General features: G+C 55.3%; 109 protein-coding genes and 5 tRNA genes (1 of these 114 running past the window's edge). 74 read left to right on the top strand and 40 right to left on the bottom strand.

Features of this window, described 5'->3' with window-relative positions; all coding sequences use genetic code 11:
• Positions 1 to 12 precede the first annotated feature (12 nt).
• A tRNA-Val gene (locus AC4OVU_RS15655) sits at positions 13 to 88 on the bottom strand.
• 41 nt (positions 89 to 129) lie between these two features.
• Positions 130 to 205, bottom strand: a tRNA-Val gene (locus AC4OVU_RS15650).
• A gap of 258 nt (positions 206 to 463) precedes the next feature.
• Between AC4OVU_RS15650 and gltX the strand changes: the two genes are divergently transcribed.
• Positions 464 to 1,879, top strand: coding sequence for a glutamate--tRNA ligase (gene gltX / locus AC4OVU_RS15645; RefSeq protein ID WP_015572231.1), 1,416 nt, complete (start codon positions 464 to 466; stop codon positions 1,877 to 1,879).
• Between the two features lie 51 nt (positions 1,880 to 1,930).
• Here gltX and AC4OVU_RS15640 read toward each other — a convergent pair whose 3' ends face one another.
• Both AC4OVU_RS15640 and AC4OVU_RS15635 read right to left on the bottom strand, forming a co-directional pair.
• Positions 1,931 to 2,317, bottom strand: coding sequence for a YfeC-like transcriptional regulator (locus AC4OVU_RS15640; RefSeq protein WP_017383469.1), 387 nt, complete (start codon positions 2,315 to 2,317; stop codon positions 1,931 to 1,933).
• A 1-nt stretch (position 2,318) separates the two neighbouring features.
• Positions 2,319 to 2,681, bottom strand: coding sequence for a YfeC-like transcriptional regulator (locus tag AC4OVU_RS15635; RefSeq protein WP_015572232.1), 363 nt, complete (start codon positions 2,679 to 2,681; stop codon positions 2,319 to 2,321).
• Between the two features lie 217 nt (positions 2,682 to 2,898).
• Here AC4OVU_RS15635 and AC4OVU_RS15630 point away from each other — a divergent pair.
• The 3 genes from AC4OVU_RS15630 (at position 2,899) to AC4OVU_RS15620 (ending at position 5,493) form a co-directional block, all read left to right on the top strand.
• Positions 2,899 to 2,974: transfer RNA gene (locus tag AC4OVU_RS15630), tRNA-Ala, on the top strand.
• Positions 2,975 to 3,015: 41 nt separating this feature from the next.
• Positions 3,016 to 3,091: transfer RNA gene (locus tag AC4OVU_RS15625), tRNA-Ala, on the top strand.
• Positions 3,092 to 3,303: 212 nt separating this feature from the next.
• On the top strand, positions 3,304 to 5,493 hold the full coding sequence (locus AC4OVU_RS15620; RefSeq protein ID WP_032669423.1) for a sensor domain-containing phosphodiesterase: 2,190 nt from the start codon (positions 3,304 to 3,306) through the stop codon (positions 5,491 to 5,493).
• Positions 5,494 to 5,538: 45 nt separating this feature from the next.
• Here the strand turns inward: AC4OVU_RS15620 and nupC are convergent, their stop codons facing one another.
• On the bottom strand, positions 5,539 to 6,726 hold the full coding sequence (gene nupC, locus AC4OVU_RS15615; protein ID WP_006811440.1) for a nucleoside permease NupC: 1,188 nt from the start codon (positions 6,724 to 6,726) through the stop codon (positions 5,539 to 5,541).
• A 345-nt stretch (positions 6,727 to 7,071) separates the two neighbouring features.
• Here nupC and AC4OVU_RS15610 point away from each other — a divergent pair, with 345 nt between their 5' ends.
• On the top strand, positions 7,072 to 8,310 hold the full coding sequence (locus AC4OVU_RS15610; RefSeq protein ID WP_110292321.1) for an Nramp family divalent metal transporter: 1,239 nt from the start codon (positions 7,072 to 7,074) through the stop codon (positions 8,308 to 8,310).
• A 33-nt stretch (positions 8,311 to 8,343) separates the two neighbouring features.
• Here the strand turns inward: AC4OVU_RS15610 and AC4OVU_RS15605 are convergent, their stop codons facing one another.
• Together AC4OVU_RS15605 and mgrA are read right to left on the bottom strand one after the other, a co-directional pair.
• Positions 8,344 to 8,691 (bottom strand): DUF2502 domain-containing protein, encoded by a 348-nt coding sequence (locus tag AC4OVU_RS15605; RefSeq protein ID WP_015572233.1) that lies wholly within the window; start codon positions 8,689 to 8,691, stop codon positions 8,344 to 8,346.
• A 126-nt stretch (positions 8,692 to 8,817) separates the two neighbouring features.
• Positions 8,818 to 9,816, bottom strand: a complete 999-nt coding sequence (gene mgrA / locus AC4OVU_RS15600; protein ID WP_058700758.1) for an L-glyceraldehyde 3-phosphate reductase — start codon at positions 9,814 to 9,816, stop codon at positions 8,818 to 8,820.
• A gap of 186 nt (positions 9,817 to 10,002) precedes the next feature.
• Between mgrA and ipdC the strand changes: the two genes are divergently transcribed.
• Positions 10,003 to 11,661 (top strand): indolepyruvate decarboxylase, encoded by a 1,659-nt coding sequence (gene ipdC, locus AC4OVU_RS15595; protein ID WP_017692977.1) that lies wholly within the window; start codon positions 10,003 to 10,005, stop codon positions 11,659 to 11,661.
• Here ipdC and AC4OVU_RS15590 read toward each other — a convergent pair whose 3' ends face one another.
• Positions 11,662 to 12,897: an ion channel protein gene (locus AC4OVU_RS15590; protein WP_045141727.1), complete on the bottom strand. Its 1,236-nt coding sequence runs from the start codon at positions 12,895 to 12,897 to the stop codon at positions 11,662 to 11,664.
• 205 nt (positions 12,898 to 13,102) lie between these two features.
• On the opposite strand from AC4OVU_RS15590, the gene glk reads away from it, so the two are divergent.
• Complete coding sequence (gene glk / locus AC4OVU_RS15585; protein WP_003861352.1) at positions 13,103 to 14,068, top strand: glucokinase; 966 nt, start codon at positions 13,103 to 13,105, stop codon at positions 14,066 to 14,068.
• A 35-nt stretch (positions 14,069 to 14,103) separates the two neighbouring features.
• Here the strand turns inward: glk and AC4OVU_RS15580 are convergent, their stop codons facing one another.
• Positions 14,104 to 14,835 carry a LytR/AlgR family response regulator transcription factor gene (locus AC4OVU_RS15580; RefSeq protein WP_110292322.1) on the bottom strand — a complete coding sequence of 244 codons (732 nt, stop codon included), beginning with the start codon at positions 14,833 to 14,835 and terminating at the stop codon, positions 14,104 to 14,106.
• A gap of 13 nt (positions 14,836 to 14,848) precedes the next feature.
• A complete protein-coding gene (locus tag AC4OVU_RS15575) occupies positions 14,849 to 16,546 on the bottom strand; it encodes a sensor histidine kinase (protein WP_110292323.1) in 1,698 nt (565 codons plus the stop codon).
• Positions 16,547 to 16,932: 386 nt separating this feature from the next.
• Here AC4OVU_RS15575 and alaC point away from each other — a divergent pair, with 386 nt between their 5' ends.
• Positions 16,933 to 18,168, top strand: a complete 1,236-nt coding sequence (gene alaC / locus AC4OVU_RS15570; RefSeq protein WP_017383460.1) for an alanine transaminase — start codon at positions 16,933 to 16,935, stop codon at positions 18,166 to 18,168.
• A gap of 58 nt (positions 18,169 to 18,226) precedes the next feature.
• On the opposite strand, the gene ypdK is transcribed toward alaC, so the two are convergent.
• Both ypdK and lpxP read right to left on the bottom strand, forming a co-directional pair.
• Positions 18,227 to 18,298 (bottom strand): membrane protein YpdK, encoded by a 72-nt coding sequence (gene ypdK, locus AC4OVU_RS15565; RefSeq protein ID WP_099458937.1) that lies wholly within the window; start codon positions 18,296 to 18,298, stop codon positions 18,227 to 18,229.
• Positions 18,299 to 18,657: 359 nt separating this feature from the next.
• A complete protein-coding gene (gene lpxP, locus AC4OVU_RS15560) occupies positions 18,658 to 19,578 on the bottom strand; it encodes a kdo(2)-lipid IV(A) palmitoleoyltransferase (RefSeq protein WP_086527955.1) in 921 nt (306 codons plus the stop codon).
• 268 nt (positions 19,579 to 19,846) lie between these two features.
• On the opposite strand from lpxP, the gene AC4OVU_RS15555 reads away from it, so the two are divergent.
• The 3 genes from AC4OVU_RS15555 (at position 19,847) to AC4OVU_RS15545 (ending at position 23,205) form a co-directional block, all read left to right on the top strand.
• Positions 19,847 to 21,226, top strand: a complete 1,380-nt coding sequence (locus AC4OVU_RS15555; protein WP_017692980.1) for a diguanylate cyclase — start codon at positions 19,847 to 19,849, stop codon at positions 21,224 to 21,226.
• 557 nt (positions 21,227 to 21,783) lie between these two features.
• Positions 21,784 to 22,839, top strand: coding sequence for a phage portal protein (locus tag AC4OVU_RS15550; protein WP_033560140.1), 1,056 nt, complete (start codon positions 21,784 to 21,786; stop codon positions 22,837 to 22,839).
• A 3-nt stretch (positions 22,840 to 22,842) separates the two neighbouring features.
• A complete protein-coding gene (locus tag AC4OVU_RS15545; RefSeq protein ID WP_491928744.1) occupies positions 22,843 to 23,205 on the top strand; it encodes a hypothetical protein in 363 nt (120 codons plus the stop codon).
• A gap of 355 nt (positions 23,206 to 23,560) precedes the next feature.
• Here AC4OVU_RS15545 and AC4OVU_RS15540 read toward each other — a convergent pair whose 3' ends face one another.
• The 7 genes from AC4OVU_RS15540 to AC4OVU_RS15510 all read right to left on the bottom strand — a co-directional run bounded on the left by AC4OVU_RS15540 (position 23,561) and on the right by AC4OVU_RS15510 (position 28,888).
• Complete coding sequence (locus AC4OVU_RS15540; RefSeq protein WP_014071219.1) at positions 23,561 to 23,833, bottom strand: Ogr/Delta-like zinc finger protein; 273 nt, start codon at positions 23,831 to 23,833, stop codon at positions 23,561 to 23,563.
• On the bottom strand, positions 23,833 to 24,594 hold the full coding sequence (locus tag AC4OVU_RS15535; protein WP_033560139.1) for a phage polarity suppression protein: 762 nt from the start codon (positions 24,592 to 24,594) through the stop codon (positions 23,833 to 23,835). The genes AC4OVU_RS15540 and AC4OVU_RS15535 overlap by 1 nt, the downstream gene beginning before the upstream one ends.
• Positions 24,595 to 24,994: 400 nt before the next feature.
• Positions 24,995 to 27,667: a DUF927 domain-containing protein gene (locus tag AC4OVU_RS15530; RefSeq protein ID WP_274412824.1), complete on the bottom strand. Its 2,673-nt coding sequence runs from the start codon at positions 27,665 to 27,667 to the stop codon at positions 24,995 to 24,997.
• Positions 27,664 to 28,047 carry a DUF5375 family protein gene (locus AC4OVU_RS15525; protein WP_491928743.1) on the bottom strand — a complete coding sequence of 128 codons (384 nt, stop codon included), beginning with the start codon at positions 28,045 to 28,047 and terminating at the stop codon, positions 27,664 to 27,666. The genes AC4OVU_RS15530 and AC4OVU_RS15525 overlap by 4 nt, the downstream gene beginning before the upstream one ends.
• Positions 28,044 to 28,328, bottom strand: coding sequence for a hypothetical protein (locus tag AC4OVU_RS15520; RefSeq protein WP_491928742.1), 285 nt, complete (start codon positions 28,326 to 28,328; stop codon positions 28,044 to 28,046). Before AC4OVU_RS15520 ends, AC4OVU_RS15525 begins: the two co-directional genes overlap by 4 nt.
• A 31-nt stretch (positions 28,329 to 28,359) precedes the next feature.
• Entirely contained in the window at positions 28,360 to 28,719 is a 360-nt protein-coding gene (locus tag AC4OVU_RS15515; RefSeq protein WP_033560137.1) for a hypothetical protein, read from the bottom strand.
• Positions 28,712 to 28,888 carry a host cell division inhibitor Icd-like protein gene (locus tag AC4OVU_RS15510; protein ID WP_001118612.1) on the bottom strand — a complete coding sequence of 59 codons (177 nt, stop codon included), beginning with the start codon at positions 28,886 to 28,888 and terminating at the stop codon, positions 28,712 to 28,714. The genes AC4OVU_RS15515 and AC4OVU_RS15510 overlap by 8 nt, the downstream gene beginning before the upstream one ends.
• Before the next feature lie 134 nt (positions 28,889 to 29,022).
• Here AC4OVU_RS15510 and AC4OVU_RS15505 point away from each other — a divergent pair, with 134 nt between their 5' ends.
• Positions 29,023 to 29,196, top strand: a complete 174-nt coding sequence (locus AC4OVU_RS15505; RefSeq protein WP_162837907.1) for a hypothetical protein — start codon at positions 29,023 to 29,025, stop codon at positions 29,194 to 29,196.
• 49 nt (positions 29,197 to 29,245) lie between these two features.
• On the opposite strand, the gene AC4OVU_RS15500 is transcribed toward AC4OVU_RS15505, so the two are convergent.
• From AC4OVU_RS15500 to AC4OVU_RS15480, 5 genes are all read right to left on the bottom strand, one after another.
• Positions 29,246 to 29,458, bottom strand: coding sequence for a helix-turn-helix transcriptional regulator (locus AC4OVU_RS15500; RefSeq protein WP_000153152.1), 213 nt, complete (start codon positions 29,456 to 29,458; stop codon positions 29,246 to 29,248).
• Between the two features lie 113 nt (positions 29,459 to 29,571).
• Positions 29,572 to 30,513, bottom strand: coding sequence for a hypothetical protein (locus tag AC4OVU_RS15495; protein ID WP_275153058.1), 942 nt, complete (start codon positions 30,511 to 30,513; stop codon positions 29,572 to 29,574).
• A complete protein-coding gene (locus AC4OVU_RS15490) occupies positions 30,513 to 31,802 on the bottom strand; it encodes a tyrosine-type recombinase/integrase (protein ID WP_491928741.1) in 1,290 nt (429 codons plus the stop codon). Before AC4OVU_RS15490 ends, AC4OVU_RS15495 begins: the two co-directional genes overlap by 1 nt.
• A gap of 187 nt (positions 31,803 to 31,989) precedes the next feature.
• Positions 31,990 to 32,061: transfer RNA gene (locus AC4OVU_RS15485), tRNA-Arg, on the bottom strand.
• Between the two features lie 75 nt (positions 32,062 to 32,136).
• A complete protein-coding gene (locus AC4OVU_RS15480) occupies positions 32,137 to 33,066 on the bottom strand; it encodes a formate/nitrite transporter family protein (protein WP_017383457.1) in 930 nt (309 codons plus the stop codon).
• A gap of 314 nt (positions 33,067 to 33,380) precedes the next feature.
• Between AC4OVU_RS15480 and mlaA the strand changes: the two genes are divergently transcribed.
• Positions 33,381 to 34,133 (top strand): phospholipid-binding lipoprotein MlaA, encoded by a 753-nt coding sequence (gene mlaA / locus AC4OVU_RS15475; RefSeq protein ID WP_003861365.1) that lies wholly within the window; start codon positions 33,381 to 33,383, stop codon positions 34,131 to 34,133.
• 44 nt (positions 34,134 to 34,177) lie between these two features.
• Here the strand turns inward: mlaA and fadL are convergent, their stop codons facing one another.
• Positions 34,178 to 35,461, bottom strand: coding sequence for a long-chain fatty acid transporter FadL (gene fadL / locus AC4OVU_RS15470; RefSeq protein WP_110292324.1), 1,284 nt, complete (start codon positions 35,459 to 35,461; stop codon positions 34,178 to 34,180).
• Positions 35,462 to 35,833: 372 nt separating this feature from the next.
• Here fadL and AC4OVU_RS15465 point away from each other — a divergent pair, with 372 nt between their 5' ends.
• The 4 genes from AC4OVU_RS15465 (at position 35,834) to sixA (ending at position 40,499) form a co-directional block, all read left to right on the top strand.
• The gene (locus tag AC4OVU_RS15465) at positions 35,834 to 36,118 is read left to right on the top strand and encodes a YfcZ/YiiS family protein (protein WP_017383455.1); all 285 of its coding nucleotides are present in this window, start codon (positions 35,834 to 35,836) and stop codon (positions 36,116 to 36,118) included.
• Between the two features lie 228 nt (positions 36,119 to 36,346).
• A complete protein-coding gene (gene fadI, locus AC4OVU_RS15460) occupies positions 36,347 to 37,657 on the top strand; it encodes an acetyl-CoA C-acyltransferase FadI (RefSeq protein ID WP_110292325.1) in 1,311 nt (436 codons plus the stop codon).
• Positions 37,657 to 39,804 (top strand): fatty acid oxidation complex subunit alpha FadJ, encoded by a 2,148-nt coding sequence (gene fadJ / locus AC4OVU_RS15455; protein WP_023295098.1) that lies wholly within the window; start codon positions 37,657 to 37,659, stop codon positions 39,802 to 39,804. The genes fadI and fadJ overlap by 1 nt, the downstream gene beginning before the upstream one ends.
• A 209-nt stretch (positions 39,805 to 40,013) precedes the next feature.
• A complete protein-coding gene (sixA, locus tag AC4OVU_RS15450) occupies positions 40,014 to 40,499 on the top strand; it encodes a phosphohistidine phosphatase SixA (RefSeq protein ID WP_003861375.1) in 486 nt (161 codons plus the stop codon).
• 46 nt (positions 40,500 to 40,545) lie between these two features.
• On the opposite strand, the gene smrB is transcribed toward sixA, so the two are convergent.
• A complete protein-coding gene (gene smrB, locus AC4OVU_RS15445) occupies positions 40,546 to 41,097 on the bottom strand; it encodes an endonuclease SmrB (protein WP_015572246.1) in 552 nt (183 codons plus the stop codon).
• A 145-nt stretch (positions 41,098 to 41,242) separates the two neighbouring features.
• Between smrB and prmB the strand changes: the two genes are divergently transcribed.
• Genes prmB through AC4OVU_RS15415 form a run of 6 tightly spaced genes read left to right on the top strand, consistent with a single transcriptional unit; the run spans position 41,243 to position 45,794 of the window.
• Positions 41,243 to 42,175, top strand: a complete 933-nt coding sequence (gene prmB, locus AC4OVU_RS15440; protein WP_003861381.1) for a 50S ribosomal protein L3 N(5)-glutamine methyltransferase — start codon at positions 41,243 to 41,245, stop codon at positions 42,173 to 42,175.
• A 60-nt stretch (positions 42,176 to 42,235) separates the two neighbouring features.
• The gene (aroC, locus tag AC4OVU_RS15435; protein ID WP_110292327.1) at positions 42,236 to 43,321 is read left to right on the top strand and encodes a chorismate synthase; all 1,086 of its coding nucleotides are present in this window, start codon (positions 42,236 to 42,238) and stop codon (positions 43,319 to 43,321) included.
• A 2-nt stretch (positions 43,322 to 43,323) separates the two neighbouring features.
• The gene (gene mepA, locus AC4OVU_RS15430) at positions 43,324 to 44,148 is read left to right on the top strand and encodes a penicillin-insensitive murein endopeptidase (protein WP_110292328.1); all 825 of its coding nucleotides are present in this window, start codon (positions 43,324 to 43,326) and stop codon (positions 44,146 to 44,148) included.
• Positions 44,148 to 44,957 carry a sulfite exporter TauE/SafE family protein gene (locus AC4OVU_RS15425; protein ID WP_003861386.1) on the top strand — a complete coding sequence of 270 codons (810 nt, stop codon included), beginning with the start codon at positions 44,148 to 44,150 and terminating at the stop codon, positions 44,955 to 44,957. The genes mepA and AC4OVU_RS15425 overlap by 1 nt, the downstream gene beginning before the upstream one ends.
• Positions 44,957 to 45,502, top strand: a complete 546-nt coding sequence (locus tag AC4OVU_RS15420; protein ID WP_110292329.1) for an elongation factor P hydroxylase — start codon at positions 44,957 to 44,959, stop codon at positions 45,500 to 45,502. The genes AC4OVU_RS15425 and AC4OVU_RS15420 overlap by 1 nt, the downstream gene beginning before the upstream one ends.
• Positions 45,503 to 45,515: 13 nt before the next feature.
• Positions 45,516 to 45,794, top strand: coding sequence for a YfcL family protein (locus tag AC4OVU_RS15415; protein ID WP_017383451.1), 279 nt, complete (start codon positions 45,516 to 45,518; stop codon positions 45,792 to 45,794).
• 58 nt (positions 45,795 to 45,852) lie between these two features.
• On the opposite strand, the gene mnmC is transcribed toward AC4OVU_RS15415, so the two are convergent.
• Entirely contained in the window at positions 45,853 to 47,850 is a 1,998-nt protein-coding gene (gene mnmC / locus AC4OVU_RS15410; RefSeq protein WP_110292330.1) for a bifunctional tRNA (5-methylaminomethyl-2-thiouridine)(34)-methyltransferase MnmC2/FAD-dependent 5-carboxymethylaminomethyl-2-thiouridine(34) oxidoreductase MnmC1, read from the bottom strand.
• Between the two features lie 158 nt (positions 47,851 to 48,008).
• On the opposite strand from mnmC, the gene fabB reads away from it, so the two are divergent.
• Positions 48,009 to 49,226 carry a beta-ketoacyl-ACP synthase I gene (fabB, locus tag AC4OVU_RS15405; RefSeq protein ID WP_017383449.1) on the top strand — a complete coding sequence of 406 codons (1,218 nt, stop codon included), beginning with the start codon at positions 48,009 to 48,011 and terminating at the stop codon, positions 49,224 to 49,226.
• Positions 49,227 to 49,293: 67 nt separating this feature from the next.
• Complete coding sequence (locus AC4OVU_RS15400) at positions 49,294 to 50,472, top strand: MFS transporter (RefSeq protein ID WP_017692989.1); 1,179 nt, start codon at positions 49,294 to 49,296, stop codon at positions 50,470 to 50,472.
• Positions 50,473 to 50,557: 85 nt separating this feature from the next.
• Here the strand turns inward: AC4OVU_RS15400 and flk are convergent, their stop codons facing one another.
• Complete coding sequence (flk, locus tag AC4OVU_RS15395; RefSeq protein WP_048219721.1) at positions 50,558 to 51,562, bottom strand: flagella biosynthesis regulator Flk; 1,005 nt, start codon at positions 51,560 to 51,562, stop codon at positions 50,558 to 50,560.
• 111 nt (positions 51,563 to 51,673) lie between these two features.
• On the opposite strand from flk, the gene pdxB reads away from it, so the two are divergent.
• The 15 genes from pdxB (at position 51,674) to hisP (ending at position 65,743) form a co-directional block, all read left to right on the top strand.
• Entirely contained in the window at positions 51,674 to 52,810 is a 1,137-nt protein-coding gene (pdxB, locus tag AC4OVU_RS15390; RefSeq protein WP_017692991.1) for a 4-phosphoerythronate dehydrogenase PdxB, read from the top strand.
• Between the two features lie 66 nt (positions 52,811 to 52,876).
• Positions 52,877 to 53,890, top strand: coding sequence for an aspartate-semialdehyde dehydrogenase (locus AC4OVU_RS15385; protein ID WP_015572252.1), 1,014 nt, complete (start codon positions 52,877 to 52,879; stop codon positions 53,888 to 53,890).
• Complete coding sequence (truA, locus tag AC4OVU_RS15380; RefSeq protein ID WP_001286071.1) at positions 53,890 to 54,702, top strand: tRNA pseudouridine(38-40) synthase TruA; 813 nt, start codon at positions 53,890 to 53,892, stop codon at positions 54,700 to 54,702. Before AC4OVU_RS15385 ends, truA begins: the two co-directional genes overlap by 1 nt.
• A gap of 28 nt (positions 54,703 to 54,730) precedes the next feature.
• Positions 54,731 to 55,390 carry a DedA family protein gene (locus AC4OVU_RS15375; protein WP_003861406.1) on the top strand — a complete coding sequence of 220 codons (660 nt, stop codon included), beginning with the start codon at positions 54,731 to 54,733 and terminating at the stop codon, positions 55,388 to 55,390.
• 154 nt (positions 55,391 to 55,544) lie between these two features.
• Positions 55,545 to 56,450, top strand: a complete 906-nt coding sequence (gene accD / locus AC4OVU_RS15370) for an acetyl-CoA carboxylase, carboxyltransferase subunit beta (RefSeq protein ID WP_014884667.1) — start codon at positions 55,545 to 55,547, stop codon at positions 56,448 to 56,450.
• A gap of 70 nt (positions 56,451 to 56,520) precedes the next feature.
• On the top strand, positions 56,521 to 57,789 hold the full coding sequence (gene folC, locus AC4OVU_RS15365; protein ID WP_023295092.1) for a bifunctional tetrahydrofolate synthase/dihydrofolate synthase: 1,269 nt from the start codon (positions 56,521 to 56,523) through the stop codon (positions 57,787 to 57,789).
• Positions 57,779 to 58,474 (top strand): cell division protein DedD, encoded by a 696-nt coding sequence (gene dedD, locus AC4OVU_RS15360; protein WP_017383444.1) that lies wholly within the window; start codon positions 57,779 to 57,781, stop codon positions 58,472 to 58,474. Before folC ends, dedD begins: the two co-directional genes overlap by 11 nt.
• 220 nt (positions 58,475 to 58,694) lie before the next feature.
• Positions 58,695 to 59,183, top strand: coding sequence for a colicin V production protein (gene cvpA, locus AC4OVU_RS15355; protein WP_000262116.1), 489 nt, complete (start codon positions 58,695 to 58,697; stop codon positions 59,181 to 59,183).
• A 33-nt stretch (positions 59,184 to 59,216) separates the two neighbouring features.
• Positions 59,217 to 60,734, top strand: a complete 1,518-nt coding sequence (purF, locus tag AC4OVU_RS15350) for an amidophosphoribosyltransferase (protein WP_006811407.1) — start codon at positions 59,217 to 59,219, stop codon at positions 60,732 to 60,734.
• A gap of 89 nt (positions 60,735 to 60,823) precedes the next feature.
• Positions 60,824 to 61,393, top strand: coding sequence for a UbiX family flavin prenyltransferase (locus AC4OVU_RS15345; protein ID WP_110292331.1), 570 nt, complete (start codon positions 60,824 to 60,826; stop codon positions 61,391 to 61,393).
• Between the two features lie 290 nt (positions 61,394 to 61,683).
• The gene (gene argT / locus AC4OVU_RS15340; protein ID WP_015572255.1) at positions 61,684 to 62,466 is read left to right on the top strand and encodes a lysine/arginine/ornithine ABC transporter substrate-binding protein ArgT; all 783 of its coding nucleotides are present in this window, start codon (positions 61,684 to 61,686) and stop codon (positions 62,464 to 62,466) included.
• A 226-nt stretch (positions 62,467 to 62,692) separates the two neighbouring features.
• Complete coding sequence (gene hisJ / locus AC4OVU_RS15335) at positions 62,693 to 63,475, top strand: histidine ABC transporter substrate-binding protein HisJ (RefSeq protein WP_003861421.1); 783 nt, start codon at positions 62,693 to 62,695, stop codon at positions 63,473 to 63,475.
• Between the two features lie 88 nt (positions 63,476 to 63,563).
• Positions 63,564 to 64,250, top strand: coding sequence for a histidine ABC transporter permease HisQ (locus AC4OVU_RS15330; protein ID WP_015572256.1), 687 nt, complete (start codon positions 63,564 to 63,566; stop codon positions 64,248 to 64,250).
• On the top strand, positions 64,247 to 64,960 hold the full coding sequence (locus AC4OVU_RS15325; protein WP_003861424.1) for an ABC transporter permease: 714 nt from the start codon (positions 64,247 to 64,249) through the stop codon (positions 64,958 to 64,960). Before AC4OVU_RS15330 ends, AC4OVU_RS15325 begins: the two co-directional genes overlap by 4 nt.
• Before the next feature lie 9 nt (positions 64,961 to 64,969).
• Complete coding sequence (hisP, locus tag AC4OVU_RS15320; protein ID WP_003861426.1) at positions 64,970 to 65,743, top strand: histidine ABC transporter ATP-binding protein HisP; 774 nt, start codon at positions 64,970 to 64,972, stop codon at positions 65,741 to 65,743.
• Between the two features lie 140 nt (positions 65,744 to 65,883).
• Here the strand turns inward: hisP and AC4OVU_RS15315 are convergent, their stop codons facing one another.
• The 4 genes from AC4OVU_RS15315 to yfcG form a co-directional block, all read right to left on the bottom strand.
• Positions 65,884 to 66,384, bottom strand: a complete 501-nt coding sequence (locus AC4OVU_RS15315; protein WP_023295088.1) for a GNAT family N-acetyltransferase — start codon at positions 66,382 to 66,384, stop codon at positions 65,884 to 65,886.
• Positions 66,385 to 66,428: 44 nt separating this feature from the next.
• Positions 66,429 to 67,322, bottom strand: coding sequence for a TIGR01777 family oxidoreductase (locus AC4OVU_RS15310; protein ID WP_110292332.1), 894 nt, complete (start codon positions 67,320 to 67,322; stop codon positions 66,429 to 66,431).
• 13 nt (positions 67,323 to 67,335) lie between these two features.
• The gene (gene folX, locus AC4OVU_RS15305; RefSeq protein WP_110292333.1) at positions 67,336 to 67,704 is read right to left on the bottom strand and encodes a dihydroneopterin triphosphate 2'-epimerase; all 369 of its coding nucleotides are present in this window, start codon (positions 67,702 to 67,704) and stop codon (positions 67,336 to 67,338) included.
• A gap of 75 nt (positions 67,705 to 67,779) precedes the next feature.
• Positions 67,780 to 68,409: a GSH-dependent disulfide bond oxidoreductase gene (gene yfcG / locus AC4OVU_RS15300; RefSeq protein ID WP_003861434.1), complete on the bottom strand. Its 630-nt coding sequence runs from the start codon at positions 68,407 to 68,409 to the stop codon at positions 67,780 to 67,782.
• A gap of 140 nt (positions 68,410 to 68,549) precedes the next feature.
• Between yfcG and yfcF the strand changes: the two genes are divergently transcribed.
• From yfcF to yfcD, 3 genes are read left to right on the top strand one after another with little or no spacing between them, the layout of a single operon-like run.
• The gene (yfcF, locus tag AC4OVU_RS15295; RefSeq protein WP_110292334.1) at positions 68,550 to 69,194 is read left to right on the top strand and encodes a glutathione transferase; all 645 of its coding nucleotides are present in this window, start codon (positions 68,550 to 68,552) and stop codon (positions 69,192 to 69,194) included.
• Positions 69,195 to 69,250: 56 nt separating this feature from the next.
• The gene (yfcE, locus tag AC4OVU_RS15290; protein WP_491928740.1) at positions 69,251 to 69,802 is read left to right on the top strand and encodes a phosphodiesterase; all 552 of its coding nucleotides are present in this window, start codon (positions 69,251 to 69,253) and stop codon (positions 69,800 to 69,802) included.
• A gap of 55 nt (positions 69,803 to 69,857) precedes the next feature.
• A complete protein-coding gene (gene yfcD, locus AC4OVU_RS15285) occupies positions 69,858 to 70,424 on the top strand; it encodes an NUDIX hydrolase YfcD (protein ID WP_006811396.1) in 567 nt (188 codons plus the stop codon).
• 3 nt (positions 70,425 to 70,427) lie between these two features.
• Here yfcD and AC4OVU_RS15280 read toward each other — a convergent pair whose 3' ends face one another.
• Positions 70,428 to 71,447 (bottom strand): LacI family DNA-binding transcriptional regulator, encoded by a 1,020-nt coding sequence (locus AC4OVU_RS15280; protein ID WP_017383439.1) that lies wholly within the window; start codon positions 71,445 to 71,447, stop codon positions 70,428 to 70,430.
• Between the two features lie 236 nt (positions 71,448 to 71,683).
• Here AC4OVU_RS15280 and AC4OVU_RS15275 point away from each other — a divergent pair, with 236 nt between their 5' ends.
• From AC4OVU_RS15275 to AC4OVU_RS15255, 5 genes are all read left to right on the top strand, one after another.
• Positions 71,684 to 72,127: a PTS sugar transporter subunit IIA gene (locus AC4OVU_RS15275; protein ID WP_047717172.1), complete on the top strand. Its 444-nt coding sequence runs from the start codon at positions 71,684 to 71,686 to the stop codon at positions 72,125 to 72,127.
• Positions 72,128 to 72,206: 79 nt separating this feature from the next.
• Positions 72,207 to 72,479 carry a PTS sugar transporter subunit IIB gene (locus AC4OVU_RS15270; protein ID WP_003861447.1) on the top strand — a complete coding sequence of 91 codons (273 nt, stop codon included), beginning with the start codon at positions 72,207 to 72,209 and terminating at the stop codon, positions 72,477 to 72,479.
• Between the two features lie 21 nt (positions 72,480 to 72,500).
• Positions 72,501 to 73,892 (top strand): PTS ascorbate transporter subunit IIC, encoded by a 1,392-nt coding sequence (locus AC4OVU_RS15265; RefSeq protein WP_017383437.1) that lies wholly within the window; start codon positions 72,501 to 72,503, stop codon positions 73,890 to 73,892.
• Positions 73,889 to 74,719 (top strand): transketolase, encoded by an 831-nt coding sequence (locus AC4OVU_RS15260; protein ID WP_017692999.1) that lies wholly within the window; start codon positions 73,889 to 73,891, stop codon positions 74,717 to 74,719. Before AC4OVU_RS15265 ends, AC4OVU_RS15260 begins: the two co-directional genes overlap by 4 nt.
• Entirely contained in the window at positions 74,712 to 75,665 is a 954-nt protein-coding gene (locus AC4OVU_RS15255) for a transketolase family protein (protein ID WP_045333682.1), read from the top strand. The genes AC4OVU_RS15260 and AC4OVU_RS15255 overlap by 8 nt, the downstream gene beginning before the upstream one ends.
• A 114-nt stretch (positions 75,666 to 75,779) precedes the next feature.
• Here the strand turns inward: AC4OVU_RS15255 and pta are convergent, their stop codons facing one another.
• The gene (gene pta / locus AC4OVU_RS15250) at positions 75,780 to 77,921 is read right to left on the bottom strand and encodes a phosphate acetyltransferase (protein ID WP_017383435.1); all 2,142 of its coding nucleotides are present in this window, start codon (positions 77,919 to 77,921) and stop codon (positions 75,780 to 75,782) included.
• A gap of 75 nt (positions 77,922 to 77,996) precedes the next feature.
• Positions 77,997 to 79,199 carry an acetate kinase gene (ackA, locus tag AC4OVU_RS15245; RefSeq protein WP_015572267.1) on the bottom strand — a complete coding sequence of 401 codons (1,203 nt, stop codon included), beginning with the start codon at positions 79,197 to 79,199 and terminating at the stop codon, positions 77,997 to 77,999.
• Between the two features lie 337 nt (positions 79,200 to 79,536).
• Here ackA and yfbV point away from each other — a divergent pair, with 337 nt between their 5' ends.
• The 4 genes from yfbV (at position 79,537) to AC4OVU_RS15225 (ending at position 83,158) form a co-directional block, all read left to right on the top strand.
• Positions 79,537 to 79,992, top strand: a complete 456-nt coding sequence (yfbV, locus tag AC4OVU_RS15240; RefSeq protein ID WP_032669438.1) for a terminus macrodomain insulation protein YfbV — start codon at positions 79,537 to 79,539, stop codon at positions 79,990 to 79,992.
• 92 nt (positions 79,993 to 80,084) lie between these two features.
• Positions 80,085 to 80,579, top strand: coding sequence for a YfbU family protein (locus tag AC4OVU_RS15235; RefSeq protein ID WP_003861461.1), 495 nt, complete (start codon positions 80,085 to 80,087; stop codon positions 80,577 to 80,579).
• A gap of 11 nt (positions 80,580 to 80,590) precedes the next feature.
• Positions 80,591 to 81,250 carry a sugar phosphatase gene (locus AC4OVU_RS15230; protein WP_003861463.1) on the top strand — a complete coding sequence of 220 codons (660 nt, stop codon included), beginning with the start codon at positions 80,591 to 80,593 and terminating at the stop codon, positions 81,248 to 81,250.
• A 75-nt stretch (positions 81,251 to 81,325) separates the two neighbouring features.
• Positions 81,326 to 83,158 carry an SLC13 family permease gene (locus AC4OVU_RS15225; RefSeq protein ID WP_017693001.1) on the top strand — a complete coding sequence of 611 codons (1,833 nt, stop codon included), beginning with the start codon at positions 81,326 to 81,328 and terminating at the stop codon, positions 83,156 to 83,158.
• Positions 83,159 to 83,238: 80 nt separating this feature from the next.
• On the opposite strand, the gene yfbR is transcribed toward AC4OVU_RS15225, so the two are convergent.
• Both yfbR and alaA read right to left on the bottom strand, forming a co-directional pair.
• Complete coding sequence (gene yfbR / locus AC4OVU_RS15220; RefSeq protein ID WP_003861468.1) at positions 83,239 to 83,838, bottom strand: 5'-deoxynucleotidase; 600 nt, start codon at positions 83,836 to 83,838, stop codon at positions 83,239 to 83,241.
• A gap of 117 nt (positions 83,839 to 83,955) precedes the next feature.
• Positions 83,956 to 85,170 carry an alanine transaminase AlaA gene (gene alaA / locus AC4OVU_RS15215; protein WP_003861471.1) on the bottom strand — a complete coding sequence of 405 codons (1,215 nt, stop codon included), beginning with the start codon at positions 85,168 to 85,170 and terminating at the stop codon, positions 83,956 to 83,958.
• Positions 85,171 to 86,107: 937 nt separating this feature from the next.
• Here alaA and lrhA point away from each other — a divergent pair.
• The 14 genes from lrhA (at position 86,108) to nuoN (ending at position 102,712) form a co-directional block, all read left to right on the top strand.
• On the top strand, positions 86,108 to 87,046 hold the full coding sequence (gene lrhA / locus AC4OVU_RS15210) for a transcriptional regulator LrhA (RefSeq protein ID WP_032102733.1): 939 nt from the start codon (positions 86,108 to 86,110) through the stop codon (positions 87,044 to 87,046).
• A 631-nt stretch (positions 87,047 to 87,677) separates the two neighbouring features.
• Positions 87,678 to 88,118 carry an NADH-quinone oxidoreductase subunit NuoA gene (nuoA, locus tag AC4OVU_RS15205; protein ID WP_003861475.1) on the top strand — a complete coding sequence of 147 codons (441 nt, stop codon included), beginning with the start codon at positions 87,678 to 87,680 and terminating at the stop codon, positions 88,116 to 88,118.
• Between the two features lie 15 nt (positions 88,119 to 88,133).
• Positions 88,134 to 88,808, top strand: coding sequence for an NADH-quinone oxidoreductase subunit NuoB (nuoB, locus tag AC4OVU_RS15200; RefSeq protein ID WP_003861482.1), 675 nt, complete (start codon positions 88,134 to 88,136; stop codon positions 88,806 to 88,808).
• An 89-nt stretch (positions 88,809 to 88,897) separates the two neighbouring features.
• On the top strand, positions 88,898 to 90,700 hold the full coding sequence (gene nuoC / locus AC4OVU_RS15195) for an NADH-quinone oxidoreductase subunit C/D (protein ID WP_003861484.1): 1,803 nt from the start codon (positions 88,898 to 88,900) through the stop codon (positions 90,698 to 90,700).
• A gap of 2 nt (positions 90,701 to 90,702) precedes the next feature.
• The gene (gene nuoE / locus AC4OVU_RS15190; RefSeq protein ID WP_006176513.1) at positions 90,703 to 91,203 is read left to right on the top strand and encodes an NADH-quinone oxidoreductase subunit NuoE; all 501 of its coding nucleotides are present in this window, start codon (positions 90,703 to 90,705) and stop codon (positions 91,201 to 91,203) included.
• Entirely contained in the window at positions 91,200 to 92,537 is a 1,338-nt protein-coding gene (nuoF, locus tag AC4OVU_RS15185) for an NADH-quinone oxidoreductase subunit NuoF (RefSeq protein WP_003861487.1), read from the top strand. The genes nuoE and nuoF overlap by 4 nt, the downstream gene beginning before the upstream one ends.
• 54 nt (positions 92,538 to 92,591) lie before the next feature.
• Positions 92,592 to 95,315 (top strand): NADH-quinone oxidoreductase subunit NuoG, encoded by a 2,724-nt coding sequence (gene nuoG / locus AC4OVU_RS15180; protein WP_015572271.1) that lies wholly within the window; start codon positions 92,592 to 92,594, stop codon positions 95,313 to 95,315.
• Positions 95,312 to 96,289 (top strand): NADH-quinone oxidoreductase subunit NuoH, encoded by a 978-nt coding sequence (gene nuoH / locus AC4OVU_RS15175; RefSeq protein WP_003861490.1) that lies wholly within the window; start codon positions 95,312 to 95,314, stop codon positions 96,287 to 96,289. Before nuoG ends, nuoH begins: the two co-directional genes overlap by 4 nt.
• A gap of 14 nt (positions 96,290 to 96,303) precedes the next feature.
• Positions 96,304 to 96,846, top strand: coding sequence for an NADH-quinone oxidoreductase subunit NuoI (gene nuoI / locus AC4OVU_RS15170; protein ID WP_003861491.1), 543 nt, complete (start codon positions 96,304 to 96,306; stop codon positions 96,844 to 96,846).
• A gap of 10 nt (positions 96,847 to 96,856) precedes the next feature.
• Entirely contained in the window at positions 96,857 to 97,411 is a 555-nt protein-coding gene (gene nuoJ, locus AC4OVU_RS15165; protein WP_003861493.1) for an NADH-quinone oxidoreductase subunit J, read from the top strand.
• Positions 97,408 to 97,710 carry an NADH-quinone oxidoreductase subunit NuoK gene (nuoK, locus tag AC4OVU_RS15160; RefSeq protein ID WP_003861496.1) on the top strand — a complete coding sequence of 101 codons (303 nt, stop codon included), beginning with the start codon at positions 97,408 to 97,410 and terminating at the stop codon, positions 97,708 to 97,710. The genes nuoJ and nuoK overlap by 4 nt, the downstream gene beginning before the upstream one ends.
• Entirely contained in the window at positions 97,707 to 99,548 is a 1,842-nt protein-coding gene (gene nuoL / locus AC4OVU_RS15155; RefSeq protein WP_003861497.1) for an NADH-quinone oxidoreductase subunit L, read from the top strand. The genes nuoK and nuoL overlap by 4 nt, the downstream gene beginning before the upstream one ends.
• Before the next feature lie 170 nt (positions 99,549 to 99,718).
• Positions 99,719 to 101,248, top strand: coding sequence for an NADH-quinone oxidoreductase subunit M (gene nuoM / locus AC4OVU_RS15150; protein WP_003861498.1), 1,530 nt, complete (start codon positions 99,719 to 99,721; stop codon positions 101,246 to 101,248).
• Between the two features lie 6 nt (positions 101,249 to 101,254).
• Complete coding sequence (gene nuoN, locus AC4OVU_RS15145) at positions 101,255 to 102,712, top strand: NADH-quinone oxidoreductase subunit NuoN (protein WP_015572273.1); 1,458 nt, start codon at positions 101,255 to 101,257, stop codon at positions 102,710 to 102,712.
• Positions 102,713 to 102,817: 105 nt separating this feature from the next.
• Here nuoN and AC4OVU_RS15140 read toward each other — a convergent pair whose 3' ends face one another.
• Both AC4OVU_RS15140 and rbn read right to left on the bottom strand, forming a co-directional pair.
• Positions 102,818 to 103,822: a chemotaxis protein gene (locus tag AC4OVU_RS15140; protein WP_023304150.1), complete on the bottom strand. Its 1,005-nt coding sequence runs from the start codon at positions 103,820 to 103,822 to the stop codon at positions 102,818 to 102,820.
• 64 nt (positions 103,823 to 103,886) lie between these two features.
• On the bottom strand, positions 103,887 to 104,804 hold the full coding sequence (gene rbn, locus AC4OVU_RS15135) for a ribonuclease BN (protein ID WP_015572275.1): 918 nt from the start codon (positions 104,802 to 104,804) through the stop codon (positions 103,887 to 103,889).
• A gap of 71 nt (positions 104,805 to 104,875) precedes the next feature.
• Here rbn and AC4OVU_RS15130 point away from each other — a divergent pair, with 71 nt between their 5' ends.
• From AC4OVU_RS15130 to menE, 8 genes are all read left to right on the top strand, one after another.
• Complete coding sequence (locus AC4OVU_RS15130; RefSeq protein WP_023295084.1) at positions 104,876 to 105,340, top strand: GNAT family N-acetyltransferase; 465 nt, start codon at positions 104,876 to 104,878, stop codon at positions 105,338 to 105,340.
• A gap of 50 nt (positions 105,341 to 105,390) precedes the next feature.
• Positions 105,391 to 105,696 carry a stress response protein ElaB gene (elaB, locus tag AC4OVU_RS15125; RefSeq protein ID WP_017693006.1) on the top strand — a complete coding sequence of 102 codons (306 nt, stop codon included), beginning with the start codon at positions 105,391 to 105,393 and terminating at the stop codon, positions 105,694 to 105,696.
• An 86-nt stretch (positions 105,697 to 105,782) separates the two neighbouring features.
• Positions 105,783 to 107,078: an isochorismate synthase MenF gene (gene menF / locus AC4OVU_RS15120; protein WP_017693007.1), complete on the top strand. Its 1,296-nt coding sequence runs from the start codon at positions 105,783 to 105,785 to the stop codon at positions 107,076 to 107,078.
• An 88-nt stretch (positions 107,079 to 107,166) separates the two neighbouring features.
• Positions 107,167 to 108,837 (top strand): 2-succinyl-5-enolpyruvyl-6-hydroxy-3-cyclohexene-1-carboxylic-acid synthase, encoded by a 1,671-nt coding sequence (gene menD / locus AC4OVU_RS15115; protein WP_045338079.1) that lies wholly within the window; start codon positions 107,167 to 107,169, stop codon positions 108,835 to 108,837.
• Positions 108,834 to 109,610, top strand: a complete 777-nt coding sequence (gene menH, locus AC4OVU_RS15110; protein WP_048247063.1) for a 2-succinyl-6-hydroxy-2,4-cyclohexadiene-1-carboxylate synthase — start codon at positions 108,834 to 108,836, stop codon at positions 109,608 to 109,610. The genes menD and menH overlap by 4 nt, the downstream gene beginning before the upstream one ends.
• Positions 109,607 to 110,464, top strand: coding sequence for a 1,4-dihydroxy-2-naphthoyl-CoA synthase (gene menB / locus AC4OVU_RS15105; RefSeq protein WP_003859452.1), 858 nt, complete (start codon positions 109,607 to 109,609; stop codon positions 110,462 to 110,464). The genes menH and menB overlap by 4 nt, the downstream gene beginning before the upstream one ends.
• Positions 110,464 to 111,429, top strand: coding sequence for an o-succinylbenzoate synthase (menC, locus tag AC4OVU_RS15100; RefSeq protein ID WP_045327775.1), 966 nt, complete (start codon positions 110,464 to 110,466; stop codon positions 111,427 to 111,429). Before menB ends, menC begins: the two co-directional genes overlap by 1 nt.
• On the top strand, positions 111,426 to 112,787 hold the full coding sequence (menE, locus tag AC4OVU_RS15095) for an o-succinylbenzoate--CoA ligase (RefSeq protein WP_491928739.1): 1,362 nt from the start codon (positions 111,426 to 111,428) through the stop codon (positions 112,785 to 112,787). The genes menC and menE overlap by 4 nt, the downstream gene beginning before the upstream one ends.
• On the opposite strand, the gene AC4OVU_RS15090 is transcribed toward menE, so the two are convergent.
• On the bottom strand, positions 112,788 to 113,089 hold the 3' end of the coding sequence (locus AC4OVU_RS15090) for a tripartite tricarboxylate transporter permease (RefSeq protein ID WP_015572280.1). The gene runs 1,213 nt beyond the window's last position; the window shows 302 of its 1,515 coding nt (coding positions 1,214–1,515); the start codon falls outside the window, past its right edge; it ends in the stop codon at positions 112,788 to 112,790.

Raw genomic sequence — 113,089 nt, 5'->3', positions numbered from 1 at the left:
ATAAGGTGAGAATGGTGGGCGATGACGGGCTCGAACCGCCGACCCCCTCCGTGTAAAGGAGATGCTCTACCAACTGAGCTAATCGCCCAATCTCAATGCTTATCTACACTGCGAGTCTACCGAAGTAGATGGTGGGTGATGACGGGCTCGAACCGCCGACCCCCTCCGTGTAAAGGAGATGCTCTACCAACTGAGCTAATCACCCCCGCTGTGTGGAGTCGCATTATAGGGAGAGTTGAAAATGAGTCAACGCATTTTCTAAAGTTTTTATTCGTTCGTCGTAAAATTAGTCAAAACGATCGCAAAACGGACTGTGGCGCATGATTTATAAACAAAAACAGCAATCTCGAACCGGATAAAGTGATCGACATTGAGGAATCGGCCCACAGTGATAGAATATTGCCCATTGTTTTCTTCCCGGAATTTGCCGATTACCGGCATCTTTATAACGTAAGGCCATTTCATGAAAATCAAAACTCGCTTCGCGCCGAGCCCGACAGGCTATCTGCATGTCGGTGGTGCACGTACCGCTCTCTACTCCTGGCTTTTCGCACGTCACAACAACGGTGAGTTTGTGCTGCGTATTGAAGACACCGATCTGGAGCGCTCAACGCCGGAAGCAATTGAAGCCATTATGGATGGGATGAACTGGCTGAATCTGGCGTGGGACGAAGGTCCATACTTCCAGACCAAACGTTTTGACCGCTATAACGCCGTAATTGACGAGATGCTGGTGGCAGGCACGGCCTATAAGTGCTACTGCTCCAGGGAGCGTCTGGATGCGCTGCGTGAAGAGCAAATGGCAAAAGGCGAAAAACCGCGTTATGACGGTCGTTGCCGCCATGACCACAGCGAGCATGCTGCGGATGAGCCTTGCGTAGTGCGTTTTGCTAACCCACAGGATGGCTCTGTTATCTTTGATGACCAGATCCGTGGCCCGATCGAATTCAGCAACCAGGAGCTGGATGACCTCATCATTCGTCGTACTGACGGATCGCCAACCTATAACTTCTGCGTAGTTGTGGACGACTGGGATATGGAAATCACTCACGTGATCCGTGGTGAAGACCACATCAATAACACCCCGCGTCAGATCAACATTCTTAAAGCGCTGAACGCGCCTGTACCGGTGTATGCGCACGTATCAATGATCAACGGTGACGACGGTAAAAAGCTGTCCAAACGTCATGGCGCGGTGAGCGTGATGCAATACCGTGATGACGGCTATCTGCCGGAAGCGCTGCTGAACTACCTGGTGCGTCTGGGCTGGGCTCATGGTGACCAGGAGATCTTCAGCCGCGAAGAGATGATCGAGCTGTTCTCTCTAAACTCGGTCAGCAAATCAGCCAGCGCGTTCAACACTGACAAACTGCTGTGGCTGAACCATCACTACATCAATACCATGCAGCCAGAATATGTGGCGACTTATCTGCAATGGCACATTGAGCAGGCAAACATCGATACCCGTACGGGCCCTGAACTGGCGGATCTGGTGAAGCTGCTTGGCGAGCGTTGCAAAACGCTGAAAGAAATTGCTGAAAGCTGCCGTTACTTCTATGAAGAGTTTGACGCGTTCGACGCCGACGCGGCCAAGAAACACCTGCGTCCGGTTGCGCGTCAGCCGCTGGAAGTGGTGCGTGATAAACTCGAAGCCATTACCGAATGGACTGCGGAAAATGTTCACCACGCGATTCAGGCTACCGCTGATGAGCTGGAAATTGGCATGGGTAAAGTCGGTATGCCGCTGCGCGTTGCGGTGACGGGGGCAGGCCAGTCTCCGGCGCTGGACGTGACCGTTCATGCCATCGGCAAATCACGTAGCGTTGCGCGTATCAACAAAGCGCTGGGCTTTATTGCTGAGCGTGAAAGCCAGCAGTAATACTCGTGTAATACAAAAAACGGCAGGGTAACCTGCCGTTTTTTATGCCTGTTATTCAGCAATACCAAGACGCGTGAGAAAACCCTGCAACCCTTCACGAGCGAGCAACTTGTGCAAACGTTCCTGTTCGACAGTCGTCATGTTTTCCAGCGAGTCGATAATTTGTGGAAGCAGGCTGGATGAGGTTGCCACGCCGTAGTGGGAAGGGCTTTCCGCCACATGGTAAACAGCCCGACGGTTACGAATGGCGGGAAGACTAATGATGTGCTCCTTAACGTGCGCATCAATACATATCACCCTCGCTCTTCCGCCTTTTACACCGTTGATACCCTCCGTTTTCCATCCCTTCTGTCGTATCCAGCGATTAACGGTTTGTCGGGCTACGCCCAGACTGTCCGCCAGCTCTTCCGTGGTCATTTTGCTGCGTAATCTTTTCATATCAGCGTTGGTCGCGAATCCCTAAACGTTGTAACAAGCCGGTAATCCCTTCCCGCAGTAACAGCGATGTCATCTGCTTTTGCTCTTCCGGCGTCATTTCATTCGCCAGCGTCAGGAGCAGGGCATGAAGCGAGCCCTCGTGGTACGCCTTATCTGGCAGTTCCGGCGTCTCTGTTGCCCTGCGCGCGCTGCGAATAAAGTCGCGCACTTTTTCATTGACGTGTACCAGACGCGCTTTGCCACCCTGAACGCCTGGCTTTGGCGATGTAATCCAACCCTCTTTGCGTACCCATTTATTGATGGTCTGTCGGCTATAGCCAGTGAGCAGGGCTAACTCTTCTGGCGTCATTCGTTCCTTGATCATACAATTTCCTGAATATCTGTGGGGTTAATTAGTGGTTCATTTTATAGCACCGTTTTACGTGAAAACGTGACAAGCTTAACTCCTGGCTGCGAGCAGGCTCGCAAAGTGATTCATTTGCATGATTTTTCGGCGATTGAAAGGCGGAGGCTGAATTTGCCGTTGACACTCTGCGGCGGAATTCATATTATGCCGCCCGTCAACATGACAGCTTTACGACGGGGCTATAGCTCAGCTGGGAGAGCGCCTGCATGGCATGCAGGAGGTCAGCGGTTCGATCCCGCTTAGCTCCACCAAACTCTGAACCCAACAGAGTGCGGTATGTAAAGTAACATGTGGGGCTATAGCTCAGCTGGGAGAGCGCTTGCATGGCATGCAAGAGGTCAGCGGTTCGATCCCGCTTAGCTCCACCAAAATTTAAACCCTCGTCGCAAGACGGGGGTTTTTTTATATCTTGTAAAATATTTTAGACTGTTTTTGTTGCAATTAACGTCGTTTTCTACACCTCACCTCAATCCAAATCAATAAACAAGTCTATAAATAGACCTGAACTTGATTCGTGTTATTAATAAACCTATTATCCATGCGGTCAATGAGACGATGGTAAAATAGATTATCCGGATTAATGAATAGAAAAATTTACAATAATGTAAAGATATTTATGATTGCCCTGGCGCTAAGCCTGATTGCGATTCCTTTTTCTCGTTATATCTCTCCACGGGCCATTGTTAGCGAAAATGATGTTTATCTGGCGTGGTTGCCCTTAAGTGCCATGCTCGCCATCGTGTTGTTATTTGGACGGCGGGCAATCATTCCTTTGCTGTTAAGTTTTAGTATTACTAATATTTATAATCTTGATTTAGCACCACTACAATCTGCCGTATTATTATGTTGTCAGACGTTTACCGTCTTCGCCGCCTGTGGCGTCATCCGTCTGGTGCTGGGCAAGCGCTGGCGACACAGCATACCGAATAAGTACATTGGCATACGTATTTTCTGGCTCGGATTTATGGTGCCTGTGGGCATCAAATTATCGATGTATCTGGCGGGATATTTATTTGATTTCCCGGTGACAATCTCCTCCTATTTCGGCGAAGGCTCTGCAATTTATAACGTTATCGATATTCAGAGTCTGATTTGTGCCGCCCTGATTTTCACCATGATGTTCTATTATCCGTTAAGAATGATTATTAATCCTCGCTATGCCCGAACATTCTGGCGGCGAAGCGTGAAGCCCCTCTTTTGTCACAAAAAAGCGTTATTTATCGTTGTGTGGCTGATGCTGTTGATCTCGATGATCGCTATTTTATGCGCGCCTTTTGAGTCGCAGTTTATTGCGGGTTATTTGATGCCAATCGTTTTCATTCTTTTCACCCTGGGGATTGGTCGTCTGAGCTATGCGCTCATCTCTTTATTCTGGGCGGCTTCGGCGCTCATGCTGTTGACCTATAATTATAATTTTCTTAATGGCGTTGAATCGGGCCACTCGCTCTCCTTTATCCTGTCGGTGCTTATCTCTTTCGCCATCTGCCTGCTTTACATGTCGCGGATCTATCAGAAAAGTGAATGGCTGAAACAGGGGTGGCAGGAGAGGGCGCTTACCGATCCGCTCACCGGTCTGCCTAACATTCGTGCGCTGGAAGTGTTTTTACAGCACCATCCCGAGGCCAAAGTCTGCTGCCTGCGCCTGGATAATCTCGAATTCCTGAGCCGTCACTACGGCATCCTCATGCGTGTACATTGTAAAAAGATGATAACCGCGTCGCTGCAACCGTTATTGCAAAAAGACGAGAAGCTCTTCCAGTTGCCGGGCAGTGAGCTGGTAGTGGTCTTACTGGGTCCGGGCACGGCTGAACGTCTGCAATATATGGTTGATCATCTGAACAGCCGTAAGATTATCTGGAACAAGACTGAGCTCGACATCGAGTTTGGCGCCTCCTGGGGTGAAGTGCCGGATGGAGAAAGCCTGCATCACACGCTGGGTCAGCTGAGCTGGCTCTCCGAGCAGTCCTGTGCCGGGCACAACGTCCTGGCGTTAACCAACAGTCTGGATGATGTCTCCGGTCAGACGACGGACAGAGTGCTGATGCTGGCCCGCATAAAACGCGCCCTTGATATCGGTGGGCTTCACCTTTATGCCCAGCCAATCCATAACGCGCGTGGGGAAGGGTACTTTGAAATCCTCTCAAGGCTTGAAAGCGAGGGGGAGATCATCACGCCTGATCGCTTTATTCCGCTGATTGCTCAGTTTAACCTGAGCCACCGATTTGACCTGAACGTGGTGGAAAAATTGCTGATGTGGATGCGCAGCCATCCGTCCGAACGGGCCGGAACGCGGTTCTCCGTTAATCTGATGCCGCTGACGCTGATGCAAAATGAGATAGCGGCTGAGATCATCGCGCTTTTTGAACGCTACGCCATTGCGCCGCAAGATATCGTCATTGAGATCACCGAGGAACAGGCTTTCTCTGACTCGGGAAGCAGCATCAACAATATCCAGCAGCTGCGGGATTACGGCTTCCGGATTGCTATTGATGACTTTGGTACCGGCTATGCCAACTTTGAGCGCCTGAAGCGGCTGGAGGCCGATATCATTAAGATCGATGGCTGCTTCGTGAAAGATATCTGCACCGACAGCATGGATGCGATGATCGTGCAGTCCATTTGCAACATGGCCAAAACGAAATCGCTTTGTGTGGTGGCTGAATATGTGGAATCGGCTGAACAACGCGAGATGTTGCTGCGATTTGGCGTGGACTATTTGCAGGGCTATTTGATTGGTAAACCACTGCCCCTGACGGCGCTGGAGGCATAAAAAAACCGGGAGCGAGGACTCCCGGTTTTTATTACGCGGTATGAATTACAGAACCAGTGCTGCGATAGAGGCAGACAGGACGCTCACCAGTGTTGAACCGTAAACCAGCTTCAGGCCAAAGCGAGAAACGACGTTACCTTGCTCTTCGTTCAGTCCTTTAATCGCACCAGCGATAATACCGATGGAAGAGAAGTTCGCGAAGGAGACCAGGAAGACGGACAGGATCCCTTCCGCACGAGGGGAGAGTGTGCTGGCAATCTTCTGGAGATCCATCATCGCCACGAACTCATTGGAAACCAGTTTCGTTGCCATGATACTGCCCACCTGCAACGCTTCGTGAGCGGGCACGCCCATCACCCAGGCAATCGGGTAGAAGATGTAGCCCAGAATACCCTGGAAGGAGATACCGAGTACGGCCGCAAACAGGGCGTTCAGCGCAGCGATCAGCGCGATAAAGCCAATCAGCATTGCGGCGACGATAATTGCAACCTTGAAACCCGCCAGAATGTATTCACCCAGCATTTCGAAGAAGCTCTGTCCCTCGTGCAGGTTTGACATCTGAATGTTCTCTTCGCTGGCATCCACGCGGTACGGGTTAATCAGCGAAAGCACGATAAAGGTGCTGAACATGTTCAGAACCAGCGCCGCAACTACATATTTTGGTTCCAGCATGGTCATATACGCGCCCACGATAGACATGGAAACGGTAGACATTGCGGTTGCCGCCATGGTGTACATGCGGTTACGGGACATCTTGCCGAGAATATCTTTATACGCAATGAAGTTCTCAGACTGACCCAGGATCAGCGAGCTGACTGCGTTAAAGGATTCCAGTTTGCCCATGCCGTTAACTTTCGATAACAGGAAGCCGATCGCACGGATAACCACCGGCAGAACGCGGATGTGCTGAAGGATACCGATCAGGGCAGAGATGAAGACGATAGGGCAGAGCACCTTCAGGAAGAAGAAGGCCAGACCCTGATCGTTCATGCTGCCAAAGACGAAGTTTGTCCCTTCGTTGGCAAATCCGAGCAGTTTTTCGAACATTTCGGAGAAGCCTTTCACGAAGCCCAGGCCTACGTTGGAGTTCAGGAAGAACCACGCAAGTAAAACTTCAATGACCAGCAGTTGGACAACATAGCGAATACGAATTTTTTTGCGGTCTGTGCTGACCAGCAATGCAAGTGCAGTAACGACAACGAGTGCCAGGACAAAATGAAGGACGCGGTCCATATTTGCTCCAAATATGAGGCAGGTTTAATTTCCGTGCACATTCTATGTAACAAGCACAAAGAAAACGAGATCAAGCCCACACTATAGTTACATCCTGTGACGAGTCTCAAAAATAGTGATCAACAAGACATTTTTGTTATGTTAGGTAAATGAGTGAAAAGTTAAGTTTGTGTGCTACGCTTCACAAATGTCTGCGCATTTTCACATTCTGTGACCTTGCTTCACCTGCCTGTCTATCGTTCCTGACTATCAGAGAAATCATGTTAACCGTTACAAATGAACTTGATAATCATTCTCATTTTGATAGCATAAAACATAGCAAAGGCTATATTTCCAGAGGCAGAAATGACGAATAGTCGCGTAGAGAGTAGCAGCGGCAGAGCGGCACGCAAGCTGCGGTTCGCATTAATGGGACCGGCATTCATTGCCGCGATTGGCTACATCGATCCGGGTAATTTTGCGACCAACATTCAGGCCGGGGCCAGTTTCGGCTATAATCTGCTGTGGGTTGTGGTCTGGGCCAATCTGATGGCGATGCTGATTCAGATGCTCTCCGCGAAGCTGGGTATTGCTACCGGAAAAAACCTGGCGGAGCAAATCCGCGATCATTATCCACGTCCGGCAGTTTGGTTTTACTGGGTTCAGGCGGAAATTATCGCCATGGCCACCGATCTCGCCGAGTTTATCGGGGCGGCGATCGGCTTTAAGCTTATCCTGGGCGTCTCCCTGCTTCAGGGGGCGGTGCTGACCGGTATCGCCACTTTCCTGATTCTGATGCTCCAGCGGCGGGGGCAAAAACCGCTGGAGAAAGTCATCGGCGGCCTGCTGCTGTTCGTCGCTGCCGCCTATATTGTTGAGCTGATTTTCTCCCAGCCGAATCTGGCGCAGCTGACGAAAGGGATGGTGATCCCGTCGTTACCCACTTCTGAAGCCGTTTTTCTGGCTGCGGGGGTGCTGGGGGCGACCATCATGCCGCACGTCATTTATCTGCACTCTTCATTAACCCAGAATCTGCATGGCGGGACGAGTAAAGAGCGCTACTCCGCCTCGAAATGGGATGTGACTATCGCGATGACCATTGCCGGATTTGTGAATCTGGCGATGATGGCGACCGCCGCCGCCGCGTTCCACTTTAACGGGCATACCGGGGTTGCCGATCTCGACCAGGCTTACCTGACGCTGGAGCCGTTGCTGAGTCATGCCGCTGCCACTATTTTTGGTTTAAGCCTGGTTGCTGCGGGTCTTTCATCTACGGTTGTGGGGACACTGGCCGGGCAGGTGGTGATGCAGGGGTTCGTACGTTTCCATATTCCGCTGTGGGTTCGCCGCTCGGTCACGATGCTGCCTTCCTTTGTTGTGATCCTGATGGGGCTGGATCCGACCCGCATTCTGGTGATGAGTCAGGTACTGCTAAGTTTCGGGATTGCGCTGGCGCTGGTGCCACTGCTGATCTTCACCAGTAATAAATCGCTGATGGGCGAACTGGTGAATTCGACGTGGGTGAAGCGCGCCGGGTGGGCCATTGTGGTCGTGGTGGTGGCGTTAAACTTGTGGTTGCTGATAGGCACAGCCGCAGGCCTGTAAAAGAAAAAGGAGCCGGAAGGCTCCTTTTTGTTGTTAATGGTGATGGCCGTGACCGTGGCCTCTGCCTTTTCCATGACCCCAGCCGCCACGGCGGTCGTCACGATCGTTCCAGCCTTCGCGGTAGCCGCGTTCGTAAGCCTTACGCTTATCCCAGCCACGGTGATAGCCGTTATCGTGTTTCCACCAGCGGTTTTGACGCCATTCATAATGGCGGTGCCAGTAGTCACGGTCGCGCCAGTAGCCACCGTCCCAGTATCTGCCGTAGTCATCACGATCGCCAATTTGTAATTTAATCGATGGCAACAGGGTGATTTCGCCCGCACTGGCGACCAGCGGGGCCGAAGCCAGTAATACCGCTGCAAGAATCAGTGACCTGAACATACTCTTCTCCTTCACGATCGGGGCCGCTGTGCGACCTGTTAACGCAATTTTACGAGTTGGTAAACATTCGTTTCATCGCCTCAACTCCTAAATCGTGAACGAGAGCACTTTTTGCCAAAAGTGTTTTTAATCTGAACTGGACAGGATCGTATCTATCGTCTTCAGCTCTTCTGCCGTGAACCGACAATTCTCAAGCACGCCTGCTGCATCTTCAATTTGTCCGGTCTTGCTTGCGCCGATGAGCACGGATGTCACCGCATCGTGGCGCAGGATCCAGGCCAGTGCCATTTGCGAAAGCTTTTGCCCCCGGTTTTCCGCCAGCGCATTCAGCTTGCGTACCTTTTCCAGCTTTCTGTCGGTGATCTGCTCCGGGTTAAGGAACTTACTGCCGCTTGCTGCGCGAGAATCCGCCGGGATACCGTTCAGATAGCGATCGGTCAACTGTCCGCCCGCCAGGGGGGAGAAGGGGATACATCCCACCCCTCTATGCTGCAACACGTCCAGCAACCCCTCTTCAGGCGCACGTTCAAACATGGAGTACTTCGGCTGGTGGATCAGACATGGCGTGCCCAGATCCTCCAGTATTTCAATCGCCTGCCTTGCCACTTCTGCCGGGTAGTTGGACAGACCGATGTACAGCGCCTTGCCCTGACGCACCACATGGTCAAGCGCTTTCATGGTTTCACGTAGCGGCGTTTGTGGATCCGGGCGGTGGTGATAGAAAATATCGACATACTCCAGCCCCATACGCCTGAGGCTCTGGTCCAGGCTGGCGATCAGATATTTACGTGAGCCCCAGTCACCGTAAGGCCCGTCCCACATGGTGTAGCCCGCTTTAGTGGAGATGATCAGCTCATCGCGCCAGGGCAGGAAATCCTCCTGCAAAATGCGCCCGAAATTACGTTCGGCCGAACCAGGAGGCGGGCCGTAATTATTGGCAAGGTCAAAATGCGTAATACCCAAATCGAAAGCACGCTGTAAAAGTTGACGGCTGTTTTCGAGTAACGTCGCGTCGCCAAAATTATGCCAAAGCCCCAGCGAGATGGCGGGAAGCTTAAGGCCGCTTTGTCCACAACGGCGATATTGCATTGTCTGATAACGATTTTTGTCAGGCTGATAACCCATTGACGAGACCTCTGGCGCTGGAAAGAAACATCAGTGTATACGTTTACACTAACCTGAAGAAAATGAGCATAGCCCAGCTTTTTTCGTAAAGCATTCTTTCCAGACCCTGATTGTCGCCAATTCTGGACACGCTTCACGCTTATTTAATACTCAGAGTGAGGTCAACGTCAGAAGGACACTTATAATATGCGTACCCCCTATTGCGTCGCCGATTACCTGCTGGACCGACTAACAGATTGTGGTGCCGATCATCTGTTTGGCGTGCCAGGCGACTATAACCTGCAATTTCTCGATCACGTGATAGACAGCCCGGACATCTGCTGGGTGGGCTGTGCCAATGAACTGAACGCGTCTTACGCCGCAGACGGCTATGCCCGCTGTAAGGGCTTTGCCGCGCTCCTGACGACATTCGGCGTTGGGGAGTTAAGCGCCATGAACGGTGTGGCGGGCAGCTTTGCTGAACATGTTCCCGTCCTCCATATTGTGGGGGCCCCGGGTATGGCGGCGCAGCAGCGAGGAGAGTTATTGCACCATACGTTGGGTGACGGCGAGTTCCGCCATTTCTATCATATGAGCGAACCCATCACCGTTGCACAGGCGGTGCTTACCGAACAAAACGCCTGCTATGAAATTGACAGAGTCCTGACCACTATGCTGCGGGAGCGCCGTCCGGGCTACCTGATGCTGCCCGCTGATGTGGCGAAAAAAGCCGCTACGCCCCCTGTAAGCGCTCTCACTGTTAACCCCGCACCGGCTGATTCAGCCTGCTTGCAGGCGTTCCGTGAGGCTGCCGAAAAGCGCTTGTCCACGAGCAAACGCACCGCGCTGTTAGCGGACTTCCTGGTACTCCGCCATGGTCTGCGCACGGCCCTTCAGACGTGGGTGAAAGAGGTGCCGATGGCACACGCCACCATGCTGATGGGCAAGGGCATTTTTGACGAACGACAGAGCGGTTTTTACGGCACCTACAGCGGATCGGCGAGCGCCGCGCCGGTCAAAGAGGCCATCGAGGGGGCTGATACGGTGCTGTGTATTGGCACGCGCTTTACCGATACGCTCACTGCCGGGTTTACCCACCAGCTGACGCCAGACCAGACGATAGAGGTTCAGCCACACGCGTCCCGCGTCGGCGACGTCTGGTTTACGGGTATCCCGATGAGGGAGGCCATTGAAACGCTGACAGCGCTGTGTAAAACCTATGTTCGTGATACGCGAGCGCCATTGGATCACAGCGGCTTTTCGTTCCCGACTATCGAAGGGGCGCTGACTCAGGAGAGCTTCTGGCGTACCCTGCAAACGTTTATCCGCCCCGGAGACATTATTCTGGCTGACCAGGGAACGTCTGCTTTCGGCGCTATCGATCTGCGTTTACCGGCGGACGTGAACTTTATCGTCCAACCGCTGTGGGGATCGATTGGCTACACGCTGGCGGCGGCGTTTGGCGCGCAAACGGCGTGTCCGAACCGACGCGTGATTGTCCTGACGGGTGACGGCGCCGCGCAGTTGACCATTCAGGAGCTGGGATCGATGCTGCGCGACAAGCAGCGCCCGATTATTCTGGTGCTTAACAACGAAGGATACACGGTGGAAAGGGCCATCCACGGGCCGGAGCAGCGCTATAACGACATTGCCCTCTGGAACTGGACGCAGATCCCGCAGGCGCTCAGCCTGGCGCCTCAGGCAGAGTGCTGGCGCGTCAGCGAAGCGGAAGCGCTGGCGGAGGTGCTGGATAAAGTGGCACACCATGAGCGGCTTTCGCTGATCGAGGTGATGCTGCCGAAAGCCGATATTCCGCCGCTGCTGAGCGCGCTGACCAAAGCGCTGGAGGCGCGCAATAACGCCTGATTACCTGTCGTTTCGCCATCCCATCAGCATCGGTTTGCCCGCCAGCAGGAGCCAGGCGGGCAACATCACGATACAGAGCAGCGGCAGAAGCGTGGTATCCGGCACGACAACGGCCGCCATAAACAGGCTCAGCCACGCATCGCGCGTGACCACCAGTACCAGCCCCAGAATGGAACAGGAGACGGTAATCGCCGCAGGGACAGCGTCAACGTGCTCATGCAGCATCAGCCCCAGCGCGACGCCAACAAATACCGCCGGGAAGATACGACCTCCCCGGAAACCACAGGCCGCAGCGACCACCAGCGCCGCCAGTTTTACCAGCGCGAACAGCAGATAATCGGAGACGCTAAAGACCTGGCTGAAGGCCAGCTGCTGCATCTCGTCCAGACCCTTAAACAGCGTAACCGTCCCGCCGATGGCGCCTAAAACGCCCAGAATAAAACCCCCCATGCCCAGAATCAGCACCGGATGCTTCAGCCTGTGCATCAGGCGATGCAGGCGAGGGAGACACCACACCGCGACCATCCCCAGCGCAATGGCGATCGCGACGACGACGGCACCGCTGAAAATATCGGTGAGTTGCATCTGGCCGTAGTGGGGGATGGAGAGTGAAAAATGGGGATGGAAAAACAGGCTGGTGGTGAGGGCTCCCGCAGCGGCGGCCATTAGCGGCGCGAAGAGTTTATCCCACAGCGGTACTTCATGATCACTGCTGAGGGTTTGCGAAAAAATGAGCGCAGCCGCGACCGGAGTGCCAAACAGCGCCCCGATGGTGCCTGCTGACGCCAGGATCGTCCAGTCCAGCGCGCCAACGCGCGGAAAAAGACGCGCCCCCAGAAAGACCGCCAGCGCGATATTAACCGCCATAATGGGATGTTCAGGCCCGAGGCTTACGCCGCCCGCAAGACCGATAATCAGCGCGATAATAAGCCCCGGCAGAGCAGAGGGAGAGACAGGGGCGCCAATCAAGGGTTCCAGTGCCGGGTCCGGCCCGGCATGACCCGGGCTATAGCGGATCACCAGCCCTACGGCAATCCCGGTCAGGGTCAGCATCATCATGATCCAGCCCGGCGAGTCAATGCTGATGCCGAGTTTTACCGGAAGCGCGGTCCATAAAATCGTTTGCAGCACCGCCGCCACTTTCATGACGACGATGAGCACCAGGCTCGACGCCACGCCAATAATCAGCGCCGGGACAGCCAATAACAGCATGGTTCTGGCTCGCGGATGGAGCATGATGATTTCCTTGTACAAAACGGCTTAACGTTACTTTGCACAATCAGCATTGTGGCAATAGTGCAAAAGGTGCTGAAACGGTAAAGTTATAATGTGACGAAGATCGATAATCCATGGGCAGTCACCTTCTGGTCGTTGTTGTTATCACGCCTTGAATTTACAGTGTCCCAAAGATTTATTCTGACTTTAGCGGAGCAGTAGAAGAATGACAAAGTATGCTTTGGTAGGTGATGTAGGCGGCACCAACGCGCGCCTTGCCCTGTGCGATGTGAACAGCGGTGAAATTTCTCAGGCGAAAACCTATTCAGGGCTGGATTACCCAAGCCTGGAAGCGGTGGTTCGCGTCTATCTGGAAGAGCATAAAGTGAGCGTTGAAGACGGTTGTATCGCTATTGCCTGTCCGATCACCGGCGACTGGGTGGCGATGACCAACCACACGTGGGCCTTCTCAATTGCCGAAATGCGGAAAAACCTCGGCTTCTCGCACCTTGAAATTATCAACGACTTCACTGCGGTTTCCATGGCTATCCCAATGCTTAAACCAGAGCATCTGATTCAGTTCGGCGGTACGGCCCCGGTTGAAGGCAAACCGATTGCCGTTTACGGCGCGGGCACCGGTCTGGGGGTGGCGCACCTGGTTCACGTCGACAAACGCTGGGTCAGCCTGCCGGGCGAGGGCGGTCACGTGGATTTTGCGCCGAACAGCGAAGAAGAGGGCATTATTCTTGAGGAGCTACGTGCCGAGATTGGTCACGTGTCGGCCGAGCGGGTGCTTTCTGGCCCGGGCCTGGTGAACCTGTATCGGGCGATTGTAAAATCAGACGGTCGTCTGCCGGAAAATCTGCAACCTAAAGATGTGACCGAACGCGCGCTGGCCGACAGCTGTATTGACTGCCGCCGTGCTTTGTCGCTGTTCTGCGTCATTATGGGGCGTTTCGGCGGCAACCTGGCGCTGAACCTTGGCACCTTTGGCGGGGTCTATATTGCGGGCGGGATCGTGCCGCGCTTCCTCGATTTCTTTACCGCCTCCGGCTTCCGTGGCGGCTTCGAAGACAAAGGCCGCTTCAGGAGCTATGTCCAGGACATTCCTGTTTACCTGATTGTCCACGACAACCCAGGCTTACTGGGCTCCGGGGCGCATCTGCGTCAGGTGCTGGGTCAGATACTCTGATGCTCATTCCCCTCTCCTGCGGGAGAGGGAACGCGCTACAGGTGCATGAGCTGGCGGAACTCTTTCACCCTGCTGCGGCTTACCGGCACCTGGAAATCCAGATCCTTCAGACGCAAAATATAGGTGTTATTAAACCAGGGTTCGATTTCGCGGATCTTGTTCAGGTTGACGCAGAACGAGCGGTGGCAGCGGAAGAAGTGAGCGGCCGGGAGTTTATTGCAGAATTCGGTGATGTTCATCGCCATGACGTAGGATTCACGCCGCGTATAGACAAACGTCATTTTTTCATGCGCTTCGGCATAGTAAATATCGTCGACAGGCGTGACGATGATCCGTTCGTCCTTCACCAGATTAATCGTGTCGTTTTCCCGCGCTACCGGGCTGGAACTGGCGGGTAATGCCTGCTGCTGCCACGCGGCTTCCAGCTTGTGCAGCATGCTGATAATACGCGACTCCTGGTACGGCTTGAGAATATAGTCAAACGCCTCAAGCTCGAAGGCCTCCACGGCATGCTCTTTCCACGCGGTGACAAACACAATAAACGGCTTGTGGGCGAACTGATTGATATTCTGCGCCAGCAGGACACCGTCCAGCGACGGAATATTAATATCGAGGAATATCGCGTCGACCCGGTTATGCTGTAAAAATTTCAGCACGTCCAGACCATCCTCAAAACAGCCAACAATCTCCATCTGGCTATGGGTTTTGATAAGCCAGCTCAACTCCTGTTGAGCCAGAAATTCATCTTCTACGATGATGACTTTCATCTGTTACTCCGGCCTACGGCAACAAGGATATCGGGGCATTCACGGGCGTTCGCTCATTCGGAACATAAAAGGCAATTTCGGTGCCCGGCTCAAGACGGTGAATATGCAGCCCGTCACCGTACAGCAGTTTGACCCGGTGATGCACATTCAGCAGTCCGATCTTGTTGCCTGGCATTTCGTTTGATTTGACGCGCTCGATGACTTTCGGATCGATGCCGTGCCCGGTATCGCGCACGGCGATGCGCACGCGGTTACCGCTTTCCGTCACGCTAATCGTTACTACGCCTTTGCCTTTACACGGCTGAATACCGTGAACAATGGCGTTTTCCACCAGAGGCTGGATCAGCAGGCTTGGGATCACGCAGCTGACCTCTTCATCAATATCGTAAATGACCGTGAGCTTATCGCCAAAGCGTGCCTGCTCGATGGCGATGTAATCCTTGATTTGATACAGCTCTTTTTTGATGTCGATCTGCTCGTCGTCATTTAGCTCAATGTTGTAGCGCAGATAGCGCGACAGATTAAATATCAGCTGCCGCGCGGTATCCGGATTCAGACGGATGGAAGAGGAGATAGCGTTCAGCGCGTTAAACAGGAAATGGGGATTGATCTTGCTTTGCAGGGCGCGCAGCTCTGCCTTATTTGCCATCTCGCGCAGCTGCTCTGCACGCGAAACCTCAAGTTGAGTGGAGATAATCTGCGACAGGCCAATCGCCATCTCCTGGAGCGAGGAGGTGATTTGGTGCGCATGGCAGTAGTAAATTTTCAGCGTCCCCGTGACCACGCCTTTTTCCCACAGCGGGATCACCAGCATTGAGTGGATCTCTGGCGTCCGGTGGGCTTCATCATTGTTTTTAATGATGATTTTTCCGTAGTTAATCGCCTGTCTGGTGGTCGGGCTGATGGTATCGTCGCTGTCGCGATAATTGTGCTCCCCGACGCCAACGTAAGTCAGCACGTGGTCAATATTGGTGATGGCGACCGCATCGGCGTGAATATCACGGCGGATGATATCGCAAACCTGACGTAAAGATTCGGCGTTAACGTGTCGGAAAAGCGGCAGCGTCTTGTTGGCGATATCCAGCGCCAGCTTGGCCTGACGCGCGGCGCTGGCCTCTTTTTCGCCCTCCACGCTTTGCACCAGCAGCACGATAAAACCGATACAGACGCTCCCGAGGATCATAGGAATACCGATCTTCGAGACGATATCCAGCCCCAGCGCAACGGTTGGCGCCCAGACGATGACCAGGATCATGGTCAGCGTTTCGCAGACCATCCCCGCGATAATCCCTGCACGCCAGTGCTGCTTTTTCGGGATTTTGCGGTTAATCCAGCCCGAGAGCAGCCCGGCAATAATGCTGGTGATAAAGCAGGGGACTGCCGTCACGCCGCCAATATCAATCAGGTATCGATGAGTGCCGGCGATGATGCCTGTGATAATCCCTACCCAGGGACCAAAGAGGATCCCGCCCGACATGACGGCGATGATGCGCACGTTCACCAGCGAGCCTTCTACCGGCACCCCGGACCAGGTGCTGAACAGGGCAAACATCGAAAAGATAAACGTGACGGCCAGCAGCTCTTTTGGCGAATGGGCAGATTTATGCAACAGTTCGCGGAACAAGCGGATGCGGATAAGGAAAAAGAGACAGATCAGCATTAATGCCGCGCGGTCGAACACCGCCAGGAGCATATTGAAGATTTCGTGCACGGTCAGGCCTGGGAAAACGGGAAAAATCTATGATAGAAAACATAGAGCCTGATGACCAGCTATCCATCAGATTTATCAAATGGGGAAAAACCATAATTCTCAAAGGGGATTGCTGGCTTTTGACTGAAAGCCGGTGCTTTTCCGTTTGGGGAGAAACGTCAGGTAACGATACTGAAAATATTGTGTTAAATCGTAGCGCTTAAAACTGCCTGTTCGCGATAAGAGTTCCGCTTTTCACTGCAATCGCATTCCCGTTTTAGCGCAAAATATTGTTTTGCCGTTATCCTCTCGACAGCGTCTTTTTCTTCAGGTTATTTTCTAAGCACGCCACACGGGTGGCAGCGTCGCTCGGACGGTCCGGGCGCTAACGTGACTCTGAGGAATCTATGGCTGAATTCAGTCCTGAACGCCGTTTTACGCGTATCGATCGTCTCCCCCCTTATGTTTTCAATATCACTGCTGAACTGAAAATGGCTGCGCGTCGGCGCGGCGAAGACATTATCGATTTCAGTATGGGTAACCCTGACGGCCCAACGCCGCCGCATATCGTTGAGAAACTCTGCACGGTTGCGCAGCGTCCTGATACCCATGGGTATTCCACCTCACGCGGCATTCCACGCTTACGTCGGGCGATCTCCCGCTGGTATCAGGATCGTTATCAGGTCGATATCGATCCTGAAAGTGAAGCGATTGTGACCATTGGCTCCAAAGAGGGGCTGGCCCACCTGATGCTGGCGACGCTGGATCACGGCGATACCGTACTGGTGCCGAATCCGAGCTACCCGATTCACATCTATGGGGCGGTGATTGCCGGCGCGCAGGTGCGTTCTGTCCCGCTGGTGGAAGGCGTCGACTTCTTTAACGAGCTGGAACGGGCGATTCGTGAAAGCTATCCGAAGCCGAAAATGATGATTCTCGGTTTCCCGTCAAACCCAACAGCACAATGCGTTGAACTCGAATTCTTCGAGAAAGTGGTCGCGCTGGCTAAGCGTTACGACGTGCTGGTGGTACACGATCTCGCCTACGCCGATATCGTTTATGATGGCTGGAAAGCGCCGTCAATTATGCAGGTACCGGGTGCCCGTGATGTGGCGGTTGAGTTTTTCACCCTGTCGAAAAGCTACAACATGGCGGGCTGGCGAATTGGTTTTATGGTGGGAAACAAAACGCTGGTGAGCGCCCTGGCGCGTATTAAAAGCTACCATGACTATGGCACCTTTACGCCGTTACAGGTCGCGGCCATCGCGGCGCTGGAAGGGGATCAGCAATGCGTGCTCGATATTGCCGCTCAGTATAAACGCCGCCGAGATGTGCTGGTAAAAGGGCTTCATGAAGCAGGCTGGATGGTGGAAATGCCTAAAGCCTCTATGTACGTCTGGGCGAAAATCCCTGAGCCGTATGCGGCGATGGGTTCTCTGGAATTTGCTAAAAAACTGCTTCAGGACGCGAAGGTTTGCGTCTCTCCAGGCATTGGCTTTGGTGACTACGGTGACACGCATGTGCGTTTCGCGCTGATTGAAAACAGCGACCGTATCCGTCAGGCAGTGCGGGGCATTAAAAGCATGTTCCGCGCGGATGGCCTGCTTGCAGCGAAGAGCGTTGCGGAACAACCCGAGTCGTAACGGACAACAAAAAAAACAGGCGCCAACGGCGCCTGTTTTTTTGACTGCATTTTCTTAACTAGATCATCAGAGCAAACGTTCCGGCCCAAACTAAAACAATAACCGAAATGCCCATAAAGAAATATTTCACGTTTCATCGCTCCGCGTATCTTCCGGTACGCATTAAAAAAACAGAGTCCAACTGAGTATAGAGAGTTGAAATCATGCGAAAGGGGAAATCAGAATTATCCCGTGACGTCGCTAACTTCAGCTCTGAATTCTGTGCTTTCCTGTCGCCAGACGGCGCTAATGTACGCCTAAATTTCAGGAGTGACAAGAGGCATTTTTTTAAATAATTTCCTACACTTACGAGTGTCGTGGAACGGCGACAGTTTGATTTCGGTACGCAATAAATGCCTGTTGAGCGACGGTCGAAAAAAGCCGTTACGCACTGCGATTACAGGTGTTTGAAAAGGTTAGTTTCTTAGCGAAACTAACCTTCGAAAGGGGTCAGATATAGAGTGAGGCTTCGCCCAGGGGACGGGTTTTAAAGCGGCGGTGCATCCACAGATACTGCTCAGGCGCACGCATAATTTCAAACTCAATCACCTTATTGATAAAGGTCGCGGCTTCACTCTCATCTTCAGGATAGTTCGCCATCTCTGGGGAGATATGCAGACGATAGCCTGACTTATCCGCTTTTCTGACCATGGTCACCGTCAACATCGCGGCGCCTGAGAGACGTGAAATCACAAAGGTACCGTTCGTCGTAGCGACATCTTTAACCGCAAAGAAAGGGGCAAAACTGCTGCCTTTAGGACCGTAGTCCTGATCCGGGGCAAACCAGACGGCTTCCCCTTTTTTCAGGGCGCCAACCATACCGCGGAGATTGTTACGGCTGATCATCGCCTTATTTGAACGCATGCGGCCCCGCGTTTGTACCCATTCCATAAGCGCGCTGTTATGCGGGCGATAGGTTGCCATCATTGGCTGACAAAGACCCATAACGCGGCCGCCCAGCTCAAGCGACATAAAATGCACACCCACAACCATCACGCCGCGGTTTTGCATCTGGGCACGTTTCAGGTTATCCAGGCCTTCCACGTCAAACCATTTACGGACACGCTCGTCTGGCCAGAACCAGGCCATACCGGTTTCAAGCAGCGCCATACCGATAGATTTAAAGTTTTCCGCAATCAGCGTTTCGCGCTGCTGGGCATTGTAATGCGGAAAGCAAAGTTCGAGATTTTTTCGGGCAATGGATTCACGACGCTTAAGAAAGTGACGCGATGCGCTGCCGAGCTTAGAACCCAGGAAACGGATCACGGGATATGGAAGTTGAACCAGCAGCCAAAGCACGCCAAGGCCGAACCATGTAAACCAGTAGCGCGGGTGCAGAAACGCCCGCTGAAATTTGGATTGAGACAAAATAGTGGAACCTATGTGAAGCCTGTGAAGGTAGCGCAGACTTCGCGATACCACGTGCCATTGAGACCGTAGGACGAGGTCATGGTTGCAGGCTTTACCGTTCTTTACGACGTTGCCTGGCCATTGCTGACTTGGGTGGGCGGCATAATGTAGCACCGTTATACATTATGAGCTATCACTCGTTTTTGTTTAAAAAAGCGGCAATTGCGGAGTGGTTTGATTTTGCTATTGTTAAATCTGCGTTCCCGCATGTCTCCTGAAGGTGCAGACCATGGAAACCTACCTGCAAACGGTGAAAGAAGAGTGGGTGAAGCTGATTAATGAAACCGATCCCGATGTGCATCGGCTTGCGACTGAGCTTGCCAGGGATAATGCAATGCCACTGGTCGCTGAATTCTATCGTGTTGTGCTGGCAGATCCATCGGCAGCTGAATTCCTGACCACCGAACAGGTGGAGAGGCAGCTTCAGGAGGCGCTTCGTCGCTGGCTTATTGATGTGCTCTCATGCCGTGTGGAGCAGGTTGAAGAGCAGATGCGGGCGCAGCAGCGCGCGGCGGATGTTCATGCCCGTATTGGTATTTCGGTTGATTTAGTCGAAATGGGCTTCCGCGTTCTGAAAAAGCTGCTGTTGCCTGTCATTACTACCAGCGCCCATTCGCCTGAGGTGAAGCTGCATATTTATCACTACGCGATAAACAGTATCGATCTGGCCATGGAAGTGATGTCGCGGGCCTATGTATTTAGCGAGAACAATGCGGCGAAAGAGGACGAAAATTATCGCATCTTTTCCTTAATGGAGAACGCAGAAGAGGAGAAGGAGAGACAGACCGCGGCGCTGCTGTCATGGGAAATGGTGCTTCTGTATAAGATCACGCTTAATTCCAGTATCGGCAACAGTCTGCCGCTGGGGCAGTCTGAATTTGGACTGTGGTTTAGCCATAAAGGTCGGCACTATTTCAGCGGCATCGCTGAGGCCGGTCATATCTCTCGTCTGATTCAGGAATTCGATGACCTTTTTAACGAGGTCCGTCTTACAGGGCAGGGTCTGAGTGATAAAGCGCAGCGGGATAAATTCTTGCAGCGAATGCGTAATACCCTCTCGCAAATCATCACGCTTTTGCGCGAACTGTTTGACGAAGTGTCGCGACACGAGGTGGGGGTTGATGTCCTGACCCGCCTGTTGAATCGCCGTTTCCTGCCAACCATCTTCAAACGCGAAATCCTGCACGCTACCCGGGCGGGAACAAAGCTCTCGACGCTGCTGATTGACGTCGACAAATTTAAACAAATCAACGATACCTGGGGGCACAATACCGGGGACGAGATCCTGCGAAAAGTCTCCGGCGCGTTCTACGACAACGTGCGAACCTGTGATTACGTTTTTCGCTACGGCGGCGATGAATTTCTGATTGTGCTAACGGAAATCTCAGAGGTGGACGCGCTGCGAATTGCCGAGCGTATCCGCAGGCGGGTGGAAAAAATCAAGGTTAACTCCCCAACCGGCGATATTATCCCGCTCTCCCTCTCGATAGGCGTTGCGATGTTCAACGGGCATCCCGATTACGAGCGATTGATTCAGGCGGCGGATGAAGCCTTATACGGCGCGAAACGGCGTGGCCGAAACTGCGTGGAGCTTTGGAAGGGGGCGTAAGGAAAGACAGAAGTGTCCCTGCAGGAATCGAAAATGTGTTTATTGCTATGTTTTACAAGGGTTATTTCAATGGTGATTTTTTCGATACCATCATGGATACCATCAAACGATAAAAACGTCTCATTAAGGCCATAGAGATCGGCCTATTTCGTCAGTTTCAATAATCAATAGATGGATGAAAGAACGACGGGGCAGGGGACTAGCAAGTCTGCGAAAAGGCTGAAAAATGCGCAAAAAAGTTATCACACCCCACGCATTATACAATGCTACTCGCAAACCAGCGTCAGCTCTGGAGGTCAGGGGTATATCCCCTAAAGTATTTTTTTCACTTTCTGTATACCGGAATGGCTTTAAATTGCTCACCATCCAGCGCTATAACCGGGTTTAATCGTGTATACCATTACCCCATGTGACATGACGTATGCCCATTCATAAATCCCTTTATTGTATCGAATTTGACACAATGCCCGCCCGCAGTAATCAGGTCGTCAAGCAAATATCGTTGTGCTGTTCATGACACACCTGATCCCTCAAGAATTGCTCACAGCGAGAAAAATATGGATACCCCGGACATAATTTCCGTACCAGAGGTCACTGCTGCGACAGAACCGCAGTCCTCTGCAGAATGCTTCACCTTTGGCGATCCCATTCCCGTACTGGACCGGCGCGAACTGCTGGACTATGTGGAATGCGTGCAGATGGATCGCTGGTATGAGCCGCCGGTGAGTTTTGCAGGGCTGGCACGTACCTACCGAGCAGCCGTACATCACAGTTCACCAATTGCCGTTAAGCGTGACATTCTCAGCAGTACCTACATCCCACACCGCCTGCTCAGTCAGCAGTCTTTTGCCCGTTTCGTTCAGGATTATCTGGTGTTTGGTAATGCCTATCTGGAAAAGCGTACTAACCGGCTGGGCGGCGTCCTCACACTGGAGCCAGCGCTGGCGAAATACACCCGGCGCGGCGTTGACCTGGAATCCTACTGGTTTGTTAACTATGGCCTGACAACGCAGCCTTATGAGTTCACCAGAGGCAATATTTTTCACCTGATGGAACCGGATATTAACCAGGAAATTTACGGGCTGCCCGGCTACCTCTCCGCCATTCCGTCAACCCTGCTCAACGAGTCCGCAACGCTGTTCCGCCGGAAGTATTACATCAACGGCAGCCATGCGGGCTTCATCATGTACATGACCGACGCGGCGCAGAATCAGGAGGATGTGAACAACATCCGCAAGGCAATGAAAAGCGCCAAAGGGCCGGGCAATTTCCGCAATCTGTTTATGTACTCACCCAATGGCAAAAAGGACGGCATCCAGATCATCCCGCTGTCAGAGGTGGCGGCGAAAGATGAGTTTCTGAACATCAAGAACGTGAGCCGTGATGACATGATGGCAGCGCACCGCGTGCCGCCGCAGATGATGGGTATCATCCCCAGCAACACCGGCGGCTTTGGCGATGTGGAAAAGGCCAGCCGTGTTTTTGTCCGCAACGAACTGATGCCGCTGCAGAAGCGACTGCAGGAGCTGAATAACTGGCTGGGCGAAGAAGTGATCTGCTTCGAGCCTTATTCTTTACAACTTGATGAAAGTGCTGATAGCAACAGGGGGTAATGTATGGGATGGATCGGCGTTGATCTGGATGGCACGCTGGCGGTGTACCCGCCAGAGAGCGGGGCGCTAATAGGTGATGCCATTCCCGGCATGGTGGAAAGGGTCCGCAAATGGCACAAGGATGATATTGAAGTACGAATTTTTACCGTCCGGGCGGGTTCGCGTGCCGGAGTGAAGCAAGTTAAAGCCTGGTTGAAAGCCAATGAACTGCCGGACCTGATGGTGACGAACGTTAAAGACAGCGGCATGGTGGAATTATGGGATGACAGAGCGATACGTGTTATCCGTAATACCGGTTCAGTATGCGCCGGTTGCAACGGCACATCGCAGTTCCACCACCATTCAGGAGATTTCACCAACTGCTGAGCCGGCAGGCATTCCGTTAACCATAACCTGAGCGCCTCAGCAGCATTCTGCGGGGCGTTCGTTTTATTTATGGCATGAACCATGCCCCGACACATGCGCCGCTCAGGTTGCCATTTCCCCCCTCTGCGCGCGCTGCCCCGCCCGCCTGCCCGCTTCGCTTAACAGAATGGTTTTCATGCACCCCGAAAATCGTCTCAGGAGCCGCCACACAAGGGCTTTCGCGTCAAAAATGGTGCATGGAACTCATGCGTTTTCATGCGCCATAGACATGCACTCATGCGCTCTCAGGCCAGCCAGGGAAAAGGCGTAAAAAATCCCGGTACTGGACCGGGATTCTGTTGGCGTTTTTTGCTAATCAGACAGGGATTTGCTGACGGCTTGACAGCTTTGACGCGGAGCCATAGCGATTAAGCGTTTTCTTTTGCTTTTCAGACTGTTCCGGTTTATCTGATTCCTGTTCATTGCGCCGGGGCTTCATAATTATCGTATCCACGCTTTCCAGTGCGGTAAACGTGCAGGAACATTCCAGATTCTGGCACTGATACCATGAGCGTTTAACCGACGGTGCTTCATAGGCGGTGGTTCTGGCATGTGCAACCGTGCCGCATTCCGGGCATTTCAGCGCCATCAGATACCCTCCATATCACGGTTACGTTTCTGCAGCTCTTCACGTTCCTGACGGATCTTCATTTTGTGAAGGGCCGCCGGTGACGGGCTTTTGCTTAAATCGACACGAGCCGCATAATCCGGCGCAACGCCCGCCAGTTTAAACACCGGATCCTGTTCCGGCATCGCATCGTTAGTAAGAGCCGGTTTGGTAATATGTTTGTGAATAAAGTCTTTCAGTACTGTGTTCGGGTCATTAACTGAATTCACCACACCCACAACGGCACTGGCTTCCCGACCCATAGTGGATTTGAGCAGGCTCAGTGTCTGGATTAGCGCCTTACCATGCGACTGCATAAAATCTTCCCAGATTTGTTTTGCGCGAATCCCCACAAGGGTATCGTGCGCGTGGATATACTTTCCGGCTAATTCCGCAGTCTCCTGCGGTAAAAGTGCATTTTCGCATTCCTGAGCTGCCAGCAGCTCATCAAAATCCTCAAGCGTTTCTCGCCCCAGCGCAATTTCCGTGCGCAGTTTTTTCATTTCCTTTGAGACTACGCCCTGACTTTCACGAAACAGCGTGCGCCACTCCTCATTCAGCGCATTCGTCGTGGCTTCCATTTCAGCGCGGCGCTGGCGGATTGTCGCAATATTATCCGCTGCCGCTTTCTGCTGACGACGAGCTTCAAGCCATGCGTTTCTGGCTGTATTCAGGGTTTCAAGTGCCCGCTGCGTGACAGCCGGAAAAGTGGAAAGGTTGTTATTCTCTGCGGTGTTGTTCATGACTTCTCCTGTCGGGTTGGTTCGTTACGTCAATTGTGTCGTGGCTGACACAAGCACACTACCGGTGCTCAGTGTGTGGTGGCTGGCACAACGGGCCTCTGCTGCTATTCAGACGCGGCTATGACAGCCAGCCAGATAAAAACGCCTCTGTTTCAGCCTGCTTTATGTCCCCGATGCGGTGGAACAGGTGGAACAGGTGTTACAGACTTGTTTTATAAAGCATTTATAGGTACAGCACAGGTGGAACATCGCGGGTAACAAGGTGGAACAGCGGGTTGGCTGACGTTCCACCTGTTCCACCTCACTATTTCAGAAGGTGGAACAGGTTCAGCCCTTGTAAAACACGGGTGTTCCACCTGTTTCACCTGTTACCCTTAATAAATAAGACTCACGCAAAGCCTTAACCCGGCACCTCGCTGTTGAAGACATAGAGCCTGCGGGGATTCATCTCTGGCGGGCGAATGTTTGTCTGCAGCTTGCCATCGGTGGAGGGCAGCAGATATCCACGATCCGCGCACAGACGCGCCACCTTGCGCGGGTCAAATCCCCGGCAGATTTCTTTCCAGCCGGACGGCATGACGTAGAACGTGGTGACAGCTTCCGTGCCCTGCGCGGTACTGCCTTTCTCCACCCTGCGCCAGCCCACCATATTGCCGGGGCGGTTGCGCTCGTCGTGCCAGTCAGCAAAGCGGCTGTACTGATTCGCGGTAAAGAAACTGCGTACCTGCTCCAGTGCGGCAATATCTTCCTGATTGGCGGTGTGCCCGCGATCTTTCAGCCATGCGTTCAGGCAGACGCGGGTTGCCCGCAGCGCTTCCCCCTCAGGCCAGCCGGTGATACCCAGACGGGTTGCCAGCTCGCCCGCCATCGCCACCAGTGCAAAGCGGTTCACAGCCCGGCCCACCTGATTGCCCGCATCTTTCGGGGTCAGGGCGGCGGTATATTCCTTCATCAGTGACTTTGCCTGTGCCGTCAGCCCGTTAAGATCAGCGGTCAGGGCTTTCAGCCACTCCCGGAACGGCGAACCGTAGTAACTGGACGTGGCCCACTCCAGATGCTCCGCCAGAGCCTTGCCGCTGTCGAAGCCGTGCAGCTCCTCAAATACGCCAAACTTCCCGGAATCGCTGGGGATCTGGATCATCCTGACTTCCATCCCGGCAAAGGTACGCTCCCCGGCTTTTGCCGCATGTTCGGTCAGTGACAGCTCGCCGGTTGAAAAGAACAGCAGCCGCCACTGCTTACGGGTGCGCAGCTCACCGTCCGTACCGGCCCGGCCCTTGCCCTGACCGTTTGCCAGCATGTAGGCAATATTGCCCGCCTCGCGTCCGTCCACCTCCCGGATCTCGTCGAGCATCATGGCGGCATCGTTGCGGCGGCTGGCGCATCCCTCCAGTGCATTGCCGGTTGCCCGCCACGTCTGCCAGTAGTCAGGCCCGCCGCAGACGGAGGTTGCCGCTTTCATGGTGGTGGTCTTACCGTCCGTCGATTCCCCTTTGAGGTGGTAGCCGCCGCCATCCATACCAACCAGCCGTAACAGGGGGGCAGCAAAGGCCAGACTGACGGCAAACGCCACGCGGGAGTTGCCGGTGCAGTAGCGGGATACGTGCTCCCGCCATTCCTCCGTTGTGCCCGACACGCGGAAATCGCGCCCCTGCACGGAAGAGGTCTGGAGAATGACCCCCTCTGCACCTTCACCGCTGACCTCATCCTGCAGAACGTAAACCTGACCATGCCAGCCGGTGCGGCTGACGCAGGTCACGCGGCGTTCTGGTTTACACAGCGAGATATATTCCATCAGGCGGGCGCGGGCCTCGCCGGTGGTGCTGATATAGGACAGCCCGTTAACCAGCAGTACCCGGCGCAGTTCCTCACCGCTGCCGCTCAGCATTTCCATTGGCATCGCCCAGCGGCGGCGCTCTCCCCACGTATCTTCCCACTCCAGCAGTCGCCCAAAGTTACCGCCATCAGCATCGCAGGTGATTGCCGTCACGCGCAGCGGGTTGCATATTTTGACGTTCTGGATCTCCGTCTCACCGTTGCGCTGTACCTGTTTTTCATACCAGAGATATTCCTGGGTAAGACGGAATCCGTGCGGCAGCTGCGTGCGGCCTTCCCCACACAGCACCAGACCGTTACGAAAGGCTTCACGGGCGCGGGTAATACCGTGCTCCCGATGGAAATCATTCCAGTCAGCCTTAATCTCTCCCGGTGGCAGCGTCATCCAGCCGCCAACGGCTTTTGCAGCCCGTTCAGCAAAGGATCTGCCGGGGTTTTCGCCCCCGTCCTGAAAATCGTTATCACCGGCGATGATAATTTTTACCTCAGGCCAGCGTGCCCGCAGCGACTGCGCCACGTTGGGCAGGTTGCCCGCAGATATGGCAGCCACTACGCATCCGGCGGTGAGCTGGCTTACCGTCAGCGCCGTGGCGTAACCTTCGGTAATCACCACCTGTACCGGCGGTTCAGGCGGTAACGGGCTGAGCGCCACAAACGCGCCTTTCATCGTGCTGCCGGGCAGTATGCTTTTTTCACCCGTCGGGGCGATAAGCTGCGCACCGGTCACGGCTCCGGCATTGGTTGTGAGCGGTAACAGCAGGGAACCGGCAGGAAAATCCTTGCCGCTGATATGCTGCACGCTCCCGGTCAGGGAGGCCGGGTATCCGGCAAACCCTTTCCCGGTCAGATAGGGGCTTTCTCCCGTGTGGCTCTCTTTCATCAGCGCCGCCACGATAAGGCTCATATCGCGTTTAGGGGCTTTTTGCCTGGCGGGCTTAACCGGCAGCTCCTGCACATCCGGCACATTAAGCACCTGCGCCACCTTCTGAGCGGCCTTTTTGACGCCGTAACCGGTCATGAGCTTAACCAGATCCAGACCGTCACCATTGCCGCACTGGCTGCAAATCCACGTCCCGCGCCCGTCAAGGTCATCGAGGCGGAAGCGGTCTTTGCCCCCACATTTTGGGCAGGGACCGTGCCTGCCGTTTTCAGGTACATCAATACGCAGCATCTGCAGAATGACGGGCCATTTTCCCTGCGCAGCCTCTGCAATCTGTGAAACTTTCTGTGTTGTCATACTTCCCCCTGATACAGCGCCACACCCGTGCTGCAGAAGTCATCAAAGGCCGCCGGAAGCGTGCGGTACAGCTCCGCCATCACTTCACAGCCGCGCACGGTCAGTACCGGCGGCGCGGTCAGCAGTGACGGCTCCAGCATGTCAGTCAGCAGTGCCAGCGCAGCAGCGGCTCCCTGTGCTTCGCCGTACTCGTTAATCAGTGCGCATTCGATATGCAGCGCAATGGCCATTTCAATGCGCTCAACCGTCAGGCTGTGCGGACCGTACTGATCGCTGCCGGTTTCGGTCAGCGCTTTCTGGCGCCAGGCCGATGCAATAGCCCGCCGGTAAAGCGCAGTGGTCATTTCTGCCGGAAAAATAGAAACCTGCGGCTGGTTCATTGGGTGCCTCCTTCAATCAGTTCGCAACTGTGCGCAATATCCGTCAAATCTGCCCGCAGGTACTCCATCAGCGCGGCGATGCCTGGCGCACATCCTGCATCCAGCGTTCCGCCCTGCGAGGGGTATTCAGAAAAGAGAAGCTGGAGCAGATCGCAGGCATTTCTTGCGCGGGTCAGCTTTCCGAAACCGTCCTCTGACAATCCATAGGCAAAAGCACCGGCATTGTGTTTTTCAGGCAAAGTGTGGCCCTGAGCACTGTTGTGCCCGTTTGAAATATTCATCGTGGATTACTCCGTTTTCAGCGGTATTTTGTCAGAGAAACTTTGAATAGTGACTGTCGTCAGGTTCAGCAGAACGCCGTATGCTGCGCTCCCGCCAGCGGGTAAATACCACAGACGGATGCAGTGTCAGCGGGCCGGAGCCACTACCGCCTGCCGGAGCTGGTGAAGGTTTAAAGAGCGGCGCATCAAACAGGCGCGTATACCGCTGTTTAAACCATGCCAGAGGACAGGAAGAAAGCTGGTTGTCGCTGTCATGACGTATCAATACTTCGCAGCTGAATTCAGGATTAACCAGCGCCACGGAGGGAGACGCTTCAATTAATCGGATGATTGTGACGGTCCAGCCACGTTCATGCTGCCAGCGTTCGCCGGGTTGCGGATAATTACGCATGTTCACCTCCGCAGGGAATGCGACCGGCAAAGCTCAGCACATAGTCCGGGGCAAGTCTGCGCCGCGCTGACCGCTCGTTATCTGCGGTGATCCTTAACATCACAGGACGGGCATTGCGTTGACTGCGGTTGATCGCAGCAAATAACCAGGTACACTTCTGTTTAGCCATCTTCGTTGCCTCATATAGCGGTTTGGTCAGATGCCTGATTTGTGTTCCAGCACAGTTCGGGCATTGTTTTTTTGTAGCTTTGATGTTTATAATGGTAATTACCATGTAGGTTAATATAGGGTCTGGTCATCACCATGTCAACACCAAAAGAAAAACGTTCACCTCCTTTCCAGATGCGTCTTACAGATGAGTTCCGCCAACAACTTGAAGAAGAAATGCGCAAAGATGGAGATTCAGCTCTTGCATCTTGGATCAAGCGAATTTTGCGTAAAGAGCTACTAAATCGTGGCATCGATCCAAAGAATTGATTAATTGATGGGGGAGAATTTTTTCTCCCCAACTTAGTTAAGGTTTCCATTATATTCCCTTTATTCCCGCTGATTGTGCTTTAACCCACTGCCTAATTTCTTGTGCATCGTAGATTGTTACTCTCTCGGTTAATCGGGTCGCCTGTGGAAAACCGGGTTTATTTTTGGTCCAGCGCCAGAGAGTCACTGAACTGATGTTGAGAAAATCAGCAGTATGTTTAGCTCTGGCATTGCCTGACAGGGGGTAATTTTTGATTGTCATATGAATCACCTGCAATCCTACTTAACGTAATGAAACGAACGGATGCAGGCTACTTTTAGGTGTGCAGCAATGCGCGGAGTTTTTGAAAACTCGTCAGAATTATCAAAAATTATCTACCTTTTACCTGCCCTTTGAAGCCAGTCATCTAAAGTATCATCAGTGATTTCAGGGAATTCCATCTCAGGGCCTGCTTTTCTGCTTAGGTGATCTTTTATTTGAGTAATAGATGAAAATCTCATCATTTCTTCCGTTACCTCCAGAGCATTCATCAGGGATGCTATGTAGGTTGATTGTTTTGCTGTAGTCCTGATTTTCGGTATTTCAGTTGTTTGGTATGATGTTAATGTTCTTGCGTCTTTATCCTTGCTTATTACTGGCATGTGTATGCCGGATAAAGCATGTTTATTTATATATTCGATATAGTAACCAGTGATTTGCAATTGATAGTTTTTATCATTTATATCAGGTGCATTATCAGACAAATATTGTAAATATTTTATGTCAAATTCTGCTTCATTTTTTAACTTTCCGGGAAATTGATTGTTTATCAAAATTGGAGATATCAGCTGAAACCTATCTCCATCTGGTTTAAATTCAGGGTTCTCCTCACTAAATAAGCAAAGTTCAATAGGATCAATGAATCCTGTATTTATTGCAGAAAGAATATTTCTATCTACAGGCCAAATCCCTCTTAAATATGCTTGTACTAAATAATATTCATCAGTTTCAACAAAGTGAAAATTGTCAGGGATGTGAAATCTACCCGATTTAAATTTGTCAGAATAAATATAGGATTTATTGTCTTCTGAGGTGGTTAATTCGCTGTTTAATGATTGGACCTGTTCAAATACATTTCCATCTGATTTTAAAAAAGGGGTGTAGAAATAATAAAGCATTTGAAAGTTGATACACAAGTTTATTTTTCCTGTGTAACACCAATGGAATATATCATCTGTTTCACATTCAAGTATTTTTGCTGCTCTTGATATGGGGCAATATTCTAATGGGGCTAATCCATTACGTTTCCAAATGTTTTTTTCGTTATGTTTGCTCATTATTTTACCACCTTAAGCATTGCCAAGGGTTTTTCACTAATTTCATAGGGTGCAATATAACTTTCACAATTGCTGCTTATATAATGTGACCACCATTGCATCATTCTCCGGCGTTCTTGCATGTGTTGTGCCAGGTGAACATAAGCCGCTCGCACTTCATTTCGTTCTTGATGGCTCATTTGCCGTTCCACTGCATCCCTAGACCATAACCCTGATTCTGTCAGGGCTGAGCACGCCATTGCTCTAAATCCATGAAGGCAAATGTCCACCTGCGTGTCGTACCCCATAATCCTCAATGACTTATTAACCGTGTTCTCACTCATCGGCTTGTAAGGGTTACTATCTCCGGGGAAAATAAGCTCATACTCACCACTTATTTTCTTAATGGCTTCGAGAACATCAATAGCTTCGTTAGATAATGGAACATAATGAATGCTACCCATTTTTGCCCCGCGTTCTGAATATTTTACCCCCTCAATTCTTTTTCTTTGAGCAGGAATAGTCCACATCGCAGTTTCAAAATTAATTTCCTCCCATCTTGCGTGTCTCAGTTCACTGGAGCGAACAAAGGTATGAAGGGAAAATAATACCGCCAACTTAGTTAACGGCCTCCCTGTATAGCTATCAATTTTTGATATTAATTCGGGTAATCGTTCTAAAGGAAGTGCAGGGCGATGCTTTATTTTGGGGTTGGCAATTGCTCCTCTTAGATCATGGGTAGGGTTGTATTCAACAATTCCACGCTGAATAGCGTACCGGAAAACACTTGCAAGAGTAGTTTTCACTCTTCCTGTTGTCGCTCCAATTCCCTGATCACTCATCCTCACCAATAATGGCAACAGATCACTTGTTTTTAATGAGTCGATGGGTTTATTTCCGATAAATGGGAAAATATGATTTTCCATTTCTCTCAAAATTTTAATGCGGGTAATCTCTTTCCATGAGGGATGGCCTATAGAGCCTTTATGCCACTCTAAAGCGATTGTCTGGAATGTAGCCGAGGTGGATTCTGTTGGCGCTGCTTTTTTAGATACTCTGGGGTCAACACCGTCGGCTAAAAGTTGCCTTGTTTCATCTCTGCGCTTACGGGCAAGTGCCAGCGAAACGTCTGGGAAAACGCCCAAAGCCAGCGTAGCTTGTTTGCCGTTAAATCTGTAGTTCATTCGCCATGCCTTGGTCCCGTTCTTTTTAACTAAAAGATACAGACTGCCGCCATCCGTCAGTTTGTAGTCTGTTTCTTTGGGTTTAGCATTTTCAACTTTCTTAGGTGATAGCTCATTTAGTGCCATGGAGGGTGATCTTTGTTGTCAGTTGATGGTATCGGCTTATCGAACCGTGAGTACCATCAACGATACCATCAGAATCATGTAATGTCATGAAATGAACTGAAACCATGTTCAAGGCGTCAAGCCCTGATTTTGCTGGCTTTAAGGGAGGAGGTGAAGTGTGTTGAAACGTGATGAAATGAAAGGGTATTGCCCCCTGCAGGAATCGAACCTGCAACTAGCCCTTAGGAGGGGCTCGTTATATCCATTTAACTAAGGGGACGAAGCGGCAAGAGTATAGCGTTATTTACACTTTTCGTTAAGCGCATTGCCGCCTGACTGGTCAAAGAGTCACCGTTCACGCCGATTTTTCGGCAGTTTTATCCTTTTTTTCCTGAGCCTTAAGCTCGGCCTTACGCTTGTTGGACATGTCGTTACGGATTTGCGCATGGCTCAGCAGCGCAAAGATAAAGGTCCCGCCACAAATGTTGCCTGCGAGGGTAGGCAGGGCGAACGGCCAGAAAAAGTCGCTCCAGTGGAGTGTGCCGTTAAATACCAGATAAAGGATTTCAACAGTTCCGACAACAATGTGTGTGGTATCGGCGAGTGCGATAAGCCAGGTCATCAGGATAATTACCACGATTTTCGCGCTACCCGCTGACGGGAACATCCAGACCATAGTGGCGATGATCCAGCCGGAAATTATGGCATTAGAGAACATTTCAACCGGCGTGTTTTTCATCACATCCATGCCAATTTTCACAAATGCGTCGCGGGTCGGTTCATCAAATATTGGCATATACTCGAACGCCCAGGCGGCTATGCCCGTACCGATCAGGTTCCCCAGCAGCACGACGCTCCACAGGCGCATCAGTAAACCGAAATTACCGAGGGTCGGATTTTGCATGACGGGCAGTACGGCAGTGACGGTATTCTCCGTAAAAAGCTGCTGTCGCGCCATAATGACGATAATAAAGCCGAACGTGTAGCCTAAATTTTCCAGCAAAAACCCGCCCGGTACGCCTTCCAGCTGAACGTGAAATATCCCTTTGGCGAGCAGAGAGGCACCCATCGACAGACCGGCTGCAATGGCTGACCACAGCAGGGCCATCGCGTCGCGCTCCATCTCTTTTTCCCCGTCCTGGCGAATATGCTCATGAATAGCCATGGCGCGCGACGGCAGGCGATCTTCATCGACTTCTATCTCTTCTCCCCGGTCTTTCTCCTCGCTTTCAATCTCATGTTCCTCTTTGCTTTCACCAATTTTCTCTTCGCTAATGTCTTTCATAACAGCTCCTTCGGGGTAATTGCTCATTTAAGCGTAGCGGCTTTTAGCGCTTTCCCCGTGGGGATGCTCTTAAATTGCTGAAAATGGCAATAAAGGTGAGACATCTCTTTCAAAGCCAATATAAAATTGCCAGCGAAACGAATTCCGAAAGACAGGCTATGCTGAAATTAGCGTGATGACGCGAGCGGGTCGTCATTGTCCTTGTAGACATCGGTAAGCGTGCTGTTACAATCACTTGCACGTTTCAGGCGGAGCATCTCAGGCTCCGTCACAGATGGCATTCAACGATAGCCATATTGAACAGGGAGAAATTTATGAAGCTTCGGCTGTCGGCGCTTGCGCTGGGCGTAACAATGCTTGTGGGCTGCGCCAGCTCTGGCGAGCAAACGGGACGCTCCGATCCTCTCGAAGGATTTAACCGTTCAATGTACAGCTTTAACTATAATGTGCTGGATCCATATTTGGTTCGTCCGGTTGCCGTGGCATGGCGTGACTATGTTCCGCAGCCGGCGCGTAACGGGCTGAGCAACTTTACCAGTAACCTGGAAGAGCCAGCGGTTATGGTGAACTACTTCCTCCAGGGCGACCCGTATCAGGGGATGGTGCATTTCACCCGCTTCTTCCTGAACTCCCTGCTGGGTATGGGCGGCTTAATTGATGTCGCGGGCATGGCGAACCCGAAATTACAGCGTGAACAGCCGCACCGTTTCGGCAGCACGCTGGGTCACTATGGCGTAGGTTATGGTCCGTATGTGCACCTGCCATTCTACGGCAGCTTTACCGTGCGTGATGATGGCGGCGACATGGTGGATACGCTGTATCCTGTACTGTCATGGCTCACCTGGCCGCTGTCGATTGGTAAATGGACCGTGGAAGGAATTGAAACGCGTGCGCAACTGCTGGATTCTGATGGTCTGCTGCGTCAGTCTTCCGATCCGTACATCATGGTCCGCGAGGCCTACTTCCAGAACCATGACTTTATTGCCAACGGCGGTAAGCTGAAGCCGGAAGATAATCCGAACGCGAAAGCCATCGAGAACGAATTAAAAGATATCGATTCGGAATAAATAAAAAAGGTGAGCAATGCTCACCTTTTTTAATCGTGTTGGGATTAGAACGCGTAGTTGAAGTTGGTACCAAACAGCCAGGCTTTACCTTCAGAGGAAAACTCGTACGGGCCTTCCTGGAAGGTCACCTTCTGGCCATGCATGTACGACACGCCCGCGTCGATAGAGGCATTCTCGTTGAACACGTAGGTTGCCCCCGCACTCACCCAGAAACGGTCCTGATCCGGAATGGAGATAGAACGTTTATCGGCCGGTACCGGGCTGTCATCAAATGCCACGCCGGTACGGAACGTCCAGTTGTCATCCATATAATAGGTCGTACCAAGCGCGATGCGGTATGCATCGTGGAAGCTTTCGTCTTTATAGAACAGCGTCTGGCCGTTGCTGCCGGTGGCTTTAAGCTCCTCGAACTGGCTCCAGCTGGTATACGCGAGGCTGTAGTGAATTGCCCACTGCGGCGCAACGCGGTTATAACCTGACACTTCCCACATTTCTGGCAGATGCAGCGACAGTGAGCCCGGTACGGTTTGATTCGAGGTACCCCATGGAATGGTGGTGCCCGCGCCTGGGACCATACCGTTGACTGGGCTCAGGATGCCGCTTTTGTAATCGCCATCGAAATCAATTTTCACTTCTGAGCGATAGGTCAGACCCCAGCGGTTGTTTTTATCCAGTTCATACAGGATACCGGCGTTCCAGCCGTAACCCCATTCATCACCTTTCAGGCTGGCAATTTTATTGCTGTTTTTCGGCAGTGCAGCAGTTTGCTCCCCGGAGTAACGCTCGATTTTTGCATCGGCGTAGACAGCATCAAAGCCCAGACCAAAGCTCCAGTTATCGTTCAGACGATATGCGCCGCTCAGGTTGAGGTTCAGGGTCGTCAGGTCGGTTTTACCGCCGTATTCACCGGCCGGATAGTTGTTATTGAACTCCGTTGCCAGGCCATAGTTAGAGGTGACAGAGGCACCCCAACCAAACTGTTCATTGATTGGCGCAACAAAGTGCAGGTTAGGCACCCACGCGGTCGGCGCAATGTTATCCGCCTTCAGATCTGCGCCGGTGAACTGAGATTTGCCAGAAATATTGACATCAGGATCGATGTAAACCGCACCGGCAGAGAAGGTAGGGCGATCAAACATCATGATCAGTGCCGGGTTACGACTCGCGTTGCCTGCGTCATCGGCAATCGCACCTTCCCCGGAATACGCACGGCCAAGGCCAGAGGAAGAAAATTCGTTTAACTGGAAGCCCGCTGACCAGGCGGACGTTGAGACGATTGCCACTGCAACTGCTAAAGCAGTTTGTTTGAACAGGGTTTTCTGGCTCATGACCATAACCTCATTGAGTTATTTTTATTCAATAATTGTTACATACCGTAACAGGAGCGCGAAGTGTAGGGTCTGAGGTATGACTTACAAATCAGACCAGTGGCGAGAGTATAGGTCTGACCAGCTGGGATGTTGCAAGTTTGTTTATTAATATTTTCAGATATGTTTCTTGAAACGAGATCTGGTTGGCAAAATTGTGACCAGTGCGATTCCTCTGAAAAGGGGAATTTTGTTTTAGATCATTTTTTAGTGTGATATTGCTCACTTATCCGATTTTGCGCCATTAACGGCTGGAGGGGGCTCGTCCGGGGGCGTAAAATAGACGCATCGTGTTTATCTCGCGCCCTGCGCGAATACAGAGGAAATTGAGCTATGAGTAAATGCAGTGCTGATGAAACCCCGGTTTGCTGCTGTATGGATGTTGGCACCATTATGGACAACACCGATTGCACCGCCTCTTACAGCCGCGTATTCCCTAACCGCGCTGAAGCGGAAGAGACGCTGGCCGCGCTGAGCCAGCGCGCGCGTGAAGTCGAATCCGATCCGTGTGAAATCAAATCCACCTTCACGGAAGTGGAAGGCGGCGTGCGGCTGGATATCGACTTTGTGTTCGCCTGCGAAGCAGAAACGCTGATCTTCCAGCTGGGCCTGCGTTAATACTTTTTGCACGGGCCTATGATCGTGTAGGCCGGGTAAGGCAACGCCGCAACCCGGCAACAAATCTCACAAATGCCTCTGCCATGCAGGGGCATTTTCTTTTTCTTCTCTGTGCCTTAGCTCGCAATTTTTCGCTTCCCCAATTGGCTCAATGTAAAAAAATAGTTAAGACTATTATCAGGTCAGACCACTTAATGTGTGCGCAAAATTTTTTTACAGGGGAGTGTTATGAGTCAGGCATTACCGCTTATCACCCGACACGGTGACCGCATTGCCATTGTCAGCGGGTTACGTACGCCGTTTGCGCGTCAGGCAAGCGCGTTTCACGGTATACCGGCTGTCGATCTGGGAAAAATGGTGGTGGGGGAGATGCTGGCTCGCAGCGAGATCCCGCCAGAGGTTATTGAGCAACTGGTTTTCGGCCAGGTGGTGCAAATGCCGGAAGCGCCCAATATCGCACGTGAAATCGTGCTGGGCACCGGCATGAATGTTCACACCGACGCATACAGCGTCAGCCGCGCCTGCGCCACCAGTTTCCAGGCGGTGGCGAACGTGGCGGAAAGCCTGATGGCGGGGACCATTCGCGCGGGGATCGCCGGCGGCGCGGATTCCTCATCCGTGCTGCCCATCGGTGTGAGCAAACAGCTGGCCCGCATCCTCGTGGATGCCAACAAAGCCCGGACCACCGGTGCGAAGCTCAAACTCTTCTCGCGTTTACGTCTGCGCGACCTCATGCCCGTGCCACCTGCCGTTGCTGAATACTCCACCGGCCTGCGTATGGGCGACACTGCCGAGCAGATGGCAAAAACCTACGGTATTACCCGCGAACAGCAGGATGCACTGGCGCATCGCTCGCATCAGCTCGCTGCGAAGGCCTGGTCGGAAGGCAAACTTGCCGACGAGGTGATGACGGCTTACATCCCGCCTTTCCGCGAACCGCTGGTGGAAGATAACAATATCCGTGGCACCTCGACGCTGGAGGATTACGCAAAACTGCGCCCGGCGTTTGATCGTAAACATGGCACCGTTACGGCGGCCAACAGTACGCCACTGACGGACGGTGCCGCCGCCGTGATCCTGATGACGGAATCCCGGGCGAAAGAGCTTGGCATCACACCGCTGGGCTATTTGCGTAGCTACGCCTTTACCGCCATTGATGTCTGGCAGGACATGCTGCTCGGTCCGGCCTGGTCCACGCCGCTGGCGCTGGAGCGTGCGGGGTTGACGCTGGCTGACTTAACCCTGATCGATATGCACGAAGCCTTTGCCGCACAAACCCTGGCAAACATTCAGCTGCTGGCAAGCGAGCGCTTCGCGCGCGATGTACTGGGCCGCGCCCACGCGACCGGCGAAGTGGATCAGAGTAAGTTTAACGTGCTTGGCGGATCCATCGCCTACGGCCATCCATTTGCGGCGACCGGCGCGAGAATGATAACCCAGACTTTGCACGAGCTGCGTCGCCGCGGCGGCGGTTTTGGTCTCGTTACCGCCTGTGCGGCGGGCGGCCTGGGTGCAGCAATGGTTCTGGAGGCTGAATAATGGAAACGACATCTGCATTTAATCTGGCTGTTCGCCTTGATAACGTGGCTGTTATCACCATTGATGTACCCGACGAAAAGATGAACACCCTGAAGGCCGAGTTCGGCGTTCAGGTGCGTGCGATGCTCAGACAGATCCGCGAAAACAAAGCGATACGTGGCCTGGTATTTATCTCGGCAAAGCCGGATAACTTTATTGCCGGGGCCGATATCAACATGATTGCACGGGCGAAAAGCGCTCAGGAAGCAGAAGACCTGGCGCGTCAGGGGCAGCAGGTAATGGCGGAGATCCATGCGCTGTCGATACCCGTTGTCGCTGCGATCCACGGGGCCTGCCTGGGCGGTGGGCTTGAGCTGGCGCTGGCCTGTCACAGCCGCATTTGTACCGACGATGCGAAAACGGTACTCGGACTGCCGGAGGTTCAGCTTGGATTGCTGCCCGGTTCAGGGGGCACGCAGCGCCTGCCGCGTCTGGTGGGCGTCAGTACGGCGCTGGAGATGATTTTAACCGGTAAACAGCTGCGCGCCCGTCAGGCGTTAAAGGCGGGTCTGGTTGATGAGGTCGTTCCGCACGCCATCTTGCTTGAAGCCGCTGTTGAGCGGGCGCTGAAAGGTCGTCAGGCGAAACGCCCTCTGCCGGTGCGCGAGCGTATCCTCGCCGGGCCGCTGGGGCGCACGCTGCTGTTCAATATGGTGGGTAAAAAAACCGAGCAAAAAACCAAAGGGAACTATCCGGCAGCGACGCGCATTCTGAAGGTGATTGAAACCGGTTTATCGCAGGGCAGCAGCAGCGGTTATGCTGCGGAAGCGAAAGCCTTTGGCGAGCTGGCGATGACGCCGCAGTCGCAGGCGCTGCGCGGCATTTTCTTTGCCAGCACGGAGGTTAAAAAAGATCCGGGCAGTGAAGCTGAACCGGCTCCGCTGCGCGCCGTTGGCGTTCTGGGTGGTGGGCTGATGGGCGGCGGCATCGCATTTGTCACCGCCAGCAAAGGCAAATTGCCCGTACGTATCAAAGATATCAACCCAAAGGGTATCAACCACGCGTTGCAGTACAGCTGGCAGAACCTTGATCGCAAAGTGAAACGCCGCCATATCAAGGCCAGTGAGCGTGATAAAACCCTCGCGATGATCACTGGCGCCACCGACTACAGTGGGTTTGCACACCGCGATCTGGTGATTGAAGCCGTGTTCGAAGATCTCGCCCTTAAGCAGCAGATGGTGGCGGACGTTGAACAGCATTGCGCGCCGCACACTATTTTCGCGTCAAACACCTCGTCTTTGCCGATCGGCGACATCGCGGCGAAAGCCGTGCGCCCGGAGCAGGTGATAGGGCTGCACTATTTCAGCCCTGTCGAAAAAATGCCGCTGGTGGAGGTTATTCCACATGCCACAACCAGCCCGCAAACTATTGCCACCGTGGTGAAGCTGGCGAAAAAACAGGGCAAAACCCCGATTGTGGTCGCGGACAAAGCCGGCTTTTACGTCAACCGCATTCTGGCGCCGTACATTAACGAAGCGATGCGGTTGCTGACGGAAGGGGAGAAAATTGAGCACGTCGATGACGCCCTGGTGAAGTTTGGCTTCCCCGTCGGCCCAATCCAACTTTTGGATGAGGTAGGAATTGATACGGGGACTAAAATTATCCCTGTGCTGGAAGCGGCTTATGGCGATCGTTTTGCGCCGCCTGCAAACTTTGTTTCCGCAATTTTGAAGGACGATCGCAAAGGCAGAAAAAATGAACGCGGTTTCTATCTTTACGCCGCGAAAGGGCGTAAAAGCAAGAAACAGGTCGACCCTTCAGTTTATGCGCTTATTCCTGTCACGGGTCAGGGAAAACTGTCGGCGGTTCAGTGTGCTGAGCGCTGCGTGATGATGATGCTCAATGAAGCGGCGCGCTGCTTTGGTGAGCAGGTGATCAAAAGCGCGCGCGACGGCGACATCGGCGCCGTGTTTGGTATCGGTTTTCCGCCATTCCTTGGCGGCCCGTTCCGGTATATGGATACCCTCGGGGCGGGTGAAGTGGTTGCGATCCTGCAACGTCTGGCCTCGCAATACGGTCCACGGTTTACACCTTGTGACGAATTATTGCAGATGGCGGAACGGGGTCAGACATTCTGGCCCGCAAGGGAAACTGATTGCGTAAACTGAAGTCAAAGAAGGGTAAATCCTGAGGTGATGGAACCTGTTCTGGCGAAATTGTAAACAGAGATTGACTATACTTACGCCATTGAGGTAAAAAACAGCGTTTCATTCACCGAATGGATCAGGCACAATGCCCGGCCATCGGGTTTTCTACCTCAGAGCATTAATCGCGGGTAGTTAACGCCGGTGATTCTGGTTAACAAAAGCGGTGCAATATGCAAGTTTTTATCATGCGTCACGGCGACGCGGCACTCGATGCCGCCAGTGACTCAGTACGTCCTTTAACCGTCTGTGGCTGCGACGAATCCCGTCAGATGGCGACATGGCTTAAAGGTCAAAAAGTGGACATTGAACGCGTTCTGGTGAGTCCGTTCCTGCGGGCAGAACAGACGCTGGATGTGGTAGGGGAGTGTATGAACCTGCCATCCAGTGTGGATGTTCTCCCTGAACTCACGCCGTGTGGCGATGTTGGCCTTGTCAGTGCTTACCTTCAGGCGCTGTGCAATGAAGGTGTCGCTTCCGCACTGGTCATTTCCCACCTGCCGCTGGTCGGCTATCTGGTATCTGAGCTGTGCCCGGGCGAAACGCCACCGATGTTCACAACGTCCGCCATTGCCAACGTCACCCTCGACGAAACCGGCAAAGGGGTCTTTAACTGGCAAATGAGTCCGTGCAACCTGAAGATGGCAAAAGCCATCTGACGTGACGTGCGATATGGCGGGGTGCAGCGTGCCTCCCGCCATCCTGTCAGGGCAATTCTGGCGGCTGCCACTCCTCCACCTCAATCAATACCAGCAATGCGGCATCTCCGCCGTACTCTTTTGGCGCCTGATGAAAAGCCATCACGTGTGGATGCTGAGCCAGCCACAGCGGTGTCTGTTGCTTAAGAATATGTTTGCCGTGGCCGTGCATCACGCAGGCGCAAAAAACATGCTCGCGACGACATGCCGCGATCAACGCCCCCAGCTCCTGTTTCGCCTGCATCTGGGTCAACCCATGCAGATCGAGGAACAGCTCCGGCGAGTAATCTCCCCGGCGTAATTTTTTCAGTTCAAAATGGCTGACGTCTTCGCGCACGTATTTCACCGCACCCTGCGTATTTAGCAGCGGCTGAAACTCATCTGAAAAATAGTGGCTGTTATCGGCCTGCTCCTGGAGCAACCGTTTGACCGGTACCTCGCTGACTTTTTTACGCTGCGGGCGATGGACAATGGTGTCGTGCGTGATTTGACGCGTCCCGGTCATCAGCTGGCGGAATAGAGCCTGATCCTCCTCACTGAGCGATGTTTTCTTTTTCATTCGTCATTCTCATCTCGTATTTCCGATAGTGTACCCGACTAAACGCATTTTTTAACCTCAAGCGGTACGCGTCATTGCTGATTTATCGCCGTCTTCATGGCAAACTAGCCGCCGAAAATTATGCGAGCATGCCCTGGAGGAAAGAGTGGATAAAATTTTTGTCGATGAAGCAGTAAACGAGCTGCATACCATACAGGACATGTTGCGCTGGTCGGTTAGCCGCTTCAGCGCCGCCAATATCTGGTACGGACACGGTACCGACAATCCGTGGGATGAGGCCGTGCAGCTGGTGCTGCCGTCTCTCTACCTGCCGCTGGATATTCCGGAAGACATGCGCACCGCGCGCCTGACCTCCAGTGAAAAACACCGCATCGTTGAGCGCGTGATCCGTCGCGTAAACGAGCGCATTCCGGTGGCTTACCTGACCAACAAAGCCTGGTTCTGCGGCCACGAATTCTACGTTGATGAGCGCGTGCTGGTGCCGCGTTCGCCGATTGGCGAGCTGATCAACAACCATTTTGACGGCCTGATTAACCATCAGCCGCAGCACATTCTTGATATGTGCACCGGCAGCGGCTGCATCGCCATTGCCTGCGCGTACGCCTTCCCGGAAGCGGAAGTGGACGCCGTCGATATCTCCACCGACGCGCTGGCCGTCACCGAACACAACATTGAAGAGCACGGGCTGATTCATCACGTCACGCCTATCCGCTCTGACCTGTTCCGCGACCTGCCGACGCTGCAATACGACCTGATCGTCACAAATCCGCCGTACGTGGATGCAGAAGATATGTCCGACCTGCCGAACGAGTATCGTCACGAGCCGGAGCTGGGCCTGGCGTCAGGTTCTGACGGGCTGAAGCTGACCCGCCGCATCCTGGCCTGCGCGCCGGATTATCTGACCGACGACGGCGTTCTGATTTGTGAAGTAGGCAACAGCATGGTACATCTGATAGAGCAGTACCCGGATGTGCCGTTCACCTGGCTTGAGTTCGACAACGGCGGTGACGGCGTCTTTATGCTGACCAAGGCGCAACTGCTTGATGCACGCGAATACTTCAGCATTTACAAAGATTAATCCAGCGGGCTTCGGCCCGTTTCACAACGCTCAAACACAAACAACAACATCGGAGCCGTGATGGCAGGAAACAGTATTGGACAGGTATTCCGTGTGACCACCTTTGGCGAGTCGCACGGTCTGGCACTGGGTTGTATCGTTGATGGCGTCCCGCCAGGCATCGAACTGACCGAAGCCGATTTACAGCATGACCTTGACCGTCGTCGTCCGGGTACCTCTCGCTACACCACGCAGCGTCGCGAGCCGGACCAGGTCAAAATTCTCTCCGGCGTATTTGAAGGCCGTACCACAGGAACCAGCATTGGTCTGCTGATTGAAAACACCGATCAGCGTTCTCAGGACTACGGCGCGATTAAGGACTTTTTCCGTCCTGGTCACGCCGACTATACCTACGAACAAAAATATGGCTTTCGCGACTATCGCGGCGGCGGACGTTCTTCCGCGCGTGAAACCGCGATGCGCGTGGCGGCAGGGGCAATTGCCAAAAAATATCTCCAGCAGAAATTCGGCATCGTTATCCGCGGCTGTCTGTCCCAGATGGGCGACATTCCGCTGGCAATCAAAGACTGGGATCAGGTAGAGCTCAACCCGTTCTTCTGCGCCGATGCCGACAAGCTGGACGCGCTGGATGAGCTGATGCGTGGCCTGAAAAAAGAGGGCGACTCCATTGGTGCGAAAGTCACCGTGGTGGCCGACGGCGTGCCGGCTGGCTGGGGCGAGCCGGTATTTGACCGCCTTGACGCCGACATCGCCCACGCGCTGATGAGCATCAACGCGGTGAAAGGCGTCGAAATCGGCGATGGTTTTGACGTGGTCAAGCTTCGCGGCAGCCAGAACCGCGACGAAATCACGAAGGCGGGTTTCCAGAGCAACCATGCGGGCGGCATTCTGGGTGGCATCAGCAGCGGGCAGCAAATTATTGCCAATATTGCGCTGAAGCCAACGTCCAGCATTACCGTCCCGGGCCACACGATTAACCGCGCTGGCGATGAAGTTGAGATGATCACCAAAGGGCGTCACGATCCGTGCGTGGGGATCCGCGCGGTGCCGATCGCAGAAGCGATGCTGGCGATCGTGCTGATGGATCACTTCCTGCGCCAGCGCGCGCAGAATGCGGATGTGACGACCACCATTCCACGCTGGTAACTATGAAAAAAACCGCAATCGCTCTGCTGGCGCTGCTGGCCAGTGGAGCAAGCCTGGCCGCTACGCCGTGGCAGAAAATCACCCACCCGGTAGCGGGGAGCGCGCAGTCCATTGGCGCTTTCTCCAACGGGTGTATCGTCGGCGCGCAGGAACTTCCGCTGCAATCGGATACCTATCAGGTGATGCGCACCGACCAGCGCCGTTATTTCGGCCATCCTGACCTGCTGCTGTTTATTCAGCGTCTTGGCAACCAGGTGCATAACCTGGGGCTGGGGACGATGCTGATTGGCGATATGGGGATGCCTGCCGGTGGTCGCTTCAACGGCGGTCACGCCAGCCACCAGACCGGACTGGATGTGGATATCTTCCTGCAATTGCCGAAAACGCGCTGGAGCTCAGCGCAGCTGCTGAAACCGCAGGCGCTGGATCTGGTCTCGGCCGACGGTAAACGGGTCGTCGCCTCGCGATGGTCGCCGGAAATTTCCAGCATGATTAAGCTGGCGGCAGAGGATAACGACGTCACGCGGATCTTTGTTAATCCGGCCATTAAGCAGCAGCTTTGCCTGGATGCGGGAACGGATCGCGACTGGTTGCGTAAAGTGCGCCCGTGGTTCCAGCACCGGGCGCATATGCATGTTCGCCTGCGCTGTCCGGCGAACAGCCTGGAATGTGAAGATCAGCCGCTGCCACCGCCTGGCGATGGTTGTGGTTACGAACTGCAAAGCTGGTTTGAACCAGCCAAGCCTGGAACCTCTAAGCCTGAGAAGAAGACACCGCCTCCGTTGCCGCCTTCCTGCCAGGCGCTACTGGATGAGCATGTACTTTAATGGATAATTTCGTCGATCTGTTCATGGTGTCACCGCTGCTGCTGGCGGTGCTCTTTTTTGTTGCGATGTTAGCCGGATTTATCGATGCCCTGGCGGGCGGCGGCGGGTTGCTCACCGTTCCGGCGCTGCTGGCGGCAGGCATGAGCCCTGCCCAGGCGCTTGCCACCAACAAACTCCAGGCATGCGGCGGTTCGCTCTCCTCGTCGCTCTATTTCATCCGGCGCAAAGTGGTGAATCTCGCCGATCAGAAGCTCAATATCCTGATGACGTTTATTGGCTCAACGGCGGGTGCGCTGCTGGTCCAGCACGTACAGTCCGACATTCTGCGCCAGATCCTGCCGCTGCTGGTTATTTGTATCGGCCTCTATTTCCTGCTGATGCCAAAGCTCGGGGAAGAAGATCGACAGCGTCGTCTTCACGGCCTGCCGTTTGCGCTGATTGCCGGTGGCTGCGTCGGTTTTTACGATGGCTTCTTTGGCCCGGGGGCAGGTTCGTTTTATGCGCTGGCATTCGTGACGCTGGCCGGATTCAACCTCGCCAAATCCACCGCCCACGCCAAAGTCCTCAACGCGACCTCCAACGTTGGCGGTCTGCTGCTATTTATCATTGGCGGCAAGGTTATCTGGGCAACCGGGTTTGTGATGATGGCAGGGCAGTTTTTGGGCGCGCGCGCAGGCTCGCGTCTGGTATTAAGCAAAGGACAAAAGCTGATCCGCCCGATGATTGTTGTCGTCTCGGCGGTGATGAGCGCCAAACTTCTTTATGACAGCCATGGACAGGAGATCCTCACCTGGTTGGGGATGAACTAATGAACAGTACGCATAACTACGAACAGCTGATTGAGATCTTCGATAGCTGTTTTGCTGATGATTTTAATACCCGTCTGATTAAAGGGAACGACGAACCGATCTATCTTCCTGCTGATGACGAGGTTCCGTATAACCGCATCATCTTTGCCCACGGATTTTACGCCAGCGGTTTGCACGAAATTTCACACTGGTGTATCGCCGGGAAAGCGCGTCGCGAGCTGGTGGACTTTGGTTACTGGTACTGCCCGGACGGGCGCGACGCCGCCACCCAGGGGCAGTTCGAAGATGTGGAGGTGAAACCTCAGGCGCTCGAATGGCTGTTCTGCGTAGCGGCGGGTTTCCCGTTCAACGTAAGTTGTGACAACCTCGAAGGTGACTTCGAGCCAGACCGTATCGTCTTCCAGCGCCGCGTTCATGCGCAGGTGATGGAAAATCTTGAGAAAGGCATCCCTGCACGTCCGGCACGCCTGATCGAGGCTTTACAGAATTATTACCACACGCCGGAGATCACGGCGGAATGCTTCCCTTGGCCGGAAGATCTTTAACAGAGGAAAGAAGATGATCGCAGAATTTGAATCACGCATTCTGGCGTTAATTGATGACATGGTGGAACACGCCAGTGATGATGAGCTGTTCGCCAGCGGTTATCTGCGTGGTCACCTGACGCTGGCGGTAGCCGCGCTGGAAGCCGGGGACGATCACTCTGCCGACGCCGTTCACGCGGAAGTCACTCGCAGCCTGGAAAAAGCCATTCTGGCCGGGGAACTCTCTCCGCGCGACCAGTCTTTAGTGCTGGGCATGTGGGACAATTTGTTCCAGCAGGCGAAAGCGAAGTAAGTGTATCACCGCCCTCTCCCACAGGGAGAGGGCCGGGGTGAGGGCACCAGACCGCACCCTACTTGACCATTTTCCCCTTCAGCAATTTCCGCACCCACAGTCGGTTTGGATTCAGCCCCGCGAGCGTAACCCTGTCCAGCGGAACCGGCTCGTCGCTCATTTGCGCGGCTAACGCTTCAGCCAGCAGCGGCGCGGAGCACAATCCCCGCGAGCCTAAGCCACCCAGCATAAACAGCTCGGGATGAACGGGCGCGCTTACCGCCGTTTCTTTGTTGTCAGCAAGATCCTGATAGACTTCAAGCGTGGCGTCATAGTCCGGCACGTTTCCCGCCATCGGCAGGTGATCGCGGGTCGCGCAGCGTACGCCGCAGCGCGCCTGACCCTCACCGACATTCACCTCTTTTGCCCACGACGCATCCGGGAAACAGTCGAGCAGGCGCTGGCGGTTTTGCTGCTGATCCGCTTCGCTGTACTGCATATCTGTTTCACCGCGATGGTAGCTGGCACCGATGCAGTGATGGCCGTTGGACGGATTTTGCGGCGTCAGGTAGCCGTCGTAACACAGCACCTGACGCAGTTTGCTCAGTTGGGGGGCGGCAGGAATATGGCTCACCTGGCCGCCGACCGGATAAACCGGCAATGATGCTGTCTGGGTAAACTTGCTGATATGATGCCCGTTGGCCAGCACAACGCTGGCATGCTGGGCCTCTTTGCCGTCAGCGAAACGCAGTTTCCAGTGCGCAGTGCGGCTTAGCGATTGAACCTTATGGGCATAATGCACTGTCAACCCACACGACTGCCCGAGGGCTATCGCCGCAGAAGTCAGTTCAGCCGGACACAGCCAGCCGCCGAGTGGATACTGAATACCCCCGCAGCCGGTGTCGACGCCAGCGGTCTCGGCAACCTGCTGTGCCGTCACTGCATGGGCGATGGCCTCCGGCAGACCCAGCGACAGCATTTGTGTGATTTTCAGCTGGCTCTTCTCGTCCCAGCCGAGCTGCGTCACGCCGCACCAGTTGTGGTCGAACGCAACCGGCAGGCTATCGTAAAGGCGGCGAGCAAACGTAAACGCCGCCGGGAAGAACTGGAACAGTGCCGGATCGTGTGAACTTAATAAGGGATAAAGCGCGCCCTGACGGTTGCCTGATGCGCCCGTCGCCGGCGCCTCGTCAGCGCAGTAGAGCGTCACCTGCCAGCCACGGTGCAGCAGCGCCAGCGAGAGCAGGGCGCTGGCGATACCCCCGCCCACAATGGCGACCTCACGCGAGGTGCTGGCGCGACGGGCAAACCAGGGGGCCTGCGCCGGGATCGCCAGATCCTGTTCCATCACCCCGACCAGCATGTCGCGTTTGCGGCCAAAGCCTTTGGTTTTCCGCATGGTAAACCCCGCCTCCTGCAACCCACGGCGAACAAATCCCGCCGAGGTGAAGGTAGCAAGCGTCGCGCCCGGGCGCGCCAGACGTGCCATGGCGCTGAACAGGTGCGGGCTCCACATGTCCGGGTTTTTGGCGGGCGCAAAACCGTCCAGGAACCAGGCGTCCACCTTCTGATTCATTGAGTCATCAAGCTTATCGGTCAGGTCATTAATGTCGCCAAGCCACAGGTCGAGCGTGACGCGTCCGTCGTCCAGAATCAGACGATGACAGCCACCGATAGCCGGAGGCCACTGGGCCTGAAGCTGTTCCGCCCAGTGGGTAAGCTCCGGCCAGCGCTGATGGGCAAGCCGCAGATCGTGCGCGGTAAGCGGAAATTTTTCGAAACTGATGAAATGTAATCTTTGTAAGGTAGCCTCGGGGTGTGCAGCGCGAAACTGGTCGAACGCCTGCCAGAGGGTCAGAAAATTCAGCCCGGTGCCGAAACCGCTCTCCGCTACGACAAACAGGCTGCGCGGATGCTCAGGGAAGCGGGTGCTGAGATGATTTCCTTCGAGGAAGACATAGCGCGTCTCTTCCAGTCCGTTATCATTAGAAAAGTAGACGTCATCAAAATCTCGGGAAACAGGTGTACCCTCAGTGTTGAATTCGAGGTTGGCAGGTTGTATGGCGTTTTGTTTCACGTAAGTTACTCGTCCGACAGGCAGTGGCACGATCTTAGCGATGTGAGCCCATCGGTGCAAATTTCCACAGAAAATGGCTGATCGGACTTGTTCGGCGTACAAGTGTACGCTATTGTGCGACTCGAAACTTTTTATAGTGCGACTTACAGAGGTATTGAATGAAACGTGCAGTGATTACTGGCCTGGGCATCGTTTCCAGCATCGGTAATAACCAGCAGGAAGTCCTGGCATCTCTGCGTGAAGGACGCTCCGGGATCACTTTCTCTGAAGAGTTTAAAGATTCTGGAATGCGTAGCCACGTATGGGGTAACGTTAAACTGGACACCACCGGTTTAATTGACCGTAAAGTGGTTCGTTTCATGAACGATGCCTCTATCTACGCCTATCTTTCCATGCAGGAAGCGATCAAGGATTCTGGTCTGAGCGAAGACGCTTACCAGAACAACCCACGCGTGGGCCTGATTGCAGGCTCCGGCGGTTCCTCTAAAGCTCAGGTGTTCGGTGCTGACGCCATGCGCAGCCCGCGCGGCCTGAAAGCGGTCGGTCCATATGTTGTGACCAAAGCCATGGGTTCAGCGGTTTCCGCGTGCCTGGCAACGCCGTTCAAAATCCACGGTGTGAACTACTCCATCAGCTCCGCATGTGCGACCTCCGCACACTGTATCGGTAATGCGGTTGAGCAGATCCAGCTGGGCAAACAGGACATCGTATTTGCTGGCGGCGGCGAAGAGCTGGGCTGGGAAATGGCCTGTGAGTTTGACGCAATGGGCGCACTGTCCACCAAATACAACGAAACGCCAGACAAAGCGTCCCGTACTTATGACGCACACCGCGACGGTTTTGTTATCGCTGGCGGCGGCGGTATGGTTGTGGTTGAAGAGCTGGAACACGCGCTGGCGCGTGGCGCGCACATCTATGCTGAGATCGTGGGCTACGGCGCAACGTCTGACGGCGCTGACATGGTTGCTCCATCCGGTGAAGGCGCGGTGCGCTGCATGAAGATGGCGATGCACGGTGTTGATACTCCAATCGACTACCTGAACTCCCACGGCACCTCAACGCCGGTAGGCGACGTGAAAGAGCTGGGTGCGATCCGTGAAGTGTTCGGCGACAATAGCCCGGCTATCTCTGCAACCAAAGCCATGACCGGTCACTCTCTGGGAGCGGCGGGCGTGCAGGAAGCGATCTACTCTCTGCTGATGCTGGAAAACGGCTTTATCGCGCCAAGCATCAACATCGAAGAGATGGACGAGCAGGCGGCTGGCCTGAACATCGTGACCGAAACCACCGAACGTGAGCTGACGACCGTTATGTCCAACAGCTTCGGTTTCGGCGGCACCAACGCCACGCTGGTGATGCGTAAGCTGAAAGCGTAAGCGTTTGAAGGTATAGTAGAAGGGAGCCGCGCGGCTCCCTTTTTTATGCCTGAACACGGAGTTATGCATGAAGGCTGTTACCCCTGAGAAGAGCGCTCCTTCCGGGAACCTTTCCCTTTTCCGCATCGCCTTTGCGGTGTTTCTGACCTATATGACCGTTGGCCTGCCGCTGCCGGTGATCCCCTTGTTCGTTCACCAGGAGCTGGGCTATGGCAACACCATGGTCGGTATTGCGGTGGGCATTCAGTTTTTAGCGACGGTATTAACCCGGGGCTACGCCGGTCGCCTGGCGGATCAGCACGGCGCAAAACGCTCGGCGTTGCAGGGCATGTTTGCCTGCGGGCTGGCGGGGGGAGCCTGGCTGCTGGCGGCGCTGTTGCCGATAGATGCAGCGTATAAATTCGCGCTGCTGGTGGCAGGGCGTCTGATCCTCGGCTTTGGCGAAAGCCAGCTGCTGACCGGCACCCTTACCTGGGGAATGGGGCTGGTGGGGCCTGCGCGTTCCGGAAAAGTGATGTCCTGGAACGGGATGGCGATTTACGGCGCGCTGGCGGCAGGCGCACCGCTGGGGCTGCTGATCCACAGCCAGTTTGGTTTTGCGGCGCTGGCAGGCACCACCATGGTATTGCCGCTGCTGGCGTGGGCGTTTAACGGTTCGGTGCGTAAGGTGCCCGCCCATAAAGGCGAGCGTCCTTCGCTGTGGAGCGTGGTGGGGCAAATCTGGCAGCCGGGGCTTGGGCTGGCGCTTCAGGGGGTGGGCTTCGCGGTTATTGGTACCTTTGTCTCCCTCTATTTCATGAGCCGCGGCTGGGCGATGGCGGGCTTTACGCTGACGGCCTTTGGCGGCGCGTTTGTATTGATGCGCGTGCTGTTTGGCTGGATGCCGGATCGCTTTGGCGGCGTGAAGGTGGCCGTGGCGTCACTTGTCATTGAGACCGTGGGTCTGGTACTGCTCTGGCAGGCGCCCTCTGCATCCGTTGCGCTGCTGGGTGCGGCGTTAACCGGCTGCGGCTGCTCGCTGATCTTCCCGGCGCTGGGCGTTGAAGTGGTGAAGCGCGTGGCTCCGCAGGTGCGCGGCACGGCGCTGGGCGGCTATGCGGCGTTTCAGGATATTTCTTACGGCATCACCGGGCCGCTGGCCGGGGTGTTAGCCACCTCGTTTGGCTACCCGTCCGTCTTCCTGGCCGGTGCGGTGTCAGCGGTGGTGGGGATTGTGGTGACGCTGGTGGCGTTTCGCAGGTCGTAGTTTTTTGCCCGGTGGCGCTTCGCTTACCGGGCCTACAACCGCGCGAACCGTAGGCCGGGTAAGGCGAAGCCGCCACCCGGCAGTTTTAAGCAACCAGCCAGAAAATCGCCAGCGCAATCACCAACGCGATAAACATCAATCCCGGACGGGCAGAAAGCGTTTTGAACGTATCAACTACGGGGGCAAACAGCGGGTTGTAGATCGGCTGAATGTTTCTTACCTCCGGCACGCCGCCTTCCCGCTCGGCGCGGCGAACGAAGATCTGATTGAGCACATCCTGCACCTGCGCGGTGGTCAGCACCGTTTGCGGCGTAGCCTGCCAGCTCTGCTGAGCGTAATCCCGAATCATATCGAACTCGTGCGGTTCCAGCGGTTGTTTCAGCGCCGCCTGTACGCTGTGCAGGGTCGGGGCGCTCTGGGTGCTGAGCGTCTGACGCGCCTGGAGCCAGGTGACCAGATGGGTAAACTGTTTTGCCGGGATCATCTCGCCCGCTTTCACACCGGAAAGTTCCAGCATGGATTGCCAGATAAGCTTTGTGGGTTCGCCGGTAGCGGCAGCCAGCTTAGTGACCATCTGCTTGAGCGTATTATGCTCCGCAGGCTGCAATGGCCGCTCTGTAGACGGGCGCTGTTGCGGCTGCGGGATAGAAAGCTGATTGCTTTGCAGCAGGGTCAACACGGTTTTCAGCTGTTCTTGCGAAAGCTGGCTCAGGGCGGTATGACCGTACTGTTGACGGATAAAATCACTCACCGCCTGGCGATTATTCCCCTGGCCTAATAGCTCGGTCAGCTGCGAGATAATCTGGCGGGTAGTATGTTGCTGCTGTGCGCTGGTAAGACGCTGGTTAAGGTTTTGTTCGGCGGCAGGGAAATGGCGCGACTGTAGCGGCGCATCGTTTCTTACGCCCAAATCGTGCTTAACGCCGGCCCATACCTCTGCGTTTTGCTGTGAGGTTAACGCAATAAGACGCGTGATCAGACGCTCCAGTACGGTGCGTTGCTGCGTGGAGAGCGGTTGTTCGCCTGGCGTGTTGGGCGTTACGGGGCCTTCACCCGGAGGGCGCGGAGGCGTACCTGAAATGGGCTGCATCGTCAAAAATCCTTAAAGTCAAACTCTGCGTAACCGGGCGGAGATATATGCCCGGCGGCGAGATTATGGCACACTTGGCAGGTTTACTTCCTCTCAAACAGGTACTCAGACGTGAAAATCCTCGTTGATGAAAATATGCCTTACGCCCGTGAGCTGTTCAGCCGCCTGGGTGAGGTTAAGGCTGTCCCTGGTCGCCCGATTCCGGTCAGCGAACTGGACGATGCAGACGCCCTGATGGTGCGCTCGGTGACCAAAGTAAATGAGGCGCTGCTCACCGGCAAAGGGGTAAAATTTGTCGGGACGGCAACGGCCGGGACCGATCATGTGGATGACCAGTGGCTTAAGCAGGCGGGGATTGGTTTTTCCGCGGCGCCAGGCTGTAACGCCATTGCCGTCGTGGAATATGTTTTCTCCTCGCTATTGATGCTGGCCGAGCGCGATGGTTTTGCGCTGAAAGACCGTACCGTCGGGATTGTGGGGGTGGGCAACGTGGGCGGACGTCTGCAAAAGCGTCTGGAAGCCTGGGGTATCCGCACCCTGCTGTGCGATCCGCCGCGTAAGGATAACGGCGATGAAGGCGACTTCCGCACGCTGGATGAGCTGGTCGACGAGTGCGACGTCATCACCTTCCATACGCCGCTCTTTAAAGAGGGGCCGTACAAGACTCTGCACCTGGCCGACGAAAAGCTGATCCGCCGTCTGAAGGCTGGCACTATTCTGATAAATGCCTGCCGGGGACCGGTGGTGGATAACGCGGCGCTGCTGGCATGTCTCGACGAAGGACAAGAGCTTAGCGTCGTGCTGGACGTCTGGGAACCAGAGCCGGATCTCAACGTCGCCTTGCTGAATAAGGTGGACGTGGGTACCGCGCATATCGCGGGTTATACCCTTGAAGGCAAAGCGCGTGGCACAACCCAGGTGTTTGAGGCTTACAGCGCCTTTATCGGCCATCCGCAGCAGGTGGCGCTGGATACGCTGCTGCCCGCCCCGGAATTTGGCCGCATTACCCTTCATGGCCCGCTGGATGAGGCAACGCTGAAAAGACTGGTGCATTTGGTGTATGATGTGCGCCGCGATGACGCGCTGCTGCGTAAAGTGGCGGGTATTCCGGGTGAGTTTGACAAGCTGCGCAAAAATTACCTTGAGCGCCGCGAGTGGTCTTCCCTGTATGTCATGTGCGATGACGCGTCAGCGGCGGGGCTGCTGCATAAACTGGGATTTAACGCCGTTCACCACCCGGCACGTTAATGTCTTCTTAATGCTCCCTGTCGGATGCTCCGGCAGGGACGCTTTATATTTCTGGAGTAAACCACCATGTCTGAAGGCTGGAACATTGCCATTTTGGGTGCCACTGGCGCCGTGGGCGAAGCCCTGCTTGAAACCCTTGCTGAGCGTCAGTTCCCGGTGGGTGAGATTTACGCACTGGCGCGTACCGACAGCGCAGGAGAACATCTGCGTTTCGGCGGCAAATCCGTGATGGTGCAGGATGCCGCCGCGTTTGACTGGACGCAGGCTCAGCTGGCGTTTTTTGCCGCAGGGGCGGAAGCCACGGCATCTTACATTGAAGAAGCGACAAATTCAGGCTGTCTGGTGATCGACCTGAGCGGCCTGTTCTCCCTGGAGCCGGATGTGCCGCTGGTGGTGCCGGACGTTAACCCGTTTGTGCTGGCTGACTACCGCAACCGCAACATCATTGCAGTACCGAACAGCCTCACCAGCCAGCTGCTGACCGCGCTGAAGCCGCTGATCGACGACGGTGGCCTGTCGCGTATTTCCGTGACCAGCCTGCTGTCAGCCTCCGCTAACGGTAAAAAAGCCGTAGACGCACTGGCAGGGCAGAGCGCGAAGCTGCTGAACGGTATCCCGATCGACGAAGATGATTTCTTTGGCCGCCAGCTGGCGTTCAACATGCTGCCGCTGCTGCCGGATCGTGAAGGTTCGGTGCGGGAAGAGCGTCGTATCGTCGATGAAGCACGCAAAATTTTGCAGGATGACGGGCTGATGATCTCCGCGAATGTCGTGCAGTCTCCGGTCTTTTACGGCCATGCGCAGATGGTCGGCTTTGAAGCCCTGCGTCCGCTGGCGGCTGAAGAAGCGCGCGATGCGTTTGGCCGCGGTGAGGACATTGTCCTGTCCGAAGAGAGCGAATTCCCGACGCAGGTGGGCGACGCCACCGGCAGCGCACATCTCTCTGTGGGCTGCGTGCGTAACGATTACGGTATGCCGGAGCAGGTGCAGTTCTGGTCCGTTGCCGACAACGTGCGTTTTGGCGGCGCGCTGATGGCGGTCAAAATCGCGGAAAAACTGGTGCAGGAGTATCTGTACTGATGTCAGATGTGGAACAAAAGCCGGTCCACAGAATTGCCCTCGGCATTGAATACGATGGCAGTAAATACTATGGCTGGCAGCGGCAGAATGAGGTGCGCAGCGTTCAGGAGAAGCTGGAGAAAGCGCTCTCTCAGGTGGCGAATGAACCGATAAGCGTCTTCTGTGCGGGCCGCACCGATGCCGGCGTTCACGGCACGGGGCAGGTGGTGCATTTTGACACCACCGCCGTGCGCAAAGACGCGGCCTGGACGCTGGGTGTAAATGCGAATTTGCCTGGTGACATTGCCGTGCGTTGGGTGAAAGCTGTGCCGGATGATTTTCACGCGCGTTTCAGCGCGACGGCGCGGCGCTACCGTTATGTCATCTATAACCAGCGCCTGCGCCCGGCGGTGTTAAGCCAGGGCGTGACGCATTTTTATGAACCGCTGGATGCAGAACGTATGCAGCGTGCGGCGCAGTGTCTGATTGGAGAGAATGATTTTACGTCGTTTCGTGCGGTGCAGTGTCAGTCCCGTACGCCGTGGCGTAACGTCATGCACATTAACGTCAGTCGTTATGGCGCGTATGTGGTGGTGGATATCAAAGCCAATGCCTTTGTACATCATATGGTGCGGAATATTGTAGGCAGCCTGATGGAAGTGGGCGCCGGACACCAGCCGGAGAGCTGGATTGCAGAACTGCTGGCAGCGAAGGACAGAACGCTTGCGGCAGCAACGGCGAAAGCGGAAGGGCTGTATCTGGTTTCGGTGGATTATCCGGACCGGTTCGACCTGCCAAAACCGCCAATGGGCCCGCTGTTTTTAGCGGACTAAACAAAGGTGCAATTAGGGCTTAGACAATATGGACGTAATACGTTTTCTGATTGATTTCATCCTGCATATTGATGTTCATCTGGCGGAGCTGGTCGCGCAGTACGGCGTCTGGGTGTACGCCATTCTGTTCCTCATTCTGTTCTGTGAAACCGGCCTTGTGGTTACGCCGTTCCTGCCGGGAGATTCACTGCTGTTCGTGGCGGGCGCGTTATCCGCACTGCCAACGAATGACCTGAATGTCCATCTGATGGTGGTCCTGATGATCATCGCCGCGATTGTTGGTGATGCGGTCAATTACACCATCGGGCGGGTGTTTGGCGAGCGGTTGTTCAGTAATCCGGATTCGAAGATTTTCCGCCGCAGTTATTTAGATAAGACCCATGCGTTCTATGAGCGCCATGGCGGTAAGACCATTATCCTTGCCCGTTTTGTGCCTATTGTGCGTACATTTGCACCGTTTGTGGCGGGAATGGGTCACATGTCCTATCGTCATTTTGCCATGTACAACGTGGTGGGCGCGCTGCTGTGGGTGCTGCTGTTCACCTATGCAGGCTACCTGTTTGGCGATCTGCCGGTGGTTCAGGAAAACCTTAAGTTACTGATTGTAGCGATTATTGTGCTTTCTGTACTGCCTGGCGTCATCGAAATTATCCGTCACAAACGCGCGGCGGCAAAGCAAGCGAAGTAAATGCACGCTGGCGGTTCGACCACTTTTTTATCCAAAGTTTCGGGCTGTTATGTTTTAATGTGCAACATTCATGGTCTGTTGGAGGCAAAAATGGCATTATTCGCCTCTTACAGCAAAACTGGCATACGACCAGGTTCAGGCAGAAAGGTTATCAATGAGCTGGATTGAACGAATTAAAAGCAACATTACCCCAACGCGTAAAGCGAGCATTCCTGAAGGGGTATGGACGAAGTGTGATAGCTGCGGCCAGGTTCTGTATCGCGCAGAGCTGGAACGCAATCTTGAGGTGTGTCCGAAGTGTGACCACCATATGCGTATGTCGGCGCGCAACCGCCTGCATAGCCTGCTGGACGAAGGTTCTCTGGTAGAACTGGGCAGCGAACTGGAGCCAAAAGATGTGCTTAAGTTCCGCGACTCCAAAAAATACAAAGATCGTCTGGCCTCTGCACAGAAAGAGACCGGCGAGAAAGACGCGCTGATCGTTATGAAAGGCACCCTGCACGAGATGCCGGTGGTTGCCGCCGCGTTTGAGTTCTCCTTTATGGGCGGCTCAATGGGCTCTGTGGTTGGCGCGCGCTTCGTGCGTGCCGTTGAGCAGGCGCTGGAAGACAACTGCCCGCTGATCTGCTTCTCCGCCTCCGGTGGCGCACGTATGCAGGAAGCGCTGATGTCCCTGATGCAGATGGCGAAAACCTCTGCGGCGCTGGCGAAAATGCAGGAGCGCGGTCTGCCGTACATCTCGGTACTGACCGATCCAACCATGGGCGGCGTTTCTGCAAGCTTCGCGATGCTGGGCGACCTGAACATCGCTGAGCCAAAAGCGCTGATCGGCTTTGCGGGTCCTCGCGTTATCGAGCAGACCGTACGTGAGAAACTGCCGCCGGGCTTCCAGCGCAGTGAGTTCCTCATTGAGAAGGGCGCCATCGACATGATCGTCCGCCGTCCGGAAATGCGCCTGAAACTGGCAAGCGTCCTGGCGAAGCTGATGAATCTGCCGGCGCCGAACCCGGACGAGCCGCGCGAAGGCGTGGTGGTACCGGATCAGGAACCCGAGGCCTGATAACTGAAAAGGGCAGGGCCGAATGGCGCTGCCCTTTTGCTTTCTAAACCGTTAATGACAACCGGGCATCATGGAAAATAAAAGCATTCCTCAAGCCACGTCGCCCCTGGCCGCGTGGCTTTCTTATCTGGAAAACCTGCACAGTAAAACTATCGACATGGGCCTTGAGCGCGTAAGCCAGGTTGCCGCGCGTCTTGACGTGTTGAAACCCGCGCCTTTCGTATTTACCGTGGCCGGCACTAACGGTAAAGGCACCACCTGCCGCACGCTGGAATCTGTCCTGATGGCGGCGGGGTACAAGGTTGGCGTTTACAGCTCGCCGCATCTGGTGCGTTATACCGAGCGCGTGCGCGTGCAAAACACCGAGCTGGCGGAATCCGCCCATACGGCGTCGTTTGCCGCTATCGAAGCTGCGCGCGGCGAAACCTCATTAACCTATTTCGAATACGGCACCCTGTCGGCGCTGTGGCTGTTTAAGCAGGCGCAGCTGGACGTGGTGATCCTGGAAGTGGGATTGGGCGGGCGTCTGGATGCCACCAATATGGTGGATGCGGATGTCGCCGTCGTCACCAGCATCGCGCTGGATCACACCGACTGGCTGGGCCCGGACCGCGAGAGCATTGGCCGTGAGAAGGCCGGTATTTTCCGGGCCAATAAGCCTGCCGTGGTAGGCGAACCGGACATGCCGCATACCATTGCTGAGGTAGCGAAAGAGAAGGGCGCTCGTCTGCTGCGTCGCGGCGTGGACTGGCAGTATGAGGTGCAGGACAAAGGCTGGCGCTTCAGCGATGCGCAGGGCGTGCTGGAGAATCTGCCCCTGCCGCAGGTGCCACAGCCTAACGCGGCGACTGCGCTGGCAGCCCTGCGCGCCAGCGGATTAGCGGTAAGTGAGCAGGCGATCCGCGACGGCATTCAGAACGCACTGTTACCGGGACGTTTTCAGATTGTGAGTGAGTCACCGCGTCTGATTCTGGATGTTGCACATAACCCGCATGCGGCGGCGTACCTCGCAGGACGTCTCAAATCGTTACCAAAAACCGGGCGCGTGCTGGCGGTTATCGGTATGCTTCATGATAAAGATATCGGCGGCACGCTGGCCTGCATGGAGAGTGTGGTCGATAGCTGGTATTGTGCTCCTCTGGAAGGGCCGCGCGGCGCGACTGCTGAGCAGTTGATGGAACATCTCGGTAAAGGCGAAATCTACAGCAGTGTGGTTTCGGCCTGGCGTGCCGCGATGGCGGAGGCTAAACCAGAAGATACCGTGCTGGTGTGTGGGTCATTCCACACGGTGGCACATGTCATGGAAGTGATGGACGCGGGGAGAACCGGTGGCGAGTAAGTTTCAGAACCGTTTAACAGGAACCATTGTGCTGGTCGCGCTCGGGGTGATTATTCTCCCGGGACTGCTCGACGGGCAAAAAAAGCATTACCAGGATGAATTTGCGGCCATTCCGCTGGTACCCAAACCGGGCGATCGCGACGAGCCCGATATGCTGCCAGCGGCAACGCAGGCGCTGCCTGCCCAGCCGCCAGAAGGTGCAGCGGAAGAGGTGCGCGCAGGTGATGCAGCCGCGCCGTCTCTTGATCCGTCGCGTCTGGCCGCGAATAACAACGTTGAAATCGATCCTGTACCGGTAGAGCAACCCAAACCGGTTGAAAAACCGAAGCCGGTAGAGAAAACGCAGCCTAAACCGCAGCGTGACAAAGCCGACGAGCAGCTGGCTGCGGCAACGGAAACGCCGCCACCGGCCAAACAGACCCAGCAGGAGGCCGCCCCTACGGGTAAAGCCTATGTCGTTCAGCTCGGTGCGTTGAAAAATGCAGATAAGGTCAATGAGATCGTGAGTAAACTGCGCGGCGCGGGATACCGTGTTTATACTTCACCCACCACGCCGGTACAGGGTAAAATTACCCGTATCCTCGTGGGGCCGGATGCGTCTAAAGATAAGCTCAAAGGTTCGCTTGGCGAGCTGAAGCAAATCTCCGGCCTGAGCGGTGTGGTGATGAACTACAGCGCAAACTGATAGAAATTACCCCCTCACCCTAACCCTCTCCCTTGAGGGAGAGGGCCGGGGTGAGGGGGAGGCAGACGTTCACAGAAACGTCAACGGTGCGGTGGCGTTGAGCATTTTTTCAGCGCCTTTTTTATTTACGCGTGGGAAGGAAATCCCTACGCAAACGTTTTCTTTTTCTGTTAGAATTCGCCCCGAACTGGATGACAGGGCGTTTAATCGTGGGACACATATGGTCTGGATTGATTACGCCATCATTGCGGTGATTGGTTTTTCCTGTCTGGTTAGCCTGATCCGTGGCTTTGTTCGTGAAGCGTTATCGCTGGTAACCTGGGGTTGTGCTTTCTTTGTTGCCAGTCATTACTACACTTACCTGTCTGTCTGGTTCACGGGCTTTGAAGATGAACTGGTCCGAAACGGAATCGCCATCGCGGTGCTGTTTATCGCGACGCTGATTGTCGGCGCTATCGTCAATTACGTGATAGGTCAGCTGGTCGAGAAAACCGGTCTGTCAGGAACGGACAGGGTACTCGGCATCTGTTTCGGCGCGTTGCGAGGCGTGCTCATTGTGGCCGCGATCCTGTTCTTCCTGGATACCTTTACCGGGTTCTCCAAAAGTGAAGACTGGCAAAAATCGCAGCTCATTCCGGAGTTCAGCTTCATTATCAGATGGTTCTTTGACTATCTGCAAAGCTCGTCGAGTTTCTTGCCCAGGGCATAAACCCTGAGATGTGGCTTAACGAGGAAAAGACGAATGTGCGGTATTGTCGGTATCGCCGGTTTCATGCCGGTAAACCAGTCGATTTATGACGCGTTAACGGTGCTTCAGCACCGTGGGCAGGATGCTGCGGGTATCATCACCATTGATGCAAACAACTGCTTCCGTTTACGCAAGGCGAATGGCCTGGTAAACGATGTGTTTGAAGCCCGCCATATGCAGCGTCTGCAAGGTAATATGGGGATCGGTCACGTTCGTTATCCTACTGCTGGCAGTTCCAGCGCCTCTGAGGCTCAGCCTTTTTACGTTAACTCCCCGTATGGCATCACGCTTGCCCACAATGGCAATCTGACCAACGCCCACGAGCTGCGTAAAAAGCTGTTCGAAGAGAAACGTCGCCACATTAACACCACCTCTGATTCTGAAATCCTGCTCAATATCTTTGCCAGCGAACTGGATAACTTCCGCCATTATCCGCTGGAAGCAGACAACATTTTTGCCGCCGTTGCCGCGACTAACCGCCTGATCCGTGGCGCGTACGCTTGCGTGGCGATGATCATCGGTCATGGCATGGTGGCCTTCCGCGATCCAAATGGCATTCGCCCGCTGGTGCTCGGCAAACGTGACCTCGGCGATGGCCGTTCCGAGTACATGGTTGCCTCCGAAAGCGTGGCGCTGGACACTCTGGGCTTCGAATTCCTGCGTGATGTCGCGCCAGGCGAAGCGGTCTACATCACTGAGAAGGGCCAGCTGTTTACCCGTCAGTGCGCCGACAACCCGGTGAGCAACCCGTGCCTGTTCGAATACGTTTACTTCGCGCGTCCGGACTCGTTCATCGACAAGATTTCCGTTTACAGCGCGCGCGTCAACATGGGGACGAAGCTGGGCGAGAAGATTGCCCGCGAGTGGGACGATCTCGACATTGATGTCGTGATCCCAATCCCTGAAACCTCCTGTGATATCGCGCTGGAAATTGCCCGTATTCTGGACAAGCCGTACCGTCAGGGCTTCGTAAAAAACCGCTACGTGGGCCGCACCTTTATCATGCCGGGCCAGCAGCTGCGTCGTAAGTCCGTACGTCGTAAGCTGAACGCTAACCGTGCCGAGTTCCGCGACAAGAACGTGCTGCTGGTGGACGATTCCATTGTGCGCGGCACGACGTCTGAGCAGATCATCGAGATGGCGCGTGAGGCCGGGGCGAAGAAAGTGTATCTCGCCTCCGCAGCGCCGGAAATTCGCTTCCCGAACGTGTATGGCATTGATATGCCAACCGCTAACGAGCTGATTGCTCACGGTCGTGAAGTAGACGAAATTCGGCAGATCATCGGTGCCGACGGCCTGATTTTCCAGGATCTGAACGATCTGATCGACGCGGTGCGCGCCGAGAACCCGGATATTCAGCAGTTCGAATGCTCGGTATTCAATGGGATCTACGTAACGAAAGACGTTGACCAGCAGTATCTCGACTATCTGGATTCGCTGCGTAACGACGATGCGAAAGCCGTCCAGCTGCAAAACGATCTCGAAAGCTTAGAGATGCACAACGAAGGTTGATGCGTATGCAGGTGAGGGCGCTCGCCCTCACTTGCAACTCCCCGTAAAATCCTGCACAGTCTGCCCTGAAATCAGCAAGGGCGAAAATCATGAAACGACTCATTGTAGGGATCAGCGGTGCCAGCGGCGCGATTTATGGCGTCCGGCTTTTACAGGTGCTGCGTGACGTTGCAGGCGTAGAAACCCATCTGGTGATGAGCCAGGCGGCGCGTCAGACCCTCTCTCTTGAAACCGATCTCTCCCTGCGCGACGTTCAGGCCCTGGCTGACGTTGTCCACGATGCCCGCGATATCGCCGCCAGCGTCTCTTCGGGCTCGTTTAAAACGGCCGGCATGGTTATTTTGCCCTGTTCGATTAAAACCCTTTCCGGCATTGTAAACAGCTATACCGACACGCTGGTGACGCGTGCAGCGGATGTGGTGCTGAAAGAGCGTCGTCCTCTGGTGCTCTGCGTGCGGGAAACGCCGCTGCACCTGGGACATCTGCGTTTAATGACGCAAGCAGCCGAACTGGGGGCCGTGATTATGCCGCCGGTCCCCGCGTTCTATCATCGTCCGCAAACGCTGGACGATGTCATCAACCAGACCGTTAACCGCGTACTGGATCAGTTCGATATCGACCTGCCGGAAGATCTCTTTACCCGCTGGCAGGGGGCGTGAAGCTGTGCACAAACAAGGTGCATGAAAAGACAATTTGCCCTGTTTCAGGGCAAAACTGCAACCGCGATCATATCCTCGACATTTAATCCGCTTTTTCCCTTTTTCTCTTTCCGGTTCGTTCGGCAGACCTGCTATCTTTCACCATTAAGGCAGTATCGCAACGTTTTATTAACATATTTAACGTCGTAGTTTTAACCCGACGACAATGTGGCATAAGACCTGCAAGAACAGCCTGCAACACAACACACAACATAAACCATAATAAAATCACGGTTCTTGAGGGTAAATGTATGAAGAAGACGGTTCTGGCTCTGTCTTTGCTCGTGGGCTTGAGTGCAGCAGCAAGTAGCTATGCAGCGCTTCCACAGACAGTTCGTATCGGTACAGACGCAACTTACGCGCCATTCTCCTCCAAGGATGCGAAAGGCGACTTCGTGGGGTTTGATATCGATCTGGGAAATGAGATGTGCAAACGCATGGAAGTGAAATGCACATGGGTGGGCAGTGACTTTGACGCGCTGATCCCGTCGCTGAAAGCCAAGAAAATTGATGCCATTATCTCTTCTCTCTCCATCACGGAAAAACGTCAGCAGGAGATCGCTTTCTCTGAGAAGCTCTACGCTGCCGACTCACGTCTGATTGCCGCGAAAGGCTCGCCAATCCAGCCGACCATCGACTCGCTGAAAGGCAAACATGTTGGCGTGCTTCAGGGCTCGACCCAGGAAGGTTACGCCAATGCTAACTGGCGCGAGAAGGGCGTCGATGTTGTGGCTTACCAGAACCAGGATCTAATCTACTCTGACCTGGCGGCAGGCCGTCTGGATGCCGCGTTTCAGGATGAAGTCGCCGCGAGCGAAGGCTTCCTGAAACAGCCTGCGGGTAAAGAGTACGCCTTTGCCGGCCCGTCGGTAAAAGACAAAAAATACTTTGGCGACGGTACCGGTATTGGCCTGCGTAAGGATGATACCGAGCTAAAAGCCGCCTTCGACAAAGCGTTTAATGAGCTGCGTAAAGACGGTACCTACGACAAACTGGCGAAGAAATACTTCGATTTCAACGTCTACGGTGATTAATGCCTGAATGAGATGCACTGAAGTGGTGCATCCAGGCAGGGTTATGTTCCAGTATGGTGCAACACATGCACCATACTGGATCGCTGTGTGCATAGTTAAGCATTTAAAATGCAAAAATTCCCGTTCAAAGGCATTAATCTTTGCCTGAATGAGGGGATTAATGGCACATTAACAACACCCCGTCGTCGTAAAAATCTCGTATTAAGACAGTTTGTTGAGGACAGATATGAAAAAACTGGTGTTGTCACTTTCTCTGGTACTGGCTTTTTCCAGCGCCACCGCGGCATTCGCAGCAATTCCGCAGAAAATTCGTATTGGAACTGACCCAACCTATGCACCTTTCGAATCGAAGAATGCGAAGGGGGAACTGGTCGGTTTTGACATCGATCTGGCTAACGAGCTGTGCAAACGCATTAAAGCGCAATGTACCTACGTTGAAAACCCGCTGGATGCGCTGATCCCGTCCCTGAAAGCGAAGAAAATTGACGTGATCATGTCCTCCCTGTCCATCACAGAAAAACGTCAGCAGGAGATTGCCTTCACGGACAAACTCTATGCGGCGGACTCACGTCTGGTGGTGGCCAAATCCTCTGACATTCAGCCAACCCTTGAATCTCTGAAAGGCAAACGCGTGGGCGTGTTGCAGGGTACGACGCAGGAAACCTACGGCAACGAGCACTGGGCGCCAAAGGGGATTGAAATTGTCTCTTACCAGGGCCAGGAAAACATCTACGCAGACCTCACGGCAGGCCGCATTGATGCAGCATTCCAGGATGAAGTGGCGGCAAGCGAAGGCTTCCTGAAACAGCCTGTGGGTAAAGATTACAAGTTCGGCGGTCCGTCCATTAAGGACGAAAAACTCTTTGGCGTCGGTACCGGTATGGGCCTGCGTAAAGAAGACAACGAACTGCGTGAAGCCCTGAACAAAGCGTTCGCCGAGATGCGCGCGGACGGCACCTACGACAAGCTGGCGAAAAAGTACTTCGATTTTAATGTTTACGGCGGCTAATCGCCCCGTCTGATAACGTGCGGCCCCTCCCGTTGCGGGAGGGGAAAAGACACGGTTCCACCACTCACGAGACGACAGGGCACGCGGTATGCTGTACGGATTTTCTGGCGTTATTTTACAGGGCGCGCTTGTCACCCTTGAGCTGGCTATCAGCTCCGTGGTGCTGGCGGTGCTGATAGGCCTGGCGGGCGCGGGGGCAAAATTATCCGCCAACAGACCGCTGGCGCTGATATTTGAAGGCTATACCACGCTGATTCGCGGCGTGCCTGACCTGGTGCTGATGCTGCTGATCTTTTACGGCCTGCAAATCGCACTTAACGGCGTGACGGATGCCATCGGCATGGAGCAGATCGATATCGACCCGATGGTGGCCGGTATTATTACCCTTGGTTTTATCTACGGTGCCTATTTCACTGAGACTTTCCGCGGCGCTTACATGGCCGTGCCGAAAGGGCATATTGAAGCGGCGACCGCCTACGGTTTTACCTCCTCACAAACGTTTCGCCGGATCATGTTCCCGGCCATGATGCGCTACGCGCTGCCGGGCATCGGTAACAACTGGCAGGTTATTCTCAAGGCTACGGCGCTGGTCTCCCTGCTGGGTCTGGAAGATGTGGTGAAGGCCACGCAGCTGGCGGGTAAAAGCACCTGGGAACCGTTCTATTTTGCGGTGGTCTGCGGCGTAATTTATCTGGTCTTTACGACCGTCTCCAATGGTGTGCTGCTTCTGCTCGAACGTCGCTACTCCGTGGGTGTGAAGAGGGCTGACCTGTGATTGAGATTATTCAGGAGTACTGGAAATCCCTGCTGTGGACGGATGGCTACCGCTTTACTGGCGTGGCCATCACGCTGTGGCTGCTGATCTCCTCGGTGGTAATGGGCGGCATTCTGGCGGTGTTTCTTGCCATTGGCCGCGTGTCGAACAATAAATTTATCCAGTTCCCTATCTGGCTATTCACCTACGTGTTTCGCGGTACGCCGCTGTACGTGCAGCTGCTGGTGTTCTATTCCGGGATGTACACGCTGGAGATCGTGAAAGGCACCGAGATGCTGAACGCGTTCTTCCGCAGCGGTCTGAACTGTACGGTGCTGGCGCTGACCCTCAATACCTGCGCCTATACCACCGAGATCTTCGCCGGGGCCATCCGTTCTGTGCCGCACGGTGAGATCGAGGCGGCGCGCGCGTACGGCTTCTCGTCCGTGAAGCTCTACCGCTGTATTATTCTGCCTTCGGCGCTGCGTATTGCGCTGCCGGCCTACAGCAACGAAGTGATTTTAATGCTGCATTCGACGGCACTGGCGTTTACCGCCACGGTACCGGATCTGTTAAAGATTGCCCGCGATATTAACTCTGCCACCTACCAGCCGTTTACGGCGTTTGGCATTGCGGCAGTGCTCTATTTGATCATTTCTTACGTCCTGATCAGTCTGTTCCGTAAGGCTGAAAAACGCTGGTTGCAGCATATAAAACCGTCGACGCACTGAGAATTTATGATGGCTGAGAACAAATTAAACGTAATTGATTTGCACAAGCGCTACGGCGAACATGAAGTGCTGAAAGGGGTGTCGCTGGAGGCTAACGCGGGCGACGTGATCAGTATTATCGGCTCATCAGGTTCGGGTAAAAGTACCTTCCTGCGCTGCATCAACTTCCTCGAGAAGCCGAGCGAAGGATCGATTGTGGTGAGCGGACAGAACATTAATATGGTCCGTGATAAAGACGGCCAGCTTAAAGTGGCGGATAAAAACCAGCTGCGCCTGCTGCGTACACGCCTGACGATGGTGTTCCAGCACTTCAACCTCTGGAGCCACATGACGGTGCTGGAGAACGTGATGGAAGCGCCGGTTCAGGTGCTCGGCTTAAGCAAGCAGGAAGCCCGCGAGCGTGCGGTCAAATACCTGGCGAAAGTGGGTATCGACGAGCGGCAGCAGATCAAATATCCGGTGCACCTGTCAGGGGGGCAGCAGCAGCGTGTTTCTATCGCCCGTGCGCTGGCGATGGAGCCGGAAGTGTTGCTGTTTGACGAACCGACTTCTGCGCTGGATCCTGAACTCGTTGGCGAAGTACTGCGCATCATGCAAAAGCTGGCGGAAGAGGGCAAAACGATGGTGGTGGTGACGCACGAGATGGGCTTCGCACGTAACGTTTCTAACCACGTTATCTTCCTGCATCAGGGGAAAATTGAAGAGCAGGGGCACCCCGATGAGGTGCTGGCGAACCCGCAAAGCCCGCGCTTGCAGCAGTTCCTGAAAGGCTCGTTGAAGTAGGTTTGGCCTTTCTCCCTCTCCCTGTGGGAGAGGGCTGGGGTGAGGGCATCAGGCCGCAGAGCCGCCCAATTGCCCGGTGGCGCTTCGCTTACCGGGCCTACAAAACCCGTAGGCCGGGCAAACGCAGTGCCGCCCGGCATTCAACACTCTAGCCGATACACCCAGTCGTCATACCGTACGCCGTTAATCTCGTACGCCTTCTCCAGCACCTGCGTGCGCACAAAACCCGCTTTCTCAAGGACCCGCACCGACCCAACGTTATCTGCCAGCACGTACGCGTTTATCGCCTTCACGCCCGTCTGGTTAAATGCATACTCGCACACCGCGCGCAGCGCCTCGCTGGCAATGCCTTTTCCCTGCGCGGCAGGCACAACCGTGTAGCCAATATCCGCCTCTTCACGGTTCGCCGCACTGATTTGCAGGCCGATATCCCCGAGCGGCGTAACGTCGTTATGCAGACGGACCACAAAGACATGCTCCGCCATCAGGCGCGCGGCAAATACGCGGCGCGTCTCTTTTTCCGGCGTGATAGCGGCCATATAGCGCATGATGGCGGGGTCTTCACGCAGAGAGCGGAAGAACGCCCAGTCAGAAGGTTCGAAAGGGGTGAGGTGAAGCCGGGTTGTGGTAATGGTTGCCATAGTTACGCCATCTCATCCAGACATGGCGTATAACTCTAACATATTCACTGCACCATATCCCCCAGCGCCTCTTCCAGGTCATACCAGCGGAACGTGAACCCGGCCGCTTCCAGCCGTTTTGGCAGCGCTCGTTGCCCGCCCAGCACCAGCACCGAAGACTCACCCATCAACAGACGAATCGCCGTTGCAGGCACGCGCAGCACCGCCGGGCGATGCAGGGCATGCCCCAGGGCGTGAGCAAATTGTTCATTACGTACGGGGTAAGGGGATACCATGTTAAATGGCCCGCGCAGATCGTTATCCAGCAGCCAGAGAATGCCGTTGACCATATCGTCGATATGGATCCACGCCAGATACTGACGACCGTTGCCGATGGGCCCGCCAAGCCCCATTTTAAACGGCGGCAGCATTTTACCGAGAATACCGCCCTTCGGCGCAAGTACCACGCCGGTGCGCAGCAGGCAGACGCGGGTACGATCGCTTTGCGCCGCGCAGGCGATGCGCTCCCACTGGGCGCAGAGTTTATGGGTAAACTCGTTGTGCGGCGGCTCCTCTTCGGTCACCACCACTTCACCGAGATCGCCATAGTAGCCTGTAGCAGAACCTGAAATCAGCACCGAAGGCGGCGTCTCGCTGTTGCGAATCAGCTCAACCAGCCTTTCGGTCATGTTCCAGCGGCTGCTGCATAAACGCTGTTTTTGCTCTTCGGTCCAGCGTTTATCGGCGATAGGTTCGCCAGCAAGGTTGATGACGGCGTCAAAGCCGTTCAGATCCTGCCTTTCCGCCAGGCCTTTCCAGATCTCAACGCCGACGCCCAGCAACTGGCGCGCTTTCTCCGGGCTGCGCGTGACCACGGTAATGTCGTGATGCAACGCCTGCAAACGTGGAATGAGATGGCGACCAATCAGGCCCGTACCGCCGGTGAGCAGGATCTTCATACAACCTCCAGGTTTACGCCTGGCGCTGCCAGCTTAACGTCATGGAGACGGAGTCGGCGTAGCGCAGGGCGTGAAGTTTATCGATCTCCACTTCAGCATAAGTGACCCAGTGGTGTTCGCGTGCGATGTCGAGCACATCCTGAGTTAATTTTTCCAGTAGCGCAAAACGGTTGTTCTCAACGTACTGGATGATGCTTTTGGTTATCGTGCGATAGTTCAGCGCGTCATTGATGTCTTCGCTGGCGCGCGCCTTGTCTGCCGGGTAGTGGATCACTACATTCACCACGATATCCTGGCGATTCGCGATCTCCTCCTCCTTGATACCAATAAACGTGCGTAAGCGTAAGTTTTTTATACGAATAATAGCGTCATGCTGGGGCATTGCAGGTCTTCTCCGTGTCAGTATTTTCACCTCATCATACATGAGGAGAACACCTGCACCCAACGGGGCGCAGGCTCAAATCTGATGGATTTTTTGCATGGCGCGTTCGGTTGCCGGGCGGGTCCGGATGCGCTCAAACCAGTTGTTCACTGCCGGATAAGTGGCCAGATCGATCCGGTGGCGTTCATGGGTGTTAATCCACGGCCAGCAGGCGATATCTGCAATGCTGTAATGTTCACCTCCCAGCCACGGTGATTTTTCCAGCCGACGGTTCAGGACCCCGTACAGGCGCTGGGTTTCGACCTGATATCGCTCAATGGCGTAAGGGATCGTCTGCGGCGCATAGGCGGTAAAGTGGTGATTCTGCCCCAGCATTGGCCCCAGGCCGCTCGACTGCCAGAATAACCATTGCAGCGTGTGATGACGCTCGCGCAATTCACCGCTCAGGAGCTTGCCGGTTTTCTCTGCCAGATAGAGCAAAATCTCTCCAGACTCAAACAGGCTTAACGGTTTGCCGCCGTCAGAAGGCAGGTTATCAATGATGGCCGGAATTTTATTGTTGGGCGATATGGCCAGAAAAACGGGGCGGAACTGGTCGCCTTTACTGATATCCACGCGAATGATCCGGTAGTCCACTTCGGCTTCTTCGAGAAAGAGGGTGATCTTATGGCCATTAGGGGTGGGGGCATAATAGAGATCTATCATTCTCAACTCCTGTCAGTGCGAATAGTGTTGCCATAAAAAATCAGTATAGGTGCTTGTTGTAAATCGTGAGTTTTCATCAAGTGACAGCGAGGCAAAGAGATTATATGTTGAGTGAAAACCGATCAGCCGATGAGGATGTTATGAGCCAGCCTGTAATAACGTTGTGGTCCGATGCGAACTTTTTTTCTCCTTATGTCATGAGCGTTTATGTGGCGCTGGCAGAAAAGGGGCTTACTTTTAGTCTGAGAACCGTCGACTTGGACAGCGGCGAACATCTGAAGCCCCAGTGGCAGGGCTACGCGCTCACTCGCCGAGTCCCTGTGCTGGAGATCGACGGTTTTGAGTTGAGTGAATCCTCGGCGATTGACGAGTATCTTGAGGACCGCTTTGCCCCGCCAGAGTGGGAACGCATCTATCCTCACGATCTGCAAAAGCGCGCCCGCGCCCGCCAGATCCAGGCATGGCTGCGTAGCGACCTGGTGCCGATTCGCACAGAACGCTCTACGGACGTGGTGTTCGCTGGCGTCAAAAAGCCCGCCCTCAGCGAGGAAGGCTTATCCAGCGCCCGGAAGCTGATCGAAACTGCCTCATCGCTGCTGGCGCAGGGTAACCCCAACCTGTTTGGCGAGTGGTGTATTGCCGACACCGATCTGGCGCTGATGCTCAATCGCTTGATCCTCAATGGCGATGACGTCCCACAGCTGCTGGTGGATTACGCCACATTCCAGTGGCAACGCGCGTCGGTACAGCGCTATCTGGCACTCTCTGCTAAGCGCGCGGGCTGATAAGACGGGGCGCTTGAGGTATGATAGGGGCAGTCTGAATTCCTGAGGAGTAACTGATGAAACTGATGTTTGCGTCGGATATTCATGGATCGCTGCCCGCGACCGAACGCGTGCTTTCTCTGTTCGCCCAAAGCGGAGCGCAATGGCTGGTGATCCTGGGCGACGTGTTAAACCACGGTCCACGCAATGCGTTGCCGGAAGGCTACGCTCCCGCGCAGGTGGCGGAAAAACTTAATCATTTTGCCTCGCGCATTATCGCCGTTCGCGGCAACTGTGACAGCGAAGTTGACCAGATGCTGCTGCATTTTCCCATCACCGCTCCCTGTCAACAGGTGTTGATGGAAAACAGCCGTTTGTTCCTGACCCACGGGCACCTGTTCGGCCCGGATAACCTGCCGTCACTCGCCGCTGGCGATGTCCTGGTTTATGGTCATACTCATATTCCGGTGGCGGAAAAACGCGGGGCGTTTTATCACTTTAATCCCGGGTCTGTCAGCATTCCTAAAGGCGGCAATCCGGCAAGCTACGGCATGTATGAAGACGGGACATTAAGCGTTATCGCACTTAATGATCAGCAAGTTATTGCGCAGATAGCGATTAATCCGTAAGTTACACCACAACTGCAAACGCGCCGAAAGAGCGCTTAGACGAGAAGGTTTCCCGATGGTGGAGCAGAATCATTTGGCAAGTACTGAGTGGGTTGACATTGTCAGCGAAGAGAATGAAGTGATCGCGCAGGCCAGCCGCGAACAAATGCGTGCGGAGCGTCTGCGTCACCGCGCGACTTACATCGTTGTTCATGACGGCATGGGCAAGATTCTGGTCCAGCGTCGCACCGACACCAAAGATTTTCTTCCTGGTATGCTGGATGCCACAGCGGGTGGCGTTGTGCAGGCCGATGAAGTATTGCTGGATTCCGCGCGTCGTGAAGCGGAAGAAGAGTTAGGTATCGCTGGCGTGCCGTTTGCCGAGCACGGGCAATTTTATTTCGAAGATGAACATTGTCGCGTCTGGGGCGGGCTGTTCAGCTGCGTTTCCCACGGACCTTTCGCCTTGCAGGAAGAGGAAGTGAGCGAAGTGTGCTGGATGACGCCGGAAGAGATCACTGCGCGTTGCGACGAGTTCACGCCCGATTCCCTTAAAGCGCTGGCGCTGTGGATGACCCGCAACGCCAAAAACGAATCCGCTAAACCGGAAAATAAGGCGGAAAAAGAGGAAGAGGCTGAGTAAGCCTTAACAGCTTTCCCGCAGACACAGGCTGGACGCGATGGGTTTATGATCGCGCCAGTCTCCGTCATTCAGACGTTCCAGTAACGCTTTCCCGGCTTCAATCCCAATCTTGCGATGCGGTACTGCCATCGTTGTCAGCGGCGGCTGGCAGACGCGGCTGACGTCGCTGTCGCCAAAGCCCACGACCGCTAAATCGTCCGGCACTTTGATGCGTCGACGCTGGCACTCATACAGCGCGCCGCAGGCCAGTTCATCTGATACGCACACCAGCGCATCCAGTTCCGGCCACGCCAGCAGGAACTCTGGCAGTTGTGCCGCGCCGGTGGAGAAGTTCGGCGGCATGGCGGCATTAATCACTCTGTTCGGCGACAGGTGGTGGCGCAGCATCGCCTTGTACCAGCCCTGCAAATGCTGCTGAAAAATCCACTGCTCCTGGTTAGCGCACAGCAGGCCGATATTCTGGTAGCCACGCTGAATCACCATCTCGGTAAGTTCATACATGGCGGCGACGTTATCAATCCCGATATTCATATCAATCGGATCGGCACGCATTGCACCCATTTCCATCACCGGGATAGAGGCGTTTTTCAGCCAGTGGCGTACGGTATCGGAGTGCTCGACGCTGAGCAGTATCGCCGCGGCGATATTCGAGGCCAGCAGCGTTTCGAGCAGTTTCTCTTCCTGTTCAAGACGATGCTGAGATTCCGCCAGCATGATCTGATATCCGGCTGGCTGGAGCACCTGCTGTAGCCCGGCGAACATCTCGGAACAGCCAGCTTCGGAAAGATTGGGAACTACCATCGCGATCGTCCATGACGACGCCGATGCCAGTGCGCTGGCGGCAAGATTGGGCATATAACCCAGCTCCTGCACCGCGGCTTCAATTTTTTCACGCAGTTTATCGGAAACCTGTTCGGGCGTGCGGAGGGCACGGGAAACAGTCATCGTGCCTACGCCGGCAAGCTGTGCGACATCCGCGAGCGTTACTTTTCCGGTACTGCGCCGTTTTCGGGTTAAAGACATACATCTTCCTGCTGACAGGACGCGATTCAGTTTCATCCTTCATTTTACGTGACAGGCAGTATACGCCTTAAATCCCTTTTTTTGCTGTGATTTCGCACCATGATAGCAATTTGATAGCGCTATCACAGTTCTGCATGTTAGTCGTTGGTAGCGCTATCTTTGTGATCGCGATCGCAGTCATTGATTGATGGGTTGAATAGAGTTTGCCCATGTCTGGTCTTTAGCGGGAGTGAAAAATGCTCAAAAAGTGGATATATGATACAACCATCATCCTACAGGATAGCGTTGAAAGCTGGCCCCAGGCGCTGGAACTGTGCGCGAAACCGCTGCTGGATTTGCAGGTCATTGCGCCGGAATATGTCACGGCTATCATCGAGCAGCACCAGACGTTAGGTCCCTACTATGTGCTGGCTCCAGGGCTGGCAATGCCACATGCGCGACCGGAAGAAGGGGCGAAAGGACTTGGCCTGTCATTATTAAAGCTGAAACGGGGCGTCTCTTTTGGTGCCGGTGAGTTTGACCCCGTCGATGTGATTGTGATGCTGGCGGCACCGGACAAGCATAGCCATATCGAAATGATCTCAGCCTTAGCGGAATTATTTTCCAGCGACGAAGATATGGCTGAATTACATCGGGCGAATACGCTGGAGGAGATAAAAACCGTTATCAATCGCTTCTGATTTAATTATTTAATCCGATTCATCTCAACATTACGCGTCAGCGTGATGGGGCGTACTCTACTTAAAAAAGGGGATAACAATGAAAATCATGGCTATTTGCGGCTCCGGCCTGGGCAGCAGTTTTATGGTCGAAATGAATATTAAAAAGGTGCTCAAAAAACTGGAAATTGAGGCCGAGGTTGAACACTCCGATCTCTCCTCGGCCACGCCGGGCGCGGCGGACCTGTTTGTAATGGCGAAAGACATTGCCGCCAGCGCCAGCGTGCCGGAAAGCCAGCTGGTGGTAATCAACAATATCATCGATATCAACGAACTCGAAGCGCAGCTGCGCGCCTGGTTCGAAAGACAATAATCCTGATAAGGCGAGGTGGATATGTTTATCCTTGAAACGCTGAATTTCGTTGTTGATATTTTAAAAGTCCCTTCAGTGCTGGTCGGGTTAATTGCTCTGATTGGTCTTGTGGCGCAGAAAAAAGCCTTTTCGGATGTGGTAAAAGGCACAATTAAAACCATTCTCGGCTTTATTGTACTGGGCGGCGGCGCAACTGTGCTGGTGGGCTCTTTAAATCCGCTCGGCGGTATGTTTGAGCACGCCTTTAATATTCAGGGCATTATTCCCAACAATGAAGCTATTGTGTCGATTGCCCTGGAAAAATATGGCGCTTCCACCGCGCTCATTATGGCCTTCGGGATGGTGGCGAATATTATTGTTGCGCGCTTTACCCGCCTGAAGTACATCTTCCTCACCGGGCATCACACCTTCTACATGGCATGCATGATCGGCGTGATCCTGACGGTTGCAGGCTTCGAGGGGGTCGGGCTGGTCTTTACCGGTTCGTTGATCCTCGGCCTGATTATGGCCTTCTTCCCGGCGATTGCGCAGCGCTATATGAAGCGTATTACCGGCAACGATGAGATCGCCTTCGGTCATTTCGGTACGCTGGGCTACGTGCTGTCCGGCTGGATTGGCAGCAAGGTCGGGAAAGGCTCGCGCTCCACCGAAGAGATGAACCTGCCGAAGAACCTTAGCTTCCTGCGTGACAGTTCAATCTCCATCTCCCTTACCATGATGATTATCTACCTGATCATGGCGGTGAGCGCCGGACGTGAGTACGTGGAGGCCACCTTCAGCGGCGGCCAGAACTACCTGGTGTACGCCATCATTATGGCCATCACCTTCGCGGCAGGCGTGTTCATCATCTTGCAGGGCGTGCGCCTGATTCTGGCGGAAATCGTCCCGGCCTTTACCGGCTTCTCGGAAAAACTGGTGCCCAATGCGCGGCCTGCGCTGGACTGCCCGGTAGTCTACCCGTATGCGCCAAACGCGGTGCTGATTGGCTTCCTGTTTAGCTTCCTCGGCGGGATTGTTGGGTTGTTCATCTGCGGTCAGTTTAGCTGGGTGCTGATCCTCCCGGGCGTTGTGCCGCATTTCTTCACCGGTGCGACAGCAGGCGTGTTTGGTAACGCCACTGGCGGACGTCGCGGGGCGATGATTGGCGCGTTTGCTAACGGCCTGCTGATCACCTTCCTCCCGGTCCTGCTGCTGCCTGTTCTGGGCGCAATTGGCTTTGCGAATACGACCTTCTCGGACGCTGATTTTGGTGCGGTCGGGATTGTGCTGGGCAACCTGGCACGCTTCCTGTCGCCGCTTGCCATCACCGGACTGGTTGTTGTGTTGTTCGCGCTGCTGGTGGCCTACAACGTCTTCGCTAAAAACAAACCTGCCAGCGGTAACGCGCAGGAAAACCCCGGAGCCAAATCATGAATGAGAATGAAATAACCGACCTGGCGCGTCAGATCCGCCTTGAGACGCTGAAATCCCTTACGCAGCTGGGTTTTGGTCACTACGGTGGCAGCATGTCAGTCGTTGAAACGCTGGCCGTTCTGTACGGCGCGGTGATGAAAATTGACCCGGCCGATCCGGACTGGCCAGAGCGCGATTACTTTGTGCTGTCGAAAGGCCATGCGGGGCCGGCGCTGTACAGCACGCTGGCGATTAAGGGCTACTTCCCGATTGAAGAGCTGAGCACGCTGAACCAGAACGGGACGCGTCTGCCAAGTCACCCGGATCGCCTGAAAACACGCGGCGTGGATGCCACCACCGGTTCACTGGGGCAGGGGATCTCCATCGCTGGCGGCATGGCGCTGTCGCACAAGCTGGCAGGAAGGCCAAACCGGGTGTTTTGCATCGTTGGCGACGGAGAACTGAATGAAGGGCAGTGCTGGGAAGCCTTCCAGTTTATCGCTCACCATCGACTGAACAACCTGACGGTATTCGTGGACTGGAACAAACAGCAGCTCGACGGCGAGCTGGACGAAATCATCAGCGCCTTCGACCTGGAAGGCAAATTCCGCGCCTTTGGTTTTGACGTAGTGACGGTGAAAGGGGATGACATTCCGGCGCTGCTGGAGGTGACCGAGCCGATCCCTGAGGCCGATGCGCGTCCGCGGGTGGTGATCCTCGACAGCATCAAAGGGCAGGGGGTGCCATATCTGGAACAGCTCAGCAACTCGCATCACCTGCGATTAACCGAGGAGAGCAAAGCGGCGCTTAACGAGACGATTCGCCAACTGGAGGCTTCACATGATTAAGGTTGCACCGACAGGACAGAAAGATGCCGTTGAGATGCGTAAGGTCTACGCGGGTTTTGTGGCAAAACAGATTGAGGCCGGGAGCGAGATCATTGCGCTCGAAGCGGATCTGATGAGTTCGATGGCGATGGACGGCGTAGCGCGTGATTACCCACAGCACGTCATCAACTGCGGAATTATGGAGGCCAACGTGATTGGGACGGCCGCCGGGCTGTCGCTCACCGGACGTAAGCCGTTCGTCCATACCTTTACCGCCTTTGCCAGCCGTCGCTGCTTCGACCAGCTGTTTATGTCCCTGGACTACCAGCGCAATAACGTGAAGGTGATTGCCTCGGATGCGGGCGTGACGGCCTGTCACAACGGCGGGACGCATATGTCGTTTGAGGATATGGGCATCGTGCGCGGTCTGGCGCATTCAGTGGTGCTGGAGGTGACCGATGCGGTGATGTTCGAAGATGTGCTGCGTCAGCTCATTGACCTGGAAGGCTTTTACTGGGTAAGGACCATCCGTAAACAGGCGCCGAGCGTGTATGCCCCGGGGTCAACCTTCACCATCGGCAAGGGCAACGTGCTGCGCGAGGGAACCGATATTACCCTGATTGCTAACGGCATTATGGTGGCGGAAGCGCTGGAGGCGGCGCGCCAGCTGGAGCAGGAGGGGGTAAGCGCAGCGGTCATCGACATGTTTACCCTGAAGCCCATCGATCGGATGCTGGTGAAAAACTATGCCGAGAAAACCGGGCGTATTGTGAGCTGCGAAAATCACAGCATTCACAACGGGCTGGGGTCGGCGGTGGCGGAAGTGCTGGTGGAAACCTGTCCGGTGCCTATGCGGCGGGTGGGGGTGAAGGAACGGTATGGTCAGGTGGGTACGCAGGACTTCTTGCAGAAGGAGTATGGCCTGACGGCACATGACATTGTGTCGGCGGCGCGGGAGCTGCTGTAATAAAAAAGGCGACCATTTGTGGTCGCCTTTTTGTTGCCCGGTGGCGCTCGCGCTTACCGGGCCTACGGTCCTGTAGGCCGGATAAGCGAAGCGACATCCGGCAAGACCTTACAATTACTGCTGCTGCGAAGACTGGATCGCGGTCAGCGCGATGGTGTAGACGATATCGTCAACCAGCGCACCACGGGACAGGTCGTTCACAGGTTTGCGCATGCCTTGCAGCATTGGCCCGATGGAGATCAGGTCTGCTGAACGCTGTACCGCTTTATAGGTGGTGTTACCGGTGTTCAGATCCGGGAAGATGAACACGGTAGCGCGACCTGCAACCGGCGAGTTCGGCGCTTTGGATTTCGCCACGTCAGCCATTACCGCGGCATCGTACTGGAGCGGGCCGTCGATCATCAGATCCGGACGTTTTTCCTGTGCAATGCGGGTCGCTTCACGGACTTTCTCTACGTCACTACCTGCACCAGAGGTGCCGGTGGAGTAGGAGAGCATCGCGACGCGTGGTTCGATACCGAAGGCAATCGCGGAGTCCGCAGACTGGATAGCGATTTCTGCCAGCTGCTCTGCGGTTGGGTCCGGGTTGATCGCGCAGTCGCCGTAAACGTAAACCTGTTCAGGCAGCAGCATGAAGAACACGGAGGAGACCAGAGAGCTGCCCGGTGCAGTTTTGATCAGCTGCAACGGTGGACGGATGGTGTTCGCGGTGGTGTGAACCGCACCGGAAACCAGACCGTCAACTTCGTCCTGCTCCAGCATCAGCGTACCCAGCACCACGTTGTCTTCCAGCTGCTCGCGCGCAACGGCTTCGGTCATGCCTTTGTTCTTACGCAGCTCAACCAGACGGGCAACGTAGCTTTCGCGGACCACGTCAGGATCAACGATTTCGATGCCCGCGCCGAGCTCAACGCCCTGAGACGCCGCAACGCGGTTGATCTCATCCGGGTTACCCAGCAGCACACAGGTCGCGATACCGCGCTCTGCACAGATGGCTGCCGCTTTAACGGTACGTGGTTCGTCGCCTTCTGGCAGAACCACGCGTTTGCCCGCTTTACGCGCCAGCTCGGTCAGCTGGTAACGGAAGGCTGGAGGAGACAGACGACGGCTGCGCTCGGAGGTCGCCGTCAGGGATTCGATCCAGTCTGCGTTGATGTAGCCCGCAACGTATTCCTGAACTTTCTCGATACGCTCGTGGTCATCAACCGGCACTTCGAGGTTGAAGCTTTGCAGGCTCAGGGAGGTCTGCCAGGTGTTAGTGTTCACCATGAAGACTGGCAGGCCAGTGGCGAACGCACGTTCGCACAGCTTGCTTACGCGTGGGTCCATCTCGTAGGCACCGGTCAGCAGGATCGCGCCGATCTCCACGCCGTTCATCGCGGCCAGACAGGCTGCAACCAGCACGTCCGGACGGTCTGCGGAGGTTACCAGCAGGGAACCTGCACGGAAGTGCTCCAGCATGTGTGGAATGCTACGTGCGCAGAAAGTTACGGACTTCACGCGGCGGGTGTTGATATCGCCTTCGTTGATCACGGTGGCGTTCAGGTGGCGCGCCATATCGATTGCACGGGTGGCAATCAGATCGAAGCTCCATGGCACCGCGCCCAGAACTGGCAGCGGGCTGGAATCCTGCAACTTAGCCGGGTCAACTTTAATGACTTTCGCTTTGGAAGAGTCGTCAAAAATTTCGGACAGGTCAGGACGCGTACGGCCCTGCTCATCTACTGGCGCGTTCAGCTTGTTAACAATCACGCCGGTGATGCTGGTGTTTTTCGCACCGCCGAAGCTGCTGCGCGTCAGTTCGATACGCTCTTTCAGCTGCTCTGGGGTATCCGTGCCCTGAGACATCACGAAAACAATCTCTGCGTTGAGGGTTTTCGCGATTTCAAAGTTCAGAGACTGGGCAAACTGGTGTTTACGGGTCGGGACCAGGCCTTCAACCAGCACCACTTCCGCGTCCTGCGCGTTTGCGTGGTAGTTGGCAATGATCTCTTCCATCAGCACGTCTTTCTGGTTGCTGGAGAGCAGAGATTCAACGTGGCTCATCTTCAGCGGTTCAGCCGCTGGCAGATTGGAGTTCTTGCGAACGATGGTGGTGGTCTGGTCTGGCGCATCGCCACCGGCACGTGGCTGGGCGATAGGCTTAAAGACGCTCAGACGAACGCCTTTGCGTTCCATAGCGCGGATCACGCCGAGGCTGACGCTGGTCAGGCCGACGCTGGTTCCGGTAGGGATCAGCATAATAGTACGGGACACGGTTTATCCTCTTTCGTTACCGCCGCGTTGGGCGGGTTACAAAACAGCACCGCCAGCATTGCTGGCGGTGTGGAATCAGGCAGTCAGGCGGTGCGCGTCTTGCGCGATGACCAGCTCTTCGTTAGTTGGGATAACGATAGCAGGGCGGGTGCCTTCTTTGTTGATGAAGCCAGACTTGCCGAAGCGGGCAGCCAGGTTACGCTCATGATCAACTTCGAAGCCCAGAACGCCCAGTTTGCCCAGGGACAGTTCACGTACCATTGCCGCGTTCTCACCGATACCGCCGGTGAAGATAACAGCATCCAGACGGCCTTCCATCAGCGCGGTGTAAGAACCGATGTACTTCGCCAGACGGTGGCAATAAACGTCCATTGCACGTTTAGCGTCAGCTTTTTCTGCGTAGTTGTCTTCAACGTAACGGCAGTCGCTGGTGACCTCGGTCAGGCCCAGCAGGCCAGACTCTTTGGTCAGCATTTTGTTGATGTCGTCAACGCTCATGCCCAGGGTGTCGTGCAGGTGGAAGATGATCGCCGGGTCGATATCACCGGAACGGGTACCCATCACCAGACCTTCCAGCGGGGTCAGACCCATAGAGGTGTCAACACACTTACCGTTGCGGATAGCGGAAACAGAACCACCGTTGCCCAGGTGGCAGGTGATGATGTTGACTTCTTCAACCGGCTTGTTCAGCACTTTTGCGGCTTCCTGAGTCACATAGAAGTGGCTGGTGCCGTGTGCGCCGTAACGACGGACGCCGTGCTCTTTGTACAGGCTGTATGGCAGGGCATAGAGGTAAGACTCTTCCGGCATGGTCTGATGGAACGCGGTATCAAACACGGCCACGTTTTTGTCTTTCAGACTCGGGAAGGATTTCAGTGCTTCAGCGATACCGATCAGGTGAGCCGGGTTATGCAGCGGTGCGAAAGACGCAGAGTCTTTGATACCCTGGATCACGGAGTCGTCGATTACCACGGAACTGGTGTATTTTTCGCCGCCGTGGACGATACGGTGACCAATTGCGGTCAGCTGAGCAGACAGTTCTGGTTTTTGTGCCAGAATAGTGTTAACGATAAAGTTCAGCGCTTCACTGTGAGCGGCGCCTGCACCTAAAGCCGCTTCTTGTTTGCTGCCGTCCATCTTCCACTTGATACGTGCTTCAGGCAGATGGAAACATTCGGCCAAACCAGAGAGGTACTCGTCACCGTTGAGCGCATCGATGATGGCGAATTTCAGTGAGGAGCTACCGCAGTTCAGAACCAGTACTAACTTACTCGACATGGAAGTACCTATTATTGATACGTGGCTAAAAAAACGTCAGTGAGTCTAAAAGCGTAACGCATGCTGACCCAGACATTTATAATTAACATCATGCCAAACAAACATTCTGGCAGGATGGAAGAAATACCTATGATTTTAAGCCATTTTGAACATTTTTCAGACAATGGCATAATATGCGATAATTTGACGAGTTAACGCTTATCGTCTACGGCCCTATCAGGCTGGCACAGGATACCCGATACGGGGTAGCGATGACAAAATATTTTGAACGTTGTCATAGCCTGTTGTGGTTTTGCACGAAAATTTTAATTTTTATATGTGAAGTTGAGGTACAGCCATGTCGACACCCGAAATCCCGTCCGTGAACTTTTTTAGTCTGTTTCGTCGGGGACAGCATTACGCAAAGACATGGCCAATGGAAAAGCGCCTCGCGCCCATGTTTATTGAAAATCGCACTATTCGCGCCACGCGCTATGCGATTCGCTTTATGCCCCCGATTGCCGTTTTTACCCTGTGCTGGCAGATAGCGTTAGGTGGACAGCTTGGCCCTGCCGTCGCGACGGCGCTTTTTGCGTTAAGCCTGCCGATGCAGGGGCTATGGTGGTTAGGTAAACGTTCCGTCACGCCACTTCCGCCTACTATTTTACACTGGTTTTATGAAGTGCGTGGAAAGCTGGAGGAGGCGGGCCAGGCGCTGGCGCCGGTTGAAGGCAAGCCGGACTATCAGGCGCTGGCGGATACCCTCAAGCGTGCGTTTAAACAGCTTGATAAAACATTCCTCGATGACTTGTGATTGATCATCGAAACGACGACCAAAAGAAGGCACAGTAACAATCAGTTACCGTGTCTTTTTTTTACAGTGCAATGCGCTACAGGAGTCGAAAGATGGAAATGACCCATGCTCAACGTCTGATTTTGTCTAACCAGTACAAGATGATGACTATGCTTGATCCCGATAACGCTGCGCGCTACAGCCGCCTGCAAACCATTGTTGAACGTGGTTTTGGCTTGCAGATGCGCGAACTGGATCGCGAATTTGGCGAACTGAAAGAGGAAACCTGCCGTATCGTTATCGACATCATGGAGATGTACCATGCGCTGCATGTGTCCTGGACCAATCTGAAGGACCAGCAGACCATTGACGAGCGCCGCGTGACGTTCCTGGGCTTTGATGCTGCGACGGAAGCGCGCTATCTGAGCTATGTACGCTTTATGGTGAATACCGAAGGGCGTTACACCCATTTTGATGCGGGTACGCACGGCTTCAACGCCCAGACCCCGATGTGGGATAAGTATCAACGTATGCTGAGCGCGTGGCACGCCTGTCCGCGTCAGTACCATTTAAGCAGCAACGAAATTCAACAAATCATTAATGCCTGACGGAGGTGTGTGTGCAGTGTAAAGGTTTTCTGTTTGATCTGGACGGTACGCTGGTGGATTCGCTACCGGTGGTGGAGCGCTCGTGGTGCCACTGGGCCGACCGGCATGGCATCGACCATCAGGACGTACTGAATTTCATCCATGGCAAACAGGCCATTACCTCATTGCGGCACTTCCTTGCGGGACGTTCTGAGGAAGAGATTCAGGCGGAGTTCCGCTATCTTGAGCAGATTGAAGCTACCGATACCGAAGGCATCACCGCGCTGCCCGGTGCGCGTGAACTGCTTGAGCACCTGAATGAAGCGCAGATCCCGTGGGCTATCGTCACCTCCGGCTCGGTTCCCGTCGCGCATGCCCGTCATAAGGCGGCAGGTTTACCGACGCCGGACGTCTTCATTACCGCTGAGCGCGTGAAGCGCGGCAAGCCTGAACCGGATGCGTTTCTGCTCGGCGCAGAACTGCTTGGCCTTGCGCCAGCGGAGTGCGTGGTGGTGGAAGACGCGGCGGCAGGCGTGCTGGCCGGGCTGAACGCCGGAAGCCACGTCATTGCCGTTAACGTCCCGGCGGGTTCCCCCCGGCTGGAAGAGGCGGATTTCGTGCTTAACACCCTGACCGCCATCGACGTCTCGAAGGCGTCAGACGGAGTTGTAACCGTCTCGCTAAAAATGTAATCCCATGATATAGCCCCGCATTACCGGGGCTTTTTTATGGCAGAATTGCTTCTCCTCCACTGACAAGGACATGTTGTGAACGGTGAACTGATTTGGGTCCTGAGCCTGCTGTTAATCGCCATCATTCTTTTTGCCACGGGCAAGGTGCGCATGGATGCCGTCGCCCTGTTTGTGATTGTCGCATTCGTTCTGAGCGGTACCCTTTCCCTGCCGGAAGCCTTTTCCGGGTTTAGCGATCCCAACGTTATTTTGATTGCCGCCCTGTTTATTATTGGCGACGGGCTGGTACGCACCGGCGTGGCGACGATGATGGGGTCGTGGTTGGTTAAGGTGGCGGGCAGCAGCGAAACCAAAATGCTGATTTACCTGATGCTGACGGTCGCCGGGCTGGGCGCGTTTATGAGCTCTACGGGCGTCGTGGCCATCTTTATTCCGGTCGTGCTGAGCGTCTGCATGAGGATGCAGATCTCCCCGTCGCGGCTGATGATGCCGTTGAGCTTCGCTGGGCTCATCAGCGGCATGATGACGCTGGTCGCAACGCCGCCGAACCTCGTCGTGAACAGCGAACTGATCCGTGAGGGGCTTGAGGGGTTTAGCTTTTTCAGCGTTACGCCGATCGGGCTGGTGGTACTGGTGATGGGCATTATCTATATGCTATTGACCCGTTTCGCGCTGAAAGGGGAGAAGCAGGATAAAGCCAAAGAGGGCTGGAAGCGGCGCTCTTTCCGCGATCTGATTAAAGAGTATCGTCTGACCGGGCGTGCCCGACGTCTGGCTATCCGCCCGGGATCGCCTATGGTGGGGCAGCGGCTGGATGACCTTAAGCTACGCGAACGCTATGGCGCGAACGTCATCGGGGTTGAGCGCTGGCGTCGTTTTCGCCGGGTGATCGTTAACGTGAACGGGGTGTCAGAGTTTCGCGCGCGTGACGTCCTGCTGATTGATATGTCCACCGCGGACGTGGATCTGCGGGAGTTTTGTAGCGAGCAGCTGCTGGAGCCGATGGTCCTGCGCGGCGAGTATTTCTCTGACCAGGCGCTGGATGTGGGAATGGCCGAGGTGTCGCTGATCCCGGAATCGGAGTTATTGGGCAAAACCGTGCGTGAAATCGGCTTTCGTACCCGCTATGGCCTCAACGTGGTGGGCCTGAAGCGCGATGGCGTAGCCCTTGAAGGGGCGGTGGTGGATGAGCCGATCCTGCTGGGGGATATCTTCCTCGTGGTCGGCAACTGGAAACTGATTAGCCAGCTCGGGCAGAAAGGCCGCGATTTTGTGGTGCTGAATATGCCGATTGAAGAGAACGATGCATCACCGGCGCACAGCCAGGCGCCCCATGCGATTTTTTGCCTGGTATTGATGGTCGCGCTGATGCTGACGGACGAGATCCCTAACCCGGTGGCGGCGATAATCGCCTGTCTGTTAATGGGCAAATTCCGCTGTATTGACGCCGAAAGCGCTTACAAAGCGATTCACTGGCCGAGCATCATTCTCATCGTCGGGATGATGCCCTTCGCCCTGGCGCTACAGAAAACCGGCGGGGTGGATTTGATCGTGAAAGGCTTAATGGACGCGGGCGGGGGATATGGTCCGTACCTGATGATGGTTTGCCTGTTCGTCATGTGCGCCACCATTGGTTTGTTCATCTCCAATACCGCAACGGCGGTGCTGATGGCGCCCATTGCGCTGGCGATGGCAAAATCGATGGGTGTTTCGCCGTATCCGTTTGCGATGATGGTTGCGATGGCGGCGTCCGCGGCATTTATGACGCCGGTCTCTTCCCCGGTCAATACGCTGGTGCTGGGGCCCGGGAATTATAGGTTCAGTGATTTCGTGAAGCTGGGTGTGCCGTTCACCGTGCTGGTGATGGTGGTGTGCGTGGTATTGATACCGGTCCTGTTTCCGTTCTGAGCATTTTGCCGGGTGGCGGCTACGCCTTACCCGGCCTACAACCCCGTAGGCCCTGCAAGCGCAGCGCCGCTGGGCGAAAATCAGAGTGGCGAATCCTGGCTAATCTCATCCAGCGACAAATGGAAGCTCGGCACAAACACGCGCATAAAGTAGTCCATCTCTTCGCTGCGACGAGACTCCAGCGTTTTTTCCAGACGCGTTTTTGCCAGTAAAAATTCGTTATTCCCGGCGGACAGTTCTTCCAGACACTTCAGGTAGGCGCACAGCGCATCGGCCTGCTTAACCAGGGATTTCTCCTCTTCCGTATACTGATGCTCATCGATCAGCGGCCCGAAGATATCGCGCAGCTCTTCAGGCACCATGTCGATCAGCTTCTGCTGGGCAATCTTCTCAATGGCCTTATATTCCTGGGCAATCTGCGAGTTGAAATATTTCACCGGCGTAGGCAGATCCCCGGTCAGCACTTCCGATGCATCGTGATACATCGCCAGCAGGGCGATACGTTCGGCATTCACCTGCCCGTTGAATTTGCGGTTTTTAATCGCGGCCAGCGCGTGCGCGACCATGGCAACCTGCAAACTGTGCTCAGACACATTTTCAGTACGCACATTGCGCATCAGCGGCCAGCGGTTGATGAGTTTCAGGCGGGAGAGGTGGGCAAAGAAATGACTCTGACTCATAGGTTACCTTATGTCTTCACTGCGACAGACTTCATTGTGCGGGGAGGGGAGGGAAGATGCAAATTTGCGGATGTTGCAGGCCGGGTAAGCGCAGCGCTACCCGGCGGAAAGTCAGCGTTACTGATGGTACCCGGAGAGGAAGCGCCCGAAGCGGCTGATGGCCATCTCGAGATCGTCTTCGCGCGGCAGGGTGACGATACGCACGTGATCCGGCCACGGCCAGTTAAACGCCGTCCCCTGAACCAGCAGCACTTTTTCCTGCAACAGGAAGTCGAGCACCATTTTCTGGTCGTCGTGAATATTGAAGCGCTTCGCGTCGATTTTCGGGAACATGTACAGCGCGCCGTTAGGCTTCACGCAGGAGACGCCCGGAATATCATTAATCAATTCCCATGCGCGGTTGCGCTGTTCATACAGGCGGCCGCCTGGAACGATAAACTCGCTGATGCTTTGATAGCCGCCGAGTGCTGTCTGGATCGCATGTTGCGCCGGTACGTTGGCGCACAGACGCATGGATGCCAGCATCTCCAGCCCTTCAATGTAGCCTTTCGCATGTTTTTTCGGACCGTTCAGTACCATCCAGCCCTGACGGAAACCGGCAACGCGGTAAGTTTTAGACAGTCCGTTAAAGGTGACCGTCAGCAGATCGGGCGCCAGCGCGGCGATAGAGTGGTGCTGCGCCGCGTCGTACAGGATCTTGTCGTAAATCTCGTCGGCAAAGATGATCAGGTTGTGCTGGCGGGCGATCTCGACGATCTCCATCAGCAGCTCTTTTGAATAGACCGCACCCGTCGGGTTATTCGGGTTAATGATCACGATACCCCGGGTGCGCGGGGTAATTTTGGCGCGAATATCATCCAGATCCGGGAACCAGTCAGAGGATTCGTCGCACAGGTAGTGCACCGCTTTACCGCTGGACAGGGACACCGCAGCCGTCCACAGCGGATAATCCGGGGCAGGAACCAGCATTTCATCGCCGCTGTTCAGGAGCGCCTGCATCGCCTGAACGATCAGCTCCGAGACACCGTTGCCAATGTAGATATCTTCAACGGTGACGTCGCGCATACCGCGAGCCTGATAGTGCTGCATGATGGCTTTACGGGCGGAATAAAGCCCTTTTGAATCGCAGTAGCCTTGTGCAGTGGGCAGGTTACGGATCACATCCACCAGGATCTCATCCGGCGCTTCAAAACCAAATGGCGCGGGGTTGCCGATGTTGAGTTTCAGAACCTTATTGCCTTCCTCTTCAAGGCGTTTTGCCTCTTTTAGTACCGGGCCACGGATGTCGTAACAGACGTTGTCGAGCTTGCTGGATTTTTCGATAGGGGACATGAACCTTTAACCTTTTCGCTATTATTGCAACTTCCTGCCGTGGAAGTGAGCACGGAACAATGTACTCCCACCGCGCTTCGTTTTGAAGGGCGCACAGAAGAAGATTTCGTCCAACCGGGCAATGCCGCGGTGATCGCTTACTCTAACGACGGAGTGATTTTGTGCCTGAATTTATCGTGATAAAGAGGGAGGTCGGGTTGTTTATGCTAAAAATTTCATATAAGGATGAATATTATTCTGGAATAAATAAAAAGACGATTCGGGCTGATGCATTAGTCCCCCTGAGGGACCATTCGTAAAACCTGAATGCTGAGATACCGATTGCCATATTAGCAAAGCCAGGTTAAAAGTTACTCATGTGAAATTAATGTTAAGGGTTATTAATGAATGGCCTGAATCTAAATTAAACTTTATTTATTATTAACGACGAAAATGCAACTTTCGTTAATTTTAATAAAAAGAGTGTAGTTGCTTATCATTGGCGGTAAATCCTTAATATTGCAATAAGACTTATAAATATAGTGGATTTGGGTTAAGATGTGTTTCGGGAATGCAGCATAGCGATAGGCCTGTTACGTATATCGGATACTGCTTTCCTGTATTAATCGATTGTTATTGTTAAAATTATCTCTGGCTGATTGGGTAAGTCACATCTTGCTACGTTGCCAACGCTGCGATATAGATGGCAGAAAACATGTCTTACTCTTTATGGTATTAACATCGACCTGCAAACAACGAAATATCCTGGACGCAAGAGAATAAAAATAACGTCATGAAACGTGATTTCTGACTGGTGATATACCGCAGTACAATAACTATCTGTCAGGCAGTCTGCCGGGCCGGGATGCGAGGGAAACTCTTCAGAAGGAATTGCTTAACTGTTACACACAGCTTCAACCCGGGCAGCTCCGCACGAGCAACCTGAAAGTGAAAAGATATGATAAATGCAAATCGTCCGATAATGAATCTCGACCTCGATCTGCTGAGAACGTTTGTTGCGGTCGCCGATCTCAACACTTTTGCAGCAGCTGCTGCCGCCGTTTGCCGTACCCAGTCCGCCGTGAGTCAGCAAATGCAGCGGCTGGAACAACTGGTTGGTAAAGAGCTTTTTGCGCGTCATGGACGTAATAAGCTTTTAACAGAACATGGTATTCAGCTTCTGGGTTATGCCAGAAAGATACTGCGCTTTAATGATGAAGCCTGTATGTCATTAATGTTTAGCAACCTTCAGGGAGTGTTAACATTAGGGGCGTCAGATGAATCAGCAGATACCATTTTACCCTTCCTTCTCAACCGAATTAGCTCGGTTTATCCGAAGCTTGCCCTGGACGTTAGCGTTAAACGCAATGCCTTCATGGTTGAGATGCTGAAAGAAAACGAGGTTGACCTGGTGGTCACCACGCATCGACCTGGCCAGTTTGACAGCCTGACGCTGCGTACTTCTCCAACGCACTGGTACTGTGCCGCGGAGTATGTATTGCAGAAAGGTGAGCCGATACCCCTGGTCCTGCTGGACGATCCGAGTCCGTTCCGCGATATGGTGCTGGCTGCGCTCAACGAAGCCAGTATTCCATGGCGCCTGGCGTACGTGGCGTCAACCTTGCCCGCAGTGCGAGCGGCGGTGAAGGCCGGGCTTGGCGTAACGGCCCGTCCGGTGGAGATGATGAGCCCCGATCTGCGTGTGCTGGGTCAATCCGAGGGACTCCCGTCGTTGCCGGATACGGAGTACCTGCTGTGCCATAACGCCGCCAGCAACAACGAGCTGGCAAAAGTGGTGTTCGAGGCAATGGAAAACTACCACAATCCATGGCAGTACGCGCCTGTTACTCCCGAAGGAGGGGACGACTCCCTGATCGTGGAAGGGGATTTTGAGTGATCATTCCCTCAAAATTCTCGTAACAAAATGTAAGTGCAAAAAAGAGCCACTCGCATGATTTTTTCCTGCGAGTGGTTTTTTTTGCTATTCATAACCGTGAACGGAGCAGGGATAGAGCAAATACCGCTTATTTATCAATGCAGAAAATGTTTTTGGTTAAGATGTAAACAATACCTGTTCTAACTTACCTCATACCCCGCCGATGTTAAAAAAACAGGAAATATGTTGCTGTTTTTTTGATTGAATTAACAAAAGCGTGTCTCAGATCAAGAAAATACTCCCATTTGGGGGGAGGAATCGTTGGCAAATCCTGTCAAAATAGGAGGGTTATTTTTTTTACTTCCAAAACGGACACGATTCAACAAGATACATTTGACGGAAAGTCATGTACCCACCAGGGTTAAAGGGCACCAAATGTTAATGAGAATCGCACGTTGTAATTTAATGTGAAGAAACCTTTGTTAAAGTTGACAAAAGGTTATAGAAAGGAGTAAAAAACCCCATCATTTTGCTGTCTATGTCTCATTTCTGACAGTTAGTGTAAGGTTATTTTGTTCCTCCCCATGAATCGATGTGATGCCCATCTGCCAGCAAGAGCAGTGTCGTCGGTATCACTTTTGATGAGTAAGCAATGAGTATGTCAACATCCACAGAAGTCATCGCTCATCACTGGGCATTCGCAATCTTTCTTATTGTAGCCATTGGCCTGTGCTGCCTGATGTTAGTCGGCGGCTGGTTCCTGGGCGGTCGCGCCCGCGCAAGGCACAAAAACACACCTTTCGAATCAGGTATTGATTCAGTAGGTACCGCTCGCTTACGCCTGTCTGCCAAGTTCTACCTGGTAGCCATGTTCTTCGTCATTTTTGACGTGGAAGCGCTTTACCTCTTCGCGTGGTCTACCTCCATTCGCGAAAGTGGTTGGGTGGGCTTTGTCGAGGCCGCAATTTTCATTTTAGTGTTACTGGCCGGTCTGGTTTATCTGGTGCGTATTGGCGCGCTGGACTGGACACCTGTGCGTTCACGCCGTGAACACATCAACCCGGAAAACAGTATCTCTAATCGTCAGCAGTAACAGCGAGGCAATAAGATGGATTATACGCTCACCCGCATAGATCCTAACGGTGAGAATGACCGTTACCCCCTGCAAAAACAGGAGATCGTAACCGACCCCCTGGAGCAAGAAGTCAACAAAAGCGTGTACATGGGCAAGCTCGAACATGCCATGCACGACATGGTCAACTGGGGTCGTAAGAACTCCATCTGGCCATACAACTTTGGCCTTTCTTGCTGCTACGTTGAAATGGTGACGTCATTCACTGCGGTGCATGACGTTGCGCGTTTTGGGGCCGAGGTACTGCGTGCTTCTCCACGTCAGGCTGACCTGATGGTGGTGGCCGGGACCTGCTTTACCAAGATGGCACCGGTTATTCAGCGTCTTTATGACCAGATGCTGGAGCCAAAATGGGTTATCTCCATGGGCGCATGTGCAAACTCCGGCGGTATGTACGACATTTATTCCGTTGTGCAGGGCGTTGATAAGTTCATTCCGGTGGATGTGTACATCCCGGGCTGCCCGCCGCGTCCAGAGGCCTATATGCAGGCGCTGATGCTGCTCCAGGAGTCAATTGGTAAAGAACGCCGCCCGCTTTCATGGGTTGTTGGCGATCAGGGTGTCTATCGCGCGAACATGCAGTCTGAGCGCGAGCGTAAACGTGGTGAACGTATTGCCGTCACCAACCTGCGTACGCCTGACGAAATTTAATTTGCGCCTGTGGGCCTGGAGAACACCTTCGCATATCACTACTCAAATAGCGCGAAGCCAGGCTTAACAGTCACCACGGACCATTTGCAATGGTGAACAATATGACCGACTTAACCGCGCAAGAAGCCGCCTGGCAGACCCGGGATCATCTCGATGACCCCGTCATTGGCGAACTGCGCAACCGTTTTGGGCCGGATGCCTTTACTGTTCAGGCCACCCGCACCGGGGTACCCGTTGTTTGGGTGAAGCGTGAGCAATTACTGGAAGTTGTCGATTTCCTCAAGAAATTGCCAAAACCTTACGTCATGCTGTTTGACTTACACGGCATGGACGAACGTCTGAGAACGCACCGCCAGGGTCTCCCTGCTGCGGATTTTTCCGTTTTCTACCACCTGATCTCAATAGACCGCAACACGGATATCATGCTCAAGGTGGCATTGTCTGAAAACGACATGCATCTGCCGACGATCACCAAACTTTTCCCGAACGCCAACTGGTACGAGCGTGAAACCTGGGAAATGTTCGGCATGACCTTCGACGGTCACCCGCATCTGACGCGCATCATGATGCCGCAGACCTGGACCGGCCACCCGCTGCGTAAAGACTACCCGGCACGCGCCACCGAATTCGACCCGTTTGAGCTGACCAAAGCCAAGCAGGATCTGGAGATGGAAGCGCTGACCTTCAAGCCGGAAGACTGGGGCATGAAGCGCGGCACCGAAAACGAGGACTTCATGTTCCTCAACCTCGGTCCAAACCACCCGTCTGCGCACGGTGCATTCCGTATTATTCTTCAGCTTGACGGCGAAGAGATTGTCGACTGCGTGCCTGACATCGGCTATCACCACCGTGGTGCCGAGAAGATGGGCGAGCGTCAGTCCTGGCACAGCTACATTCCGTACACCGACCGTATCGAATACCTCGGCGGCTGCGTGAACGAAATGCCATACGTGCTGGCCGTTGAGAAGCTGGCAGGCATCACCGTCCCGGATCGCGTTAACGTGATTCGCGTGATGCTGTCTGAACTGTTCCGTATTAACAGCCACCTGCTGTATATCTCCACGTTCATTCAGGACGTCGGCGCGATGACGCCGGTCTTCTTCGCCTTTACCGACCGTCAGAAAATCTACGATCTGGTGGAAGCGATTACCGGTTTCCGTATGCACCCGGCCTGGTTCCGCATCGGCGGTGTGGCGCACGATCTGCCGCGCGGCTGGGACCGCCTGCTGCGTGAATTCCTCGACTGGATGCCGAAACGTCTGGCGTCTTACGAGAAAGCCGCGCTGCGTAACTCCATCCTGAAAGGCCGTTCTCAGGGCGTTGCTGCCTACGGCGCGAAAGAAGCGCTGGAGTGGGGAACCACAGGTGCAGGTCTGCGTGCGACGGGTATTGATTTCGACGTGCGTAAAGCCCGTCCTTACTCTGGTTACGAGAACTTCGACTTTGAAGTCCCGGTTGGCGGCGGCGTATCCGACTGCTATACCCGCGTGATGCTGAAAGTGGAAGAGCTGCGCCAGAGCCTGCGCATCCTTGAGCAGTGCCTCAACAACATGCCGGAAGGCCCGTTCAAGGCGGATCACCCGCTGACGACGCCGCCACCGAAAGAGCGCACGCTGCAACATATCGAAACCCTGATCACCCACTTCCTGCAAGTTTCCTGGGGCCCGGTCATGCCGGCACAGGAATCCTTCCAGATGATTGAAGCGACCAAGGGTATCAACAGCTACTACCTCACCAGCGACGGCAGCACCATGAGCTACCGCACCCGCGTGCGTACGCCAAGCTTCGCGCACTTGCAGCAGATCCCGGCCGCCATTCGCGGCAGTCTGGTCTCCGACCTGATTGTGTATCTGGGTAGTATCGATTTTGTTATGTCAGATGTGGACCGCTAATTATGCACGAGAATCAACAACCACAAACCGAGGCTTTTGAGCTGAGTGAAGCAGAGCGTGCCGCCATTGAGCACGAGATGCACCACTACGAAGACCCGCGTGCGGCGTCCATTGAAGCGCTGAAAATCGTACAGAAACAGCGTGGTTGGGTGCCGGATGGGGCGATCTACGAGATCGCGAAAGTGCTGGGCATTCCGGCAAGTGACGTAGAAGGCGTAGCCACGTTCTACAGCCAGATCTTCCGTCAGCCGGTAGGCCGCCATGTGATCCGCTACTGTGACAGCGTGGTCTGCCACATCACCGGTTATCAGGGCATTCAGGCTGCGATTGAGAAGAAACTCAATATCAAGCCGGGCCAGACCACCTTCGACGGACGCTTTACTCTGCTGCCAACCTGCTGCCTGGGTAACTGCGACAAGGGGCCGACCATGATGATTGATGAGGACACTCACAGCCATCTGACGCCGGAAGCGATTCCTGACCTGCTGGAGCAGTACAAATGAAAACTGTAATTCGTACTGCTGAGACGCATCCGCTGACCTGGCGTCTGCGTGATGACAAACAGCCGGTCTGGCTCGACGAATATCAGAGCAAAAACGGCTATGCCGGCGCGCGTAAAGCCCTTGGCGGCATGGCGCCGGACGACATCGTTAACGCGGTGAAAGAGTCTGGCCTGAAAGGCCGCGGGGGCGCGGGCTTCTCCACCGGTCTGAAGTGGAGTCTGATGCCGAAAGATGAATCCATGAACATCCGTTACCTGCTGTGTAACGCCGATGAAATGGAGCCGGGTACCTATAAAGACCGCCTGCTGATGGAACAGCTGCCGCACCTGCTGGTTGAAGGCATGCTGATCTCCGCGTTCGCGCTGAAAGCGTACCGTGGCTATATATTCCTGCGCGGTGAATACATCGAAGCGGCTGAAAACCTGCGTCGCGCGATTGCCGAAGCCACTGAAGCCGGTCTGCTGGGTAAAAACATCCTGGGCACCGGGTTTGACTTCGAGCTGTTCGTGCACACCGGTGCCGGGCGTTATATCTGCGGTGAAGAAACCGCGCTGATTAACTCCCTGGAAGGCCGCCGCGCGAACCCGCGCTCCAAGCCACCGTTCCCGGCAAGCTCCGGCGTGTGGGGTAAACCGACCTGCGTCAACAACGTCGAAACCCTGTGCAACGTCCCGGCGATCCTCGCGAACGGCGTGGAGTGGTATCAGGGCATCTCCTCAAGCAAAGATGCCGGTACCAAGCTGATGGGCTTCTCCGGTCGCGTGAAGAACCCTGGCGTCTGGGAGCTGCCGTTCGGCACCACCGCACGTGAAATTCTTGAAGACTACGCCGGCGGCATGCGCGATGGCCTGAAATTCAAAGCCTGGCAGCCGGGTGGGGCAGGGACGGACTTCCTTACCGAAGCCCACCTTGACCTGCCAATGGAGTTCGAAAGCATTGGTAAAGCAGGCAGCCGTCTGGGTACGGCGCTGGCGATGGCCGTCGACCATGAGATCGGCATGGTATCCCTGGTGCGTAACCTGGAAGAGTTCTTCGCCCGCGAGTCCTGCGGCTGGTGTACACCGTGCCGTGATGGTCTGCCGTGGAGCGTGAAGATCCTGCGTGCTATCGAACGTGGCGAAGGCCAGCCTGGCGATATCGAGACACTTGAGCAACTGTGTCGATTCTTAGGGCCGGGTAAAACCTTCTGTGCCCACGCACCGGGCGCCGTCGAGCCGCTGCAAAGCGCGATTAAATATTTCCGCGACGAATTCGAAGCAGGCATCAAGCAGCCGTTCAGCAATACCCATTCGATCAATGGTATTCAGCCGAACCTGCTGAAAGCGCGCTGGTAAAAACAGAATTTTGATTAACGCTCGGTTTCGGCCGAGCCAACTGGAAGCATGCTAATGGCTACGATTCATGTAGACGGCAAAGAATACGAAGTCAACGGGGCGGACAACCTGCTGGAAGCTTGTCTGTCTCTTGGCCTCGATATTCCGTACTTTTGCTGGCATCCGGCGCTGGGCAGCGTCGGTGCTTGCCGCCAGTGTGCGGTGAAGCAATATCAAAACGCGGAAGACACGCGTGGTCGCCTGGTGATGTCCTGTATGACGCCAGCCGCCGAAGGCACCTTTATTTCGATTGATGACGAAGAAGCCAAACAGTTCCGCGAAAGCGTGGTGGAGTGGTTGATGACCAACCACCCGCACGACTGTCCGGTGTGTGAGGAGGGCGGTAACTGCCACCTTCAGGATATGACCGTCATGACCGGTCACAGCTTCCGTCGCTATCGCTTTACCAAGCGTACCCACCGTAACCAGGATCTGGGGCCGTTCATCTCTCACGAAATGAACCGCTGCATCGCCTGCTACCGCTGCGTGCGTTACTACAAAGATTATGCAGACGGACAGGATCTGGGCGTATATGGCGCGCATGACAACGTCTACTTCGGTCGTCCGGAAGACGGTACGCTGGAAAGCGAATTCTCCGGTAACCTGGTAGAAATCTGTCCGACCGGCGTATTCACGGATAAAACCCACTCTGAACGTTACAACCGTAAATGGGACATGCAGTTTGCGCCAAGCATCTGCCAGCAGTGCTCCCTTGGCTGTAACACCAGCCCGGGTGAACGTTACGGCGAACTGCGTCGTATCGAAAACCGTTACAACGGTACAGTTAACCACTACTTCCTCTGCGACCGCGGTCGTTTCGGCTATGGCTATGTGAACCTGAAAGACCGTCCGCGTCAGCCGGTTCAGCGCCGTGGCGATGACGTCATTACCCTGAACGCTGAGCAGGCGATGCAGGGCGCGGCAGATATTCTGCGTCAGTCGAAGAAAGTGATCGGCATCGGTTCCCCGCGCGCCAGCATCGAAAGCAACTTCGCGCTGCGCGAGCTGGTTGGGGCGGAAAACTTCTATACCGGTATCGCCCAGGGCGAGCAGGAACGTCTCCAGCTGGTGCTGAAAGTGCTGCGTGAAGGCGGCATTCATACGCCTGCGCTGCGCGAAATCGAATCTTATGATGCGGTTCTGGTGCTGGGTGAAGACCTGACGCAGACTGGTGCACGCGCGGCTCTGGCGGTTCGTCAGGCGGTGAAAGGCAAAGCACGTGAAATGGCAGCGGCGCAGAAAGTGGCTGACTGGCAGATTGCGGCCATTCTTAACATCGGCCAGCGCGCGAAGCATCCTCTGTTTGTGACTAACGTCGACAACACCCGTCTGGACGATATCGCCGCGTGGACCTACTGCGCGCCGGTTGAAGATCAGGCGCGCCTCGGCTTTGCCATTGCCCACGCGCTGGACAGCAGCTCGCCGGCCGTTGAACTGGATCGTGACCTGCAAAACAAGGTCGACGTGATTGTTCAGGCGCTGGCGGGGGCGAAGAAACCTCTGATTATTTCCGGTACCAACGCCGGTAGCGCTGAAATCATTCAGGCCGCAGCGAACGTTGCCAAAGCCCTGAAGGGCCGCGGCGCTGACGTCGGTGTGACTATGATTGCCCGTGCGGTGAACAGCATCGGTCTGGGTATGATTGGCGGCGGCTCGCTGGAAGACGCGTTAAGCGAACTGGAATCCGGTGCCGCTGACGCCGTTGTGGTGCTGGAAAACGACCTGCATCGCCATGCTTCTGCCGCTCGCGTTGACGCCGCGCTCTCCAGAGCGCCGCTGGTGATGGTTATCGACCATCAGCGCACCGCGATCATGGACAAAGCGCACCTGGTGCTCTCTGCGGCAAGCTTCGCAGAAAGCGACGGGACGGTGATCAACAACGAAGGCCGCGCCCAGCGTTTCTTCCAGGTTTATGACCCGGCCTACTACGACAGCAACACCGTGATGCTGGAAAGCTGGCGCTGGCTGCACTCTCTGCACAGCACCGTGCAGAGCCGTGAAGTGGACTGGACGCAGCTCGACCACGTTATTGACGCGGTTGTTGAGAAACTGCCTCAGCTGGCGGGCATTAAAGACGCCGCGCCTGACGCAAGCTTCCGCATTCGCGGCCAGAAACTGGCGCGTGAGCCGCACCGCTACAGCGGTCGTACCGCGATGCGCGCCAACATCAGCGTGCACGAACCGCGTCAGCCGCAGGATAAAGACACCATGTTTGCCTTCTCGATGGAAGGGAACAACCAGCCGTCTGCGCCGCGTTCGCAAATCCCGTTTGCATGGGCACCGGGCTGGAACTCCCCGCAGGCATGGAACAAGTTCCAGGCTGAAGTGGGCGGTCACCTGCGCCACGGCGATCCGGGCGTGCGTCTGATTGAAGCCTCCGAAACCGGTCTGGACTTCTTCACCACCGTTCCGGCGAGCTTCCAGGCGCAGGAAGGTCACTGGCGTATTGCACCGTACTACCATCTGTTCGGTAGCGACGAAATGTCCCAGCGTTCTCCGGTATTCCAGCAGCGTATGCCGCAGCCGTACATCAAGCTCAACCCGGCGGATGCCGCGAAGCTTGGCGTTAACGCGGGTGCGAACATTGCCTTTAGCTACGACGGCCAGACAATCAGCCTGCCGCTGATTATTTCTGAACGCCTGTCAGCAGGGCAGGTGGGTCTGCCGATGGGTATGCCTGGCATCGCGCCAGTCCTGGCGGGTGCGCATCTTGATAACCTTCAGGAGGCAAAAGCATGAGTTGGTTAACGCCGGATCTTATCGACATCCTGCTGAGCATTCTGAAAGCGGTTGTGATTCTGCTGGTGGTCGTCACCTGCGGCGCGTTCATGAGCTTTGGTGAACGTCGTCTGCTCGGTCTGTTCCAGAACCGTTACGGACCGAACCGCGTGGGCTGGGGTGGTTCACTCCAGCTGGTCGCGGACATGATCAAGATGTTCTTTAAAGAGGACTGGGTTCCACGCTTCTCGGACCGCGTGATCTTTACGCTGGCGCCGATGATCGCCTTCACCTCGCTGCTGCTGGCGTTTGCTATCGTTCCGGTCAGCCCGACCTGGGTGGTGGCTGACCTGAACATCGGCATTCTGTTCTTCCTGATGATGGCAGGCCTCGCGGTTTACGCGGTGCTGTTCGCAGGCTGGTCCAGTAACAACAAATACTCGCTGCTGGGTGCGATGCGTGCTTCCGCGCAGACGCTGAGCTACGAAGTGTTCCTGGGTCTCTCCCTGATGGGCGTGGTGGCGCAGGCCGGTTCATTTAACATGACCGACATCGTCAACAACCAGGCCGACATCTGGAACGTTATCCCGCAGTTCTTTGGGTTTATTACCTTTGCCATCGCGGGCGTGGCGGTGTGTCACCGTCACCCGTTTGACCAGCCAGAAGCCGAACAGGAACTGGCCGACGGTTACCACATTGAATATTCCGGTATGAAGTTCGGTCTGTTCTTCGTGGGCGAGTACATCGGTATCGTCACCATTTCCGCGTTGATGGTAACGCTGTTCTTTGGTGGCTGGCATGGCCCGTTCTTACCGCCGTTCATCTGGTTCGCGCTGAAAACCGCGTTCTTCATGATGATGTTCATTTTGATTCGCGCAGCGTTACCGCGTCCGCGTTATGACCAGGTAATGTCCTTCGGCTGGAAAGTGTGCCTGCCGCTGACGCTCGTCAACTTGTTGGTAACGGCGGCTGTCATTCTCTGGCAGCAGCCATAAGGGGCTTTGAGATCATGACCTTAAAAGAATTATTGGTAGGTTTCGGCACCCAGGTACGCAGTATCTGGATGATCGGCCTGCATGCGTTTGCCAAACGCGAAACCCGGATGTACCCGGAAGAGCCGGTATATCTGCCGCCGCGCTACCGTGGACGTATCGTGCTGACGCGCGACCCGGACGGTTCCGAGCGTTGCGTTGCCTGTAACCTGTGTGCGGTAGCGTGTCCGGTGGGCTGTATCTCTCTGCAAAAAGCAGAGACGGTAGACGGCCGCTGGTACCCTGAGTTCTTCCGCATCAACTTCTCACGCTGCATTTTCTGCGGTCTGTGTGAAGAAGCGTGCCCAACAACGGCGATTCAGCTGACTCCAGACTTCGAGCTGGGTGAGTACAAGCGTCAGGATCTGGTGTACGAGAAAGAGGATCTGCTGATTTCCGGTCCGGGCAAATACCCGGAATATAACTTCTACCGGATGGCGGGTATGGCAATCGACGGCAAAGATAAAGGCGAAGCAGAGAACGAAGCTAAGCCTATCGACGTCAAGAGCCTGTTACCGTAAGGAGAGGGCAATGGAATTCGCTTTTTATATCTGTGGCCTTATCGCCATCCTGGCTACGCTGCGAGTGATCACGCACACCAATCCGGTGCATGCGCTGCTGTATTTAATCATTTCGCTGCTGGCTATTTCCGGGGTGTTCTTTGCGCTGGGCGCGCACTTCGCTGGTGCGCTGGAAATCATCGTCTACGCCGGGGCCATCATGGTGCTGTTTGTGTTCGTGGTGATGATGCTGAACCTGGGCGGCTCTGAAATTGAGCAGGAACGTCAGTGGTTAAAACCGCAGGTGTGGATTGGTCCGGCAATTTTGTCGGCCATCATGCTGGCGGTGATTGTTTACGCCATTCTGGGCGTCAACGACCAGGGTATCGACGGGACGCCAATCAGCGCGAAAGCTGTGGGTATCACCCTGTTTGGTCCGTACGTTCTGGCGGTTGAGCTGGCCTCAATGCTGCTGCTGGCGGGTCTGGTTGTGGCCTTCCACGTTGGCCGCGAAGAGCGTGTCGGCGAGGTGCTGAGCAACCGCACTGACGACCGCGCGAAAAGAAAAACGGAGGAACGCGCATGATCCCCTTAACACATGGACTGATCCTCGCTGCGATTTTATTCGTTCTGGGCTTAACCGGTCTGGTTATCCGCCGCAATCTGCTGTTTATGCTGATCGGTCTGGAAATCATGATCAACGCTTCCGCGCTGGCCTTTGTGGTCGCCGGTAGCTACTGGGGCCAGACCGATGGTCAGGTGATGTACATTCTCGCCATCAGCCTCGCGGCTGCTGAAGCGAGTATTGGCCTGGCGCTGTTGCTACAGCTCCATCGTCGCCGCCAGAACCTGAACATCGATTCAGTAAGTGAGTTGCGTGGATGAACATGCTTGCCTTAACCATTATTTTTCCGCTGATTGGCTTCGTGCTGCTGGCGTTTTCTCGCGGCCGCTGGTCTGAGAATCTGTCTGCCACCGTGGGCATTGGCTCTATCGGCCTGGCTGCGCTGGTCACAGCGTATGCGGGTATCGACTTCTTTAACAATGGACGTCAGGCCTACAGCGTACCGCTGTGGAACTGGATGTCGGTCGGTAACTTCAACATCGGTTTCAACCTGGTGCTGGATGGTCTGTCTCTGACCATGCTCTCCGTAGTTACCGGCGTCGGCTTCCTGATCCACATGTTCGCCTCCTGGTACATGCGCGGTGAAGAGGGATACTCCCGCTTCTTCGCCTACACCAACCTGTTTATCGCCAGCATGGTGGTTCTGGTGCTGGCCGATAACCTGCTGCTGATGTATCTGGGCTGGGAAGGCGTGGGTCTGTGTTCTTACCTGCTGATCGGTTTCTACTACACCGATCCGAAGAATGGCGCAGCGGCCATGAAAGCGTTCGTCGTGACCCGTGTGGGTGACGTGTTCCTCGCTTTCGCGCTGTTCATTCTTTACAACGAACTGGGCACGCTAAACTTCCGCGAAATGGTGGAACTGGCGCCGGCGCACTTCGAAGCAGGCAACAACATGCTGTGGTGGGCAACGCTGATGCTGCTGGGTGGCGCTGTGGGTAAATCCGCGCAGCTGCCGTTGCAGACATGGCTGGCCGACGCGATGGCGGGTCCAACCCCTGTCTCCGCGTTGATTCACGCCGCGACCATGGTCACCGCCGGTGTCTACCTGATTGCGCGTACCCATGGCCTGTTCCTGATGACCCCGGAAATTCTGCATCTGGTGGGTATTGTCGGTGCGGTTACGCTGGTGCTGGCAGGCTTTGCCGCGCTGGTGCAGACCGACATCAAACGCGTGCTCGCGTACTCCACCATGAGCCAGATTGGTTACATGTTCCTGGCGCTGGGCGTTCAGGCGTGGGACGCGGCCATTTTCCACCTGATGACGCACGCGTTCTTTAAAGCGCTGCTGTTCCTCTCATCCGGTTCGGTGATTCTGGCCTGCCACCACGAGCAGAACATCTTCAAAATGGGCGGACTGCGTAAGTCCATCCCGCTGGTTTATGTCTGCTTCCTGGTAGGCGGCGCGGCGCTGGCGGCACTGCCGCTGATCACCGCGGGCTTCTTCAGTAAGGACGAAATCCTGGCGGGCGCCATGGCGAATGGTCATATCAATCTGATGGTTGCGGGTCTGGTCGGTGCGTTTATGACCTCCCTGTACACCTTCCGTATGATTTTCATCGTCTTCCACGGTAAAGAACAAATTCACGCTCACGCAGGGAAGGGGATTACCCACCACCTGCCGCTGATTGTGCTGCTGGTCCTGTCCACCTTCGTTGGCGCGATGATTGTGCCACCGTTGCAGGGCGTACTGCCGGCGACAACCGAGCTTGAGCACGGTCGCGTTCTGACGCTTGAAATCACCTCCGGCGTAGTGGCTATCGCGGGCATCCTGATTGCCGCATGGCTGTGGCTGGGCAAACGCACGCTGGTGACTGCCGTTGCCAACAGCGCGCCGGGCCGTCTGCTGGGCACCTGGTGGTACAACGCATGGGGCTTCGACTGGCTGTACGACATGATCTTCGTGAAGCCGTTCCTGGGCATTGCGTGGCTGCTGAAGCGCGATCCACTGAACAGCCTGATGAATATCCCGGCGATCCTCTCTCGCTTTGCAGGTAAAGGCCTGCTGTTCAGCGAGAACGGTTATCTGCGCTGGTATGTGGCGTCCATGAGCATCGGTGCGGTTGTCGTACTGGCGCTGCTGATGGTGTTGCGTTGATTTTGAGTTAGCGGGGATTGTCGGGTGGCGCTAGCGCTTACCCGACCTACGGACCGTAGGCCCGGTAAGCGAAGCGCCACCGGGCAAAAGGCCCCGCACTCAAACGTGAATTTTGTCGAATTCGTTGAAAATCGGTCCCTGAGGGACTTTAACAAGGAATAAAAATCGCCATGTTACTACCCTGGCTAATATTAATTCCCTTCATCGGCGGCTTCCTGTGCTGGCAGACCGAACGCTTTGGCGTGAAGATGCCGCGCTGGATCGCGCTGATCACCATGGGATTGACGCTCGCGCTTGGTCTGCAACTCTGGTTGCAGGGTGGCTACTCACTGACCCAGTCCGCGGGCCTTCCGCAGTGGCAGTCTGAGTTCATTCTGCCGTGGATCCCACGTTTCGGTATTACGATCCACCTCGCGATTGACGGTCTGTCGCTGCTGATGGTGGTGCTGACCGGTCTGCTCGGCGTTCTGGCGGTACTCTGCTCCTGGCGAGAAATCGAAAAATACCAGGGCTTCTTCCACCTGAACCTGATGTGGATCCTGGGCGGCGTGATCGGCGTGTTCCTGGCCATCGACATGTTCCTGTTCTTCTTCTTCTGGGAGATGATGCTGGTGCCGATGTACTTCCTGATCGCGCTGTGGGGCCACAAGGCATCCGACGGTAAAACGCGTATCACGGCGGCCACCAAGTTCTTCATCTACACCCAGGCGAGTGGTCTGGTGATGTTGATTGCCATCCTGGCGCTGGTATTTGTGCATTACAATGCGACCGGCGTGTGGACCTTCAACTACGAAGACCTGCTGAAGACCCCGATGTCTCACGGTGTGGAATACCTGCTGATGCTCGGCTTCTTCATCGCCTTCGCGGTGAAAATGCCGGTCGTACCGCTGCACGGCTGGCTGCCGGACGCGCACTCTCAGGCGCCAACGGCGGGTTCCGTTGACCTGGCGGGTATCTTGCTGAAAACGGCGGCCTACGGTCTGCTGCGTTTCTCCCTGCCGCTGTTCCCGAACGCCTCCGCAGAGTTCGCGCCGATTGCCATGTGGCTGGGCGTGATCGGTATCTTCTACGGTGCATGGATGGCCTTCACGCAGTACGACATCAAACGTCTGATTGCTTACACCTCCGTTTCCCACATGGGCTTCGTGCTGATTGCCATCTACACCGGCAGCCAGCTGGCATACCAGGGCGCGGTGATCCAGATGATTGCGCACGGCCTGTCTGCTGCCGGTCTCTTCATCCTGTGTGGTCAGCTGTACGAACGTCTGCATACCCGCGACATGCGTATGATGGGCGGCCTGTGGGGCAAAATGAAATGGCTGCCGGCGCTCTCCATGTTCTTCGCGGTGGCGACTCTGGGTATGCCGGGTACCGGTAACTTCGTCGGCGAGTTTATGATCCTGTTCGGCAGCTTCAACGTGGTACCGACGATCACCGTCATCTCCACCTTTGGTCTGGTATTTGCCTCCGTGTACTCGCTGGCGATGCTGCACCGCGCTTACTTCGGTAAAGCGAAGAGTGAAATTGCTGCACAAGAACTGCCGGGGATGTCGCTGCGTGAGCTGTTCATCATCCTGCTGCTGGTCGTACTGCTGGTGCTGTTGGGCTTCTATCCGCAGCCGATTCTGGATACCTCGCACTCCGCGATGGGTAACATCCAGCAGTGGTTTGTTAATTCTGCTTCTACTACAAGGCCGTAATTCGCCATGACAATAACTCCACAACAACTGATCGCGCTGCTACCGCTGCTGATCGTCGGATTGACGGTGGTGGTTGTGATGCTCTCCATTGCGTGGCGACGCAATCACTTCCTGAATGCGACCCTGTCCGTTCTGGGTCTGAACGCTGCGTTAGTTTCCCTCTGGTTTGTTGGCCAGGCGGGAGCGATGGACGTCACGCCGCTGATGCGCGTTGACGGTTACGCCATGCTCTACACCGGTCTGGTGCTGCTGGCGAGCCTGGCAACCTGTACCTTTGCGTACCCGTGGCTTGAAGGGTACAACGACAACAAAGAAGAGTTTTACCTGCTGGTACTGATTGCCGCACTGGGCGGCATTCTGCTGGCGAACGCGAACCACCTGGCCGCGCTGTTCCTCGGTATTGAGCTGATCTCACTCCCGCTGTTCGGCCTGATTGGTTACGCTTTCCGCCAGAAGCGCTCTCTGGAAGCGGCAATCAAGTACACGATCCTGTCTGCTGCCGCGTCGTCGTTCCTGCTGTTTGGTATCGCGCTGCTGTACGCTCAGACGGGCAATCTCTCCTTCATGGCGCTCGGTAAGAGCCTTGGCGACGGCATGATGCATGAGCCGCTGCTGCTGGCGGGTCTGGGCATGATGATTGTTGGCCTTGGCTTTAAACTCTCACTGGTTCCGTTCCACCTGTGGACGCCAGACGTATACCAGGGTGCCCCTGCACCGGTCTCGACCTTCCTGGCGACGGCGAGCAAAATCGCTATCTTCGGTGTGGTCATGCGTCTGTTCCTGTACGCCCCGGTGGGCGACAGCGAAGCGGTCCGCGTGGTGCTGGGCATTATCGCGTTCGTGTCCATCATCTTCGGTAACCTGATGGCGCTGAGCCAGACCAACATCAAGCGTCTGCTGGGCTACTCCTCTATCTCCCATCTGGGTTACCTGCTGGTGGCGCTGATTGCGCTGCAAAGCGGTGAGATGTCGATGGAAACTGTGGGCGTCTATCTGGCCGGTTACCTGTTTAGCAGCCTCGGCGCGTTCGGCGTGGTGAGCCTGATGTCCAGCCCGTACCGTGGCCCGGATGCGGATTCCCTGTTCTCCTACCGTGGTCTGTTCTGGCACCGTCCGATTCTGTCTGCGGTAATGACCGTGATGATGCTCTCTCTGGCGGGTATCCCGATGACGCTGGGCTTTATCGGTAAGTTCTACGTGCTGGCCGTCGGTGTGCAGGCGGGTCTGTGGTGGCTGACGGCGGGTGTCGTTATCGGCTCCGCGATTGGTCTCTACTACTACCTGCGCGTTGCCGTGAGCCTGTACCTGAGCGCGCCTCAGCAGCTCAACCGCGATGCGCCGTCTAACTGGCAGTACAGCGCGGGGGGCATTGTGGTGCTCATCTCCGCGCTGCTGGTGCTGATCTTCGGTATCTATCCGCAGCCGCTGATTGATATCGTGCAGCGCGCGATGCCGCTGATGTAAGGTGAAAGCAAAAAGGCAACGAAAGTTGCCTTTTTTATTGCCCAGCGGCGCTACGCTTGCAGGGCCTACGGGTCCTGTAGGTCGGGTAAGCGTAGCGCCACCCGACTAAGCCAGCTGCTTGCGGCTAATCAACGGCCCGTCAATCTTCTTCATCGAGCGGTCCAGCACCTCTTCAATTACCGACGACAGCTCGTTCAGCTCAAACTTCGCCACATAGCCGTCCGCCTTCACTTTGCGAATATGATCTTCGTTCGCGTTGCCGGAAAGAGACGAGTGGATCACCACCGGAATATCTTTCAGTACCGGGTCGGATTTGATTTTTCGCGTCAGCGTAAATCCGTCCATCTCCGGCATTTCGAGGTCGGTTAATACCAGGGCAATCTTATCGGTAACGGGAACGCCCTCGGCCTGTGCCTGCGCGGCCAGCTGAGTGATTTTCTCCCACGCGTCTTTGCCGGTGATATGCAGCTGGGCCGGGATCTCCATCGCCTGCAATCCCTTCTCCAGCATTGAGCGCGCTACTTTTGAATCTTCTGCAACAATCGCGACAGAGCCAGGCTTGATGTTGAATTTGGTGGTTTCCAGATGGGTGGCGTGCAGATCGTGGTTCGCCGGGGTGATGTCGTACAGGATCTGCTCCACGTCCAGCACCATCGCCAGATCGTTGGTATCGGTCTTCTCGTCCAGACAGGCAATGCTGGTGATGTAGCGACCGCTGACGGCGGTTTCCGCGGCGTGCACCTGCTTCCAGTCCAGACGCATGATGTTTTCCACCGATTCTACGGCAAACGCCTGCACGCTGCGGGCATATTCGGTGATCAGCAGGATGTTCAGCCCGGTGGCTGGTTTGCAGCCGGCGACGGCGGCCAGATCGATCACCGGGATCACCTGGTCACGAATGTTCACCATCCCCATCAGCGGAGACTTCATTCCCGCCGGTTTGGTGAAGGTCGGCATCGGCACAATTTCGCGCAATTTGAATACGTTGATGCCGAACAGCTCGGATTTATTTTCGTTCAGAGAGGTGCCAAGACGGAACAGCAACAGTTCAAAACGGTTGGACAGGGTCAGGTTTGCCCTGTCATCAATATCTTTCTGGAAATTATCCATTCTACCCTCAAGAGAAATGCTGGCCTTTTAATCGTTATCGGCACGTTGAGGGAAAAATGAAGGACTAAACGCTGACCTGAGCAAAATCTTCCGCCAGCTCGCATGCCGGAAATACTTCCCGGCACTCTGCCAGCAGGCTTTCAGCGCCGCGGACGTCATAGCGTGAGCTGACGTGAGTAACAATCAGTTTCCGGACGCCAGCCTCACGTGCCAGCTGCGCCGCCTGACGCGTAGAGCTGTGCCCTCGACTGTTGGCTTTTTCTTCCATCGCCGCTTCCAGCGTCGCCTCATGCACCATCACATCTACACCTCTGGCAAGCCTGAGCGCCGAAGGGCAGGGGGCGGTATCCCCAAAAATAGCCAGTTTTTTGCCCGGCTGCGGTGGGGCGAGGTAATCCTGACCGTTGATGACGCGCCCGTCTTCCAGCGTGACGGTCTCGCCGTGCTTCAGACGCTGGAACAGCGGGCCAGGTTTCACTCCATCGGCCTGCAACGCGGCGGCGTTCAGCGCCCCGGGCTTGTCATGCTCCTCAACGCGATAGCCGTAGCATTCCACCGGATGGTTAAGCGGGTAAGCGCGCACCAGGTAATCTCCGTCATCGAACACCAGACCCTCGCCGATCTCTAACACCTCCAGCGGATAATCGGTCCACGAGCCGCTCAGGCGCAGCGTGGTTTCAACGAATTCCTGAATACCCGCGGGGCCATAAATGGTCAGCGGGTTAGCGTTACCGGCCATCGAACGGCTGCACAGCAGGCCCGGCAGGCCAAACAGATGGTCGCCGTGCAGATGGGTGATAAATATTTTATCCACTTTCCCCGGGTGGTATGAGGTATGCAGCAGCTGATGTTGCGTACCCTCGCCGCAGTCAAACAGCCACAGCCCACCGCGGGTAGGATGCTTAAGATCCAGCAGAATCGCCGTCACGTTTCGTGAGCGGGTTGGCACCCCGGCGGACGTACCCAGAAAAATCAGTTCCATAACGCAATCAGCCCTTTGCCGAATGGGAAGGGGTTTAGTATAACGTGATGAACACCAGGAAGGAGAAACACATGATCCAGTGGCAAGATCTACACCACAGCGAACTGACCGTGCATTCACTCTACGCCCTGCTCAAGCTGCGCTGCGAAGTCTTTGTGGTTGAACAAACCTGCCCGTATCAGGATATCGACGGCGATGACCTGATCGGCGAGAACCGGCACATCCTCGGCTGGCGCGATAACGAGCTGGTGGCGTATGCGAGGATTCTGAAAAGCGAAGAGGATTTTGACCCTGTCGTCATTGGCCGCGTCATTATCAGCGGCCGCGCGCGCGGTGAAAAGCTGGGCTATCAGCTGATGGAAAAAACGCTGGACGCATGCCAGAAACAGTGGCCGGACAAGGCGTTATACCTGGGCGCGCAGGCGCATTTGCAATCATTCTATGGCCATTTTGGTTTTACCCCGGTCACGGACATTTACGACGAAGACGGCATCCCACACATCGGCATGGCACGCGAAGCGAAACAGGCGCAATAGCAATACGTTGTCTATAGTTACCGGACTGGTGTACTAACATGGAGAAAAATATGTCATTTCAATCCTGGGATACCCGAGTCGACGACGACCTGACACTGCTAAGCGAAACGCTGGAAGAAGTGCTGCGCTCTTCAGGCGATCCTGCCGATCAGAAGTACATTGAGCTCAAAGCCCGCGCCGAGCAGGCGCTGCATGACGTGAAAAACCGCGTCAGTAACGCATCCGACAATTACTACTACCGCGCCAAGCAGGCGGTTTATCGTGCTGACGATTATGTGCATGAAAAACCGTGGCAGGGCATTGGGGTCGGTGCGGCCGTAGGGCTGGTGCTGGGTCTGCTGTTAGCCCGTCGTTAAGCCGGTAAACCACTCCCTACACGTGGGTACTGCTATTTATCGTCAGTACCCCGTATAATATAAGGCTTTAACAGGGAGAGGTTCGCGTGCACTCGATTTTCCTCGCGCTGCAAAGCCTGCGTACTCAGCTTGCGCAAGCATTGCCAGCTACACCCGGTTTACGCCATTTCGATGTCTCTTTCCCGTTAAACGACGCCTTCGATCCGCTGGCCTGGCTCGGTGTGCAGCGATGCTATCCTCAGTTTTACTGGCAACAGCGCAGTGGTGATGAAGAACTTGCCGCGCTCGGAAGCCTCGCCCATTTTGATTCTCTGGCCTCGGCCTCGCGGTTTTTGCACACCCACGACGTAGCCAATGACACCCGTATCTGCGGCCTGAACGCCTTCAACCCGGCGCAGGGCAAGCTGTTTTTACCGCGCCTTCTCTGGCGACGGTCTGGCGGGGTCGCCACGCTGCGTCTGCAACTGTGGAGCGAAACGTCGTTGCGGGAAGATGCCCGTGAGGCGCTGAATTTTGTCGATAACCTGCGCGACGCCGCGCCGATCCGCCCGTTGTCCGTGCAGATTGTGCAGGAAACCCATCATCCGGAAAAACCGGAATGGCTGGCGTTGATTCGTCAGGCGACGGATACCCTTGCTCGCGGCGATTTTGAGAAAGTGGTCCTCGCACGTGCTACAGACGTGCATTGCCAGCAGCCCGTGAACGCCATCGCGCTGATGGCTGCCAGCCGCGCGCTAAACCTCAACTGCTATCATTTTTGTATGGTCTTTGACGCCAGCAACGCGTTCCTCGGCTCGACGCCTGAACGCCTGTGGCGGCGACGCGGCACGCTGCTGCGCACTGAAGCGCTGGCAGGCACCGTCGCCAGCCATTCTGACGATAAGCAGGCTCAGCGTCTGGGCGACTGGCTGATGAACGACGACAAAAATCAGCGGGAAAATATGCTGGTGGTGGAAGATATCTGCCAGCGTCTTCAGCACCATACCCGGACGCTGGAGATCCTGCCTGCGCAGGTGCTGCGTCTGCGCAAGGTGCAGCATTTACGTCGCTGTATCTGGACCGAACTTAAACAGCCTGACGACGAGCAGTGCCTGCATATTCTGCAACCGACGGCGGCGGTGGCCGGGCTGCCGCGACAGGCGGCGCGAGAATTTATTGCGAAAGTGGAGCCGTTTGACCGGGAGTGGTACGCCGGGTCGGCGGGCTATTTATCGCGCGATCAAAGCGAATTCTGTGTGGCATTACGCTCCGCCCGCGTTCACGACGCTGCGCTGCGTCTTTATGCGGGGGCGGGCATCGTCAGCGGCTCCGATCCGGAGCAGGAGTGGCAGGAGATCGAAAACAAGGCCGCCGGGCTGCGTTCCCTTCTCCTAAGGGATTAATACTGATTCGTGCAATCCCGATTCATATCAAAATTCTGACTTTTTCTATTATTTATACTGTGCCGCATTCTTGATACTGGACAATCTCATGTCAGTAAGTTCTTTTAACCGACGCTGGGCGGCGGTGATCCTTGAAGCCCTGACCCGTCATGGTGTCAGGCATGTGTGTATTGCCCCGGGCTCTCGCTCCACGCCGCTCACCCTTGCTGCCGCGGAAAACCGGGCTTTTATTCACCACACCCATTTTGATGAGCGGGGTCTGGGCCATCTGGCGCTCGGGCTGGCGAAAGTCAGCAAAGCGCCCGTGGCGGTGATAGTCACCTCCGGCACGGCGGTGGCGAACCTCTATCCGGCGCTGATAGAAGCGGGATTAACCGGCGAAAAGCTGATTTTACTCACTGCCGACCGTCCCCCGGAACTTATTGACTGCGGTGCTAATCAGGCGATTCGTCAGCCTGGCATTTTTGCCTCGCATCCTTCACAGACGGTCTCGTTGCCGCGCCCCACCCAGGATATTCCCGCCAGCTGGCTGGTCTCAACCCTCGACCACGCCATGAACGCACTGCGCAGCGGCGGGCTGCACATTAACTGCCCGTTTGCCGAGCCGCTGTACGGTGAAATGAACGATACTGGCCTCGTCTGGCAACAGCAGCTGGGAGACTGGTGGGAGAGTGAAAAACCCTGGCTGCGCGAGCAGACGCATCTGGAAAGCGCAAAACAGCGCGACTGGTTCTTCTGGCGCCAGAAGCGCGGCGTGGTGATTGCCGGGCGGATGAGTGCGGCGGAAGGCAAGCTGGCGGCGGAGTGGGCACAAACGCTTGGCTGGCCGCTGATTGGTGACGTGCTTTCCCAGACGGGCCAGCCGCTGCCCTGCGCCGACCTCTGGCTGGGTAACGCGAAAGCGGTTACCGAACTGGCGCAGGCGCAGATTGTCGTCCAGCTGGGATCGAGCCTGACGGGGAAGCGTCTGCTCCAGTGGCAGGCCACCTGTACCCCAGAAGAGTACTGGCTGGTGGATCCGCTCGAAGGACGCCTTGACCCGGCGCACCATCGCGGCCGCCGCCTGGTGAGCAACATTGACAGCTGGCTGGAATTGCATCCGGCGGAAAAACGCAAACCCTGGGCGGTGGAGATCCCGGCGCTGTCACGTCAGGCGTGGGAACTCACCAAAGCGCAGTGCGAGGCGTTCAGTGAAGCCGGGCTGGCGCACCGTATCCGCAAATATCTTCCCGAGCAGGGACAACTTTTTGTCGGTAACAGCCTGGTGGTGCGCCTGATTGACGCCTTTTCGCAGCTGCCGGCGGGTTATCCGGTGTACAGCAACCGGGGCGCGAGCGGCATTGACGGCCTGATCTCCACCGCCGCTGGCGTACAGCGGGCCAGCGCGAAATCCACGCTGGCGATTGTGGGGGATCTCTCAGCCCTCTACGATCTCAACGCGCTGGCGCTCCTGCGTCAGGCGTCGGCCCCGTTCGTGCTGATTGTTGTGAACAATAACGGCGGGCAGATTTTCTCGTTGCTGCCGACGCCGCAAAGCGAGCGTGAGCGCTTCTATCTGATGCCGCAAAACGTGCAGTTCGAACACGCCGCCGCCATGTTCAGCCTCAAGTACCATCGCCCGGAAAACTGGGACGCGCTGGAGACGGCGCTGAACACCGCCTGGCGGCAGCCTGGCGCGACGCTGATTGAGCTGGTGGTAAACGATGCTGACGGCGCGCAGAAGCTGCAACATCTGCTTGCGCAGGTGAGTCACCTGTGATCCTCGCAGGCCTCTCCCAGCCAGGAAAACCAGGCTACCCCTGGCTGGTTTTCCTGCACGGTTTTTCCGGCGACTGTCGCGAGTGGCAGGCTGTCGGGGCGTCGCTGCATGACTACCCCCGGCTCTACCTTGACCTGCCTGGGCACGGTGGTTCAGCGGATACGGGCGTGACGGGGTTTGCAGAGGTAAGTGAATTGCTCTCGCATACCCTTGTTAGTTACAACATACTAAGATACTGGCTCGTGGGGTACTCCCTCGGCGGCCGCATTGCGATGTTCCATGCCTGCCAGCATCCTGCGGGGTTAGACGGGGTGATTGTGGAAGGTGGACACCCGGGCCTGCAAGACGCCGATGCGCGCCAGGCCCGGCTGATCTCTGACCGCCGCTGGGCGTCACGGTTTCGCAGTGAGCCGCTGGAGGCCGTCTTTGCCGACTGGTATCAACAGCCGGTCTTTGCCTCACTTACGGATGATCAGCGCAGGGCGCTGATCGCGCTGCGCAGCCGGAACAACGGCCCGAGGCTGGCAGAGATGCTGGAGGCCACCTCGCTTGCCGTTCAGCCTGATTTACGTCCCGCGCTCATCGCGCGTGATTTTTCTTTTGACTATCTCTATGGCGAACGTGACGGGAAGTTTGCAGCTATCGCCGCTGAACTTAACGCCACGCGTCATGCTATCCCTCACGCCGGACACAACGCCCACCGGGACAACCCGGACGCGGTTGCCGCGAGTCTGGCTCAGATACTGCGTTATCGAACAAAGGACACGCTATGATCTATCCTGATGAACACATGCTTTACGCGCCGGTTGAATGGCAGGACTGCTCCGAAGGCTACACCGACATCCGTTACCACAAATCCGCCGATGGTATCGCCAAAATCACCATCAACCGTCCACAGGTGCGCAACGCGTTTCGTCCACTGACCGTAAAAGAGATGATCCAGGCGCTGGCGGATGCCCGCTACGATGACACTATCGGCGTCATCATCCTCACCGGGGAAGGGGAGAAAGCCTTCTGCTCCGGCGGCGATCAGAAAGTCCGCGGTGACTACGGCGGATACCAGGATGATGCGGGCACGCACCACCTGAACGTGCTGGATTTCCAGCGCCAGATCCGCACCTGTCCAAAACCGGTGGTCGCGATGGTGGCAGGGTATTCCATCGGCGGCGGTCACGTGCTGCACATGATGTGTGACCTGACGATCGCGGCGGAAAATGCCATTTTCGGTCAGACTGGCCCGAAAGTCGGCTCTTTCGACGGCGGCTGGGGCGCGTCCTATATGGCGCGCATTGTCGGTCAGAAAAAAGCCCGCGAAATCTGGTTCCTGTGCCGTCAGTACAACGCCCAGGAAGCGCTGGATATGGGGCTGGTTAACACCGTGGTGCCGATCGCCGATCTGGAAAAAGAGACCGTGCGCTGGTGTCGCGAAATGCTGCAAAACAGCCCAATGGCGCTGCGCTGCCTGAAAGCGGCCCTCAACGCCGACTGTGACGGTCAGGCGGGCCTTCAGGAGCTGGCAGGTAACGCCACCATGCTGTTCTATATGACCGAAGAGGGTCAGGAAGGGCGCAACGCGTTCAACGAAAAACGCCAGCCGGACTTCAGCAAATACAAACGGAACCCGTAATGCGTTGCGCGCAGGTTTACCGCTGGCAGATACCGATGGACGCGGGCGTGGTGCTGCGTGAACGGCGGTTAAAAACCCGTGACGGCTTTTTCGTGCATCTTCGGCAGGGGGAGCGGGAAGGGTGGGGCGAAATCGCCCCGCTTCCGGGCTTTAGCCTGGAAACGCTGGACGAGGCGCAGGCTGCGCTGATGGCCTGGACGTACGAATGGCGTGAGGGGGCAGCTCCGGCGCTGCCGGACATGCCTTCCGCCGCATTCGGCATCAGCTGTGCGCTGGCAGAGCTGGACGGCAGTTTGCCGGACGCGGCGAACTATCGCGCCGCGCCGCTCTGTACCGGCGATCCGGATGAACTTTTCGCGCTCCTTTCCGCGATGCCTGGCGAGAAGGTGGCGAAAATAAAGGTTGGCCTGTACGAAGCAGTGCGCGACGGAATGGTGGTTAACCTGTTACTGGAAGCCATTCCCGATCTGCACCTGCGCCTGGACGCCAACCGCGCCTGGACGCCGCTCAGGGCGCAACAGTTTGCGAAGTACGTCAACCCGGCGTACCGCAGCCGCATCGCGTTTCTCGAAGAGCCGTGCAAAACGCGCGACGACTCGCGCGCCTTTGCCCGGGAAACCGGCATTGCCATTGCCTGGGATGAGAGCCTGCGCGAAGCCGATTTCGCGTTTGCCGCCGAGCCGGGCGTCAGGGCCGTGGTGATTAAGCCAACGCTGACCGGCAGCCTCGACAAGGTGCGCGAGCAGGTTGCGGCGGCCCATGCCGCAGGGCTGACGGCGGTGATCAGTTCATCCATCGAATCCAGCCTCGGCCTGACGCAGCTGGCGCGCATCGCTGCATGGTTAACGCCGGACACCGTTCCCGGTCTCGATACGCTAAACCTGATGCAGGCCCAGCTGATTCGTCAGTGGCCTGGCAGCACCTTGCCGTGCCTCGACGTCGGGGCGCTGGAGCCATTGCGATGAGTTTTACCGACTGGCCGTGGCGGCACTGGCGCACCCGGAGTGCCAATAAACCCGCGCTGCGTTTAGACGATATAACGCTCAGCTGGTCTCAGCTGGGCGAGCGTATCGATCGTCTCGCAGCCGGTTTTCAGTCTCAGGGCGTTACGGACGGTGACGGCGTCATGCTGCTCGCCCACAACCACCCGCAGACCCTGCTGGCCTGGCTGGCGCTGCTTCAGTGCGGCGCCCGCATTTTGCCGGTGAACCCTCAGCTTCCCCGTCCGCTGCTGGACGTCCTCCTGCCGCAGATGACCCTGCGTTTTGCGCTGGTGCTTAACGGTGAGTATGACGGTCTGCCCGGGCTGGCAATAAGAGATGGCGAGGGGCAGGGCGGCGTGACGTGGCGGGCAGAACGGCTGGCCTCAATGACGCTCACCTCTGGCTCCACCGGCTTGCCGAAAGCGGCGGTGCACACCTGTGCCGCCCACCTTGCCAGCGCAAAGGGCGTGCTGGCGCTGATGCCTTACGGCGGTAGCGACGACTGGCTGCTCTCTCTGCCGCTGTTTCACGTCTCCGGTCAGGGGATTTTGTGGCGCTGGTTGCAGGGCGGAGGCCGTCTCACCGTGCGTGAAAAACAGCCGCTGGAGCAGGCGCTACAGGGCTGTACCCACGCCTCGCTGGTGCCAACGCAGCTGTGGCGGCTGCTTAATTCACACCATCCCGTCGCGCTGAAAGCCGTGCTGCTCGGCGGGGCGGAAATCACCGTTGCGCTGACCGAACAGGCGCGTGAGCAGGGGATCCGTACGTTCTGCGGCTACGGTCTGACCGAGTTCGCCTCCACCGTCTGCGCCAAAGAGGCCGACGGCGCGCCGGACGTGGGCAGCGCGCTGCCGGGCAGAGACGTTCAGGTGGTGAACGGTGAAGTCTGGCTCCGGGCGGAAAGCATGGCGGCGGGCTACTGGCGAGACGGCGCATTATTGCCGCTGGTCAATGAGCAGGGCTGGTTTGCCACCCGCGATCGCGGCGAGTGGCATGACGGACGCCTGACCATTCTGGGCCGAATGGACAATCTCTTTTTCAGCGGTGGAGAAGGGATCCAGCCCGAAGCGCTGGAGCGCGTTATCGCCACGCATCCGCAGGTAAGCCAGGCGTTTGTCGTTCCGCTGGATGATGCCGAGTACGGGCAACGTCCGGTGGCGGTAGTGGAATGCGAGCCGGGCACGGATATCACGCTGCTGCCGGAGTGGGTTCAGGGCAGGCTGGCGCGCTTTGAGCAGCCGGTACACTGGCTGGCGCTGCCGTCAGAACTGAAAAATGGCGGGATTAAAATCTCCCGCCAGGCGTTAAAGCAGTGGGTCAATGCCCTGTTGAGGGGCTAATCAGCCGATATCCGGCTGCGGTTTGTGCTGGCGTCGGCGGATCCAGCGCAGCACCGGCGGCACGACAATCACCATAATCGCCATTGCCAGCAGGATCTTCGTCACGCTGCTCTCCCACAGGATCCCCATGTTGCCATTGCTGATGGAGAGGGCGCGGCGCAGGTTCTGCTCCAGCATTTCCCCCAGCACAAACCCTAAAATCAGCGGCGACATTGGGAAGTGCATCTTGCGCAGAATGTAGCCCAGCACGCCGAGCAGCACCATCAACACCAGGTCGAAGGTGGTGCTGTGCACCGCGTACA

Source organism: Enterobacter sp. 6722112 (assembly GCF_058661685.1).
Note: the sequence above shows the minus strand (reverse complement) of the source record. Positions and strands in the feature narration are given on the sequence as shown.

What these genes read in the sequence shown, in the direction of transcription:
- gltX (WP_015572231.1), top strand. Translation starts at nt 464, where the DNA reads ATGAAAATCAAAACTCGCTTCGCGCCGAGCCCGACAGGCTATCTGCAT.
- AC4OVU_RS15640 (WP_017383469.1), bottom strand. Translation starts at nt 2,317, where the DNA reads ATGAAAAGATTACGCAGCAAAATGACCACGGAAGAGCTGGCGGACAGT.
- AC4OVU_RS15635 (WP_015572232.1), bottom strand. Translation starts at nt 2,681, where the DNA reads ATGATCAAGGAACGAATGACGCCAGAAGAGTTAGCCCTGCTCACTGGC.
- AC4OVU_RS15620 (WP_032669423.1), top strand. Translation starts at nt 3,304, where the DNA reads ATGAATAGAAAAATTTACAATAATGTAAAGATATTTATGATTGCCCTG.
- nupC (WP_006811440.1), bottom strand. Translation starts at nt 6,726, where the DNA reads ATGGACCGCGTCCTTCATTTTGTCCTGGCACTCGTTGTCGTTACTGCA.
- AC4OVU_RS15610 (WP_110292321.1), top strand. Translation starts at nt 7,072, where the DNA reads ATGACGAATAGTCGCGTAGAGAGTAGCAGCGGCAGAGCGGCACGCAAG.
- AC4OVU_RS15605 (WP_015572233.1), bottom strand. Translation starts at nt 8,691, where the DNA reads ATGTTCAGGTCACTGATTCTTGCAGCGGTATTACTGGCTTCGGCCCCG.
- mgrA (WP_058700758.1), bottom strand. Translation starts at nt 9,816, where the DNA reads ATGGGTTATCAGCCTGACAAAAATCGTTATCAGACAATGCAATATCGC.
- ipdC (WP_017692977.1), top strand. Translation starts at nt 10,003, where the DNA reads ATGCGTACCCCCTATTGCGTCGCCGATTACCTGCTGGACCGACTAACA.
- AC4OVU_RS15590 (WP_045141727.1), bottom strand. Translation starts at nt 12,897, where the DNA reads ATGCTCCATCCGCGAGCCAGAACCATGCTGTTATTGGCTGTCCCGGCG.
- glk (WP_003861352.1), top strand. Translation starts at nt 13,103, where the DNA reads ATGACAAAGTATGCTTTGGTAGGTGATGTAGGCGGCACCAACGCGCGC.
- AC4OVU_RS15580 (WP_110292322.1), bottom strand. Translation starts at nt 14,835, where the DNA reads ATGAAAGTCATCATCGTAGAAGATGAATTTCTGGCTCAACAGGAGTTG.
- alaC (WP_017383460.1), top strand. Translation starts at nt 16,933, where the DNA reads ATGGCTGAATTCAGTCCTGAACGCCGTTTTACGCGTATCGATCGTCTC.
- AC4OVU_RS15555 (WP_017692980.1), top strand. Translation starts at nt 19,847, where the DNA reads ATGGAAACCTACCTGCAAACGGTGAAAGAAGAGTGGGTGAAGCTGATT.
- AC4OVU_RS15550 (WP_033560140.1), top strand. Translation starts at nt 21,784, where the DNA reads ATGGATACCCCGGACATAATTTCCGTACCAGAGGTCACTGCTGCGACA.
- AC4OVU_RS15545 (WP_491928744.1), top strand. Translation starts at nt 22,843, where the DNA reads ATGGGATGGATCGGCGTTGATCTGGATGGCACGCTGGCGGTGTACCCG.
- AC4OVU_RS15540 (WP_014071219.1), bottom strand. Translation starts at nt 23,833, where the DNA reads ATGGCGCTGAAATGCCCGGAATGCGGCACGGTTGCACATGCCAGAACC.
- AC4OVU_RS15535 (WP_033560139.1), bottom strand. Translation starts at nt 24,594, where the DNA reads ATGAACAACACCGCAGAGAATAACAACCTTTCCACTTTTCCGGCTGTC.
- AC4OVU_RS15530 (WP_274412824.1), bottom strand. Translation starts at nt 27,667, where the DNA reads ATGACAACACAGAAAGTTTCACAGATTGCAGAGGCTGCGCAGGGAAAA.
- AC4OVU_RS15525 (WP_491928743.1), bottom strand. Translation starts at nt 28,047, where the DNA reads ATGAACCAGCCGCAGGTTTCTATTTTTCCGGCAGAAATGACCACTGCG.
- AC4OVU_RS15520 (WP_491928742.1), bottom strand. Translation starts at nt 28,328, where the DNA reads ATGAATATTTCAAACGGGCACAACAGTGCTCAGGGCCACACTTTGCCT.
- AC4OVU_RS15515 (WP_033560137.1), bottom strand. Translation starts at nt 28,719, where the DNA reads ATGCGTAATTATCCGCAACCCGGCGAACGCTGGCAGCATGAACGTGGC.
- AC4OVU_RS15510 (WP_001118612.1), bottom strand. Translation starts at nt 28,888, where the DNA reads ATGGCTAAACAGAAGTGTACCTGGTTATTTGCTGCGATCAACCGCAGT.
- AC4OVU_RS15505 (WP_162837907.1), top strand. Translation starts at nt 29,023, where the DNA reads ATGTCAACACCAAAAGAAAAACGTTCACCTCCTTTCCAGATGCGTCTT.
- AC4OVU_RS15500 (WP_000153152.1), bottom strand. Translation starts at nt 29,458, where the DNA reads ATGACAATCAAAAATTACCCCCTGTCAGGCAATGCCAGAGCTAAACAT.
- AC4OVU_RS15495 (WP_275153058.1), bottom strand. Translation starts at nt 30,513, where the DNA reads ATGAGCAAACATAACGAAAAAAACATTTGGAAACGTAATGGATTAGCC.
- AC4OVU_RS15490 (WP_491928741.1), bottom strand. Translation starts at nt 31,802, where the DNA reads ATGGCACTAAATGAGCTATCACCTAAGAAAGTTGAAAATGCTAAACCC.
- AC4OVU_RS15480 (WP_017383457.1), bottom strand. Translation starts at nt 33,066, where the DNA reads ATGAAAGACATTAGCGAAGAGAAAATTGGTGAAAGCAAAGAGGAACAT.
- mlaA (WP_003861365.1), top strand. Translation starts at nt 33,381, where the DNA reads ATGAAGCTTCGGCTGTCGGCGCTTGCGCTGGGCGTAACAATGCTTGTG.
- fadL (WP_110292324.1), bottom strand. Translation starts at nt 35,461, where the DNA reads ATGAGCCAGAAAACCCTGTTCAAACAAACTGCTTTAGCAGTTGCAGTG.
- AC4OVU_RS15465 (WP_017383455.1), top strand. Translation starts at nt 35,834, where the DNA reads ATGAGTAAATGCAGTGCTGATGAAACCCCGGTTTGCTGCTGTATGGAT.
- fadI (WP_110292325.1), top strand. Translation starts at nt 36,347, where the DNA reads ATGAGTCAGGCATTACCGCTTATCACCCGACACGGTGACCGCATTGCC.
- fadJ (WP_023295098.1), top strand. Translation starts at nt 37,657, where the DNA reads ATGGAAACGACATCTGCATTTAATCTGGCTGTTCGCCTTGATAACGTG.
- sixA (WP_003861375.1), top strand. Translation starts at nt 40,014, where the DNA reads ATGCAAGTTTTTATCATGCGTCACGGCGACGCGGCACTCGATGCCGCC.
- smrB (WP_015572246.1), bottom strand. Translation starts at nt 41,097, where the DNA reads ATGAAAAAGAAAACATCGCTCAGTGAGGAGGATCAGGCTCTATTCCGC.
- aroC (WP_110292327.1), top strand. Translation starts at nt 42,236, where the DNA reads ATGGCAGGAAACAGTATTGGACAGGTATTCCGTGTGACCACCTTTGGC.
- mepA (WP_110292328.1), top strand. Translation starts at nt 43,324, where the DNA reads ATGAAAAAAACCGCAATCGCTCTGCTGGCGCTGCTGGCCAGTGGAGCA.
- AC4OVU_RS15425 (WP_003861386.1), top strand. Translation starts at nt 44,148, where the DNA reads ATGGATAATTTCGTCGATCTGTTCATGGTGTCACCGCTGCTGCTGGCG.
- AC4OVU_RS15420 (WP_110292329.1), top strand. Translation starts at nt 44,957, where the DNA reads ATGAACAGTACGCATAACTACGAACAGCTGATTGAGATCTTCGATAGC.
- AC4OVU_RS15415 (WP_017383451.1), top strand. Translation starts at nt 45,516, where the DNA reads ATGATCGCAGAATTTGAATCACGCATTCTGGCGTTAATTGATGACATG.
- fabB (WP_017383449.1), top strand. Translation starts at nt 48,009, where the DNA reads ATGAAACGTGCAGTGATTACTGGCCTGGGCATCGTTTCCAGCATCGGT.
- AC4OVU_RS15400 (WP_017692989.1), top strand. Translation starts at nt 49,294, where the DNA reads ATGAAGGCTGTTACCCCTGAGAAGAGCGCTCCTTCCGGGAACCTTTCC.
- flk (WP_048219721.1), bottom strand. Translation starts at nt 51,562, where the DNA reads ATGCAGCCCATTTCAGGTACGCCTCCGCGCCCTCCGGGTGAAGGCCCC.
- AC4OVU_RS15385 (WP_015572252.1), top strand. Translation starts at nt 52,877, where the DNA reads ATGTCTGAAGGCTGGAACATTGCCATTTTGGGTGCCACTGGCGCCGTG.
- truA (WP_001286071.1), top strand. Translation starts at nt 53,890, where the DNA reads ATGTCAGATGTGGAACAAAAGCCGGTCCACAGAATTGCCCTCGGCATT.
- AC4OVU_RS15375 (WP_003861406.1), top strand. Translation starts at nt 54,731, where the DNA reads ATGGACGTAATACGTTTTCTGATTGATTTCATCCTGCATATTGATGTT.
- accD (WP_014884667.1), top strand. Translation starts at nt 55,545, where the DNA reads ATGAGCTGGATTGAACGAATTAAAAGCAACATTACCCCAACGCGTAAA.
- folC (WP_023295092.1), top strand. Translation starts at nt 56,521, where the DNA reads ATGGAAAATAAAAGCATTCCTCAAGCCACGTCGCCCCTGGCCGCGTGG.
- cvpA (WP_000262116.1), top strand. Translation starts at nt 58,695, where the DNA reads ATGGTCTGGATTGATTACGCCATCATTGCGGTGATTGGTTTTTCCTGT.
- purF (WP_006811407.1), top strand. Translation starts at nt 59,217, where the DNA reads ATGTGCGGTATTGTCGGTATCGCCGGTTTCATGCCGGTAAACCAGTCG.
- AC4OVU_RS15345 (WP_110292331.1), top strand. Translation starts at nt 60,824, where the DNA reads ATGAAACGACTCATTGTAGGGATCAGCGGTGCCAGCGGCGCGATTTAT.
- argT (WP_015572255.1), top strand. Translation starts at nt 61,684, where the DNA reads ATGAAGAAGACGGTTCTGGCTCTGTCTTTGCTCGTGGGCTTGAGTGCA.
- hisJ (WP_003861421.1), top strand. Translation starts at nt 62,693, where the DNA reads ATGAAAAAACTGGTGTTGTCACTTTCTCTGGTACTGGCTTTTTCCAGC.
- AC4OVU_RS15330 (WP_015572256.1), top strand. Translation starts at nt 63,564, where the DNA reads ATGCTGTACGGATTTTCTGGCGTTATTTTACAGGGCGCGCTTGTCACC.
- hisP (WP_003861426.1), top strand. Translation starts at nt 64,970, where the DNA reads ATGGCTGAGAACAAATTAAACGTAATTGATTTGCACAAGCGCTACGGC.
- AC4OVU_RS15315 (WP_023295088.1), bottom strand. Translation starts at nt 66,384, where the DNA reads ATGGCAACCATTACCACAACCCGGCTTCACCTCACCCCTTTCGAACCT.
- AC4OVU_RS15310 (WP_110292332.1), bottom strand. Translation starts at nt 67,322, where the DNA reads ATGAAGATCCTGCTCACCGGCGGTACGGGCCTGATTGGTCGCCATCTC.
- folX (WP_110292333.1), bottom strand. Translation starts at nt 67,704, where the DNA reads ATGCCCCAGCATGACGCTATTATTCGTATAAAAAACTTACGCTTACGC.
- yfcG (WP_003861434.1), bottom strand. Translation starts at nt 68,409, where the DNA reads ATGATAGATCTCTATTATGCCCCCACCCCTAATGGCCATAAGATCACC.
- yfcF (WP_110292334.1), top strand. Translation starts at nt 68,550, where the DNA reads ATGAGCCAGCCTGTAATAACGTTGTGGTCCGATGCGAACTTTTTTTCT.
- yfcE (WP_491928740.1), top strand. Translation starts at nt 69,251, where the DNA reads ATGAAACTGATGTTTGCGTCGGATATTCATGGATCGCTGCCCGCGACC.
- yfcD (WP_006811396.1), top strand. Translation starts at nt 69,858, where the DNA reads ATGGTGGAGCAGAATCATTTGGCAAGTACTGAGTGGGTTGACATTGTC.
- AC4OVU_RS15280 (WP_017383439.1), bottom strand. Translation starts at nt 71,447, where the DNA reads ATGTCTTTAACCCGAAAACGGCGCAGTACCGGAAAAGTAACGCTCGCG.
- AC4OVU_RS15275 (WP_047717172.1), top strand. Translation starts at nt 71,684, where the DNA reads ATGCTCAAAAAGTGGATATATGATACAACCATCATCCTACAGGATAGC.
- AC4OVU_RS15270 (WP_003861447.1), top strand. Translation starts at nt 72,207, where the DNA reads ATGAAAATCATGGCTATTTGCGGCTCCGGCCTGGGCAGCAGTTTTATG.
- AC4OVU_RS15265 (WP_017383437.1), top strand. Translation starts at nt 72,501, where the DNA reads ATGTTTATCCTTGAAACGCTGAATTTCGTTGTTGATATTTTAAAAGTC.
- AC4OVU_RS15260 (WP_017692999.1), top strand. Translation starts at nt 73,889, where the DNA reads ATGAATGAGAATGAAATAACCGACCTGGCGCGTCAGATCCGCCTTGAG.
- AC4OVU_RS15255 (WP_045333682.1), top strand. Translation starts at nt 74,712, where the DNA reads ATGATTAAGGTTGCACCGACAGGACAGAAAGATGCCGTTGAGATGCGT.
- ackA (WP_015572267.1), bottom strand. Translation starts at nt 79,199, where the DNA reads ATGTCGAGTAAGTTAGTACTGGTTCTGAACTGCGGTAGCTCCTCACTG.
- yfbV (WP_032669438.1), top strand. Translation starts at nt 79,537, where the DNA reads ATGTCGACACCCGAAATCCCGTCCGTGAACTTTTTTAGTCTGTTTCGT.
- AC4OVU_RS15235 (WP_003861461.1), top strand. Translation starts at nt 80,085, where the DNA reads ATGGAAATGACCCATGCTCAACGTCTGATTTTGTCTAACCAGTACAAG.
- yfbR (WP_003861468.1), bottom strand. Translation starts at nt 83,838, where the DNA reads ATGAGTCAGAGTCATTTCTTTGCCCACCTCTCCCGCCTGAAACTCATC.
- alaA (WP_003861471.1), bottom strand. Translation starts at nt 85,170, where the DNA reads ATGTCCCCTATCGAAAAATCCAGCAAGCTCGACAACGTCTGTTACGAC.
- lrhA (WP_032102733.1), top strand. Translation starts at nt 86,108, where the DNA reads ATGATAAATGCAAATCGTCCGATAATGAATCTCGACCTCGATCTGCTG.
- nuoA (WP_003861475.1), top strand. Translation starts at nt 87,678, where the DNA reads ATGAGTATGTCAACATCCACAGAAGTCATCGCTCATCACTGGGCATTC.
- nuoB (WP_003861482.1), top strand. Translation starts at nt 88,134, where the DNA reads ATGGATTATACGCTCACCCGCATAGATCCTAACGGTGAGAATGACCGT.
- nuoC (WP_003861484.1), top strand. Translation starts at nt 88,898, where the DNA reads ATGGTGAACAATATGACCGACTTAACCGCGCAAGAAGCCGCCTGGCAG.
- nuoE (WP_006176513.1), top strand. Translation starts at nt 90,703, where the DNA reads ATGCACGAGAATCAACAACCACAAACCGAGGCTTTTGAGCTGAGTGAA.
- nuoF (WP_003861487.1), top strand. Translation starts at nt 91,200, where the DNA reads ATGAAAACTGTAATTCGTACTGCTGAGACGCATCCGCTGACCTGGCGT.
- nuoG (WP_015572271.1), top strand. Translation starts at nt 92,592, where the DNA reads ATGGCTACGATTCATGTAGACGGCAAAGAATACGAAGTCAACGGGGCG.
- nuoH (WP_003861490.1), top strand. Translation starts at nt 95,312, where the DNA reads ATGAGTTGGTTAACGCCGGATCTTATCGACATCCTGCTGAGCATTCTG.
- nuoI (WP_003861491.1), top strand. Translation starts at nt 96,304, where the DNA reads ATGACCTTAAAAGAATTATTGGTAGGTTTCGGCACCCAGGTACGCAGT.
- nuoJ (WP_003861493.1), top strand. Translation starts at nt 96,857, where the DNA reads ATGGAATTCGCTTTTTATATCTGTGGCCTTATCGCCATCCTGGCTACG.
- nuoK (WP_003861496.1), top strand. Translation starts at nt 97,408, where the DNA reads ATGATCCCCTTAACACATGGACTGATCCTCGCTGCGATTTTATTCGTT.
- nuoL (WP_003861497.1), top strand. Translation starts at nt 97,707, where the DNA reads ATGAACATGCTTGCCTTAACCATTATTTTTCCGCTGATTGGCTTCGTG.
- nuoM (WP_003861498.1), top strand. Translation starts at nt 99,719, where the DNA reads ATGTTACTACCCTGGCTAATATTAATTCCCTTCATCGGCGGCTTCCTG.
- nuoN (WP_015572273.1), top strand. Translation starts at nt 101,255, where the DNA reads ATGACAATAACTCCACAACAACTGATCGCGCTGCTACCGCTGCTGATC.
- AC4OVU_RS15140 (WP_023304150.1), bottom strand. Translation starts at nt 103,822, where the DNA reads ATGGATAATTTCCAGAAAGATATTGATGACAGGGCAAACCTGACCCTG.
- rbn (WP_015572275.1), bottom strand. Translation starts at nt 104,804, where the DNA reads ATGGAACTGATTTTTCTGGGTACGTCCGCCGGGGTGCCAACCCGCTCA.
- AC4OVU_RS15130 (WP_023295084.1), top strand. Translation starts at nt 104,876, where the DNA reads ATGATCCAGTGGCAAGATCTACACCACAGCGAACTGACCGTGCATTCA.
- elaB (WP_017693006.1), top strand. Translation starts at nt 105,391, where the DNA reads ATGTCATTTCAATCCTGGGATACCCGAGTCGACGACGACCTGACACTG.
- menD (WP_045338079.1), top strand. Translation starts at nt 107,167, where the DNA reads ATGTCAGTAAGTTCTTTTAACCGACGCTGGGCGGCGGTGATCCTTGAA.
- menB (WP_003859452.1), top strand. Translation starts at nt 109,607, where the DNA reads ATGATCTATCCTGATGAACACATGCTTTACGCGCCGGTTGAATGGCAG.
- menC (WP_045327775.1), top strand. Translation starts at nt 110,464, where the DNA reads ATGCGTTGCGCGCAGGTTTACCGCTGGCAGATACCGATGGACGCGGGC.
- menE (WP_491928739.1), top strand. Translation starts at nt 111,426, where the DNA reads ATGAGTTTTACCGACTGGCCGTGGCGGCACTGGCGCACCCGGAGTGCC.